Raw genomic sequence first — 96,789 nt, forward strand, 5'->3', positions numbered from 1 at the left:
CCCTTTTTATACTTGCCACCACGGATTAATCGAGCGTTAACGTGGCAGTACTACGTGCCTGATGCAACGCCCGATTCGCCAGTCTTAGTGCAGGCCCTGAATGTAGCTGGACACGGCGGCGATGTCTTCATCGCTCATCTTCTTGGCAATACTTTGCATTGGTTTTGCGTCGCCGTCGTTGTTTCGGCCGCCTTCTTCCTTGCGGAAATCGGTCAGTTGCTTGGCAACGTATTGGGCGTGCTGGCCGCCCAGATGCGGGAAGCCGGCAGCGGCGTTGCCCGCGCCGTTTGGCGAGTGGCAACCAGTGCAGGCCGGCATGCCCTTGGCCAGGTCACCGCCACGGAACAGGGCTTCGCCGCGAGCGACGATCTTCGGATCGGCGGCGCCGACGCTGCCTTTCTGGCTGGCGAAGTAGGCGGCGATGTCCGCCAGGTCCTGATCGCTCAGGTTGGTCAGCAGGCCGGTCATTTCCAGAACGGTGCGCTTGCCCGACTTGATGTCATGCAGCTGCTTGGTCAGGTAGCGTTCACCCTGGCCCGCCAGTTTTGGAAAGTTTGGCGCCATGCTGTTGCCATCCGGGCCATGGCAGGCGCCACATACGGCGGCTTTGGCCTGGCCTGCGGCGGCGTCACCAGGTTTGACTGGCTCACCTGCGGCATAGGCAGCGCCGGAGATCCCCACGGTCAACAGCAGACTCACGATCAGTTTGTTCATCAGCTAATCCAACTACGGCTAAGGGTTAAGAGTTATGGACCGGGTTTACTCGCTCATCCACTGGATGATGGCTCGGTAATCCTCGGCACTGCAGTCCATGCACAAACCACGCGGCGGCATCGCCTTGAAACCCTGGGTCACGTGTTGCACCAGCGTCTCCATACCTTTCGCCAACCTCGGCGTCCAAGCTTCCTGATCGCCCTTGCGGGGCGCCATGGGGAGTTGGCCGGAATGACAGGCACCACAAACACGGTTGTACACGGCTTCCGGATCCTGTGTAGCCTGAGCGCTGTAAAGCGGTATCAGAAGTCCGGCAGCCAGCAGCCATTTCGTCATAAAACGACCTTTTCAGGGTTGAGAGCGTTCTGCGTTCTAGTGCGCAATCAAGGTCTGTCGCTCTCGTGAACTTCGTCCTACGCTGGGACAAAGCGCACACAAAATCTGCGGCATTATATACTGGCGTCACTGAAACGGAAGCGACACCGCTTGCCGCGCCCATTCCAGGCGCCGCCCACATCGGAAATCCCATGCAACTCAAGAATCCCATCCTCGGTCTGTGCCAACAGTCCACCTTCATGCTCAGCGCCGCCAAAGTCGACCAATGTCCGGATGACGAAGGTTTTGAAGTCGCCTTCGCCGGGCGTTCCAACGCCGGCAAGTCCAGTGCTCTCAACACCCTGACCCATGCCAGCCTGGCGCGTACCTCGAAAACGCCGGGGCGCACGCAACTGTTGAATTTCTTCAAGCTAGACGATGAACGCCGTCTGGTCGACCTTCCGGGCTACGGTTACGCAAAAGTCCCTATTCCGCTCAAGCAGCACTGGCAGCGTCACCTGGAGGCGTACCTGGGCAGCCGCGAGAGTCTGAAGGGCCTGATTCTGATGATGGACATCCGTCACCCGATGACCGACTTCGACCGCCTGATGCTCGACTGGGCCATCGCCAGCGGCATGCCGATGCACATTCTGCTGACCAAGGCCGACAAGCTGACCTATGGCGCGGCCAAGAACACGCTGCTCAAGGTTCAGTCGGAGATTCGCAAGGGTTGGGGCGATGCCGTGACCATCCAGCTGTTCTCGGCGCCAAAGCGCATGGGGCTGGAAGAGGCCTACACTGTGTTGGCGGACTGGATGGAATTGGCGGACAAAGGCGCCGAGGCAGAGGCGCAGTAAGGCTCGGAAACTGTCTGCGGCGCACCGTGGGCAGTTTTCTGCAGGCAAAAAAAACCCCGGACTTCTATGGGGAGGGGGAAGTTCCGGGGTTCAAGTTCTAGACCGCTAGGGCGGGGTCCAGATATCTGCCAACACTTAACACAACATAGGAGCATCGAAGGGCTTCACCAGCCATTCAGTATCTCTGAGTGGTGCTTCTTCAGATTAGTTCAGATTTTTTTTCAACGCCTTTGGAAAAGTTCCAATAATTTTCCGCCCCAAAGGCGATCTGGCGCTCCGGCGCGGCACTATGCCGCAGCCAAACCCAGTGATTCCGGGCCTCGCACGGGGGTGTCCCGGGCATTGAATCCCACCGACACTCCCTTGCGGGTACGCCCGTACCTGAAAACTAGCCGACAGACGGCTCAGTGAGCCTCATCCCAATTGTTGCCCACGCCCACTTCCACCAGCAGTGGAACGTCCAGTTTGGCCGCGCCACTCATGTAACCGCGAATTTCATCGCGAACCTGGTCGACCAGATCTTCACGCACCTCCAGCACCAATTCGTCGTGCACCTGCAGGATGACCTTGGCGTCGAGCCCGGAAGACGTCAGCCAGTTATCCACAGCCACCATGGCTTTTTTGATGATGTCCGCGGCCGTGCCCTGCATCGGCGCGTTGATCGCCGTGCGCTCGGCGGCGGCGCGTTCCTGCGGCTTGTTGGAGTTGATCTCCGGCAGGTACAGGCGACGGCCGAAGAAGGTTTCCACATAACCCTGTTCCGCCGCTTGGGCGCGGGTGCGGTCCATGTACTGGCGCACACCCGGATAGCGGGCGAAGTAGGTGTCGATGTAGGCCTTGGCGGTCTTGGTGTCGACGCCGATGTCCTTGCCGAGCTTCTGCGCGCCCATGCCGTAGATCAGGCCGAAGTTGATCGCCTTGGCGCTACGACGCTGATCGGAGGTCACGTCGGCCAGTTCGACCTTGAACACTTCCGCGGCGGTGGCGGTGTGCACGTCCAGATCGTTGCGGAAGGCATTCATCAGGCCTTCGTCCCGGGACAGGTGCGCCATGATCCGCAGTTCGATCTGCGAGTAGTCCGCCGCCAGCAGTTTGTAACCGGCCGGTGCCACGAAGGCCTGGCGGATGCGCCGTCCTTCAGCGGTGCGCACCGGAATGTTCTGCAGGTTCGGGTCGCTGGAAGACAGACGCCCGGTGGACGCCACCGCCTGGTGATAGGAGGTGTGGATACGCCCGGTGCGCGGGTTGATCTGCTCCGGCAGGCGATCGGTGTAGGTGCTTTTCAGCTTGCTCATGGAACGGTATTCCATCAGCACCTTGGGCAGTCGGTAGTCTTCCTCGGCGAGCTTGGCCAGCACTTCTTCGGCGGTGGACGGCTGACCCTTGGCGGTTTTCTTAAGCACCGGCAGACCGAGTTTCTCGTAGAGAATCACCCCAAGTTGCTTGGGCGAGCCGAGGTTGAACTCTTCACCGGCAATCTCGAAGGCCTCACGCTCCAGCGCGACCATCTTGTCGCCCAGTTCGATGCTCTGTACGCCAAGCAGCGCGGCATCGACGAACGCGCCCTGGCGCTCGATGCGCGCCAGCACCGGCACCAGCGGGATTTCGATGTCGGTCAGCACGCTGGCCAGACTCGGAATGGCGCTGAGCTTGTCGAACAGCGCTTCGTGCAGACGCAGGGTGATGTCGGCGTCTTCGGCGGCATAGGGGCCGGCCTGCTCGAGGGCAATCTGATCGAACGTCAGCTGCTTCACGCCTTTGCCGGCGATGTCCTGGAAGCTCACCGTGGTGTGGTCCAGGTACTTCAGCGCCAGGCTGTCCATGTCGTGACGGGTGGCGGTGGAGTTGAGCACGTAGGATTCGAGCATGGTGTCGAAGGCGATACCGCGCACGCTGATACCGTTGGCCTGATCGCCCCCGATGGCGCAGTTGGCCAGGATGTTCATGTCGAACTTGGCATGCTGGCCGACCTTGAGTTTGTTCGGGTCTTCCAGGATCGGCTTGAGGGCGCGCAGGATGGTGTCGCGATCCAGCTGCTCGGGCACGCCGATGTAAGAGTGGGTCAGGGGAACGTAGGCCGCTTCGTTGGCCTGCACCGCGAACGACACGCCCACCAGCTGCGCCTGTTGCGCGTCGATGCCGGTGGTTTCGGTGTCGAAGGCGAACAGCTTGGCGTTGTTCAGCTTTTCCAGCCAGACGTCGAAGCGTGCCTGATCGAGGATGGTCTCGTAGCGGGTTTCAGCCGTGGGTGCCGGCGCCGGCGCTTCAGCCACGGCTTCGGCGGCGCTGAACAGGTCCACTACCGGCGCAGGCTCGGCGGCCGTGCTCAGCTCCACGCGCTTGGCATCGCGTTGCAGGTCGTTCAGCCAGCTCTTGAATTCGAGCAGGTTGTAGAGTTCGGTCAGCTTGGCCTGGTCTTCCGGGCCCATCTGCAGGTCATCAAGTTCGATGTCCAGCGGCACGTCGACCTTGATGGTCGCCAGCGCGTAGGACAGGAAGGCCATTTCCTTGTGCTCTTCAAGCTTGGCCGGCAGGGTTTTCGCCCCGCGAATCGGCAGGGTCGGGACGATGTCCAGCTGCGCGTACAGCTCGGTCAGGCCACCGTTGACGCCCACCAGCAGGCCGGACGCGGTCTTCGGGCCGATGCCGGGAACGCCTGGGATGTTGTCGGAAGAGTCGCCCATGAGCGCCAGGTAATCGATGATCTGCTCGGGAGCGACACCGTATTTCTCCTTCACGCCTTCGACGTCCAGCGCGCTACCGGTCATGGTGTTGACCAAGGTAATGTGGCCATCGACCAGCTGCGCCATGTCCTTGTCGCCGGTGGAGATGATCACCGGGCGGTCAGCCGCGGCGCTGCTGCGCGCCAGGGTGCCGATCACGTCGTCGGCTTCGACGCCTTCGACGCATAGCAGCGGGAAGCCCAGGGCCTTGACGCTGTCGTGCAGCGGCTGAATCTGCACGCGCATGTCGTCGGGCATGCTCGGGCGATTGGCCTTGTACTCGGCGTACATTTCATCGCGGAAGGTTCCGCCCTTGGCGTCGAACACCACCGCGAAGGGGCTGTTCGGGTACTGCTTGCGCAGACTCTTGAGCATGTTCAGCACACCTTTGACCGCTCCGGTCGGCAGACCTTTGGAGGTGGTCAGCGGTGGCAGTGCGAAGAAGGCGCGATACAGGTAAGAAGAACCGTCCACCAGGACGAGGGGGGCTTGGCTCATGAGCACGATCAACCTTTTCGGCGGGTCCGGCGCTAGAATAGCGGGACCGTTGACGACAAAGGGACAAGGTTATCATGCGCACACTAAATCGCCTGTTGCTGGCTGGGTTGTTTGCAATCACACCATTGGCGGTGATGGCGGCGGACGATGCGCCGTCACCGGAGCCGGATGTAACCATTCGCACGGAAGGCGACAACACGATCAAGGAATACCGCCAGAATGGCTTTCTGTACGCCATTCAGGTCACGCCAAAGGGCGGCAAGCCGTACTTTCTGGTGCGCGCCGATGGATCGGACGGTAACTTCATCCGCTCGGATCAGCCGGATATGCTGATTCCGTCGTGGAAGATCTTTGAGTGGAAATAGTTTCCTAATTTCAATTGGCGCCGGCTCACGAGCGGCGCCCGTACTGGCAGCTTAAACATGTCTGTGTTCACCCCCCTGGCTCGGCCCGAGCTGGAAACCTTTCTCGCCCCTTATGGCCTTGGCCGTCTGCTTGATTTCCAGGGGATCGCCGCCGGTAGTGAAAACACCAATTTCTTTATCAGCCTGGAGCAGGGCGAGTTCGTCCTGACCCTGGTCGAGCGCGGCCCGGTCCAGGAGATGCCGTTCTTCATCGAGTTGCTTGACGTCCTGCACGAAGCTGACCTGCCGGTGCCTTACGCACTGCGCACCACCGATGGCGTGGCGCTGCGGGAGCTGGCGGGCAAGCCTGCGCTGCTGCAACCGCGCCTGGCCGGCAAGCACATCAAGCAAGCCAATGCCCAGCACTGCACCCAGGTCGGCGAGTTGCTGGCGCACCTGCACCAGGCGACCCAGGCCAACATGATCAAGCGCAAGACCGATCGCGGCCTGGACTGGATGCTGGAGGAGGGCACGCAATTTCTGTCGCACCTCGATGCCGGGCAGAAAGAGCTGCTGCAAAAGGCGCTGGAAGAAATCACCCTGCAGAAAGAGAAAATCCTCGCCCTGCCGCGCGCGAACATCCACGCGGATCTGTTCCGCGACAACGCGATGTTCGAAGGCACGCACCTGACCGGCCTGATCGACTTCTACAACGCCTGCTCGGGGCCGATGCTCTACGACGTTGCGATTGCCTTGAATGACTGGTGCTCGGATGACGATGGCCTGATCGACGGGCCACGGGCGCGGGCGCTGCTGGGTGCCTATGCGGCGCTGCGGCCGTTCACCGCCGCCGAAGCCGAGCTGTGGCCGACCATGCTGCGGGTGGCTTGTGTGCGGTTCTGGTTGTCGCGTCTGATCGCGGCGGAATCGTTCGCCGGGCAGGACGTGTTGATTCACGACCCGATGGAGTTCCAGTTGCGGTTGGCGCAGCGCCAGACCGTTAATACGCCGTTGCCGTTCGCCCTTTAAATTGTGGCGAGGGGGCAAGCCCCCTCGCCACAGGGTGTGTTGTTACAACGACTCCAGGCACCCCGCCAAATCATTGCCCAGCTTTTCCAGCACCTGCTCATACCCCTGAGCCGTCGCCGGTGTGTAGCCGCCCAGCGCATCCAGCTCCGCCAGTTTCACCGGCAGCCCGGCCACCAGGGTTTCCGCCAGGCGTGGACGCAGCGGCGGTTCGCTGAACACACAGGTCTTGCCCACTTCCTGCAACCGCGCGCGCATCGCTGCGACGTGCTGGGCGCCCGGTTGTACTTCCGCCGCGACGCTGAACACGCCGGTGTGCTTCAGGCCGTAGGCATCTTCGAAATAGTCGAAGGCTTCGTGGAAGACGAAGTAGGGTTTGTCTTCGACACCGGCCAAACGCTTCTTCAGACGCAGGTCGAGAGCATCGAGGCGCTCGTCGAACGCCTTGAGGTTGCTCTGATAACGAGGAGCGTTGGCAGGATCGGCCGCGCTCAGGTCCTCGGCCATTTTCGCCGCGATCACCCGGGCATTGACCGGCGACAACCACAGATGCGCATCGAGGCTGCCCGGACGATGATCGTGGTCATGTTCGTCGGCTTCTTCGGCGTGGGAGTGATTATCTTCGGCGAAATGGCGCAGTTTCATCCCCGGAAGGCTCTGTACGGCGACGCTCGGCAACGAACGGCCGTTCAGCACGCGAGGCAGGAAGCCTTCCATGTCCGGCCCGATCCAGTACAGCAGATCCACCGACTGCACCTTGCGAACGTCGGAAGGCCGCAGCGCATAGTTATGCGGCGACGCGCCGGGCGGCAGCAAAACCTCGGGAATCGCCACGCCATCCTGCACGGCGGCGGCGATCAACTGCAGCGGCTTGATGCTGGTGAGGACTCTGACCTCGGCTTGCGCCTGACCGATCAGCAGAAAACTTGCGATAAATGCGACAAAGTATGAAAAAAGTCGGGGCACGATGAACACTCGGAGAGGCGAGAACGGGTAACATAATAACGTCTCTCACCAAACTCGTCGCCGCTCATGACCAAAACTCCGCTTGCCAGCCGTCCCCACGACCACTCTCATTGCGTGCACAGCGCGCTGTCCGAGGCTGACACCCTGTGCGAACGCAAGGGCCTGCGGCTGACCGCCTTGCGTCGTCGGGTACTGGAACTGGTGTGGCAAAGCCACAAGCCGCTGGGCGCCTACGACATTCTGGCGGTGCTCAGCGAGCAGGACGGCCGCCGCGCCGCGCCGCCAACCGTGTACCGCGCGCTGGATTTCCTCCTGGAAAACGGCCTGGTCCACCGGATCGCCTCGCTCAACGCCTTCATCGGCTGCAATCACCCGGCCCACGCGCATCAGGGCCAGTTCCTGATCTGCCGCGATTGCCACGCCGCCATTGAACTCGAACAGAAATCCATCAGCGACGCGATCATCGCCAGCGCCGCCGAGGTCGGGTTCGTCGTCGAAGGTCAGACCGTCGAAGTGGTCGGTCTCTGCTCGGGTTGCCAGGGGGCTTGATGAGCGACACCTTGATCCGTCTGCAACAGGTGGCTGTCACGTTCGCCGGGCAGTCCGTGCTGGATAACATCGAACTGAGCGTCGAGCCCGGGCAGATTGTCACCCTGATCGGCCCCAACGGCGCCGGCAAGACCACGCTGGTGCGTGCCGTGCTGGGCCTGTTGAAGCCCGACAGCGGCACGGTCTGGCGCAAGCCGAAACTGCGCGTGGGCTATATGCCGCAGAAACTGCATGTCGATCCGACCCTGCCGCTGTCGGTGCTGCGTTTCCTGCGCCTGGTGCCGGGAGTGGACCGGGCGATGGCCCTGTCCGCGCTCAAGGAAGTGGGCGCCGAGCACGTCATCGACAGCCCGGTGCAAAGCGTTTCCGGCGGCGAAATGCAGCGTGTGCTGCTGGCCCGTGCGCTGTTGCGCGAGCCGGAACTGCTGGTGCTCGACGAGCCGGTACAAGGCGTCGACGTCGCCGGTCAGGCCGAACTCTACAGCCTGATCACCCGCCTGCGTGACCGTCACGGCTGCGGGGTGTTGATGGTTTCCCACGATCTGCATCTGGTGATGAGCACCACCGACCAGGTGGTTTGCCTCAACCGCCATGTCTGCTGCTCCGGCCATCCCGAGCAGGTCAGCGGCGACCCGGCCTTCGTCGAGTTGTTCGGCAAGAATGCGCCGAGCCTGGCGATCTATCACCACCATCACGACCATGCCCACGATCTGCATGGTTCGGTGGTCAAAGGGCCTGTTTCGGGCCAACCCCATGTTCACGGAGACAACTGCAAGCATGGCTGATTTTCTGCTCTACGCCCTGCTGGCAGGTCTGGCTTTGGCGGTGGTGGCGGGCCCTTTGGGTTCGTTCGTGGTCTGGCGGCGCATGGCCTATTTTGGCGACACCCTGTCCCACGCGGCGTTGCTCGGGGTGGCACTGGGTTTCCTGCTGGATGTCAGCCCGACGGTCGCGGTCACCGTGGGCTGTCTGCTGCTGGCGGTGTTGCTGGTGACTTTGCAACAGCGCCAGCCGCTGGCGTCCGACACGCTTTTGGGAATTCTCGCACCTAGCACCCTCTCTCTCGGTCTGGTCGTACTAAGCTTCATGCACGAAGTGCGGATCGACTTGATGGCCTATCTGTTCGGCGACCTGCTGGCGATCAGTCCGTCTGATCTGGCCTGGATTCTCGGCGGCAGCGCGGCGGTAATGGCGTTGCTGGTGGCCTTGTGGCGGCCGTTGCTGGCCATCACCGTGCATGAGGAACTGGCCAGGGTCGAAGGTTTGCCCGTGGCGGGATTGCGCATGGCGCTGATGTTGCTGATCGCCGTGGTGATTGCCGTGGCGATGAAAATCGTCGGTGTATTGCTGATCACTTCGTTGCTGATCATCCCGGCGGCTGCGGCACAACGTCACGCCCGATCGCCGGAGCAGATGGCACTGGGCGCGAGCCTGCTGGGCATACTCGCCGTGTGTGGCGGGCTGGCATTGTCCTGGTTCAAGGACACGCCGGCGGGCCCGTCGATTGTTGTGACGGCCGCCGCACTGTTTCTGCTGAGTTTTGTTCTGCCCCGTCGAGGGGTGTAGACTTGCTCGCTTTTTGCGCAAATAGAGAGTCGCAGGAATGAAGCTGTTCACCTCCCGTTATGTGCTCCTTGTCGCATTTTCTCTGCTGCTGGGTGCATGCCAAAGCACGCCGCCGGCCGCCGAGATCCCGGACGCGCGGGCCACGGCCATTGCACAGCTTGAACAAAGCCTGGCCAGCAGCGAGCTGGCCACCGCCGAAGGGCAACTGGCCGCCTTGCAGGCCGAATCGCCCAATGATCAATCCCTGGAGCAATACCAGCGGCAATTGGCCGAAGCCTATTTGATGCGCAGCCAGATCGTGCTGCAAAAAGGCGACGTCAACGCCGCCGCCACTGCCCTGGCCCGCGCCCGCGCGCTGATGCCCAAGGCGCCGGCGCTGACCGGTGGCGTCAACGGCGCCGTCGCCCAGGCGCGCAAGGCCGAGCTGGAGAAAGCCGAAGCCGCCCTCAAGGCCGCCGAAGCCAAGCCCAAAGCCCGAGTGATCGACCCGACGGCCGAAAGTACCACCGTGGCGCTGAACATCAACGACATCAGCAAACTTCGCCGCCAACTGGATGCGATCGCCGCCGATGTGGTGAATTATCAGTGCGACGTGAGCATCCAGGCGCCGCGTACCGATGATTATCCCTGGCTGGCCAATTTGCTGACCAAGCGGGTGAACAAGCTCGATCCGCAGTTCGATCTGAAGCTGGAGCGGCAGATTCTGCGCAGCGTGCCGGCGCAGATGGTCCTGACTCCGCGTAAATCTTAAGAGCTTCGCGGGCAAGCCTCGCGCCTACAGGTTTCGGTGATCTGTAGGAGCGAGGCTTGCCCGCGAAGGCTTTCTTCAGGCCGGAACCGCCTTGGCCTTTGGCTCCCGCTCCCAAACCCGATGCTGCCCGATCGCCGCGAAAAACGCCTTGAACGACTTGGTATCCGCGCCGACGATCAACCCCGCATCCACCTCCAGCTTCAACACATCCAGCAACTGCTTCGCCTCGCCATGCAAGGCAATCGCCTTCAAATGCTTGTAAGCCTCCAGCAGGTAATGCAGCGCCACGCCGTTGCCACTCAACGCCTTGATCGACGTCGCGCCGCCGGGGACGAACACCGCATCGAACGCCACTGACGGCAAACCCTCCATCGACGCATCCACCGGCAGCGACTTGCCGTCTGCAGTCTTAACCGGTGCCGAGGTCGGGCCGAGGAGTTTGGCGTGGGCGCCTTCGGCCTTCAGTGCTTTCTTCATGGCATCGATTGCCGCGCCGTCGACGCCATCGGCCGCCAGAATCGCCACCTTGCGGGTCTTGATATCGGCGGGCAGCAAATTGGCCTGGCTCAGGGCTGGCGAGCGATCCAGGGAGGTTTTCGGCAGTTGCACCGTCCCGGCCTTCGGCGCCGGCAGGCCGAGGTTCTGCGCCACCCGCCTGGCCAGTTCCAGATCAATGTTGGCCAGGATCTCGTTGACCTGCCGGGCCCGGATGAACTCGCGCTCGACCTTGCCCAGCTCGAAGCTGTAGGCCGCAATGATGTGTTCTTTTTCGTGGTCGCTCATGCTGTTGAAGAACAGCCGCGCCTGGGAGAAGTGGTCGCCGAACGACTCGCTGCGCTGGCGAATCTTGTTGGCGTCGATGCGCTCGTAATAACTCTCGAAACCGCCATCCACGGCCGCAGGCGGCGTCTCTTTCGGCCAGCCGCTGTCGACGGAGTTCGGTTCGTAGGATGCGCGACCCTTGTCGATGGTGCTGCGATGCTGCGCGTCGCGCTGGCCGTTGTGGATCGGGATCACGGATCGGTTGATCGGGATCTCATGGAAATTCGGCCCACCCAGTCGGCTGATTTGCGTATCGGTGTAGGAAAACAACCGACCTTGCAGCAACGGATCGTTGGAAAAGTCGATCCCCGGCACGATATGCCCCGGGCAGAAGGCAACCTGCTCGGTCTCGGCAAAGAAATTGTCCGGGTTGCGATTCAGGGTCATTTTGCCCAGCGGCGTGATCGGCACCAGTTCTTCCGGGATCAGCTTGGTGGGGTCGAGGATGTCGAATTCGAAGGCGTGTTCGTTCTCTTCTTCTATTACCTGAACCCCCAGCTCCCATTCCGGGTAGTCGCCCATCTCGATGGCTTCCCAGAGATCGCGACGATGGTAGTCGGTGTCCTTGCCCGCCAGCTTCTGCGCTTCATCCCACACCAGCGAACAGGTGCCGGCGGTGGGGCGCCAGTGAAATTTGACGAAGCGCGATTTGCCCTCGGCATTGATCATGCGGAAGGTGTGTACGCCAAAGCCTTGCATGCTGCGCAGGCTCTTGGGGATCGCCCGGTCGGACATGGCCCAGATCACCATGTGTGCCGATTCGGGCTGCAACGAGACAAAATCCCAGAAAGTGTCGTGGGCCGAGCCGCCGGTGGGCATTTCGTTGTGGGGTTCGGGTTTTACCGCGTGGACGAAATCAGGGAACTTGATGGCGTCCTGAATGAAGAACACCGGCATGTTGTTGCCCACCAGGTCGTAGACGCCTTCGTCGGTGAAAAACTTCACGGCGAAACCTCTTACATCGCGCACGGTATCGCCTGACCCGCGCGGCCCCTGGACCGTGGAAAATCGTACGAACACTGGGGTCTTTTTCGCCGGGTCCCGCAGGAAACCGGCCTTGGTCAGTGCGCTATGGTTCTCGTAGCTCTGAAAGTAGCCATGGGCCCCGGTACCCCGGGCATGCACGATGCGTTCGGGAATCCGCTCATGGTCAAAATGCGTGATCTTTTCACGCATGATGAAGTCTTCCAGCAGCGAAGGCCCGCGGGCGCCGGCCTTCAGGGTGTTCTGGTTGTCTGCCACCTTCACGCCTTGATTGGTGCGCAGGGCCTGGCCGGTGGCGTCGGAGCGGAATGTCTCCAGGCTGTCGAGCTTGGCGTTGGTGTTGCTGCGGTCCAGGGTATCGGTCCCGGCCAGTTCGCTCTTGGGCGTGGCAGGCTTCTTAGTACTCATCGGGCATCACTCCTCAGGCTGATTCGAGTTGCCTAAGTAGTGACTGACGACGTTTTTGGGCGTTCCTTTTATCTGACCTTTGATCGTGTTATTGCCAAAACGCTGGATGAAAGCGAAATAAATGCTAAGAACCTCTATACGGACAGGCTAAAATGCGCGCCCCGGCTAACCGCTGACCCTTTTCCAACGCGCCCCACAAGGTTCGCTACGTGATCGAGTTTCAAAACGTCCATAAAACCTACCGCGTCGCCGGTAAGGATATCCCCGCCCTGCACCCGACCAGTCTGACGATTGAGAACGGTCAGGTGTTCGGCCTGATCGGCCATTCCGGTGCGGGAAAAAGTACCCTGCTGCGTCTGATCAATCGCCTGGAAAACGCCAGCGGCGGCAAGATCATCGTCGACGGCGAGGAAATCACCGCGCTCGACGCCAACGGCCTGCGCCGTTTCCGTCAGCAGGTCGGGATGATTTTCCAGCACTTCAACCTGCTGGCGTCCAAGACCGTGGCCGACAACGTCGCGCTGCCGCTGACGCTGGCCGGTGAAATGTCCCGCAGCGACATCGACCAGCGCGTCGCCGAGTTGCTGGCCCGGGTCGGCCTGTCCGATCACGCCAACAAATACCCGGCGCAATTGTCCGGCGGGCAGAAACAGCGCGTCGGCATCGCCCGCGCCCTGGCCACCAAGCCGAAGATCCTGCTGTGCGACGAGGCCACCAGTGCCCTGGATCCGCAGACCACGGCGTCGGTCCTGCAATTGCTGGCCGAGATCAACCGCGAACTGAAACTGACCATCGTGCTGATCACCCATGAAATGGACGTGATCCGTCGGGTCTGCGATCAGGTCGGCGTGATGGATGCCGGCGTGATCGTCGAACAGGGTCCGGTGGCGCAGGTGTTCCTGCACCCGAAACACCCGACCACCAAGCGCTTCGTGCAGGAAGACGAGCAGATCGACGAAGGTGAACAGCGCGATGACTTCGCTCATGTGCCGGGCCGTATCGTGCGTCTGACCTTCCAGGGCGAAGCGACCTACGCGCCGTTACTGGGCACCGTCGCCCGCGAAACGGGGGTGGACTACAGCATCCTCGCCGGGCGCATCGACCGCATCAAAGACATCCCTTACGGGCAACTGACCCTGGCCGTCACCGGCGGTGACATGGAAGCGGCGTTCGCCCGCTTCACCGCGGCCGACGTCCACATGGAGGTGCTGCGTTAATGGAAGCCCTGACGAGTTTCTTCGCCAACATCGACTGGTTTGAAATCTGGCTGGCCAGCGTCGACACGATGCTGATGCTCGGCGGTTCGCTGCTGTTCACCGTCCTGCTCGGCCTGCCGCTGGGCGTGCTGCTGTTCCTGTGCAGCCCGCGCCAGTTGCTGGAAGCCAAAGGCGTCTACGCGATGCTGTCGCTGGTGGTGAACATCCTGCGTTCGCTGCCCTTCATCATTCTGCTGATCGTGATGATTCCGTTCACCGTGCTGATCACCGGCACCTCGCTGGGTGTGGCCGGTGCGATTCCGCCTCTGGTGGTCGGCGCCACGCCGTTCTTCGCGCGCCTGGTGGAAACCGCGCTGCGTGAAGTGGATCGCGGCATCATCGAGGCGACCCAGGCCATGGGCGCCACCACCCGGCAGATCATCACCAATGCCTTGCTGCCCGAAGCCCGTCCGGGCATTTTCGCGGCGATTACGGTGACTGCGATTACACTGGTTTCCTACACGGCGATGGCCGGTGTGGTGGGCGCCGGTGGTCTGGGTGACCTGGCGATCCGCTTCGGCTATCAGCGTTTCCAGACTGACGTGATGGTGGTGACGGTGATCCTGCTGCTGGTGCTGGTACAGGTCCTGCAAACCGTCGGCGACAAGCTGGTGGTGCACTTCTCTCGTAAATGATTGTTTTCGTACTTTGCAAATGAGCCGGCCATTCGCTGGCAGGCGCCAGATCGGGCGCCTCACAAGGAGTTAGCTGAATGAAAAAACTACTCGTCGCGTTCGCTGCCGTTGCAGCCTTTTCCGCCCACGCCGACACCCTGACCGTAGCCGCCACCCCGGTGCCGCACGCCGAGATCCTCGAGTTCGTGAAACCGGCCCTGGCCAAAGAAGGCGTCGACCTGAAGGTCAAGGTCTTCACCGACTACATCCAGCCGAACGTGCAAGTGGCGGAGAAGCGTCTGGACGCCAACTTCTTCCAGCACCAGCCGTACCTCGATGAGTTCAACAAGGCCAAGGGCACCAACCTGGTGTCCGTGGCCGGCGTGCACCTGGAGCCGCTGGGCGCCTACTCCAGCAAGTACAAGAAGCTCGATGAGCTGCCAAGCACCGCCACCGTGGTGATCCCGAACGATGCCACCAACGGCGGCCGCGCGCTGTTGCTGCTGGCCAAGGCTGGCGTGATCACCCTGAAGGATTCGAACAACATCCTGTCGACCGTCAAGGACATCACCGAGAACCCGAAAAACCTGAAGTTCCGTGAGCTGGAAGCCGCGACCATCCCGCGTGTGCTGACCCAGGTCGACCTGGCGCTGATCAACACCAACTACGCGCTGGAAGCCAAGCTCGATCCGTCCAAGGACGCGCTGGTCATCGAAGGCAGCGATTCGCCTTACGTGAACATCCTGGTTGCCCGTCCGGACGACAAGGACAGCGAAGACATGAAGAAACTGGTCGCTGCCCTGCACAGCCCGGAAGTGAAGGCGTTCATCGTCGAGAAGTACAAAGGCGCTGTGGTGCCGGCGTTCTGATCCGAAGCCGAAACAAAAAAGGGGCGCATCGAATGCGCCCCTTTTTTTATGCCTGAAATGCATTCCCCCGTGGGAGCGGGCTTGTATCGTTCGTGTTATTTGCGGTTAACCATCACCGGCAACTGCGCCACCAGCTTCTGGTTATTCAACGGCGCCCGAATGAACCCGCGCTGCGTCCCGTCCGGCCCGATCACCGCCAGGTTGCCGCTGTGATCCACCGTGTAATTCGGCTTGCTGGTGTCTGCCGGAATGAACGGAATGCTCACCGCGTTGGCAACCTTCTGCAGCTCATCGGTGGAGGTCGGGGTCAGGCCGATGAACTGCGGGTCGAAGTAGCCCAGGTACTGTTTGAGCTGCTTGGGCGTGTCGCGATTGGGGTCGACGCTGACCAGCACGATCTGCAATTTATCCACAGCCTCCGGCGGCAGTTCGCTCTTGATCTGGCGCAGCTGGGCGAGGGTGGTCGGGCAGATGTCCGGGCAGAAGGTGTAGCCGAAGAACAGCAGGCTCCATTTGCCCTTGAGTTCGTTGATCGCGACCGGCTTGCCTTCCTGATCGGTCATGGTCACGTCCGGCAGGTTGCGGCTTTGCGGCAGCAGGATGATGCCGGCATCGATCAGCGCCGTCGGGTCGCCCTGGCCTTTGCCGGACAGCACTTTATTGATGGTCAGGCCCAGGACCAGTGCAATCAGGGCGACAAGGATGAAGACGGTTTTCTGGGTTCGGGTCATAGGTTCAGCATCAGGTAGTGGTCTACGAGCAGGGCGATGAACAGCAGGAACAAGTAATAAATAGAGTACTTGAAGGTGTTGATCGCCGCGTGCGGCCGAGTGCCACGGTACAGCACCACGGCCCATTGCAGAAACCTTGCGCCAAGGCCGGCGGCACAAATCAGGTAGAGCAGGCCGCTCATGTGGATCGCGTAGGGCATCAGGCTCACCGCCAGCAGCGCGCCGGTATAAAGCAGGATATGCACCTTGGTGTAATGCTCGCCGTGGGTCACCGGCAACATCGGGATGTCGGCCTTGGCGTATTCCTCCTTGCGATGGATCGCCAGCGCCCAGAAGTGCGGCGGGGTCCAGGCGAAGATGATCAGCACCAGCAACAGCGGTTCGGCGCTGACGTGGCCGGTGGCGGCGGTCCAGCCCAGCAGTGGCGGGGCGGCACCGGCGAGGCCGCCGATCACGATGTTCTGCGGCGTCGCGCGTTTCAGAAAACCGGTGTAGATCACCGCATAACCGAGCAGAGACGCCAGGGTTAGCCACGCGGTCAACGGATTGGTAAACGCCAGCAGCAGCGCCTGGCCCAGCACCGCCAGGACCAGGGCGAAGGTCAGCGCCGCCGCCGGTGAAACCCGTCCTTCGGCCAATGGCCGCTTGTGGGTACGGGCCATCACCGCATCGATGCGCCGATCCACCACATGGTTCACCGCCGCCGCACCGCCGGCACACAGGGCGATGCCCAGGTTGCCGAACACCAGCACGGTCCACGGCACCCCGGCGCGGGTCGCCAGGAACATCCCCACCAGCGAGGTGATGAGCATCAGCACCACCACCTTGGGTTTGGTCAGTTCCAGGTAGTCACGCCAGATCGCCTGACTGGGACGTTCGCCGATCAGAATCGCCATGGCATCTCTCCTTTTATTGTTATGGGCGCGGCGCAGTGTTTACGCGGACTGAAGCGCCAGCGTGTCGGCTGGGTGACCCGCACCAGGCTGGTCCGGGCGTGATAGTTGACCAGCACCATCGTCAGCAGCAGCGCCGCGCCGCCAGCGTTGTGCGCCACGGCCACCGGCAGCGGAAGATGGAACAGCACGTTGCTGATGCCCAGGGTGATCTGCGCGGCGAGGGCCACCAGCACCAGGCCCGCAAGCCGGGTCATGCCCACGACTTTCAGTTGCCAGGCCAGCCCCAGCAGCACCAGCGTCACCAGCAAGGCACCGATACGATGGGTCAGGTGAATGGCCGTGCGCGCATCGCTGTCCAACTGGCCGCCGAGGTAATTCGGGCCGATGTGCTGGGTCAGGTGAAAGCCGTTGGCGAAGTCGGCGGGCGGCAGCCATTGGCCGTGGCAGGTGGGGAAATCGATGCAGGCCACGGCGGCATAGTTGGAGCTGACCCAACCGCCGAGGGCGATCTGCCCGATCACCAGCAGCAGTCCGGCAGTGGCCCAATACTGCAGGCGACGCGGCACCGTCAGCGCCGGCAGTACGCCGGACAGGCGCAAGGTCAGCAGGAACAGCAGGCTCAAGGTGGCGAATCCACCAAGCAAATGCCCGGTCACCACCTGCGGCCAGAGCTTGAGCGTCACCGTCCACATGCCGAAGACGGCCTGGGCGAACACCACCCCCAACAGAAACAGCGGCAACTTCATCGGTTGCCCCGGATGGCGCCGATGCACCCAGGCGCGACCGGCCAATACGGAAATCAGCAGGCCCAGGGTGCCGGCGAAGTACCGGTGGATCATCTCGTTCCAGCCCTTGTGGGCTTCCACCGGAGCGTCCGGGAAATGCAGTTCGGCATGGGCCAGCTGGGCTTCGCTTTTCGGCACGCTGATGAAGCCGTAGCAGCCGGGCCAGTCCGGACAGCCGAGGCCGGCGTGGGTCAGGCGGGTGTAGGCGCCGAGCAGCACCACAATCAGCGCCAGCAAGGTGGCAAACAGCGCGAGGCGAAATCCAGGTTTGGCCATGACGATGCCCTTATCCGATGTTCGACAGTTTCAGCAGGTGGCGCAGGTCGTTGAGCAGGTCCTTGCCTTTGACCGAAGGGTCGTAGCGCAGCACCAGGTTGCCGTGGGGATCGATGATCCACAGGTGTGGCAGGGTCTGGTCGGTCGAGGTCTTGCGGAACGAGCCCAGGTCCAGCGGATAACGCTGCAACTGCGGGTACTCGCGGGTCAGCTTGGCGTCGTAGTCGCCATTGAGCGGTTGTGCAGTGGCGAGGGCATGGCTGGCGCGGGAAGCGTCTTTGCCCAGGCCGATCTGAATCTGCCGGGCCAGATACACCAGTTGCTGGCAATCGACGGAGCACTCCTGTGGCGCGGTCACCAGCAACTGCCAGCGTTGTTCATCGGCCTGCACGCCAAGGTCGGCGCGGGACTGGCCATTGCCGATCAGTTCGCCGTGATAGCTGCGCCCCTCCGGCACCCAGAACTGCAATTTGTACATGCCGGTGGCGAGGATCATCGGGCCGATCACCCCGAGCACGATCAGCAGCAGTTGGATGCGTCCCTTGCGCCGCGTCGCCGGCGTTTTGGCCTCAGACATGCTGGGTGGATTCATGGCCGCTCCCATGGTGTTTCTCCTTTGCGTTGTGCCAGCCGAGGTACAGATAAAGGCCGAGCAGGGCGATCGACATGGCGAACCACTGCACGGCATAAGCGATGTGTTTTTCCGGGCCCATGGCAACCACCGGCCAGTCGGCCTGGTAAGTGACGGGGCCGGTTTCTGCGCGTAATTCGTAGGCGAAGCCATCGCGGTCGAGGGCTTTCCAGAGGGCATCGGGGTCAACTGCCGTCAGCAGTTTTGGCCAGGTACTGGTGTTCGGGTCGGCGTGCAGCTGGAAGGCCGCGCCGGGGGATACGTAGACCCAGGCGTCGAGGCTCAGGACGTTCGAGGGGGTCGTGAATTGCGGTGGTGTGCGGCGATCCGGCCAGGGCAACCAGCCGCGATTGACCAGCAGCCACAGCCCGGTGGCTTGATCCTGAAAGGGTTGCAGCAGCTCGACGCCGACCTTGCCGTTGCGCTGGCGGTTATCCAGCAGAACGCTGTGGGCGGCATCGAATTGACCGTGCAGACGTACCCGGCGAAAGGCCGGGTCGGCGCTGTGTTGCAGTTCGGTGCTGGCCACAGGCTCGGCGGCCCGGCGCTCGGCATAGCTTTGCAGCAGCGCGCTTTTCTCCGCGCCCCGGCTCAATTGCCAGAACCCGAGCGACACCAGCAGCGGCAGCAGCAGGGCAACCACCAGTGTCGGGACGACACCCGGCCGAAAGCGCTTCATGGCGTGGCCAGAAAGTCGGTCAGCGCGATAGCTATACTCAAATGCATCGCTTGTCCCCCGGAGTTACACCATGCTCAAAGCAGCTATCGTCCTGATGCTGATTGCCACGGTTGTCAGCCTGTTCAGCGGCCTGTTTTTTCTGGTCAAGGACGACAGCCGTTCAAACCGCCTCGTCATTGCCTTGAGTGTCCGTGTCGCGCTGGCCGCCGTGACCATAGGCTTGATTGCCTGGGGTTTCTTCAGCGGCCAGTTGGTGTCGCATGCGCCGTGGTGAGGCGCTGAATCAAACGTCTTAAAGTACGTAGACGAAGACGAAAAGCCCGATCCACACCACGTCCACGAAGTGCCAATACCAGCTCGCCGCTTCGAAGCCGAACTGGTGATCGTTGTCGAAATGCCCGCGCATGATCCGCATCAGCATCACGAACAGGATGATGGTGCCGATGGTCACGTGGGCGCCGTGGAACCCGGTGAGCATGAAGAACGTGGCGCCGTAGATGCCCGAGCCCAGGGTCAGGCCCAGTTCGTGGTAGGCGTGCAGGTACTCTTCAGCCTGGAAGCCGAGGAACGCGCAGCCCAGCAGTACGGTGATCGCCAGCCAGAGTTTGAGCGCGCCGCGATGGCCCTTTTTCAACGCGTGGTGGGCGATGGTCACGGTGACGCTGGAGCTGACCAGCAGCACGGTGTTGAGCAGCGGCAGGCCCCAGGGGCTGATGACTTCCTTGGGCGGCGGGAACAGTTTGGAATCCGGGTTGTTCAGCAGTGGCCAGGTGAACTCGAAGTTCGGCCAGAGCATGTGCGCGATGGCTTTGCTGCCTTCGCCGCCCAGCGCCGGGCCGGACACGTGACGCACGTAGAACAGCGCACCGAAGAAGGCGATGAAGAACATCACCTCGGAGAAAATGAACCAGCTCATACCCCAGCGGAACGAGCGATCCATCTGCGGGCTGTAGAGCCCGGCGCGACTTTCCTTCACGACCGTGCCGAACCAGCCGAACAGCATGTAAGCCAGCAGCAGGCCGCCGACGAAAAAGATCAGCGGACCGTGGGATTCGGGCCGCGCGGCCTTCAGGTCGTTGAACCAGGTCGCCAGGCCATACACGGTGACGAACATGCCGACCGTGGCGACGATCGGCCATTTGCTCTGGGCCGGTACGTAATAGTGCTCATGAGTTGCCATTTATTGTTCTCCTTATCGGGCACGCTCAACCGCCAGTGTTTACAGCTACCGGTGGATGTCGGGCGGTGATATCGAACAGCGTGTAGGACAGCGTCAGGTGCTTCACATCCTTGGGCATGTCGCGGTCAACGATGAAACGCACCGGCATTTCGATTCGTTCACCGGGCTGCAGCACTTGCTGGGTAAAGCAGAAGCATTCGGTCTTGTGGAAATACGCCGCCGCGGCGCTGGGCGCGATGCTCGGTACGGCCTGGGCGCTCATCGGGCGGTCGGTGGGGTTGTGCGCGATGAAGACCATCTCGTTCACCGCCCCGGGGTTGGTCGTCAGCTCGTCGCCCTTGGGATAGAAATCCCAGGGCATGTCGGCGGAGTTGGTCGACAGGAACTGCACGCGCACCTGCCGCGAAGTGTCGACCGTCTGCTCGCCCTCGTATTGCCCAGCGGTCTTGCCATTGATGCCGAACGCCTTGCACATCACGTCGTAGATCGGCACCAGGGCAAACCCGAAGACAAACATCGCCACCACCACCAGCATCAGGCGGGTGACGAGTTTTTTCATTGAGATCGAGTCAGCCATGATTTCAGTCCTCGACCGAGATCCCTGTGGGAGCGGGCTTGCCCGCGATGGCGGCGTATCTGACACACCGCGTCGGCTCTATCGCACGCAAGCCAGCTCCCACAGAGGTTAGTGCAAGGCAGGCAATTTTCATTTCACTTCCGGCGGTGTGGTGAAGGTGTGGTACGGCGCCGGTGACGGAATGCTCCACTCAAGGCCTTCAGCCCCATCCCACGGTTTGGCCGGTGCTGGCGGGCCGCCGCGGATGGTCTTGATGACGATGAACAGGAAGAAGATCTGCGTGGTACCGAACATGAACGCGCCGATCGACGACACCATGTTGAAGTCGGCGAATTGCAGGTTGTAGTCCGGAATCCGCCGCGGCATTCCCGCCAGGCCCACGAAGTGCATCGGGAAGAAGGCCATGTTCATGCCGATGAACGACAGCCAGAAATGCAGCTTGCCGAGGGTTTCGTCGTACATGTGGCCGGTCCACTTCGGCATCCAGTAGTACGCCGAGGCGAAGATCCCGAAGATCGCCCCGGGCACCAGCACATAGTGGAAGTGCGCGACCACGAAGTAGGTGTCCTGGTACTGGAAATCCGCCGGAGCGATGGCCAGCATCAGCCCGGAGAAGCCGCCGATGGAGAACAGGATCACGAACGCCACCGCGAACAGCATCGGCGTCTCGAAGGTCAGCGAGCCCTGCCACATGGTGCTCGCCCAGTTGAACACCTTCACCCCGGTCGGCACCGCGATCAGCAAGGTTGCGTACATGAAGAACAGCTCGCCCACCAGCGGAATGCCCACCACGAACATGTGGTGCGCCCAGACGATGAACGACAGGAACGCGATGCTCGCCGTGGCGTAGACCATCGAGGTGTAGCCGAACAGCGGCTTGCGCGAGAAGGTCGGGATGATCGAGCTGACGGCGCCGAACGCCGGCAGGATCATGATGTACACCTCGGGGTGACCGAAGAACCAGAACACGTGCTGGAACAGCACAGGGTCACCGCCACCGGCAGCACTGAAGAAGCTGGTGCCGAAGTGGATGTCCATCAGCATCATCGTCACGCAACCGGCCAGCACCGGCATCACCGCGATCAGCAGGAATGCGGTGATCAGCCAGGTCCAGACGAACAGCGGCATTTTCATCAACGTCATGCCGGGGGCGCGCAGGTTGAGGATGGTGGCGATCACGTTGATCGCACCCATGATCGAACTGATCCCCATCAAGTGGATGGCGAAAATGAAGAAGGTCACGCTTTCCGGCGCATAGGTCGTCGACAGCGGTGCGTAGAAGGTCCAGCCGAAGTTCGGCCCGCCTCCGGGCATGAACAGGGTCGACACCAGCAGCAGGAACGCCGCCGGCAGCAGCCAGAAGCTGAAGTTGTTCATCCGCGGCAGGGCCATGTCCGGCGCGCCGATCATCAGCGGCACCATCCAGTTGGCCAGTCCGACGAAGGCCGGCATCACCGCACCGAAGACCATCACCAGACCGTGCATGGTGGTCATCTGGTTGAAGAACTCCGGCTGGACGATCTGCAGCCCGGGCTGGAACAGCTCGGCGCGAATCACCATCGCGAAGGAGCCGCCCAGCAGGAACATGGAAAACGCGAACCACAGGTACAGGGTGCCGATGTCCTTGTGGTTGGTGGTCAGCACCCAGCGCATCAGGCCTTTGGCGGGGCCGTGGGCGTGGTCGGCATGACCATGGTCATCGATGACGGCGCTCATGGCTTGTCTCCTGTCAACAGATGGGCTGGGTGGGCCGAGGCGTCGTGCCCCGGCCGGTTGCTTGTATGCGCGATAGGCCGGGTCATTTGCTTTCCGCCTGTTTGAGCTCCAGCACTTCTTTCGGCGTGACCATGTCGCCCTTGTTGTTGCCCCAGGCGTTACGTTCGTAGGTCACGACGGCCGCGATATCGACTTCCGAGAGCTGCTTGCCGAACGCCGCCATGGCGGTGCCGGGCTTGCCATGGAAGACAATGCTCAGGTGCGCGTCTTTCGGTCCGGTGGCGATTTTCGAGCCCTTGAGTGCCGGGAACATCGGCGGCAGACCCTGGCCCTCAGCCTGGTGACAGGCCACGCAGGTGGTGTGATAGATCTTGTCGCCGCGCTCCTTGAGCTCGTCCAGCGTCCATTCCTTGCTGGTCAGCTCTTTAAGCTGCGCCGCTTCGGCCTTGCGATCGGCCAGCCATTTCTCGTAGTCGGCCTTTTCCTTGACGTCGACCACGATCGGCATGAACCCGTGGTCCTTGCCGCACAGCTCGGCGCACTGGCCGCGGTACAGACCGGGTTTCTCAATGCGGGTCCAGGCTTCGTTGACGAACCCCGGGATCGCATCGCGCTTGACCGCGAAGGCCGGCACCCACCAGGAGTGGATCACGTCGGCGGAGGTCACAAGGAAGCGCACCTTGGCGCCAACAGGCAGCACCAGCGGCTTGTCGACCTCGAGCAAGTAGTGCTCGCCCTTGGTCTCCTTGTTGTGGATCTGGTCGGCGGGAGTGGCCAGGTTGCTGAAGAACTCGACGTCCTGGCCCAGGTATTTGTAGTGCCACTTCCACTGATAGCCCGTGACCTGGATATCGATATCCGGCTCACTGGCGTCGTACATCTTGATCAGGGTGGCTGTCGCCGGAATCGCCATGGCCACCAGAATCAGGAACGGCACGATGGTCCAGAGGATTTCGACGGTGGTGCTTTCGTGAAATTTTGCGGCGACCTGCCCGGTCGAGCGGCGATGCAGAATCATCGACCAGAACATGGCACCGAAGACGATGATGCCGATCACTACACAGATCCAGAAAATGGTCATGTGCAGGTCAAATACAGCGTGACTGATTTCAGTCGCTCCAGGCGCCATATTCACAGTCCAGGCCGCTTGCGCCGGACTGAAAAATGACCACAACAGGAGGCCCATCCAGACATGTGGATGTCGCATCATTGCGGGTTCCCCTTATCGTTCTTTTTATCCCGCCGGCTTTCACCTGCGGCAAGGGAGCGGCTGCATCAGACTACGAACTTGAATTGCCGGGCCTTGCTGCGTGTGCAGTCGGGCTTCATCAGCTAACTCCATTCATGAGCGAGTATAGACAGCGACTTTCACCTCGCAATGTGAAGGCGTAAATCGAGTGAAACAGCATTAACTTGCTTTGCAGGTCAAGAATGGAGAAGGATGCAGACGAGTGGTGGCACTCGGATATAACGGGGGCGTCTCAAGGATGAAACAATTATGACAAATGCGTCTTAGCATTTTTCGTAAGCCAGCTAAGTTATGTCTTCCCTATTTCATTGCCTTGTTCCCTGGAGTTTTCATGAACACCGCCGCATTGCGCGAGCAGATCCGAAAAGCCCAACAACACGAAGCCGAAACCGGCCTGCTGACCCGTCAACTGGAAAGCAAACTGCCTCATCTCCACCCGGCGATCCAATTGCCGGAAACCGATGCCAACGGCGTGCTGACGCGTTTTGTCGCCGCCTACATCGACGAAGTGCCTGATCTGCTGGAAGCAGCCAATGAAGTCGCAAGGGAAGCGGGAATCGAGTCGCAGATCAAACCGGTACTGAAAATCGCCGAGCAGTATTTCCTCCAGCCGCCCGCCATCATGGCCGGCCATGTGGGCCTCGACAGCCTGCTGGATGAAGCTTATCTCGCGCACCGCTTCGTCGAAGAGGTCAACGATCTGTACATCAAACATTTCGGCCAGCCACTGATCCCCTTGGACATGACGGTCGCCAATCTGATTGCTCACCAATTGATCGGTGAGGAATTTGCCAACCAACTGGACGAGGCGGTGCATCACGCCGTGGACGAGATGCTCAACGACGACAGCTTTGCGCTGGAGTCGGTGGAAGCCTACCGCGACAAACTCAGCAGCCCGGACACTGGCGCTGCGTGGAAACGCTGGCCGTGCATGTCCCGCCGCCTGGGCGTGGGCCTGGAACTTGAGGCCTGACATCCCTGGTCTCTGATGCACACACATTCCAATGTGGGAGCGAGCAAGCCCGCTCCCACAGAGGTTGTGTTCAGCCAGTCACACCCAGGCCGGTATTCGTCCGCACCCGCCCTTCCAGCCTGCGCTTCAACCCCCGCGATTCGATCAACAACTTCGAACCCTTGGCCGCATTCGCCCGGCCCCATTCCTCCAGCAATTCCAGGCATGAATGATCGATGTAGCTCAGGTTATTGAGTGGCACATGCACCGTCACACCCGGCGGAATGCTCCCCAATACCTGGGTCAGTGCCGGCACCTTCAAGAACGTCGCCGCACCCGCCAGACGCAGTTCCATTTCACCTTCCTGGGGCAGATCGATCAGGCTGATCTTCAACCGCGAAGCCTTCAGCGCCAGCTTCACCAGGGTCAGGCCGAAACCGATCAGTACCCCGGTCAGCAGGTCGGTGAAGATGATCGCCAGGGCCGTGGCGGCGTAGGTGAACATCGGCATCCGGCCGTAACGACCCAGGCCGCGAAAAGCCTTGAGATCCACCAGTTTGAACCCGGTGTAGACCAATACACCCGCCAGGCTCGCCACCGGAATGCTTTGCAGCACGCTCGACAGCAACAACACGAACGCCAGCAGCCACAGGCCGTGGAAAATCGTCGAGTAGCGCGTGGTGGCGCCGGCCTGGACGTTGGCCGAACTGCGCACGATCACCCCGGTCATCGGCAGGGCGCCGAGCAGTCCGCAGAGCATGTTGCCCACGCCTTGCGCCGACAGTTCGCGGTCGAAATCCGCGCGCTGGCCGCTGTGCATGCGATCCACGGCGGCGGCGGAGAGCAGGGTTTCGGCGCTGGCGATGAAGGCCACGGCGAACGCGGCGATCAGCAGCGTAGGGTCGGCCAGGTTGAGCAGGTCATCGGGTTTGAGCCAGTCGATGGCCTCCGCCAGATTGGCCGGTACTTCGACCCGTTTCACCGGCAATGCCAGCACCAGACTGGCGATCGTCGCCAGACCCACCCCGAGCAGAGCACCGGGAATGAAGCGCAACGAATGCGGACGAAGCTTTTCCCACAGCCACATCACCGCGATGGTCGACAGCCCCAGCAGTCCGGCCTGCCAGCCAAACGACGGCAATGCCTGGGCTACGGCACCGGGAAACGCCGTGAGGTTATCCAGGCCAGAGGGTTTCGGTGCGGCATCGAGCATCACATGTACCTGTGAGAGCACGATCAGCACGCCGATCCCGGCGAGCATGCCGTACACCACCGCCGGCGCCGTGACCCGGAACCAGCAGCCGAGCTTGAAGCGCCCGGCCAGCAGTTGCAGAAACCCCGCCAGCAGCAGGATCGGCCCGAGCATGGCCACGCCATGCTGGCGCACCAGTTCGAACACCAGCACCGCCAGGCCCGCGGCAGGGCCGCTGACCTGCAACGGCGAACCCGCCAGCCAGCCCACGATCAGGCCACCGATGATGCCGGTGATCAAGCCTTTGGCAGGCGGCAAGCCCGAGGCGATGGCGATGCCCATGCACAAGGGCAGGGCGACCAGAAACACAACCACCGAAGCCAGCAGCTCCCGTGGCAATACAGCTCTGAGTTGAGCAGCACGCATGGTGATTCTCCCGAAGTTTTCTTCAGGCGTGGCAAGGCCGGGCCGCTGAAACAGCGGCCGGCGTCAAACCACACGGATTTTTAGGAGGATTTAGAAGCGCGCTTTGGGCGTCGCCATGGGGATCGGCAGGCTGCCATCAAGCGGCAGGAAACGACCCTGATCGGCGTCGTAGGCTTTGATCTTGCTGGTTTCGATGTCGTAGACCCAGCCATGGATGTACAGATGGCCGTTGGCGATACGCGAGGCGACCGAAGGGTGGGTGCGCAGGTGCTGCAATTGAGCGATGACATTTTCCTCGGTGAGGACATGCATGGTCTCGGTTTCGTTCGCACAGTTGCAGTTGTCGTGCACCATGGTTTTCGCCACTTCGGCATGCTGCAGCCAGGCTTTGACCGTGGGCATCTTCTCCAGGGTATGAGGGTTGAGTACTGCCCGCATCGCGCCGCAATCGGAGTGGCCGCAAATGATGATGTGCTGCACACCCAGCGCCAGTACCGCGTACTCGATGGCCGTGGAAACACCACCGTTCATTTGCCCGTAAGGCGGGACCACGTTGCCCACGTTACGGGTGACGAACAGATCGCCGGGCGAGCTGTGGGTGATGAGTTCGGGGACAATGCGCGAGTCTGCGCAGGTGATGAACATGGCCCGGGGGGATTGAGCCGTGGCCAGTTTCTTGAAGAGCTCTTCCTGCTGTGGGAAGACCTCATGATGAAAATGCAAAAAGCCGTCAACGATATGCTTCAACGCCGCATCGGCGGTTTCCACCTCGGGCTGGGGGGAAGCCGACGCAGCCAACGGCTGTTTATCCTTGTCACTCATGATTCATCCTCTTTGGCGGGCTCAGGGAGTTGTCCCGTATGTCCGGCGTGAAGCCAGTGGCTGGTAAAAAAACATCCAGGTCATGCAGCTCGACCCGTCAGTCACTCGATGAACAAGGTAGCGGCCGAATCTTAACTCAAACTGAATCAAAGGCTCTAGAACGTGTGTTCCAGGTCACAAAAAACGTGACCAGCCTACCGGTGGTGCCTGTTTCCAGTAATCAACCATAGGCCAATTGTCCTCAAATCAATGACATTTGGCGACCCGGCGGACAGAAGGCATTGCAGTCCAGGTTGAAACCTTCCCGTCGATTGAGCCCAAGTCGCTTGATGGCTTTGGCAAAACGCTGCGCCAGCAGGTCGGCGAAAGGCCCTTCGCCACGCATCCGCGCACCGAAGCGGCTGTCGTACAGCTCACCGCCGCGACTCTGGCGAATCAGGCTCAGCACGTGCGCGGCCCGCTGCGGATAGTGGGCCGCCAGCCATTCCTCGAACAGCGGCGCCACTTCCAGGGGCAGGCGCAACATCATGTAGGCGGCGCTTTGCGCTCCGGCGGCGTGGGCTTCGGTGAGCAGGCTTTCGAGCTCGCTGTCGTTGATCATCGGAATCATCGGCGAGCACAGGACCCCCACCGGAATCCCCGCGTCACGCATCACCCGGATCGCCCGCAACCGGGCCTTGGGCGCCGCGGCCCGGGGTTCGAGGATGCGTTTGAGCTCGTCGTCCAGGCTGGTCAGGCTGATCATCACCGCCACCAGTCGCTGTTGGGCCAGCTCGGTGAGCAGGTCCAGATCGCGCAGGATCAGCGAGCCCTTGGTGACGATGGTCACCGGATGCCGGTAGCGCAGCAGCACTTCGAGGGTTTGCCGGGTGAGTTTGTATTCGCGTTCGATCGGCTGGTAGGGATCGGTATTGGAGCCCAGGTTGATCGGCGCGCACTGATAGCCACGCTTGGACAGCTGCTGTTCGAGCACGTCCACCGCGTTGGTTTTGGCAATCAGCCGGGTTTCGAAGTCCAGCCCGGGCGACATGTCCCAATAGGCGTGGCTGGGGCGCGCGTAACAGTAAATGCAACCGTGCTCGCAGCCACGGTACGGGTTGATCGAACGATCGAAGGGCAGGTCCGGCGAGTTGTTGCGGGTGATGATGCTCTTCGCCGTCTCGATCTGCACTTCGGTGCCCTGGGTCATCGGCACTTCCTGATACCAGCCGTCGTCCTCGGCCACAGAGCGACTGGGCGCGAAGCGGTTGTGCGGGTTGGTCGCGGTGCCGCGGCCGCGAGGAGGCAGTGGGGTAGCCATCGGAGTGATCCTTTAACTGTATGCACATACAGTATCCGAGGTTCGGCGCACAGGCCAGTGCCGTTCGGCGCCCGAGTATTTGCAAGATGTGCATGTCATGGCGGGAAACATATCGCCCGTAGTGTTCCGTTGTTTCAGCAGTACTATCTTTGGCACACGAATCGGTCGTGTATTCATTATTAAAAGGATTTAAATAATGTCGTTTTACAATCAACGCGGTGTTTTTCTGCAGTTACTTCGCCCCTCAATCGTTAGTCCAAAAGAAGTCAGGGTTTCCATGCAGTTTGCCCTGAAGGAAGAAGGCTACGATCCGGTCAATCGCGATGTCACCTTTTCCTTGCTCGACTCGACCCTGCGCGAGGCCGTGTCCCATGATGGCGGCGTCACCTTCACCATCAATGCCCATGCCGATATGGATGCCGACGGCGATATCGACTTGCAGGACAAGGCGGTATTGGTGGGGTTGGCCAAGGCTTATTCGAAGATCATCAATCCCTGATTCATTCAAACTTGCGGGCGCATTCAAGTGAATGAAACCGGGTAATCCGCCATACAGGAACGGCACGAACAGTTCGTGTCGTTCCTGTATTTGATCGTTATGTTTTTCAAACAAGAAAGACCTGAAAGTCTGCAGTTCACGATTCTTTGACAATCATGTGACAGGCCCTTAACCAGCAAACCGGAAAACTTGCGCCACTCATCCACGTTTACCAGGGTCGTCCAAGCATGCGCTTACCGCGTCTTTCATCTGCGGCGTTACTGCTGTCACTGTTCGCGTTTTTCAATCTGTCGCTGGCCCATGCCGACGACGCCACGGTGATCCGTCCCGCGGAATGGGCCCAGCCGATCGAAGTGCAATACAACCTGTTCCAGATGTCGCCGACGCTCTACCGCAGCGCGTTGCCCGACAGCGGGGCGGTGCCGCTGCTGCACAAGCTCAAGGTCGCCACCGTGATCAATTTTCTGCCCGAGTCGGATTCGCGCTGGTTGAACGCGCCGGATATCGCCCAGGTACAGCTGTCTTATCGCACCAATCATGTGGATGACGCTGATGTGCTCAAGGCGCTGCGAGCCATTCAAGAGGCTGAAACCAGAGGCCCGGTGCTGATGCACTGCAAGCACGGCTCCGACCGGACCGGCCTGATGGCGGCGATGTATCGGGTGGTGGTGCAGGGCTGGAGCAAGGAAGAGGCGTTGAGCGAGATGACCCGCGGCGGTTTTGGCGACAACAACCACTTCAAGGATGGTGTTCGCTACATGATGCAGGCCGATGTGGAAAAGCTGCGCACGGCGATGGTCAATGGCGATTGCAGCACCAGCGCGTTCGCGGCGTGTTCGATGAAGAGCTGGTTTCAGTCGGCTCACGTCCAGTAAAAAACCTTCCACTGCATTGCGCAGTGGAAGGTTGTCCTGACGACTTACTGCTGTTCGTCAGGCTTCTTTTTCAGCTTCGGATTGGGGAAGAACTGCACCGCCTGGACCTTGGTGTCCGCAGGTTTCACCACCGGAGTATTGACCCGCGTGCCCAATTCCTTGGGCACCGACAGACCCTGCTCATTGAGCGTGTCGGAGTAACCGCAGGCCACGCATTCGCGATGGGGCACGTTGTCCTCGCTCCACATCACCAGTTTGTCCGGTTCGCTGCAGGCCGGGCACACCGCGCCGGCGATAAAGCGTCGTTTGGTAATCACAGTTGCCTCACTCATGCTGCGGCGCCTTCACTCAGGCCGCTGTGGCGCAAGAGTGCGTCAATCGACGGCTCGCGACCACGGAAGTCGACGAACAGCACCATCGGCTCCTGAGAGCCGCCGCGCGCCAGGATCGCTTCGCGGAACGCGCGACCGGTGTCGGCGTTGAGCACACCTTCTTCCTCGAACTTCGAGAACGCATCGGCCGACAGCACTTCCGCCCATTTGTAGCTGTAGTAACCGGCCGCGTAACCGCCGGCGAAAATGTGCGCGAAGCTGTTGGGGAAACGGTTGTAGGCCGGCGGACGCATCACCGACACCTCGTCGCGTACGCCTTCGAGCACCTGTAGCACGCTGCGGCCGTCGCCGTGGGTGGCGTGCAGTTCGAAGTCGAACAGCGAGAACTCCAGCTGGCGCACCATCATCAGGCCGGACTGGAAGTTTTTCGCCGCGAGCATTTTTTGCAGCAGGTCCTGAGGCAGTGGCTCGCCGGTTTCGTAATGACCGGAAATCAGCGCCAGGCCCTCAGGCTCCCAGCACCAGTTCTCCATGAACTGGCTTGGCAGCTCGACCGCATCCCAGGCCACGCCGTTGATGCCGGAAACGCCGGCATGCTCGACGCGGGTCAGCAGGTGGTGCAGGCCGTGGCCGAATTCGTGGAACAGGGTGGTCACTTCATCGTGGGTCAGCAGGGCAGGCTTGCCGCTGTCGGCCGGGGCGAAGTTGCACACCAGGTTGGCCACCGGGCTTTGCAGTGCGCCCGCGGCAGTGCGACGACGGTCGCGTGCGCCGTCCATCCAGGCACCGCCGCGCTTGTTGGCGCGCGCGTAGAGGTCGAAGAAGAAGCGGCCGACGTGCTGGCCGTTTTCCTTGATTTCGAACAGGCGGACATCCGGGTGCCAGGTGTCGAAGCCTTTCTGCTCGGTGATCTCGATGCCGTACAGGCGTTGCACGATGGCGAACAGGCCGCCCAGCACCTTGTCGATCGGGAAGTAGGCGCGCAGGGCTTCCTGGGCAACGCTGTAGCGCTGCTCGCGGAGTTTTTCGCCGTAGAAACCGCTGTCCCAGCTTTGCAGGTCCGGGCAGCCCTGTTCGGCGGCGTAAGCCTTCAGTTGCTCAAGGTCCTGGGCGGCGAACGGCTTGCTGCGCTTGGCCAGATCGCGCAGGAAGCTCAGCACCTGATCGCTGGATTCGGCCATCTTGGTCGCCAGGCTCAGCTCGGAGAAGCTGGCGAAGCCCAACAGCTTGGCCAGTTCCTGACGCAGGTCGAGGATCTCCTGCATGACCGGGCCGTTGTCGTTCTGGCCGGCATTCGGGCCCTGGTCCGACGCACGGGTGCAGTAGGCGGCGTAGACTTCTTCGCGCAGGGCACGGTCCTGGGCGTAGGTCATCACAGCGTAGTAGCTCGGGAATTCCAGGGTGATCAGCCAGCCGTCCAGCTCCTTGGCCTGGGCCGCGGCGGCCATTTGCGCCTTGGCCGATTCGGTCAGGCCGGCGAGGGCGGCTTCGTCGGTGATGTGTTTGGTCCAGGCCTGGGTCGCGTCCAGCAGCTGGTTGGAGAAACGGCTGCCCAGCTCCGACAGCTTGCTCTGCACTTCGGCGTAGCGCTTCTGTTCGGCTTCCGGCAGGTCGATACCCGACAGGCGGAAATCACGCAGGGCGTGTTCCAGGATAGTTTTCTGCGCCACGTCGAAGCCGGCGGCCTCCGGGCTGTTGGCCAGGGCTTCATAGGCCTGGAACAACTCGCGATTCTGGCCCATTTCGGTGGAGTAGGCGCTCAAGGCAGGCAGGCAGGACTCGTAGGCTTCGCGCAGTTCGGCGCTGTTGCACACGGCATTCAAGTGGCTGACCGGGCTCCACGCGGCGCCGAGGCGATCGTTGAGCTCGTCCATCGCCAGCACCAGGCCGGCCCAGGTCGGCTGTTTGCCCTGGGTCTTGAGGATCTCGATAATGGCGGCGCGGTTGTCAGCCAGGATCTGTTCAATGGCCGGTTGCACATGTTCGGCACGGATCGCGGAGAACGGCGGCAGGTCGTAGGACTGCAAGAGAGGGTTGTTCACGCTCACGGTTGACACCTTGGCTGGAAGAAACATGCAGCCATCTTAATTACAATCGACGTTCACCGCAGCTATCAGCGACAGAGAGAAACCCTATCGTGAACCTTCGCAAGTATCAGAATCACACGCCGTTGCTCGGCAAAGGCGCCTTTGTCGACCGTTCGGCGGTGGTGATCGGCGATGTCGAAATCGGCGAAGACAGCTCGGTCTGGCCATTGACCGTGATCCGCGGCGACATGCACCGCATCCGCATCGGTGCGCGCACCAGCGTGCAGGACGGCTGCGTGCTGCACATCACCCACGCCGGGCCGTTCAACCCCGATGGTTTCCCGCTGCTGATCGGCGATGACGTGACCATCGCCCACAAGGTCATGCTGCACGGCTGCACCGTCGGCCGTCGGGTGCTGATCGGCATGGGCAGCATCATCATGGACGGCGCGGTGGTGGCCGATGACGTGATCGTCGGCGCCGGCAGCCTGGTGCCGCCGGGCAAGCAACTGGAAAGCGGTTTTCTTTACGTGGGCAGTCCGGTGAAGCAGATCCGGCCGCTGACGGACAAGGAGCGGGCCTTTTTCACCTACAGCGCCGCGAACTACGTGAAGCTCAAGGATCTGCATCTGGCCGAAGGTTACGACCAGGCCTGACCTCGACGCGCTTATTCAGGATTCGACATGCATTACCAGACCATTCTGTTCGACCTCGACGGCACCCTGACCGACCCGCGCGAAGGCATCACCCGTTCGATTCAATTCGCCCTGGCGAAGCTTGGCATCGATGAGCCCGATCTGACCAGGCTTGAGCATTTCATCGGCCCGCCGTTGCTGCAGGCCTTCATGCAGTTCTACGACTTCGACGAGGCCAAGGCCTGGGAAGCGGTGAATTTCTACCGGGAGCGCTTCAAGGTCACCGGCCTGTACGAAAACCGGGTATTCGACGGCGTCATGCCGTTGCTGGAAACCCTGGGCGGGCAAGGCCGGCAGCTGTACATCGCCACCTCCAAGCCCTGGGTCTTCGCCCGGGAAATCGCCCGGCACTTCGACTTCGCCCGGCACTTCAAGGTGATCTACGGCAGCGAACTGGACGGCACCCGCACCAACAAGGTCGAGCTGATCGCCCACTTGATGGCCGAAGAAAAACTCGACCCGACCAACACCCTGATGATCGGCGACCGCAAACACGACCTGATCGGCGCCCGCAGCAACGGGCTGGACGCGGCGGCGGTGGGCTACGGCTTCGGCAGCCACGAAGAACTCAGCGCCGAAGCGCCGGCCTATCATTTCGAAACGCTGGATGAGATGCATCAGGCGTTTTTGCGGCGTTAATAAAATCGCCTTCGCTCTGTAGGAGCGAGGCTTGCCCGCGAAACGGACACATCCGGACCAACTGACACCACTCAAATCCTCCTTCGGCGAACTAGCCTGACGACTCAGGCCACGATCAAGGAGGATCACTGATGCCAAAACTGCGCCACGCACATCGATTGCGCCATGGAAGGTATTCGGAGTCAGGGCAGATTTATCTACTGACAGCCGTATCTTTGAATCGAGAACCCTTGTTTCGCGAGTTCAGGAATGGACGCCTGGTCGTCGATGCGTTCAGAGCAGCCGAGCAGGAAGGAGCTGCAACATCATTGGCCTTTGTGGTGATGCCCGATCATTTCCATTGGCTGATAGAGCTGCAGAACACTCGGCTTTCAAAGTTGATGGCTCGGACCAAGTCTCGCGCTGCAGTGATGCTCAATCGCTCGACAGGTCGGCAAGGGGCGGTCTGGCAGCCTGGGTTTCATGATCGGGCCATTCGCAAGGAGGAAGATTTGCCGGCGGTTGCGCGATACATCGTTGCCAATCCTTTGCGGGCGGGATTGGTTGATAAGGTCGGGAATTATCCGCTGTGGGACGCAGTTTGGTTGTGAGTTTGAGATCGTCTTCGCGGGCAAGCCTCGCTCCTACAGGGTTAAGGTGTCGTCTCTGCAGGAGCAAGGCTTGCCCGCGAACCAGCTATTTCCGCACCCGCCAACGTCTTCAACGCCACCTTGCGCTCGTCAATCGGCATGGCCCCAAGCTTCTGCGCTTCGGCATAAAACGCCACCCAATCCCCCCCAACCTGCCTGAACAACCCCGCAAACGCCGGCACCCACTGGTCATACAGCCCGAAGGGCAGCAACCGCGCATTGTTCATCGGCGCATTGATCCAGGCGTCGTAACGTTTGTCGCCGGCCCATTGGCTGTCTCGCAATTGCCGATACTCACCACGCAAGCGCTCGAACTGCGCTGCCTTGCGCTGACGCATCTGTTCGGGTGGCAAAGGCAGGGCGTACAGCTGTTCCAGCCGGGTTCGGGTATCGAGGATCAACCGGGTGAACTGATCCCGGCGCTTGAGCTGGTCGCCGTTGTCCGGCGGCAGACCGCGATGGGCGCGCCATTGGCGGGTGCCTTCCTGCTCGACGAAGGTGGCAAAGGATTCGTTGAACTCGGTGTCGTCCTTCACATACACCCGCTGATGCGCCAGTTCGTGGAAGATCAGCGTCGCCAGGCGCTCGTCGCCCCAGTTCATCATCGAACTCATGATCGGGTCGTTGAACCAGCCCAGCGTCGAATAGGCCTCGACGCCGCCGATCGTCACGTCCATGCCCTGCAAGCGTTGCAGCGCCGCTTCCCCACGGGCCGCGCTCTGGCTGTAGTAGCCGCGATAGGCCACGCAGCCGGCGATGGGAAAACAATGGTTCTGCGGCTTCAGGGAAAATTCCGGGGTCACGAACACGTTCCAGACCACATAGGGCCGGCCAATGTCGGCGTACAGGCGGTAGCTCTGGTTGTCCGGCAGATGCAGCTGCTGACTGGCGAAGGTCCTGGCTTTTTGGGATTGGGCCAGGTGCGCGCGCAGTTTTTCGTCCCGATGGTCGTCGGCGATCACCTCGGAAACCGGCTCCCTGGCCCGCAACAATTGCAGCTGACCACTGGCCAACTGGCTGTAATAGCTGACGGTGGAACAACCGTTGAGTAACAAAAGCAGCGCACCCGGAAACAAAACGCGGAAAACGCGATCAAGTAACCCAAGGCTTCGACACGGCCTCATCAAAATAAAAAATTCCTGGAAAGTCTGCTCCCAAGACTATCCCGCCTCACTGGAGCTTTGCTATGCGCAAATTGATGCTGACGGGAGGCCTGCTGACGCTGGCCGGTTGTGCCGGATTCGGCTTGCCTCATCATGATCCGACGCAGGCATGGATTGATCTGGAATCCCATCAGGAAGATACGGCGCTGCTGGCGCTGGGGGTCGATAACAAGGCGGCCACCGATAAACGCTATTTCCAGGTGCAGCCGGGCAGCCATGAGCTCAAGGTTCGCTATCAGTTTGCTGTGCAACCCACCAACATCGGCCCGGATGCCAAGCCGCTGTGGCGCGATTGTCAGATCAACGTGAAATTCAGTGAATTCGGCGCGGGGGAGCGTTATCAGTTGCAGGCCGGAAATATCGGCTTTCGGCCCTGGGTCAAACTCTACGATGAGCAGCGAAAGGTGATTGGCCAGGGCACACCGGCAGGCTGCCAACGCACCTGATCGGCGCTATTCTGAATACACAGTGTTCAGGACTTTCATCATGCGCAGGTTAATGCTGTTGCTCACTGCAGTCGCGGTTGCCGGCTGTGCGGCGCCGATGCCGGCGGCCAATCCGCAAAAGGCGTGGGTCGACTTTTCCACGCCGTTTCCCAACGATAAGTTGCTGATGGCCGAGCGCCTGGACAATCAGCGAATGAAAGACGGGCGATATTTCGAAGTGACCCCGGGGAGCCACGAATTGACTGTGCGCTTCGATTTCGAAGTCCCCAGCGGCGGCTCCGAACTGTTCGGCGGCTCAACGGAACGGCTGTGCTACATGATCATCAAGTACGACCATTTCGAAGCCGGCCAGCGCTATCTGCTGCAAGCCCGCTCCATGGCGTTCACCCCGGAAGCCCGGTTGTATAACGCCAAGCGTGAAATCGTCGCCGAGGACCGTCAGGTCAACTGCGTGCCCTGAAGCGGTCAGCGGTCGTTTTTCTGGTAGATGATTTTCTTGGTACCGCCCTCGCACGAGCCCACGACCATGTTCTGGTCGTGCACTTCACTGTTGGGGACGATTTCCAGGGTGTAGGACGTCACCCCGCGGGCCTGGATCTTGGCTTCGATTTCGGCCTTGAGTTCTTCACAGGGTTTCGGCGCCGCCAAGGCCTGGGTAGCCAGTGCGCAGCAGATAACCGTCAAGGCAAAGCGTTTCATGGTTGCAGCTCCTGTTGAGGCAGCACGCCGGTTCATGCGATTTGGCGGCTGTCATTTATTCGACCACAGTTTAGCCAGCCCTGTTTTGCCCCAACGCAAAAAAGATCGCAGCCCTGCAGGAACAGCTCAAGACTGCGATCTTTTTCCATTTACTGCACCAACGTCGCCTCAAGGCTGATCTTCGCATTCAGCACCTTGGACACCGGGCAACCTTCCTTGGCCTTCTTGCTCAACTCATCGAATTGCGCCGGGCTCGCCCCCGGGATTTTCGCTTTCATGATCAGCTTCACTGCCGTGATCGAAAAACCGCCGTCTCCCTGATCCAGGGTGACTTCGGCCTGGGTGTCGATGCTCTCGGCCTTCAGGCCCGCCTCGCCCAGCATCATGGAAAAGGCCATGGAGAAGCATCCGGCGTGGGCCGCGCCGATCAGTTCTTCCGGATTGGTACCCTTGCCGCCTTCGAATCGTGCCTTGAAGCCGTAAGGCGCTTCCCTGAGCACGCCGGTCTCGGTGGAAATCGAGCCGATACCGGTTTTCAGATCACCGGACCAATGCGCCGATGCCTTCTTGATGATCGCCATTGCCTGTCTCCTCAAAGTCCGACGCGAAGGGGCGCGCCTGTGTGGTTTCGCTTGCAAGGATTCTGAGGATAGACCGCACCGCAAAGTTCACTTGATCCGATTGACCTACTGCTTTGGTAGGAAATTTTCCCTTTGCTATTGAAACTCGGGTATATGCCCACATTGCATGAAACACGCTTTTGGATTCGGCAGGTTTTCGTTCGCAAGAAAAAACCTGCGCCCTCAATTGGAGATGCAGGTTTATGAAACGACTGTCCGACATCAAGTTCTCGACCCTCGATCTGGTGCCCGTGCGGGAAAACGGTAGCGTGGCGCAGTCGCTGCGCAATTCGCTGGATCTGGCGCAGCATGTCGAGAAGTTCGGCTACAACCGGTTCTGGGTCGCCGAACACCACAACATGGATGGCATCGCCAGTTCCGCGACTTCGGTGGTACTGGGATACGTGGCTGGCGGCACCTCGACCATTCGCGTGGGATCGGGCGGGGTGATGCTGCCCAACCACGCGCCGCTGGTGATCGCCGAACAGTTCGGCACGCTGGAAAGCCTGTATCCGGGGCGTATCGACCTCGGTCTGGGTCGTGCGCCGGGTTCCGATCAGTTGACGGCGCGGGCACTGCGCCGCGAGCGCTCGGGCAGCGCTGACGATTTCCCGGAAGATGTGGCGGAGCTGGTTCGCTACCTCGGCCCGCGTTCGCCGGAGCAGCGCGTCATCGCGATGCCGGGCACCAACACCAACGTGCCGATCTGGCTGCTCGGCTCCAGCCTGTTCAGCGCCCAGCTGGCGGGCGAGCGCGGTTTGCCCTACGCCTTCGCCTCACATTTCGCACCGCGTTACATGCATGAGGCGATCCGCGTCTACCGCAATCACTTCAAGCCTTCGGCGGTGCTGGACAAGCCTTACGTGATGCTCGGGGTGCCGCTGGTGGCGGCCGATACCGATGAGCAGGCTGATTATCTGGCGACTTCGGTGTTCCAGCGCATTCTCGCCCTGATGCGCGGCCAGAGCCTGGTACAGCGTCCGCCGGTGAAAACCATGGACGGCCTGTGGCTGCCGCACGAGCGCGAGGCGGTGAGTGATTTCCTGGGGCTGGCGATGATCGGCAGCCCGCAGAAAATCCGCGCCCGGCTGGAAGTGTTGATCGAACAGACCCAGGCCGATGAGCTGATCTTCACCTGTGACCTGTATGAACACGCCGATCGCCTGCATTCCTACGAACTGCTGGCGCAGGTCATGAAAGGCTGACGCTAAAACCCTGTAGGAGCGAGCTTGCTCGCGATGGTCGTCAACGATGACGCTGGGCAACTGACACCCCGCGGTGACTTTGCCTCCATCGCGAGCAAGCTCGCTCCTACAGTAGAGGGGATCTAGCGTTTGTAGACGATTTCCTTGGTTCCTTTCTCGCAGGTCCCAACGACCTTTCCGCCGGCACCCGCACCTTTGTCGACGATTTCCAGCGAGTAACTGGAAACGCCCTTGGCATCGAGTTTTGCGGCGATTTCGGCTTTGAGCTCTTCGCAGGACTTGCCGTCGGCGAAGGCTGTACCCGCCAGGCTTAACAAACCTACCGCCAAAATAAACTTCTTCATCAGTGGCAATCTCTGGTCGGATCAAAAGGGGGCATCCGGCCATTGGCCGGATTCAATCATGTAGCGTCTTGCCATTCCCTATGGCACTCGGCCAGCGCGCAAGTCCGAAAGTCGAAAGCCGGTCAGCTGCTGGCGATCCGGAAACCGACCTTGAGGGTCACCTGAAAGTGCGCCGCCTTGCCGTCCTTGATGTGCCCGCGGGTATCTACAACTTCAAACCATTCCATGTACTTGAGACTTTTACTGGCCTCGGCCAGTGCGTTGTTGATCGCGTCCTCGATGCTGGTTTTGGATGAGCCAACCAGCTCGACTTTCTTGTAGGTGTGATGGTCAGTCATGGCGTTCTCCTTGGGTGTGCATACAGCCTAGCAGTGATTTTCTGACTTACTTCTGTCGGTCGATCCCACAGCAAAGTTCACATTTACTGCACTTTCTCGAGCCCCCGAAGTCCCAACCAACACACGCCACTCATCATCAATGCAGGAGAGCCACCATGGCCAACAGCTCGTTACGCAAAGCCTCATTGCAAAGCATGGAAGCGGAGATCGAGAGTCTGCTCAAATCCCTGGAAAGCCTGAAGGACGACGCCTCGGACGAGTCGCGCAGAACCCTCAAGGTACTCAAAGGCAACGCCGAGAACGCGCTGAGACATTCGCGCCATCTGCTCTCCGATGCTTATGAAGAAGTCAAAGTGAAGACCCGGGAAACCGGGATTGCCACCCGCGACTACGCCCAGGAACACCCCTGGACCACAGCGGGTGTGGCCGTCGGTGCGCTGGGCCTGCTGGCCGCTTACCTGATGTGCAGACGCGGTCATTGATCCGTCTGGCGCAGCTCGTTCTTGAGCCACTGCGCCAGTTGCCGGGCGCGCCCGTCCGCGGCGCGCTTGGGCAGCCACAACGCCAGCTGAGCCGTGGTTTCGCTGAAACCCCAGGGCGCCACCAGCCGGCCGGCCTTCAAGTCCTCGGCCACCAGCGGCTGCGGAGCGATGGCCACCCCAAGCCCGGCCACCGCCGCTTCCAGCAAGTAATACAAGTGCTCGAAACCCTGACCGTACTTCAACGCCTTGGCGTCGAGATCGCTTTGCTGCGCCCAGCTCGGCCAGGCCTGCGGGCGCGATGTGGTGTGCAGCAATGACTCGTTGAGCAACGCGGTGGGCGGCGCGGTCTTGAGCCTGTCGTAGCCGGCGAACCGCGGGCTCATCACCGGGCCGATCCATTCGCTGGTCAGTTCGAACACCTGCATGTCCGCCGGCCACGGTGGCTCGGCGAACAGCAGCAAGGCGTCCAGATCCGGACGGCGGGGGTCGAGATCGCCTTCTCCGGCGGACAGGTGCAGGCGCAGATCCGGCAGGTCGGCATTCAGCCGCCCCAGGCGCGGAATGAACCAGCGAGCGAGCAGGCTTCCCGAGCAGCCGAGCACGAAAGGCGCATCGGCCGTGGTCCGGGAAATTTCCGCACACACAGTGCGCAGGCGCTCGAAGGCTTCGGCGCTGGCGTCGCGCAGGCGCAGGCCGGCATCTGTGAGTTTGAGGCCGCGACCTTCCTTGGTGAACAGGCTCACCCCGAGGTGTTCTTCCAGCACCTTCAGTTGCCGGCTGACGGCACCGTGGGTGACGTGCAGCTGTTCGGCGGCCTGACTGACGCTGTTGAGGCGGGCAGTGGCTTCGAAGGCGCGCAGGGCGTTGAGCGGTGGCAGTTCCTGGCTCATTTGATCTGTGAGTTTTCCTGACAGGTTGCAGCGATCTTATCGGTTTTCAGTCGGCGGTGTCAGGGGTAGAGTGGACCCCATTGTCATCTCACGCATTCAACTGGAGCGCCCCATGACCCAGACTAATCTGCGCAACGGCCCTGATGCCAACGGCCTGTTCGGCGCGTTCGGCGGCCGTTACGTCGCTGAAACCCTGATGCCGTTGATCCTCGACCTGGCCCGCGAATACGAAGCGGCCAAGGAAGATCCTGCCTTCAAGGAAGAATTGGCCTACTTCCAGCGCGACTACGTCGGTCGTCCAAGCCCGCTCTATTTCGCCGAGCGCCTGACCGAGCACTGTGGCGGCGCGAAGATCTACCTCAAGCGTGAAGAGCTCAACCACACCGGCGCGCACAAGATCAACAACTGCATCGGCCAGATCCTGCTGGCGCGGCGCATGGGCAAGAAACGCATCATCGCCGAGACCGGTGCCGGCATGCACGGCGTGGCGACCGCCACCGTGGCCGCGCGTTTCGGCCTGCAGTGCGTGATCTACATGGGCACCACCGACATCGAGCGCCAGCAGGCCAACGTGTTCCGCATGAAGCTTCTGGGCGCCGAGGTGATCCCGGTCGTGGCCGGCACCGGCACCCTGAAGGATGCGATGAACGAAGCCCTGCGTGACTGGGTGACCAACGTCGACAGCACCTTCTACCTGATCGGCACCGTGGCCGGTCCGCACCCATATCCGGCGATGGTCCGCGACTTCCAGGCCGTCATCGGCAAGGAAACCCGCGACCAGCTGCAAGCCCAGGAAGGCCGTCTGCCGGATAGCCTGGTGGCATGCATCGGCGGCGGCTCCAACGCCATGGGCCTGTTCCACCCGTTCCTCGACGACAAGAGCGTGGAGATCATCGGCGTTGAAGCGGCCGGCTACGGCATCGAGACCGGCAAGCACGCGGCCAGCCTCAACGGCGGCGTACCGGGCGTGCTGCACGGCAACCGCACCTTCCTGCTGCAGGACGACGATGGCCAGATCATCGACGCCCACTCGATCTCCGCCGGCCTGGACTACCCGGGCATCGGCCCGGAACACGCCTGGTTGCATGACATAGGCCGCGTTCAGTACACCTCGGTGACCGACGACGAAGCCTTGGCTGCCTTCCACCAGTGCTGCCGCCTGGAAGGGATCATTCCGGCGCTGGAAAGCGCCCACGCCCTGGCCGAAGTGTTCAAGCGCGCACCGAACCTGCCGAAGGATCACCTGATGGTGGTCAACCTGTCGGGCCGTGGCGACAAAGACATGCAGACCGTGATGCACCATATGGAACAGTCTCAGCAGGAGAAACACTAATGAGCCGCCTGCAAACCCGCTTTGCCGAACTGAAAGAGCAGAACCGCGCCGCCCTGGTGACCTTCGTCACCGCTGGCGACCCGGGCTACGACACCTCCCTGGCCATCCTCAAGGGCCTGCCAGCCGCCGGTGCCGACGTGATCGAACTGGGCATGCCGTTCACCGATCCGATGGCTGACGGCCCGGCGATCCAGCTGGCCAACATCCGTGCCCTGGGCGCCAAGCAGAACCTGGCGAAAACCCTGGAAATGGTTCGCGAGTTCCGCAAGGACAACAACGAAACCCCGCTGGTGCTGATGGGTTACTTCAACCCGATCCACAAGTATGGCGTGCCACGTTTCATCGCCGAAGTGAAGGAAGCCGGCGTCGATGGCCTGATCGTGGTCGACATGCCGCCCGAGCATAACGGCGAGCTGTGCGATCCGGCCCAGGCTGCCGGCATCGACTTCATCCGCTTGACCACGCCGACCACCGACGACGCGCGTCTGCCAACCGTTCTGAACGGCAGTTCCGGGTTTGTGTACTACGTGTCCGTGGCCGGTGTGACCGGTGCTGGCGCGGCGACCCTGGAGCACGTCGAAGAGGCGGTGGCTCGCCTGCGTCGCCATACCGATCTGCCGATCAGCATCGGTTTCGGCATTCGTACTCCTGAGCAGGCAGCGAACATCGCGCGTCTGGCCGACGGTGTGGTGGTGGGTTCGGCGCTGATCGATCAGATCGCCAATGCGCAGACGCCGGACCAGGCGGTCGATGGTGTTCTGAGCCTGTGCTCGGCACTGGCCGATGGCGTACGTAAGGCCCGTGTCAGCTGAGGGTAAAGTTCCTGATACAGAGGAATTAGAGCCTCGCGGCACAGACTAAACAGCAAGACCGAGGGCTTCAGGACTGCGTTCTGAAGCCCTTTTTGCTGTGGGTGTTGCGAGGAAATTCCGAATGAAAATGCCGAAACGTCTGATGGCCAGCCTGGGCGTGCTGATGCTCAGTGCGACTCCGCTGCTGAACGCCAGCGCCGATCAGCGCGACGATCACGACCACGGCGGCCCGCAGGGCCATTACGAGCATTACGACGACCACCGGGACGGCCACGACCATTATCGCGGCGGCCCACCGCCACGGGACTTCGGCCCGGTTCGCCAGACCATCCACGATCACCGCGACTACTTCGTGCGCGGTGCGCCACCACCGCCGGGTATCTACGTGGTCCGCGGCCGACCGCTGCCCCACGGTTACTACGGCGAACGCCTGGACAATCGCGCCCTGAGGAGCCTGCCGTACTACCCCGGCTATGAATGGCGCCGCGCGGGCGCCGATATCGTGCTGATCGCGGCCGGCACCGGGATCGTCTACGAGGTGTTGCAGGGCGTTCTCTACTGACAACTCAACCAAACCTGTAGGAGCGAGCATGCTCGCGATGGACCCGAGAACGCCGCGGGGCATCAGGCACCCAGCATTATCGTTGTCGCGCATCGCGAGCAAGCTCGTTCCTATAGCAATCATGTTTAATCTGTGGAAATTCACGTGAATCGATGAAGAAAACCGGCAGAAAATCGAGGAAGCATCCCACACCTTTTTAAGGTTGGCCGTCGGAAGCGCGGGGCGTAGCGTGGTGGCTCCAAACATGACAAGGAGATACACCATGCTTGATGTCAATGACTCACCTGATGGATCAGAAACCGACAGCACACCTGCGTACCTCTCCACTCCATCCAGAAAACTGCACCCGGCGGTCGATCGTGCGCTGGATTTCTACCTGAAACCGACGACACCGCGCAGGGCCGGGGCTCATTCCCTGGGCACCATTTTTGTGGTGGCGCCCGACGTCGACAACGAAACCCTGCTAGCCCATGCCTGTGAGTCGCTGGCGTCGGCCAGTGTGATGGCGAGTGAATTCGCAAGCTCCCTGGACGGCTGCAATCGCAACACGATGCTGGCCTTGCAGCAGGTGATCATGCTGGGAGAACTGGCGATCAATCGGGTGCTGGACAACATGAACCCGTCGTGAAGAAGGGCGCTGCGACTGTGACTTGGTAGTCATCAGCGTCAAAAAGCAGTCCATCTTCTTCTAACTCAACTCGATAGTGGCATTACCGTACCAAGTCGCTACACTGCGCCGGCCGTTCACTTTTCTATTGGGGCTTGCGCATGAAATTTCGTTTTCTGCTGTGGATGCTGGGTTTGTTGATGGGCAAGGCCAGCCGGACCAATCCGGCATTCCAGCAGCAGTTGGGTGACAAGGAGCTGGTGTTTCAACTGCAGACGCTGGACGGCAAGGTGGCGCGGCATTTCCGGGTGAAGGATCAGCGCATCACCAGCAAGGCCGGGTTCTACGCCGAGCCTGCCTTTGCCATCGCCTTCAAGGATGCGGGCTATGGTTTTGCCACGATGCAGGCGAAGAACAAGCAACTGGCGTTCATGACGGGGATTCAGGACAAGTCGATTCAGATCAAGGGCAACCCGGCGCTGGTGATCTGGTTCCAGGGGTTGACCAAGTATTTGAAGCCGAAGAAGGCCAAGCCCAAGGCTTGAGGTATTCAGTTGGATTTGTGGTGAGTTCTTCGCGGGCAAGCCTCGCTCCTACAGGGTTCCATGTAACCCTGTAGGAGCAAGGCTTGCCCGCGAAGCTTTCAGGACTGGCTGAACTGCGACGCCAATTCGCGCAACAACACCTCAGCCTCAAGCACCTTGCTGACCACGTCGTTGGCCTTTTCGCGGCTCAGGCCCAGGCGTTCGAGCAGAGCGTCGGGAATGTCCTCGTCCGGCCCCGAGCCGATACCGTGGCTGCGCAGCAGGCGCACGGACAGGCACACCAGGTTCGGGTACTCGGCGAATGCACCGTCGTAGTTCGGGTCGTGCTGGAAGCGCAGCGCGGTGGCCAGCTCTTCGGGCATGTCCCAGAAACGCATCAGCCACGAACCGATCTGCTCACGGCTGATACCCAGCAGATGCTGCTCGATGTAGCTGTGGCACAGGTGCGGGTTGACCTCCAGGTGGCGGCAGATCAGCGAGAAATGCGGCGGGAACACGTGGGCCAGCAGCAGGTAGCCGAAGTTGTGCAGCAGGCCCGCCAGGTAAGTCAGACCGGCTTCCGGGCGCTGGGCGCGCGGCATGGCGCGAGTCAGGCCTTCGATGACGGCGGCGGTGTAGATCGATTGCTGCCAGTACGGCGTGCTGTGTTGCGGGCGATCCTTGGGCAGGCTCAGGGTTTTGCCCAGGGCCAGGCCCAGCGCCAGATTGATCACCAGGTCGAAACCCAGCACCCGCACGATGGCATCTTCCACCGAACGGATCTTGCCCGGCGAGGCGTAATACGGCGACGCTGCCCAGCTCACGACCTGCGCGGCCAGGGCCGGGTCGGTTTCGACCACGCCGGTGATGTCGTCGATGGTGGCGTTGGGGTCCACGCGCAGCTTGATGATCTTCTGTGCGGTTTCGGCCAGTGGCGGAATTTCGATGGTCGCTTCCAGGCGTTGCTGAATGCGCCGTGCGGTGAACGCCTGGACTGCCTGGGTGATTTCCTCGCGATCGTCATCGGGGCGATCGAGGTTCGGACGAATGCTGCTCAGCGGCTCGCCGAAGTTGGCGGCGCTGGCTTTGCTGAGCATGGACTTGAAGGCTTCGCTGGAGATTTCCAGCAGCACTTCGGGCTCTCCCGAATTGACCAGCACCTTCGGCTCGCGCAGCAGGCTTTCGTCATACAGGCACGGGGAGCTGGTGAGGGCCGGCAGACCCGGCAGCAGGCTCAGGTTGTGCTTGCCGAGCATCTTGACCAGGCGCTCGGTCGACACCGCCGTCAGGCGGCGGCCGGTGAGTTCGGTCAGACGGTTGAGGTCGAGCAACTGGCTCTGCGGGAACAGCACCATCAACGAGCCGACGGCATCGTCGAGCAGTACGGCCTGGACCTTGCGCGCCGGGTTCAATCCGTGATGGTCGAGCACTTCTTCATAGGCAATGCCCAGCTTGTCCAGCAGCATCCGAATGACCGACGGAGTGTGCGGAGTAGCGGGTGCAAGGGCTGCTTCGGTCATGGTCTGTATCCGTACTTAAACAATGGCAGGAGTATAACCAGCTTGCTCATGCCCATCCTCCAGAAACTGAGACGGTGCTCACACTTGTCCATATTGCTGTCCGTGGCGCAGCCAGCGGTCGAGTAATGGGCTCACGTGGTCCGGCCAGCGTTCGAGCAGGGCTTGAGCGGCGTCGCGTACCGCAGGCAGCAGGTCGGCATCACGCATCAGGTCGGCGACCTTGAATTGAAGCAGGCCGGTTTGCCGCGTGCCGAGCATTTCGCCGGGGCCGCGCAGTTCGAGGTCTTTTTCGGCGATGACAAAGCCGTCGTTTGTTTCGCGCATGATACCCAGGCGCTGACGGCCGATCTGTGACAGCGGCGGATGATAGAGCAGCACGCAATGGCTGACCGCGCTGCCTCGCCCGACCCGACCGCGCAGCTGGTGCAGCTGCGCCAGGCCCAAGCGTTCCGGGTTTTCAATGATCATCAGGCTGGCGTTGGGCACGTCCACGCCGACCTCGATCACGGTGGTCGCGACCAATAGCTGCAGGTTGCCGGCCTTGAATTCGGCCATGACCGCGGCTTTCTCGGCAGGCTTCATGCGGCCGTGGATCAGCCCGACCTTCAGCTCGCCAAGGGCGGCGGTCAGGTCTTCATGGGTGGTTTCGGCGGCCTGGCAGGTCAGCTCTTCCGACTCTTCGATCAGCGTACACACCCAGTAGGCCTGACGCCCTTCGGCACAGGCGCTGCGCACCCGCTCGATGACTTCGACGCGACGGGTGTCGGTGATCAACACGGTGTTGACCGGTGTTCGGCCGGGCGGCAGTTCGTCGAGTATCGAGGTGTCGAGGTCGGCGTAGGCGCTCATGGCCAGCGTGCGCGGGATCGGCGTGGCGGTCATGATCAGTTGGTGCGGGCACATGCGCCCGCCTACGCCTTTCTGGCGCAGGGCGAGACGTTGCTGCACACCGAAGCGGTGTTGTTCGTCGATGATCACCAGCGCCAGGTTCTTGAATTGCACTTCGTCCTGAAACAGCGCGTGAGTGCCCACCACCATCGGTGTGCCACCGGCGATCTGTTCCAGCGCGGCCGCGCGGTTCTTGCCCTTGAGCTTGCCGGCCAGCCACGCCACTTCGATGCCCAGCGGTTCGAGCCAGCGCTTGAAGGTGATGAAATGTTGCTCGGCGAGAATCTCGGTGGGCGCCATCAGCGCCACTTGATAGCCAGCTTCCAGGGCCTGCAGCGCGGCGAGGGCGGCGACCACGGTCTTGCCCGCGCCGACGTCACCCTGAATCAGCCGCAGCATGGGCTCGCGCTGACTCAGGTCGTAGGCGATTTCGTTGCCGACCCGTTGCTGCGCGCCGGTGGGATTGAAGCCCAGATTGGCCAAGTATTTGGCCGGCAACTGCGTGGCTTTGGGCATGGCCGGTGCGCGCAACGAACGCATGCTTTCGCGCAGGCGCTGCTGGGACAGTTGGTGGGTCAGCAGTTCTTCGAAGGCCAGACGATGCTGGGCCCAGTGATGACCGAGCGCCAGTTCGTCGACATCGGCGTCGGCCGGCGGGTGATGCAGATAGCGGATCGCATCGGCCAGCGGCGCCAGTTGGTAATCCCGGGCCAGTTCGGTCGGCAGCCAGTCGGGCAGGCTGGTGGGGCCGAGCATGGTCAGGGTCTGCATGCACAACTGACGCAGGCGTTGCTGGGTCAGGCCTTCGGTGAGCGGATACACCGGAGTCAGGGTTTCATCCACGGGCGGCGGCTCGTCGCCGGTGATGGCGCGGTATTCCGGGTGGTAGATCTCCAGCCCCGAAGCGCCGGGCCGCGCTTCTCCGTAGCAACGAATTCGCGTGCCGCGCTTGAGGCCTTCTTTCTGAGCGTTGCTGAAGTGGTAGAAGCGCAGGCTCAGCCCGCCGGTGCCATCCTGCAGGCGCACCACCAGGCTGCGACGACGACCCATCACCACGTCGGCACCGCTGACAGTGCCTTCGATCACCGCATCCTGTCCCGGGCGCAGCGCGCCGATGGGCACCACGCGGGTGCGATCCTGATAGCGCAGCGGCAGGTGAAACAGCACGTCCTGAAGGTTTTCCAGGCCGACTTTGGCCAGCTTCTCGGCCATGGCTTCGCCGACACCCTTGAGTGCCGTCACCGACACTTGCGACAACTCGGTCATGACGCGTGCTTAGCCCGCCACCACCTGCGCGGACGGCTTGGCCACCGAGCACAGGCGAATGGAGTCAGCGAGGATTTCAATGGCCTTGGGCCGCGGGAAGCTGGCGCGCCAGGCGATCGCCACCGTGCGATAAGGCGTCGGCGCCGACAGCGGACGGACTTCGATCACGCCAGGGGCATAGTGGTGACTGTCCACCGCCGACAGCGGCAGGATCGATACGCCAAGGCCCGAGGCGACCATGTGGCGAATGGTTTCCAGCGAGCTGGATTCCACCGTGGTGTGCTTGGCGCCGTCGTTGCCCTTGGTCAGGGTCGGGCAAGCTTCCAGCACCTGGTCGCGGAAGCAGTGGCCTTCGCCGAGCAGCAACAGGCTCTTGTCGTTGAGCAGGTTGGCGTCGATGGATTCCTTTTGCGTCCACGGGTGCTGGGCTGGCATCAGGACGTAGAACGGCTCGTCGTAGAGCTGCAGGGTCAGCACGTCGGCTTCGTTGAACGGCAGGGCGATGATGATCGCGTCTAGTTCGCCGTTGCGCAGCTTGTCGCGCAGCACGTGGGTGAAGTTTTCTTCGATGTACAACGGCATCTGCGGGGCGACCCGGTGCAGTTGTGGAATCAGGTGGGGAAACAGGTAAGGGCCGACGGTGTAGATTGCGCCGACTTTCAGCGGGGCGGTCAGCTGGTTCTTGCCGGCCTGGGCCAGTTCGCGAATGCCCTGGGCCTGCTCCAGCACCTTTTGTGCCTGGGCCACGATGCCTTCGCCGACTGGAGTCAGGCGCACGGCGCTTTTGCTGCGCTCGAAAATCAGCACACCGAGTTCGTCTTCAAGCTTTTTCACGCCCACCGACAGGGTCGGCTGGCTGACGTGGCAACGCTCGGCCGCGTGGCCGAAGTGCTGCTCTTGGGCGAGGGTAACGATGTAGCGTAATTCTGTCAGAGTCATAGCAAGCGTCCATGAAGTTGCGGGCCAAGCATACCGGCTGCAATCGATAGACGCACGTTATCAGAGAGCGCGTGTCGGGCGACACCGGGCAATGCGAGCAGATAGGCAGAAAGCAAAAAAGATCGCAGCCTGCGGCAGCTCCTACAAAGGCGTATGGATACCTGTAGGCGCTGCCGAAGGCTGCGATCTTTTGATCTGCAGCTTTTTATCGCCGGCGGTTTTCCAGCGAGTAAACAAACGGCGCAACGATTTCGATGGAGCCGTTGGTGAGCATGTCAGCCGGTGGTTTCGGCAGCGGCTGGGCGCGGCGGATCATTTCCAGGGTGGCCCGGTCCAGATCGGCGGTGCCGGAAGGCCCTACCAATTCATACGACAGGACGTTGCCCTGGGCATCCACCACGAAGCGCAGGCGGTTGGTGCCTTGCTTTCCGCGGGCTTGCGCACTGGCCGGGTACTTCTTGTACTTGGCCAAATGCGCGAGCAACGTACCTTCCCAGCTGGCCTTCGCCGCCACTTGAGCCGCAGACGGGCCCGGTACCGGCTGAGCAGATTTCTCGGTCGGCGCGGGTGTCGGTGGGGCTTCGCTCGGTTTGGCTTCCGAAGGCTTTTCCTTCGGCGGCTCCGGCTTCTTCTCCACAGGCTTGGGCGGTTGCGGCTTGGGCTTCGGCTTGACCGGCTTGGGCACGGCAATCTCGGCCTTCGGCGCTTCAGCGAGCTTCGGAATCGGCAGTTCTTCAACCGGAGCCGGAGGCTGCGGCGGGGTGACGACCTTCGGCGGTGCAGGCGGTGGCGGGGCTGGAACCGGTGCCAGCTCGACCATCATTGCCTGGGGTGGCAATTCGATGGGCGGGCGGGCGGTCCAGTTCACGGCCAGCGCAATGGCCAGCGCGTGAACACCCAGCACAATGGCCAGGCTACCGCTGTAACGCGTCAGCTTATGGCGCGTTGTGATCATTTCTTGACTGCCGACTCGAGGCCAACCAAACCGACCTTCAGGTAACCGGCCGAGCGCAGGTTGTCCATCACGCTCATCAGGTCGCCGTAATCCACGCCCTTGTCGGCCTGGAAGAAGATCGTCGTGTCTTTCTTGCCCTGGGTCTTGGCGTCGAGTGTGGCGCCGAGTGCTTCGGCCTTCACTTCGTCGTCGCCCAGGTACAGGCGTTGGTCAGCCTTGACGCTGAGGAACACCGGTTTCTCCGGCCGCGGCGCCGGTTTGGCGGTGGACGCCGGCAGGTCGACCTTGATGTCCACGGTGGCCAGCGGGGCGGCCACCATGAAGATGATCAGCAACACCAACATGACGTCGATGAACGGCGTGACGTTGATTTCGTGGTTTTCGGACAGATCGTCGTCTGCCCCTTCTTTCAAATGCAGGCCCATGGCCGATTACCCCACTTTCACCATGTGCGGTTGCGAGCTGCGCTCAGGCTGGTGGTCGAGGTCACGGCTGACCAGCAGCAGGACTTCTGCCGATGCATCGGCCACTTGAGCCTTGTAACCGGTGATGGAGCGGGCGAACACGTTGTAGATGACCACCGCAGGAATCGCCGCCACCAGGCCCAGAGCCGTTGCCAGCAGCGCTTCAGCGATACCGGGCGCTACGACGGCGAGGTTGGTGGTCTGGGTTTTGGCGATGCCGATGAAGCTGTTCATGATGCCCCAGACGGTACCGAACAGACCGACGAACGGCGCGGTGGAACCGATGGTGGCGAGCACGCCGGTGCCGCTGCTCATGCTGCGACCGGCGGCCGCAACCAGACGTTCCAGGCGGAAGCTGACGCGCTCCTTGATGCCTTCTTTTTCACGGGCGCTGGCCGACAGGTGCATTTCTTCCAGGGCGTCGTGCACCAGCAGGTTGGCCAAGGTACCTGGCTTGGTGGCGCTGGCGCTGGCTTCCTTGAGGGTCGCGGCCTTTTTGAGGTGGACGATCTCGGTGCGCAGACGACGCTTGGCGCCCATCAGCTCAAGGCCCTTGGCGATCCAGATGGTCCAGGTGATGATCGAGGCGATGGCCAGGCCGATCATCACGGTCTTCACGACGACGTCGGCGTTCTGATACATGCCCCACGGCGACAGGTCATGGGCCATGCCCAGGGTGTTGTCGGCTTCGAGGACTTCAGGAACATCTTCTCCGAGGGCTTCTGGCGCAGGTACTGCCTGTGCAGGATCGGTCGCGGCGGGAGCAGCAGGTGCGGCGTGGTCAGCTGGCGCCGCGGAGGTGGCGGCCGGAGTGGCCGGCGCTTGTGCGTCAGCGAAAGCGGCAACCGGTGCCAGCATCAGGCTGAGAAGCAGGGCGGCCACAGCGCTCCAGGCGCGAGGTCGTTTGGTTGGCGAAGCGAGGGTTTGGGTGCGTGTCATGCTGGCCGGACCTGAGAAAAGAAAAACGATGATGCTCTTCCAGTCCTCGTAAGGCCGAGAGCAAAAGTGGCGCGTATTATTGCAAGTAATTCTTGTTAACAAAAGTAATAGAGTATCTTTTTTTCCTGCATTGCTGGCCGCTCGTCCATTGCCAGCGCTAGTCTGTGCGTTTCCATAGGGAGTTTTACGATGTCCGTGCCTTCTGTTTTGATCGCCGGTTGCGGTGATGTCGGCAGTCGTCTTGCCACGCAATTGCTGGCCGGTGGCTGGGAGGTTCATGGCTTGCGGCGTGATGTTTCACGTCTGCCTGATGGGGTGATTGGCGTAGCCGGTGACCTGTTCAGCAAGGATTGCCCTATGACCTGGCCGATTGGTGCTGTGGATTACCTGGTGTATTGCGCGGCGGCCTCCAATCACGATGAGGCCGGTTACCGCGCTGCCTACATTCAAGGCTTGCAGCATGTGCTGGAGTGGCTTGGCGACTACGGGCAGGTGCCCAATCGTCTGCTGTTCGTTTCCAGCAGCAGTGTTTATGGTCAACAGGAGGGTGAGTGGGTTGACGAGGCTTCGCCGGCTGTAGCAGCCGGTTTTTCAGGGCGTGTGATGCTCGAAGCCGAGCAGGTTGCACTCAATAGCGGCATTCCAGCCAGCATTGTGCGCTTGACCGGCATCTACGGACCAGGCCGTGAGCGGCTGCTTGCTCAGGTGCGCCAGGGTTATCGGGTGACGGTCGATCCGCCGCTATATGCCAATCGAATTCATGCCGATGACGCCGCCGGGTTGATGGCGTACCTGCTTGAGGCGGATCGTCGTGGCGTGGCGCTGGATGATGTCTATATCGGTGTCGACGACGCGCCGGCAGCGCTGGCGGATGTGGTGGGCTGGTTGCGTGAGTACATGGGTGTGACGGAGTGGGCGGATGACGCCAGCGTCCGGCGTACCGGCAGCAAGCGTTGCAGCAATGCCCGGGCGAAGGCGTTGGGTTGGGAGCCGAGGTACCCGAGTTTCCGCGAGGGGTATGCGGCGATTCTCGAAGGGCGCTAGCTGAATCCCCAGCGCCACAAAACAAATGTGGGAGCGGGCTTGCTCGCGAAGAGGGAGTGTCAGTCGACATTGATGTTGCCTGACACGCCGCATTCGCGAGCAAGCCCGCTCCCACATTGTTTACGCGTGAATTACTGTTTTTCCAGCAACCACTTGCGATCACCCGGCGTGAACTGCGGCATTTCATCCGCCAATGCAGTGTTCACGGCCTGGAAGATTTCCAGTTCCTTGCCTTTACGGGCAAAGATCCATGGATTGCCCTGGCCATTGAGCTGCAGCCACATGTTGTCGTTGCCGCCACTCATCGAGGCGCAGTCGCCGGCCAGGCACAACGCGTAGCGATCAGCGCCCTGCAGGCCGATCACCTGGCCGTCGGCCTGGAATTGCACGGTGCCGCCTTCGCCGGGACCGCTGACAACTTTCCAGCTGCCGCCCATATAGGCCGAGTACAACGCACGTTCAAAACTGGCACCGATCGGTGCGCCATCAGGCACTGGAATCAGTGCGCGATCGAAGACCTGGGCAGGTTCGTTTTCAGTCGCGGCCTGGCTCAGTTGCTTGCCATCGCGCTTCAGTTCACTGCCGGAACTGCCATAAAAGTCGATTCTCCAGGCGCCGGACTCTTCGCCCGACAGCTTGCCGTCGACATTTTCAAAACCATTGGTGTAGCGGGCCTGACCGGCCTTGGTGTTGACGTCCCATTCCAGGTTCGGGCCATAGGCCTGGAGCGCTTCGCGCAGGGGAACGCCTTTGGAGGCTGCATCGATCGCCACCTGATTGATCCAGGTGCCGCTGATATCACGATCGGCAGGGTCGCTGGCACAACCGCCCAGGAGCAGGGCGAGCAGCGGGAGAACAAGCGCTTTGCGCATGGTGGAATCCTTTCAAGCTTTACTGTGCAGCAGTGCGGTGGCGCAGCCCGGGAGCTGCGCCGGACACATTACTCGATGACCAGGATGGCATCCATTTCAACCTGCGAACCCTTTGGCAGGGCCGCTACGCCGATGGCGGCGCGGGCTGGGTAAGGCTGCTCGAAGTACTTGCCCATGATCTCGTTGACCTTGGCGAAGTGGCTCAGGTCGGTGAGGAAGATGTTCAGCTTGACGATGTCCTTGAACGAACCGCCGGCGGCTTCGGCAACGGCCTTGAGGTTCTCGAAAACCTGGACGGTCTGGGCTTCGAAGCCTTCAACCAGTTCCATGGTCTTTGGGTCCAGAGGAATCTGACCCGACATGTAAACGGTGTTGCCAGCCTTGATCGCCTGGGAGTAAGTACCGATGGCGGCCGGGGCCTTGTCGCTGGTGATAACGGTCTTGGTCATGAGGACTCCTTGATGAATGGGCTATAGGGGCGAGCTAGGCGCGCATGCGGGTGATGCGGATCACCCCGGTCAGGGCGCGCAGTTTCTTGATCACGCGGGCCAGGTGCACACGGTCATGCACGCTGACCACCAGTTGGACGACGCTGATGCGGCCATCGCGCTCGTCCATGCTGATTTTCTCGATGTTGCCGTCCGCCGCGTTGACGCTGCTGGCCAGCAACGCGATCAGGCCGCGCTGGTGTTCCAGCTCGACGCGCAGTTCGACATTGAATTCGCCGGTGACATCCTTGGCCCACGAGAGCTGGATGCATTTTTCCGGGTTATGGCGGATTTCGCTGATGTTACGGCAGTTGTCCAGGTGAACGACCATGCCTTTGCCCGCGGACAGGTGGCCGACAATCGGGTCGCCCGGGATCGGCGTGCAGCACTTGGCGTAACTGAGTACCAGGCCTTCGGTGCCGCGAATCGCCAGCGGACCTTCCGGACTCGGCAGCTGTTCGCCTTCGCCGAGCAGCCGGCGCGCCACCACATAGGCCATGCGGTTGCCCAGACCGATGTCTTCGAGCAGATCTTCGGCCAGTTCGAGGCGATATTCGGCGAGGATGGCCTTGATGCGCTCGGCCGGGATTTTTTCCAGCGAACTGTCGAAACCGTTGAGGACCTTGTTCAGCAGGCGCTCGCCCAGGCTGACGGACTCGGAACGACGTTGCAGTTTCAGCGCGTGACGGATGTGCGTACGCGCCTTGCCGGTAACCACGAAGTTGAGCCAAGCCGGGTTCGGTCGTGCGCCCGGAGCGCTGACGATCTCGACCGTGGAGCCGCTTTGCAGCGGTTCGGACAGCGGCGCGAGACGACGGTTGATGCGGCAGGCGATGCAGCTGTTGCCCACGTCGGTGTGCACCGCGTAAGCGAAGTCGACCGCCGTGGAGCCTTTGGGCAGCTCCATGATCCGGCCTTTGGGCGTGAACACGTAGACCTCGTCCGGGAACAGGTCGATCTTCACGCTTTCGATGAATTCCAGCGAATTGCCGGCGCGTTGCTGCATTTCCAGCACGCCCTTGACCCATTGGCGGGCGCGGGCGTGAGTGCCTTTCGGCTGCTCGTCGCCGCTGGATTTGTACAGCCAGTGGGCGGCGATGCCGTTGTTGGCCATCTCTTCCATTTCGCGGGTGCGGATCTGGATCTCGATCGGAACCCCGTGCATGCCGAACAACGTGGTGTGCAGCGACTGGTAGCCGTTGGCCTTGGGGATCGCGATGTAATCCTTGAAGCGACCTGGCAACGGTTTGTACAAATTATGTACGGCGCCCAGCACGCGGTAGCAGGTATCGACCTTGTCGACGATGATCCGGAACGCGTAGACGTCCATGATCTCGTTGAAGGCCCGACGCTTGCCGCGCATTTTCTTGTAGATGCCGTAGAGGTGTTTCTGGCGACCGCTGACCTCGCCCTGGATGCCGTCGACGGCCAGGCAGTGGCTGAGGGATTCCTCGATCTTGTTGACGATTTCCTTGCGGTTGCCCCGGGCGCGTTTGACGGCCTGGTAGATCCGCGCGGAACGCATCGGGTGCATGGCCTTGAAGCCCAGGTCTTCGAATTCTATGCGGATGGCGTGCATGCCCAGCCGGTTGGCGATGGGGGCATAGATTTCCAGGGTTTCCTTGGCGATGCGCCGGCGTTTTTCGCCGGACAGCACTTCCAGCGTGCGCATGTTGTGCAGGCGGTCGGCCAGCTTGACCAGGATCACGCGAATGTCGCGCGCCATGGCCATGGCCATTTTCTGGAAGTTCTCGGCTTGCGCCTCGGCCTTGGTCTCGAAGTTCATCTGGGTCAGTTTGCTGACCCCGTCGACCAGTTCGGCCACGGTTTCGCCGAACTGCGCTTGCAGCGCTTCCTTGGCGATACCGGTGTCTTCGATGACGTCATGCAGCATGGCTGCCATCAGGCTCTGATGGTCCATATGCATGTCGGCAAGAATATTCGCCACCGCGAGTGGGTGCGTGACGTACGCCTCGCCGCTGCGACGGCGTTGACCGTCATGGGCTTGTTCGGCGTAGAAATACGCTCGGCGGACCAGGTTGACCTGGTCTTTGCCGAGGTAGGTCGATAAGCGATCGGCGAGGGCGTCTATGCTCGGCATGATGTCTCCTGCCGTAAGCTGTTATCCCGCGCCGTGCTACGTCGACCAGGCATAGGCTTAAACGGCCTCGTTGGACTCGTCCTCGAATGCAGCGAAAAGCGGTTCATCTTCAACGATTTCGGCTTCAGCGATAGCGGCGTAGTCGATCAGGCCTTCAGCGATTTCACGCAGGGCGACCACGGTAGGCTTGTCGTTTTCCCATGCAACTTTCGGTTCTTTGCCGCCGGTGGCCAGTTGACGGGCACGCTTGGTAGAGAGCATGACCAGCTCAAAGCGGTTATCCACGTGTTCTAGGCAGTCTTCAACGGTTACGCGGGCCATGGTCTTCCTCGTAGCAAATGCAATATGCGCGCTGCCCGGATGGGCGAGCGGACTCGACAGTTTAAAAAATCACCAGCGATTAGGGAAGCGCTGATTTTTTGATCAAGCCCTTCAACGCGCTGCAAGTGCCAATGTAAAGCCCTCGCAGCGGTTTTGGGAAGAGCGGATCAATCCAGTAATTCAGCCAGCAATTTGCCGTGACGCTGCTGCTGACGCTTCTGCTGCAGCTGATTGGCACGGAAAATCGCCTTCAGATCGTGCAGGGCGTGAGCGAAATCGTCGTTGATGATCAGGTAGTCATAGTCGACGTAGTGGCTCATTTCGCTGACGGCTTCGCGCATCCGGCCGTCGATGATCTCGTCGCTGTCCTGGCCGCGGTTGGTCAGGCGCTGGTGCAGGGCCTGCAACGACGGCGGCAGAATGAAGATCGAGCGGGCCTGCGGCATCAGCTTGCGCACTTGCTCGGCGCCCTGCCAGTCGATTTCCAGAATCAGGTCGTGGCCTTCGTCCAGGGTCTGCTGCAGATGGCTCTGCGAGGTGCCGTAAAGGTTGCCGAATACCTCGGCGCGCTCGAGGAAGTCGCCGTGCTCGATCATCTTCACGAACTCGGTGCGGTCGACGAAGTGATAGTTCACGCCGTTCACTTCACCTGGGCGCATGGCGCGGGTGGTGTGGGAGATCGAGACGCGGATTTCCGGGACGGCGTCGGTCAGCGCCTTGACCAGGCTGCTTTTGCCCGCGCCCGAAGGGGCGGAAATGATGTACAGGGTGCCGGTGATGTGGGTCATTTCAGGTTTGCCTTACTCAATATTCTGCACTTGTTCGCGCATCTGCTCGATCAACACCTTGAGGTTGACCGCCGCCTGGGTGCTGCGCGGATCGAAGGCCTTGGAGCCCAGTGTGTTGGCTTCGCGGTTGAGCTCCTGCATCAGGAAGTCCAGGCGTCGCCCGGCCGCGCCGCCGGATTTGAGCACCCGGCGAACTTCGATGATGTGAGTGCTCAGGCGGTCCAGTTCTTCGGCGACGTCGCTCTTTTGTGCGAGCATGACCATTTCCTGCTCCAGGCGCTGCGGGTCCATCTCGGCCTTGATGTCGGCAAAACGGTCGAGCACTTTCTGGCGCTGGGTGGCGAGCATCTGCGGAACCAGTTCACGCAGGGTGACCACGTCGGCCTCGATGGCGGTCAGGCGATCGTCGATCAATCGGGCCAGCTCCGCGCCTTCGCGCTCGCGGCCGGCCTTGAGCTCCTTCAGGCCCTGGTTGAACAGGGCCAGCGCTTCGGCGTTCAGGGCTTGCGGGTCGGTGGCGTCGCCCACCAGAACGCCGGGCCAGGCCAGGACTTCCAGGGGGTTGAGGGCGGCGGGATTCTTGATCAGGCTGGCGATGGTCTCGGCCGCTGCGACCAGCTGTGCCGCGCGGGCCTGGTCCACTTGCAGGGGCTTGCCGGTGTTTTCCTCGGTGAAGCGCAGGGTGCATTCGAGCTTGCCCCGGGACACGCCCTGGCGCAGGGCTTCGCGCACGGCGCCCTCGAGATCGCGGAAGGTCTCCGGCAGGCGCACGTGGGGCTCCAGGTAGCGGCTGTTGACCGATCGCAGTTCCCAGCTCAGGGTGCCCTGGGCGCCGGCTTTCTCGACGCGGGCGAAGGCGGTCATGCTGTGCACCATGGAGGTACCTCGCAATGCAGATCGGCCAGAAACAGTGGTTCCGGGAATCCGATATCAATGAATTAAAGCCGACTGGCAGCAAAGGCGCAGGATTGTAGCGCAGAGCGGCGGATGCCCCCAAACACACGAAGTGACAAAGGCCTGCAGGTCGTCGGCGACGGGCCGTTCAGAGCCTTTGCTCGTCGGAGGAATTTTTTTAGAAGTGCCCACCGGTGGCTGGCGGCTCTATAATGCTCCGCAGTTTTCCGTCCCCGTACAGGTATCCCTTATGAAACGTCCAAGTGGTCGCGCTGCCGATCAGCTCCGCTCGATCCGCATTACCCGCAACTACACCAAACACGCCGAGGGTTCTGTACTGGTCGAGTTCGGTGATACCAAAGTCATCTGCACCGTCAGCGTCGAAAACGGCGTGCCACGGTTCCTCAAAGGCCAGGGTCAGGGCTGGCTGACCGCCGAGTACGGCATGCTGCCGCGCGCCACCGGCGAGCGTAACCAGCGTGAAGCGAGCCGCGGCAAGCAAGGCGGCCGTACCCTGGAAATCCAGCGTCTGATCGGTCGTTCCCTGCGCGCTGCGCTGGACATGTCCAAGCTGGGCGACGTCACCCTGTACGTCGATTGCGACGTGATCCAGGCTGACGGCGGTACCCGTACCGCTTCCATCACCGGCGCCATGGTTGCGCTGGTCGATGCCCTGAAAGTGATCAAGAAGCGCGGCGGCCTGAAAGGCGGCGACCCGCTCAAGCAAATGATCGGTGCCGTTTCCGTTGGCATGTACCAGGGTGAAGCGGTGCTCGACCTCGACTATCTTGAGGATTCGGCTGCCGAGACCGATCTGAACGTGGTGATGACCAGCACCGGCGGTTTCATCGAAGTTCAGGGCACCGCCGAAGGCGCGCCGTTCCAGCCTGAAGAGCTGAACGCCATGCTGGAGCTGGCGAAAAAAGGTATGAACGAAATCTTCGATCTGCAAAAAGCTGCACTGGCTGACTGATCGGATCATCACAGGCAAGGAGGACGCCATGAGTGACGAGCAACAATTGCTTCCCACCCCGAGCAAAGAAGTCCGGCAGTGGGCGATGTTCTGTCACTTGTCCGCCTTGCTGGGGATCTGGATTCCGTTCGGTACGCTGATCGGCCCGCTGATCCTGTGGCAAATGAAGCGCGAGATGGACCCGTTCATCGATGCCCAAGGCAAGGAAGCGCTGAATTTTCAGATCACCGTTGCTATCGCTTCCGCCGTCAGTTTGCTGCTGATGGTGGTGATTATCGGGTTCTTCCTGTTTGGATTGATCGCTATCGGCGCTTTGGTGCTGACGATAATCGGTGGGGTGAAAGCCAATGAGGGTTTTCCATACCGTTATCCTTTCACATGGCGTTTGATCAAATAGCGTTCAATCAAAGCTTTCATTTTGGAAGATGCAATTTCGAATGTTTTAAATATAAAAAGCCCTGACTTGTCAGGGTTTTTTTGCAGCTAAATTAGCCACTAATGTATGTAGGACTAATCTGCTCGCGATGAATGGCAGAGAAAGTTTTTTATATATGCCGCTATTACATCTTTGGTCACAACTGCAACGCCTTAGTGCTGTTCATGCCCTTGGCAGTGAGACTTTGTGATTGCTAAAGTCCGCGCACGAAATATTCATTCAAAGATATTTCTATATTTTCAAGCCATCGAAGGTTCTTGAATTCCAGTGTAGTCAGTGTTGAGAGATTCAGCCGATTCATAAGGCGTGCACAGGGAGCAGTTCGCCTATGGATATATAGCCAAGAATAATTCAAATGATTCAGCTCGATTTTTATGGAACGCTCGTGGCCGCCTCTCTGGTGCTTCTTTTGGGACGCGGTCTTATCGCTCGTGTTGGTTTTCTCCGCAACTTCAATATCCCCGAGCCTGTAGCGGGCGGCCTGTTGGTTGCTGTTGGTCTTCTGCTGTTGCGATCACTTGATGTTGAAGTTCGTTTCGATACTTCGCTGCAAACGCCCCTCATGCTGGCGTTTTTTGCCACTATCGGATTGAGTGCAGACTTTGCCAGCCTTAAGAAAGGCGGTCGCGTAGTGGGAGTATTTCTATTGGCGGTCATCGGGCTTCTGGTGCTGCAGAACGCCATGGGTATCGGACTGGCAAAGATATTGGGGCTCGATCCGCTGATGGGGTTGTTGACGGGTTCGATTACCCTGGCCGGCGGTCACGGAACCGGCGCTGCATGGGGAACCGTATTCAATGAGAAATACGGTCTGGCTTCCGCCTCTGAACTGGCCATAGCCTCCGCGACGTTCGGTCTGGTGTTGGGCGGATTGATTGGTGGCCCGGTTGCGCGCGTGCTCATCAAGCGTGTGGACGTGCCCGGCTGCAACATGCAGGAGACACCGCAATTGCCGAAGGGTTTTGAGCAGCCGAACAAAGAGCGCTCAATCACGCCCTTTACGTTTATCGAAACCCTGGCTCTGATCGCAGTCAGCCTGCTGGCGGGCAATCTTTTAAATGGCCTGCTACATGGGACGGCGTTTGAGTTACCGACATTCGTTTGCGTGCTGTTCGTGGGCGTGTTGCTGCGCAACGGTCTTTCGGCATTCGGTTTGTATCGGGTATTCGAGCGTGAAGTCTCGGTGCTGGGCAATGTCAGCCTGTCACTGTTTCTCGCGATTGCGTTGATGTCGCTCAAACTGTGGGACCTGGCGGCGCTGGCTTTGCCGATCTTCATCATCCTGGCCGTGCAGGCGTTGGTCATGGCTCTTTTTGCGATCTTCGTGACTTTCAGAATGATGGGTAGAAACTACGATGCGGCGGTGTTGGCGGCGGGGCACTGTGGTTTCGGGCTGGGTGCGACACCCACGGCTATCGCTAACATGCAGGCGGTGACGCAGCGCTATGGGCCTTCACAGATCGCGTTTCTGGTAGTACCAATGGTAGGTGCGTTCTTCATCGACATTGTCAATGTCATCGTGATCAAGCTGTATTTGGCCCTGCCGTTTTTTGCCACGGTCTGAGAAGCTTGGCTTGCTCGAACTGACGCATAAAAAAGCCCGTATCTTGCGATACGGGCTTTTTTTACTGCGTGTCGTCTAGATGGTTAGCGTCCAGTCGTAATCCACGATCAGCGGCGCGTGCTGCGAGAAGCGTGGCTGACGTGGCAGGCGTGCGCTGCGTACGAAGCGGCGCAGGCCCGGCGTCAGGATCTGGTAGTCGAACCGCCAGCCGAGATTGAGCATTTCGGCCTGTTCGGTGTCCGGCCACCAGCTGTACTGGTCGCCTTCGCGGCTGACTTCGCGCAAGGCATCTACGTAGCCCATGTTGCCGACAATCTCGTCCATCCAGGCACGTTCAGGTGCCAGGAAGCCCGGTGATTGCTGGCTGTCGCGCCAGTTCTTGATGTCCAGCTTCTGTTGCGCCACGTACAGCGAGCCACAATAGATGTACTCGCGGCGTTTGCGCCGTTGCTTGTCCAGGTATTTTCCGAAGTCGTCCATGAGCTTGAACTTCTGGTTCAAGTCCTCATCGCCGTTCATACCCGAAGGAAGCAGCAAGGTTGCAATACTGACTTTGTCGAAATCGGCTTGCAGGTAGCGCCCGTAGCGGTCGGCCGTCTCGAAACCGAGACCGCTGATGACAGCCTTCGGTTGCAACCGCGAGTACAAAGCCACGCCACCTTGGGCGGGGACTTCTGCGTCGCAGGCATAAAGGAAGTATCCATCCAGTTGGAAGGCTGGATCGTCCAGTTCAAAGGCGGAGGCACGGGTGTCCTGCAGGCAGATGACGTCGGCATTCTGTGCCTGCAGCCAACTGAGCAAACCTCGCTCGACTGCAGCCTGAATACCATTGACGTTCACACTGATGATCCGCATAAATGGCCCCAAAAATCGCGTGCGTGTATGATACACGGCGTCAAGCTATTTAGCTAAATCCGTGGTATTTGGGGTTTTTTTCATGCAAGCGTATCAGCGCGATTTCATTCGTTTTGCCATCGATCGCGGCGTTTTGCGCTTCGGTGAGTTCACCCTGAAGTCCGGACGCACCAGTCCTTACTTCTTCAACGCCGGCCTGTTCAATTCGGGCACGGCCCTGGCGCAGCTGGGGCGTTTCTACGCCGCAGCCATTGCCGAAAGCGGCATTCCCTTCGATGTTCTGTTCGGTCCGGCCTACAAGGGCATTCCCCTGGCGGCGACCACTGCGGTGGCGTTGGCCGAGCATCACAACCGTGACCTGCCATGGTGCTTCAACCGCAAGGAAGCCAAGGCCCACGGCGAAGGCGGCAGCCTGGTTGGCGCACCGCTGACCGGCGAAGTGCTGATCATCGACGACGTGATCACCGCCGGCACCGCCATTCGCGAAGTGATGCAGATCATCGCTTCCCAGGAAGGCGCCAAGGCCACCGGCGTGCTGATCGCCCTGAACCGTCAGGAACGTGGCAACGGCGAGCTGTCGGCGATCCAGGAAGTGGAGCGCGACTTCGGCATTCCGGTGATCAGCATTGTTTCGTTGAACCAGGTGCTGGAGTTCCTGGCTGACGATCCGCAGCTCAAGCAACACCTGCCTGCCGTGGAAGCGTACCGCGCCCAGTTCGGCGTATAACGCATTTCCCCCTGTAGGAGCTGCCGAAGGCTGCGATCTTTTGATTTTTTAAAACAAGATCAAAAGATCGCAGCCTTCGGCAGCTCCTACAGGGATCGAAGGCAAAAAAAGACCCCGCTCGGCCTGGCCGAGCGGGGTCTTGTTGTAGGTGCTACCGCTTACGGACGCTTGCGGTTGCTGATCAGGGTGCCCACGCCGGTATCGGTGAAGATTTCCAGCAGGACCGCATTCCGTACGCGACCGTCGATGATCAGCGAGCTGCCCACGCCGCCCTGGACCGCTTCCAGCGCGCAACGGATCTTCGGCAGCATGCCGCCGTAGATGGTGCCGTCGGCGATCAGCGCGTCGACCTGCGCAGTGCTCAGACCGGTCAGCACCTTGCCTTGCTTGTCCATCAGGCCGGCGATGTTGGTCAGCAGCATCAGCTTCTCGGCTTTCAGCGCCTCGGCGACTTTACCGGCCACCAGGTCAGCGTTGATGTTGTACGACTCGCCGTTCTCGCCAACGCCGATCGGTGCGATCACCGGGATGAAATCGCCTTTGACCAGCAGGTTCAGCAGGTCGGTGTTGATCCCGACCACTTCGCCGACGTGACCGATGTCGATGATTTCCGGCTGGGTCATGTCCGGGGTCTGACGGGTGACGGTGAGCTTCTTCGCGCGAATCAGCTCGGCGTCTTTACCGGTCAGGCCGATGGCGCTGCCGCCGTGACGGTTGATCAGGTTGACGATGTCCTTGTTGACCTGGCCGCCCAGGACCATCTCCACCACGTCCATGGTCGCGGCATCGGTGACGCGCATGCCGTCGACGAAATGGCTCTCGATGGACAGGCGCTTGAGCAGATCACCGATTTGCGGGCCGCCGCCGTGAACCACGACCGGGTTGATGCCCACGGCTTTCATCAGCACGATGTCGCGGGCGAAGCCGGTTTTCAGCTCCTCGCTTTCCATCGCGTTGCCGCCGTATTTGATCACCAGTGTCTTGCCGACATATCGGCGAATGTAAGGCAGCGCTTCGGACAGGACCTTGGCGGTGTTGGCGGCGGCTTCGCGTTCGAGGGTCATTCAGGGCTCCGGGTGAATCAGAACGGTAGTTGGAGATCAGGTGCAACACGCTTCAGCTGGACGTGGAAGACGTCCTTGATGCGTTGCAATTCAGCCTCGTCATCGGCCTCGAAGCGCAGTACCAGCACCGGTGTGGTGTTGGAGGCGCGAACCAGGCCCCAGCCTTTGGCGTAGTCGACTCGCACGCCGTCAATGGTGGTCAGGTCGGCGCCTGCGCCCCACTGCGCGTCATGCAATGCATCAATGATGCTGAATTTGCTCTCTTCGGTCACATGGATATTGATTTCCGGCGTAGAAATATCGTTCGGGAAGGTGGCGAACAGCTCTTCCGCGGTGGATTTTTCCTTGCTCAGGATCTCCAGCAACCGGGCGGCGCTGTAAATGCCGTCGTCGAAACCGAACCAGCGCTCCTTGAAGAAGATGTGCCCGCTCATTTCGCCGGCCAGCAGGGCGCCAGTTTGCTTCATTTTCTTTTTGATCAACGAGTGACCGGTCTTCCACATTAGCGCACGACCGCCGTATTCCTTGATCAGCGGCGTCAGGCGGCGGGTGCATTTGACGTCGAAGATGATTTCCGCGTCCGGGTTGCGCGCCACCACGTCACGGGCGAACAGCATCAGCAGGCGGTCCGGGTAGACGATGCTGCCGGTGTTGGTCACCACGCCCACGCGGTCGCCGTCACCGTCGAAGGCCAGGCCGATGTCGGCCTTGGTTTCCTTGACCTTGGCGATCAGGTCCACGAGGTTTTCAGGCTTGCCCGGGTCCGGGTGGTGGTTCGGGAAGTTGCCGTCGACTTCGCAGAACAGCGGGATGACTTCGCAGTTCAGCGCTTCGATCAGTTGCGGGGCGATTACGCCGGCGGCGCCGTTGCCGCAGTCCACCACGACTTTCAGGCGACGGGCCAGCTTGATGTCCTGAACGATGGTGGTGGTGTAGCCGTCGAGGATTTCGACTTTGGTGATGCTGCCGGTGCCGCTGCTCAAGTTGTTGGTCTTGAGGCGGTCATGCAGGGCCTGGATCTGTTCGTTGGCCAGGGTGTCACCGGCGATGACGATCTTGAAGCCGTTGTAGTTCGACGGGTTGTGGCTGCCGGTCAGCATCACGCCGGATTTGCCGGCCAGTACGTTGGCGGCGTAGTACAGGGCAGGCGTCGGCACCAGACCGACATCGCTGACGTGGCAGCCGCTGTCGGCCAGGCCCTGGATCAATTGCTCGACCAGTTCCGGGCCTGAAAGGCGACCATCACGGCCTACGGAAACGTTCGGTTCATTCTGGGACAGACTTTGGGCACCAATGGCGCGACCGAGCCAGTAAGCCGTCTCAGCGTTCAGAAATTCCGGGACGGTGCCGCGAATGTCGTAGGCGCGGAAAATACTGTCGGGGAACTTGGGGGCGACGCGGGCGGGGGTGCTCATCTGCGGAAATGCTCCATCTTGAAAGTGGCTGGACCGGCCGGCGAATCACTCGCCGGCCGGCTCAAACTGAAAGGTATGACGGCGTTTTTCCCAGAGAGTTCGTGGTGCGAAAAGGCCATGCCAGCGATGCCGGCGGCTGTTTTAGCGGCCAATGCCCTGATTCTGCGCGGTGAACGTTACATAACAGGGGTGGGCATTTTTACCGGTTAATTGGTGCCCGAATGGCCAAAACCGCCGGTGCCGCGCTGGGTCTCGACGAACTCTTCGACCATCTCGAAATGCGCCTGGACCACCGGCACCAGGACCAGCTGCGCCAGGCGCTCGCCGACGGCCATGGTGAAGTCGGCCTGACCGCGGTTCCAGCAGGAGACCATCAGCGGGCCCTGGTAGTCCGAGTCGATCAGGCCGACCAGGTTGCCCAGCACGATGCCGTGCTTATGGCCCAGGCCGGAGCGCGGCAGGATCAGCGCGGCCAGGTTCGGGTCGCCGATATACACCGACAGCCCGGTCGGGATCAGCACGGTTTCGCCCGGCTTGATCACGATGTCTTGTTCCAGCATGGCGCGCAGGTCGAGGCCGGCGGAGCCTGGGGTGGCGTACTGCGGCAGCGGGAATTCGGTACCGATGCGTGGGTCGAGGATCTTGGCTTGCAAAGCGTGCATGTAAATTAAACCTGGTTCAGTCGTTCAGCGATGAAGGTGATCAGCTGGCGAGCAATCTTGCTCTTGCTGGTCTGGGCGAAAAGTGTGGCATGGAGGTCGCGGTCGATCACGCTGCAGGCGTTCTCTTCGCTGTTGAAACCGATGCTCGGGTTGGCGACGTCGTTGGCGACGATCAGATCGAGATTCTTGTCTTTCAACTTGCGGGCAGCGTAGTCGAGCAGGTGTTCGGTTTCGGCGGCGAATCCGACACTGAATGGACGGTCGGGACGGGTGGCGATGCTGGCCAGGATGTCCGGGTTACGGACCATTTGTAGTAACAGGCCGTCGCCGTTCGTAGGATCTTTCTTGAGTTTCTGTGGCGCGATGACTTCCGGACGGTAATCCGCAACCGCTGCCGAGGCGATGAACAGATCGCAAGGGATCGCGGCTTCGCAGGCGGCGAGCATGTCCCGGGCGCTGACCACGTCGATACGGGTGACGCGATCCGGGGTCGGCAGGTGCACGGGGCCGGTGATCAGGGTCACGCGGGCGCCGGCTTCCACCGCGGCTTCGGCCAGGGCAAAGCCCATTTTTCCGGAGCTGTGGTTGGTGATGTAGCGCACCGGGTCGATGTTTTCCTGGGTCGGGCCGGCGGTGATCAGCACGTGTTTGCCGGTCAGCGCCTGGCGCTTGAAGCAATCGGCGGCGAGCTGGGCCAGGTCGGTGGCCTCGAGCATGCGGCCCAGGCCGACATCGCCGCAGGCCTGGCTGCCGGACGCCGGGCCGAAGACCTTCAGGTCACGGCTTTCAAGGGTTTGCAGGTTGGCCTGGGTGGCCGGGTCGCGCCACATGGCCTGGTTCATCGCCGGGGCAACCGCGACCACGGCGTCGGTGGCCAGCACCAGGGTGGTCAACAGGTCGTCGGCAATGCCTTGGGCCAGGCGGGCAATCAGGTCGGCGGTGGCCGGAGCGATCAGCACCAGATCGGCCCACTTGGCCAGCTCGATGTGCCCCATCGCCGCTTCCGCAGCCGGGTCCAGCAGGTCCAGGTGCACAGGGTGCCCGGACAGGGCCTGCATGGTCAGCGGGGTGATGAACTCGGCTCCGCCACGGGTCATGACCACGCGCACTTCCGCGCCCTGGTCCATCAGGCGGCGAACCAGGTCGGCGCTCTTGTAGGCGGCAATGCCGCCGCCGACGCCCAGAACAATGCGTTTACGATACAGCCGCTGCATAGGCCTGCCTTTCAATTCGTTGGTGACAAACGTAGCGAAACCCCCTCCCCAGGGTGAATTCGCCCGCAAAAAAGATGGGCTACGATATCACAGCGACCGCTATGGAACAGCGGCGCCCACAGACAGGGAGGTGCTATGAGTATTCGCGATTGGCCGGCGGCGGAGCGACCGCGGGAAAGGTTGCTGGAGCAAGGGGCGGGAAGCCTTTCGGACGCTGAATTGCTGGCGATTTTTTTACGGACCGGTGTCTGCGGCAAAAGCGCGGTTGATCTGGCGCGATACCTATTGATTGAGTTCGGCAGCCTGCGCGCCCTGCTGGAGGCTGATCAGGCGGCCTTCAGTACGCACTTGGGGCTTGGGCCGGCAAAGTTCGCCCAGTTGCAGGCCGCACAGGAAATGAGTCGGCGCCACTTGGCTGAGCGTGCACGTCAAAAAACTACGCTGGAAAATCCGCACGCCGTTCGTGAATACCTGAAGTCGATGCTGCGCCACGAGCCTCACGAGGTGTTCGGCTGCCTTTTTCTGGACTCCAAGCATCATGTGCTGACTTTCGAAGCCCTGTTTCGTGGCTCCATCGACAACACCAGTGTTCATCCGCGAGAGGTGGTCAAGCGCGCATTGGCGCACAACGCAGCCGCCATCATCCTGTGTCACAACCACCCGTCGGGCAACTCCACCCCCAGTCAGGCCGATCGATTGCTGACCAAGCGATTGCAAAAGGCGCTTGAGCTGATTGATGTGCGAGTGCTTGATCATTTCATCATCGGGGATGGCGATCCGCTGTCGATGGCGGAGTACGGCTGGATGTAGGTCTGGCAGGGGAATGCAGAACCCTGTGGGAGCGGGCTTGCCCGCGATGACGTCAGTACATTCAGCATTGTTGTTGAATGTGCCGGCCTAATCGCGGGCAAGCACGCCCCCACAGGTTTTGTGGCGGCGCTATTACTTGATGTTCACTTTCGAGTAATCCTGCCGACCGAACGGGCTGACCGAATAACCCTCGACATCCTTGCGCGACAGGGCGAAAGCCGTCGGATGGGCCAGGGGCAGCCATAACGCCTGTTGCTGGATCTGTGCCTGTGCCTGTTCGTAGAGCTTGGTCCGCACACCTTGCTCGCCGGTGGTCTTGCCGGCACTGATCAGCTTGTCCAGATCCTGGTTGCAGTAGCGGGCGAAGTTGGTTCCGGACTTCACCGCGGCGCAGGAAAACTGCGGTGTGAGGAAGTTGTCCGGGTCGCCGTTATCGCCGGCCCAGCCCATGAACAGCAAATCATGTTCACCGGCCTTGGCCCGGCGAATCAGCTCGCCCCATTCGATCACGCGAATCTCGGCCTGAATGCCGATTTCAGCGAGATCCGACTGCAACAGTTGCGCGCCAAGGCTCGGATTAGGGTTCAGCAAGCTGCCCGACGGACGCGTCCAAATGGTGGTCTGGAAGCCGTCCTTCAGCCCGGCCTTGGCCATCAATGCCTTGGCTTTCGCCACGTCGTGTGGGTAACCGGGCAGGTTTTTGGCGTAGCTCCAAGTATTAGGCGGGTAAGGGCCGTTGGCGGGCTCGGCGGTGTCTTCGAACACGGCTTTGACGTAGTTGGCCTTGTCGAAGGCGAGGTTGATGGCCTGGCGAACTTCGGGTTTGTCCAGCGGAGGGTGCTGGCTGTTGATGCCGACGAACGCGGTCATGAAGGCGTCCGTCTTTTCGACTTTCAGTGTCGGCTCTTTCAGCGCGGCCTGTACGTCCAGCGGTTTGGGCGACAGGGCGATCTGGCACTCGTTGCGACGCAATTTCTGCAGGCGAACGTTGGCGTCCGGGGTAATGGCGAAGATCAATGGGTCCACTGACGGCTTGCCGTGGAAGTAGTCCGGGTTGGCCTTGTAGCGTACCGAGGCGTCCTTCTGGAAACGCGTGAACACGAACGGCCCGGTGCCGATTGGCTGACTGTTGAGCTTCTCTGTCGCGCCGGCCTTCAACAGTTTGTCGGCGTACTCGGCCGAATAGATCGAGGCGAAGCCCATGCTCAGGGTCGGCAGGAAGGTCGAATCGGCGTGATCCAGGGTGAAGCGCACGGTCAACGGGTCGAGGGCGTCGATTTTCTTGATCAGCGCGGGCAATTGCATCGATTGCGCGTGGGGGAAGCCGCTCTGGGCAACCTTGTGCCACGGGTTGGCTGGATCGAGCATGCGGTCGAAGCTGAATTTCACGTCTTCGGCGGTCAGTTCGCGGGTCGGAGTGAAATAGTCGGTGCGGTGGAATTTCACCTGCGGGTGCAGCTTGAACACATAGGTCAGGCCGTCGGGGCTGACTTCCCAGCTGTCGGCCAGGCTCGGGACCACCTTGCCGCTGGCGGTGTCGAAATCCACCAGGCGGTTCATCAATACATCGGCAGAGGCGTTGGTGGTGGTCAGCGAGTTGTACTGCACCACGTCGAATCCTTCCGGACTGGCCTCGGTGCAGACACTCAGGGCCGCTGCCTGAGCCAGGGGGCTGAGCAGAAGGGGGGCGAGCAACAGGGGTAGAGCAGCGAGGCGCATGGTCGGATTCCTTTACAGATCGAAGGCCCATCTGCAAGTGCAGTCTGGAAAAGGCTTACCCTAGTGGGCTGCCTTGCAAATGACTATCCCCTTTTTCATTTTGCGTGGACTATAGCCGGCGGATTTTTCCGTGCGCGGACAGAAATCCCTGGCTTTGGCCGGCCGGGCGGATTTTCTGCGACGAGTGGTCGAAATCGCCCATAGCCTTTATCCAAAGCGCCTGGAGCGTAAAAAAAGGGCTTTTTGTCCATTCAATGCACAGCGAATGTTGTTGCTCCCTAGTCTTTCTGGTATAAAGCAGCGCTCTTTTCTAGGGGCCCGGTTCCTTCACTGTAGGTGTAGCCGGTAAGACCTCTAAAGAATCGCGGCGCCTGGCGCCACAATGACTAGAGATTAAGCGGCCAACCCATGCCGGGTTGGGCATGTGGTTTTAGAGGGCTGAGGCATGTCTAGAGTATGTCAAGTTACCGGTAAGGGTCCGGTAACCGGGAACAACATTTCCCACGCAAACAACAAAACCCGTCGTCGTTTCCTGCCGAACCTGCAGCATCACCGCTTCTGGGTTGAAGAAGAGAAACGTTTCGTGCGTCTGCGCGTATCTGCCAAAGGCATGCGTATCATCGACAAGCGCGGCATCAGTGTCGTGCTGGCCGAACTTCGTCGCGATGGCAAGGTTTAAGGGAGCTAATCATGCGTGAATTGATTCGTTTGATTTCGAGCGCCGGTACTGGTCACTTCTACACTACCGACAAGAACAAGCGCACTACTCCGGACAAAATCGAGATCAAGAAATATGATCCGGTTGTTCGCAAGCACGTGATCTACAAGGAAGGCAAAATCAAGTAATTGATTTTTCCCCCTTACGAAAAAGGCCCGTATCGCGAGATACGGGCCTTTTTTGTTGCCTTGGTTTTTGTGTTGCCTGTCTTGGCCTCTTCGCGAGCAAGCCCGCTCCCGCATTGGATTTTGTCGAGCACGGAACCCGTGTGAGAGCGGGCTTGCTCGCGAAGACATCAGCCCAAACAGCAAAAAATCCTCAGGCCTTCTGCTCAAACGCCACATAAACCTTGCGGCAAGGCTCCAGCACTTCCCAGGTGCCCCGGAAACCGGCCGGGATGACGAAGCGATCGCCCACCCGCAGGGTCTTGGCATTGCCATCCAGATCGCGCAATACGGAAACGCCCTGCAGGATCTCGCAGTACTCGTGTTCGGTGAAGTTCACCGTCCAGTGGCCGACGGCGCCTTCCCACACCCCTGCGTTCAACTGGCCGCAAGGGCTGTTGTAGTGGTTGTACACCGCTTGCTCGGGATCGCCCTTGAGCACTTTCGCCGGGTCCGGGCGATAGCGTTCGGCGGCGGTGGTGGCCTGGCTGAAGTCGACGATGTTCTGGATGCTCATTGTTGTATTCCCCCGTGAGTGCGACGCGAGTGGTAGATAGAGCGAGAGTCTATGTTTATTAAATTGAACGTCGCAAGGCCGTTTGCCGGCCTTATGTCAAATATATTGAAACTTTACCTGCCGCTGGTTTAGGGTGACGGATGCCCTTGGCCGAAAGACCGGCTGGCCGGGCGGAATTCCTGACAGCGCCCGCGAAGAACGCGGGTGTCGTATTCAACAAGAGGAGGACACTCGTATGACCACCCTGACTCGTGCCGACTGGGAACAAAAGGCTCGCGACCTGAAGATCGAAGGCCGCGCTTACCTCAATGGCGAGTACACCGATGCCGTTTCCGGCGAGACGTTCGAGTGCATCAGCCCGGTCGATGGCCGTCTGCTGGGCAAGATTGCCAGCTGTGACGCCGCCGACGCCCAGCGCGCTGTGGAAAACGCTCGCGCCACCTTCAATTCCGGCGTCTGGTCGCGCCTGGCGCCGACCAAGCGCAAAGCCACCATGATCCGTTTCGCCGGCCTGCTGAAGAAGCACGCCGAGGAACTGGCCCTGCTTGAAACCCTGGACATGGGCAAGCCGATCAGCGATTCCCTTTACATCGACGTTCCCGGCGCGGCGCAAGCCCTGAGCTGGAGCGGCGAAGCCATCGACAAGATCTACGACGAAGTGGCGGCCACTCCGCACGATCAGTTGGGTCTGGTGACCCGTGAACCAGTGGGCGTGGTCGCGGCCATCGTGCCGTGGAACTTCCCGCTGATGATGGCCTGCTGGAAACTGGGCCCTGCGCTGTCGACCGGTAACTCGGTGATCCTGAAGCCTTCGGAAAAATCCCCGCTGACCGCCATCCGCATTGCGGCACTGGCCGTCGAGGCCGGCATTCCAAAAGGCGTGCTGAACGTGCTGCCAGGCTACGGCCACACCGTCGGCAAGGCCCTGGGCCTGCACAATGACGTCGACACCCTGGTGTTCACCGGTTCGACCAAGATCGCCAAGCAACTGATGATCTACGCTGGCGAGTCGAACATGAAGCGCATCTGGCTGGAAGCCGGCGGCAAGAGCCCGAACATCGTGTTCGCCGATGCTCCGGACCTGCAGGCGGCGGCCGAAGCTGCAGCGGGTGCGATCGCGTTCAACCAGGGCGAGGTTTGCACCGCGGGCTCGCGTCTGCTGGTGGAGCGTTCCATCAAGGACAAATTCCTGCCGCTGGTGATCGAGGCGCTGAAAACCTGGAAACCGGGCAACCCGCTGGATCCGGCGACCAACGTCGGTGCGCTGGTGGATACCCAGCAGATGAACACCGTACTGTCCTACATCGAGTCCGGTCACGCCGACGGCGCCAAGCTGGTGGCCGGTGGCAAGCGGACCTTGCAGGAGTCCGGTGGCACCTACGTCGAGCCGACGATTTTCGACGGCGTGAGCAACGCGATGAAGATCGCCCAGGAAGAGATCTTCGGCCCGGTGCTGTCGGTCCTGACCTTCGACAACGCCGAAGAAGCCGTGGCCATCGCCAACGACACCCCGTACGGCTTGGCCGCTGCGGTGTGGACCGCCGACATCTCCAAGGCCCACCTCACCGCCCGTGCCCTGCGTGCCGGTAGCGTCTGGGTCAACCAGTACGACGGCGGCGACATGACTGCACCGTTCGGTGGCTTCAAGCAGTCCGGCAACGGTCGCGACAAGTCGCTGCACGCGTTCGACAAGTACACTGAGCTGAAGGCGACCTGGATCAAGTTGTAATGTGAAGCGAGCCCTGGCGATGCCAGGGCTCAACGCAAATCCCCTGTGGGAGCGACTTTGTGGCGAGGGGGCAAGCCCCTCGCCACAGGGTTGCTCCCACATTTGTTATGCGTAGTCTGAAAATAATTATCCACAGGAGCGTGGAACATGCGTTGGGCGACGTATTTCGCCGTGTTGGCGTCTGTCTTGAGTGTCGGCCTGGCCCTGGGCGTCAGCATGCCGCTGGTGTCGTTTCGCCTGGAAAGCTGGGGCTATGGCTCGTTTGCAATCGGCGTGATGGCGGCGATGCCAGCCATCGGCGTGCTGCTGGGCGCGAAGATTTCCAGTCACCTGGCGGCGCGCTTCGGCACGGCCAACCTGATGCGCCTGTGTCTGTGGGGCGGGGCGCTGTCCATCGGTTTGCTGGCGCTGTTGCCGAGCTATCCGGTGTGGCTGACCCTGCGCCTGATGATCGGCGTGGTCCTGACCCTGGTGTTCATCCTCGGCGAGAGCTGGATCAACCAGCTGGTGGTCGAGCAATGGCGCGGGCGACTGGTGGCGCTGTACGGCAGCAGCTACGCGCTCAGCCAGTTGGCCGGACCGATTCTGCTGGGCGTGCTGGGCACCGAACATGATTACGGATTCTGGGTAGGCGTCGGTCTGCTGGTGGCGTCGCCGTTCCTGTTGCTCGGGCGCAGCGGCGCGCCCAGCAGCGAAGCCTGCAGCGTGACCTTTGGGGATTTGTTCAGCTTCTGCCGCGGTCTGCCGGCGATCGGCTGGGCGGTGTCGCTGTTCGCCGCCTTCGAAGCGATGATCCTGACCTTGTTGCCGGTGTATTGCCTGCAGCAAGGCTTTACCACGCAAATCGCCCTGGCGATGGTCAGCACCGTGGTGGTGGGGGATGCCCTACTGCAACTGCCCATCGGCGCCCTGGCGGATCGCATGTCGCGGCGCTCCCTGTTCACAGGCTGCGCAGTCGTTCTGTTGATATCGAGCCTGGCCATCCCGCTGCTGCTCGACACCCTGCTGATCTGGCCGTTGTGGGTGCTGTTTGGCGCCAGTGCTGGCGGTCTGTTCACCTTGTCACTGATCCTGATCGGCGAGCGTTATCGCGACGACGCGCTGGTTCGGGCCAATGCGCACATTGCGCAGTTGTGGGGAATAGGCTGTCTGCTGGGGCCGTTGATTGCCGGGGCGGGCAGCCAGTGGATCAGCGGGCATGCGTTGCCGTTGCTGATGGCGGCGGGGGCGTTCGGGTTGGTGATTCTGGTGTCGCGGCAGGGCGCGTTCGGGTCGGTGCAGCCGGCGTAAGAGCAAAAGATCGCAGCCTTCGGTGGCTCCTGCAGGTATGCACGAAATCCCCTGTAGGAGCTGCCGAAGGCTGCGATCTTTTCAAAGCATCCGTTCAAGCCCCACGGTATTGCTGAACCAGGCATTGAAGCGCCGCCACCAGCTGCCAGGCTCCTTGGTCAGGGTGTGCATCTTGCCGTCGTCTTCGGTCACCCAGGCCAGCTGGCCATTCTCCAGTTTCACCTGATAACTCAAGGCCGGCGCCATGCCCTGTAGCGCCAGTTCGCGCACGCGGGCCGCGAGTTCCGGGCTGTCCACCAGCACGCCGACTTCGGTGTTCCACAGCACCGAGCGCGGGTCGAAGTTGAACGAGCCGATAAAGGCTTTCTGCTGATCGAAGACGATCGCCTTGCTGTGCAGGCTCGAGTCGGAATCGCCGTAGGACTTGGTGGAAAATAGCCGAGGTCCGCTACCACCCTCATCCCCGGGCTGTCGGCGCAGTTCGAAAAGCTGCACACCGTGCTCCAGCAACGCCTTGCGATAAGGCGCATAGCCGCCATGCACCGCCGGCACGTCCGTGGCTTCCAGCGCATTGGTCAGCAATCGCACCGACACCCCGGCATCGGCGCGTCCCGTCAGATACACCAGGCCCGGCTGGCCGGGTACGAAATAGGCCGACACCATGATCAGCTCCTTGCTGACCCCATTGAGCTCCGGCGCCAGCTGGGTAGTCAGCAGCAGTTGCGGGTCCGGCTCATCCTTGGCCAGCACCTTGCTCGGCGCGTCCCACAATGCCTGGTTCCAGGCCCAGATCAGTTCATTGCGCCAGATGTCCAGGCGCGGCTCGGTGGCGAACGCCATCAGTTGCTGATAGAGCGCGTGGTTCTGCTTGCGCGATTCTTCCAGGGACTGTTCCAGGCGGGTGCGGAAGTCTTGCAGGTCCTTGGCGGTCGGTTTGCTGGAGACGAACGCATCGATCGGCTTGCTCAGGGCGCTGTTCCAGTACTGGTCGAAGCTGTGGCCCAACTGCTCGGCCACCGGGCCGACGCCCAGGATGTCGATGTCGGTGAAGTTCAGATTGGGCTCGGCATCGAAATACTCGTCCCCCAGATTGCGACCGCCGACGATGGCCATGCTGTTGTCGGCCAGCCACAGCTTGTTGTGCATGCGCCGGTGCTGCTGCGACAGGTTGAACAGTCTGCCTGTGGTGCGCGTCAGGCCCGTGCTGCGCCCGAGGTGCAAGGGGTTGAACACGCGAATCTGGATCTGCGGGTGGGCCGCCAGGGTAGCGATCGTGACGTCCTGGCCATCGCTGGTGGTGTCGTCGAGCAGGATGCGGATGCGCACGCCGCGGTCGGCGGCCTTGAGCAGTTCCTCCACCAGCATGCGCGTGCTGATGCCGTCATGGACGATGTAGTACTGCAAATCGAGGCTGCCCTGGGCGTTGCGGATCAGCTCGGCGCGGGCGGTGAAGGCTTCAGTGCTGTCGGACAGCAGCCGAAAGCCGGATTTGCCTTCGTGGGTCGCGGCCTGGGCCTGGACCGAGCGGCCAAAGGCCGAAGCGCTCGCCGGCAGCGCCTGGCTCGGTTCGCGCTGCACGCCGTAGCTGGCACAGCCGCCGATGATCGAAGCAAGTAACACCAGAGCAAGCAGGGACTGTCTGACTATCACGTGGGATCGTTCCGATTGGCGGTCGCTGTTGGCATATGGACGTTGGTATCCGCAGAAAGGTCAGTCGGTCAGCTCGTCGGTTTCAGCCAGCAGTTTGATCGCCGCGGCACCGACCTTGCGCACGGCTTCTTCGATCTGTGCCGTTGGTTTGGCAGCGTAGTTCATGCGCAGGCAATTGCGGTATTTGCCCGAGGCGGAAAAGATGCTGCCGACGGCAATCTGTACGCCCTGATCGTGCAGGTCACGATTCAGTTTCAGGGTGTCGAAGCCTTCCGGCAGCTCAACCCAGAGCATGAAGCTGCCTTGCGGACGGCTTGCCCGGGTGCCAGCGGGGAAGTAGCGGGTGACCCAATCGATCATCATGTCGCGATTGCGCTGATATTGCGTGCGCATCCGCCGCAAATGCGGTTCGAAGTGGCCGCTCTTGATGAATTCGGCGATGGCGATCTGCGGCTGCGGCGCAGTGGAGCCGGTGCTGATGTACTTCATGTGCAGCACCCGTTCCAGATAGCGGCCAGGCGCTACCCAGCCGATACGCAGGCCGGGGGCCAGGGTCTTGGAAAATGAACTGCACAGCAGGACGCGACCGTCCTCGTCGAAGGATTTGATCGTCCGCGGGCGCGGATAGGTGTAGGACAGTTCGCCATACACATCGTCCTCGATGATCGCCACGTCAAAACGCTGTGCGAGCGTCAACAACGCGCGTTTGCGCGACTCCGGCATGATGTAGCCCAGCGGGTTGTTGCAGTTGGGGGTCAACTGTATGGCCTTGATCGGCCACTGCTCCAAGGCCAGTTCCAGCGCATCGATGCTTATCCCGGTGAGTGGGTCGGTGGGGATTTCCAGGGCCTTCATGCCCAGGCCCTTGAGGGTCTGCATGGCGCCGTGAAAGCTGGGGGAGTCCACTGCCACGATGTCTCCCGGTTCGCAGATGGCGCGGATGCTGGTGGACAGCGCTTCGTGGCAACCGGTGGTCACCACCAGGTCGCCGGGGCCTAGCTGGCAGCCGGAATCGAGCATCAGGCGGGCAATCTGTTCGCGCAGTTCGAGGTGGCCGTGGATATTGTCGTAATACAGGCCGGGCATGTCCTGGCGGCGGCTCAGTTGCGCCAGCCCGCGCAGCAGGGGCTTGAGGGTCGGGGTGGTGATGTCCGGCATGCCGCGGCCAAGCTGCACCACATCCTTGCGTGGCACCGCGCGGATCAGCTCCAGCACCTGATCCCACTGGGAGATATCCACAGGCCGCTGGGCGGGGCGACCCACCGCCGGCAGCTCCGGCAACTCGCGACTGACCGGCACGAAATAGCCCGATTTTGGTTTCGGCGTGGCCAGCCCGCTGTCTTCCAGCATGCGGTAGGCCTGCTGCACCGTGCTCAGGCTGACCCCGTGCTCCACGCTCAACGCCCGCACCGACGGCAGCCGGTCACCGGGGCGATAGAAGCCCTGTTCGATACGCGTGCCGAGCAGTTCGGCGAGGTTGACGTAGAGAGTCATGGCGCAGTCTCGATAGAGGTGATTCGGTTAACCAGTACAGATGGGGCGAAAAATCAGGATTCAGAGCCTGTGGCGGCAAATCTGTATGGAAATAATACAGTTTCGTTGGATCTGTAATGCTTTTCGCCGTCCGCGCATCATGAAACCTCTGGCTACCCAAGTAAACAGGAGCATTCAAGATGAACGGTTTGAGCGATGTGCGGCTGACGTTACGCAGTCAGGAACTGGAGATCGGGCAGGAGGGCAATGCGCGCCATGCGGTGATGCGCAATGTGCGCTGCGACCTGAGTCGCTGGGACCTGTTCTGGCAGCGCCTGCACACGCGCAAGGCATTGTTGGCGCTGACGCCGGAGCAGCTCAAGGACATCGGGTTGACCCGTGAGCAGGCGCGGGAAGAGGGGCTCAAGCCGTTCTGGAGAGTTTGATTTCTGTGCTGGTCTTTCGGGCCTCTTCGCGAGCAAGCCTCGCTCCTGCAACGTTCTGGCGTGAACCCTGTAGGAGCGAGGCTTGCCCGCGAAGAGGCCCGAATGTTCACCGCCAAATTTTCAGACCAACTCTTTAAGCCGATGCCACAACATCCCCAACGCCAACAACGGCGAACGCAAATGCTTGCCCCCCGGGAAGGTGATGTGCGGCACCTTGGCAAACAGATCGAACCCGCCGCTGTGCTGTCCGCTGATGGCCTCGGCCAGCAACTGGCCCGCCAGGTGCGTGGCATTCACCCCGTGACCTGAATAGGCCTGGGCGTAATACACGTTGGGATGGTCCTTGAGCCGGCCGATCTGCGGCAGGCGGTTGGCGCCGATGCCGATCATCCCGCCCCATTGGTAATCGATTCGCACGTCACCCAGCTGCGGGAACACCTCCAGCATCTTCGGTCGCATGTAGGCCGCGATGTCCTTCGGATCGCGACCCGAATAGTGGCAGGCACCGCCGAACAGCAAGCGACGGTCCGCCGAGAGCCGGTAGTAGTCCAGCGCCACCCGTTGATCGCAGACCGCCATGTTCTGTGGCAGCAGCGAATGCGCCAGTTCCTCGCTCAACGGCTCGGTGGCGATGATGTAGCTGCCGGCGGGCAGGACCTTGCCGCTCAGCTCCGGATTCAGATCATTGAGGTAGGCGTTGCAGCCCAACACCAGGGTTTTGGCGCGTACCGAACCTTGAGCGGCATGTACCCGCACTTCAGGGCCGTAGTCGATACGGGTGACCGCCGAGTGTTCGAACAGCTTCACGCCGGACAATTTCGCGGCGGCGGCTTCACCCAGCGCCAGATTCAACGGGTGCAGGTGACCGGAGCCCATGTCGATCAGACCTCCGACATACCGATCGGAACCGACCACCGTATGCATTTCGTGAGGTTGCAGCAGGCGCGTTTCATGGCGATAACCCAAGCTGCGCAGTTCTTCGGCGTCTTCGGCGAAGCCTTCCAGGTCGCGGGGTTTGTTGGCCAGGTCGCAGTAGCCCCAGGTGAGGTCGCAGGGAATCTGAAAGCGCTCGATTCGTCGCCGGACGATCTCCACCGCTTCCAGGCCCATCAGCTTCATCTGGCGCACCCCGTCGGTGCCGATGATGTTGGCGAACTGATCAAGGCCGTGGCCGACCCCGCGAATCAGTTGCCCGCCGTTGCGGCCGCTGGCGCCCCAGCCGATCCTGCGGGCTTCGAGCAGCACCACGCTGAGCCCGCGTTCTACCAGTTCCAGCGCCGTATTCAGCCCCGAGAACCCGCCGCCGACCACGCACACATCAGCCACCAAATCCCCCTTGAGCGCGGGGTGATCGAGCTGCTGCAAGCTGCTGGCGGCATAGTAGGAAGCAACGTGCGGGGCGCGGGCATTCATGCGCTTCATCCTGATTTTTATGTCTATGAGGGGGCGGAGCATAAGCCTGACCTCCAGAGCGGGCAACATCGGTCGGTTGCCACTGTCTGGATGGCTGCATTTCCCGCAAAATCATGGCGTATTTCGAAATCGGTTCTCCTTGCCATGAGCTGCAACAGTCAGAAAATCCGCACCCTGCGCCAACAGATTCCCTCGTTCGAGTGCGTACCCGGCTGCCACGACTGCTGCGGCCCGGTGACCACCTCGCCGGAAGAAATGTCGCGCCTGCCGCGCAAGACCCGGGCCGAGCAGGATGCGGCGATGGAAGAGCTCAACTGTGTGCACCTGGGGCCGAACGGTTGCACGGTGTATGAGGAGCGGCCACTGATCTGCCGGCTGTTCGGCACCACCCGGACCTTGCCTTGCCCCAATGGGCGGCGGCCGGTGGAGCTGATTCATCCGCGGGTGGAAAAGCAGATATTCGAGTACATGGCCTCGAATCGGCAGGTGCTGGTCTAAAAGATCGCAGCCTTCGGCAGCTCCTACAGGGTACGCATTCCAATGTAGGAGCTGCCGAAGGCTGCGATCTTTTGATCTTCAATCCGGAATCGGCAAGCTCAAACTCTCCTTTACCTCTTCCATCACGATATAGCTCTTGGATTCGCGCACATGGGGCAGCTTGAGCAGGATGTCCCCCAGCAGCTTGCGATAAGACGCCATCTCGGAAATCCGCGCCTTCACCAGGTAGTCGAAATCCCCCGACACCAGATGGCACTCCAGCACATGGGGCAATTTGAGCACCGCGCGCCGGAACTCCTCGAACGTATCGCCGGACTTGTAGTCCAGGCTGATCTCCACGAACACCAGCAGGCTGCCCTTGAGGTGCTGCGGATTGAGCCGCGCGTTGTAGCCCATGATGATCCCTTCGCGCTCCAGGCGCCGTACCCGCTCGGTGCAGGGCGTGGTCGACAGCCCGACCTTTTCCCCAAGCTCGGTGAAGGAAATGCGCCCGTCCGCTTGCAGGATCCGCAGAATGGCGCGGTCGATCTTGTCCAGTTCCCGCTTGGTCTGAGTGTTGGTACGCATAGGGGATGCGCCTCCGTGAAAAGGGTTTTTGCCGAGAATTGTCGCCAAATATAGGCGTTTATATAGTGAAAATCACTGAGGAATCTTTCTTACACTGCGCACATCTAAAGCTCTGTACTACACACGTCAGCGGTCAGCCGCGATGAGGATATGAAAATGCGCGTTATGGTCTTGGGTAGCGGCGTCATCGGCACCACCAGTGCTTATTATCTGGCCCGTGCCGGGTTTGAAGTGGTGGTGGTCGACCGGCAGCCGGCTGCTGCCATGGAGACCAGTTTCGCCAACGCCGGCCAGGTTTCGCCCGGTTATGCCTCGCCGTGGGCCGCGCCAGGCGTGCCGCTCAAGGCCATCAAGTGGCTGCTGCAGCGCCACGCACCGCTGGCGATCAAGGCCACTGGCGACATCGACCAGTACCTGTGGATGGCCCAGATGCTGCGCAACTGCACCGCGAGCCGTTATGCGGTGAACAAGGAGCGCATGGTCCGTCTGTCCGAGTACAGCCGTGACTGCCTCGACGAACTGCGCGCTGAAACCGGCATCGAATACGAAGGCCGCAGCCTGGGCACCACCCAGCTGTTCCGCACCCAGGCTCAACTGGATGGCGCCGCGAAAGACATCGCCGTGCTCAAAGAGTCCGGCGTACCGTTCGAACTGCTCGACCGCGAAGGCATTGCCCGCGTCGAACCGGCCCTGGCCAGCGTCACCGATATCCTCTCCGGTGCCCTGCGTCTGCCGAACGACCAGACCGGCGACTGCCAGATGTTCACCACCAAGCTCGCCGACATGGCTGCGAAGCTGGGCGTGGAATTCCGTTTTGGCCAGGACATTCAGCGCCTGGACTTCGCCGGCGATCGCATCAACGGTGTGTGGATCGACGGCAAGCTGGAAACCGCCGACCGCTACGTGCTGGCCCTGGGCAGCTACTCGCCGCAACTGCTCAAGCCGCTGGGCATCAAGGCACCGGTGTACCCGCTCAAGGGTTACTCCATGACCGTGCCGATCACCAACCCGGCGATGGCCCCGACTTCGACCATTCTGGACGAGACCTACAAGGTCGCGATCACCCGTTTCGACAACCGCATCCGCGTTGGCGGCATGGCGGAAATCGCTGGTTTCGACCTGTCGCTGAACCCGCGTCGCCGCGAAACCCTGGAGATGATCGTCAACGATCTGTATCCGCAGGGTGGCAACCTGGCCGAAGCCAGCTTCTGGACCGGCCTGCGTCCGACCACCCCGGACGGCACCCCGATTGTCGGCGGCACCGCGTTCAAGAACCTGTTCCTGAACACCGGTCACGGCACCCTCGGCTGGACCATGGCCTGTGGTTCGGGTCGCCTGCTGGCGGACCTGATGGCGAAGAAAAAGCCGCAGATCAGCGCCGAAGGCCTGGATATTTCCCGTTATGGCAACAAGCAACAGGAATCGGCGAAACACGTAAGCCCGGCGCCTGCTCACCAGTGATCAGGTGCTGCTGGTGATAGCGCTTGCTTGAACCGGACTGCAAAATCCCTCTCCCGGCGCTACTGGCGGTTTACACGCCCTCAGCCAGCGCCGGTTTTTCTTCCCAACGACCGACCAGAAGTCTGCCGCCATGCGTCCTGCCCGTGCCCTGATCGACCTTCAAGCCCTGCGTCACAACTACCAGATCGCCCGTGAAGTCACGGGGGCCCGCGCCCTCGCGGTGATCAAGGCCGATGCCTATGGTCATGGCGCGGTGCGCTGCGCCCAGGCGCTTGAAGCCGAGGCCGACGGTTTTGCCGTGGCCTGCATCGAAGAGGCCCTGGAGCTGCGTGCTGCCGGCATTCGTGCGCCGGTGTTGCTGCTGGAAGGTTTCTTCGAAGCCGATGAGCTGTCGCTGATCGTCGAGCATGATTTCTGGTGTGTGGTGCATTCGCTGTGGCAGCTCGAAGCGATCGAGAAGGCCGCACTGAGCAAACCGATTGTGGTCTGGCTCAAGCTCGATTCGGGCATGCACCGTGTAGGCCTGCATCCGAAGGACTATCAGACGGCCTATCAGCGCCTGCTGGCCAGCGGCAAAGTGGCGAAGATCGTCTTGATGAGCCACTTCGCCCGTGCCGACGAATTGAACAGCGAGGCCAGCACCGAGCAGGTCGCGGTGTTCGAGGCGGCGCGCCAGGGTCTGTCGGCCGAAGTCAGCTTGCGCAACTCGCCGGCGGTGCTGGGTTGGCCGCAGATCCCGAGCGACTGGGTGCGTCCGGGCATCATGCTCTACGGCGCGACCCCGTTCGAAGAGGCCAACGCCGTGGCTTCGCGCCTGCAACCGGTGATGACCCTGGAATCGAAAGTGATCAGCGTGCGTGAGCTGCCGGCCGGCGAGCCGATTGGCTACGGCGCCCGCTTCATCACGCCCAAGCCGATGCGCGTCGGTGTGGTGGCCATGGGGTATGCCGACGGTTACCCGCGTCTGGCCCCGACCGGCACGCCGGTGCTGGTGGCCGGGCAGCGCAGCCAGCTGATCGGCCGGGTGTCGATGGACATGCTGTGTGTCGACCTGACCGATATTCCGCAGGCCGGGCTGGGTTCCACCGTCGAGTTGTGGGGCAAGAACATCCTCGCCAGTGACGTCGCGATCGCCGCCGGCACCATTCCCTACCAGATCTTCTGCAACCTGCGCCGCGTGCCAATGCTCTATTCCGGGAGCTGACGCCAGGTCGCACACGCCGCAAGTCATCCGGCCGAACGGGATTCAGGTCGAGGTGTTGTAAATACTGAACGCTGTCGCCATGATAACGATCAATATTTCAACAACCTTGACTCCTGGAGGCGCAAGCTTTGGACGTCGGTGAACGACTGCAATCGATCCGAAAGCTCAAAGGGCTTTCCCAGCGTGAGCTCGCCAAACGCGCGGGTGTGACCAACAGCACCATTTCGATGATCGAAAAGAACAGCGTCAGCCCCTCGATCAGTTCGCTGAGAAAGGTGCTGGGCGGGATTCCCATGTCCATGGTCGAGTTCTTTTCCGAAGAAATCCTCCAGGAAACACCCACCCAGATCGTCTACAAGGCCAACGAGCTGCTCGACATCTCCGATGGTGCCGTGACCATGAAACTGGTCGGCCGGGGCCACCCGAGCCGCGCTATCGCGTTCCTCAACGAGGTCTACCCGCCTGGCGCCGACACCGGTGAAGAGATGCTCACCCACGAGGGCGAGGAAACCGGCATTTTGCTCGAAGGCCGGCTCGAATTAGTCGTCGGGCTTGAAACTTTTGTGCTCGAAGCCGGCGATAGCTACTACTTTGAAAGTACCAAGCCGCATCGTTTCCGTAATCCGTTCGATGCGCCGGCGCGACTAATCAGCGCAGCTACACCCGCGAATTTTTAAGGAAAGAGGCGCCCTGCCAGCACGGCCGAGGCACCCGAGTCGTTTAACCGTTGCGCAACAAGACCCCTTCGACTTTGGGGTTGTTTCAGTGTCGCGGGCTAACCGCTATACTTGCGCCCGCCTGCGAACCGTGGCCGTAGGCGTGACTAGCCACCATTGAGGGTGAACGCGTGAACCTAATTATGAAAATGCTGGCTGCACCAGCAACCGTACTGGCCCTCTGGGCTGTCAGCGCTCAAGCTGCGACGAATGACGATATTGCCAAGCGCCTTGAGCCAGTCGGCCAGGTGTGTGTTCAGGGCAAGGAATGCAAGGGGATGGAAGTGGCTGCCGCAGCAAGTGGCGGTGCCGCGAAGACGCCGGACGAAGTGATTGCCAAGCATTGCAACGCTTGCCACGGTACCGGCCTGCTGGGTGCTCCGAAAATCGGTGATGCCGCAGCCTGGAAAGAACGTGCCGATCACCAGGGCGGTCTCGACGGCATCCTGGCCAAGGCCATTACCGGTATCAACTCGATGCCGCCTAAAGGCACTTGCGCCGACTGCTCCGATGAAGAGCTCAAGGGCGCCATCCAGAAGATGTCCGGCCTGAAATAAGCCCGCCCTTCGCACCGGAAAAGCCGCTTACGAGCGGCTTTTCTACTGAGTTGAAGTTCTACTCTTCAACGAGTGTCTTGATGTACTCGCCAGATGAAGTGAGTACAGCTTTATAGATAGCATAGGCTTCAGTATTTTCAGGAAACACTTGTTCAAAGCGACCATCGGATATTTGTAATAGCTCGCAGCCCGGTATCGACATGATGAGCGGTGAGTGAGTAGCAATGATAAATTGCGCTCCTTTCTGCGCTAATTCAAGTATTCGCTTAATAAAGACAAGTTGTCTCAACGGCGACAAGGAGGCCTCAGGCTCGTCAAGAATGTAGAGTCCATTTGCCTTGAATCTGTTTTGAAATAGGGCCTCCATTGCCTCGCCATGAGACATGCAGTGCAAATCCCTCCCTCCGTAATAAGATTTAATTTCTGGGTCGAAGCTTGGTTCCTTATCGAGCTCTCTGATTGCAGAGTTAAAGTTATAGAAAGTCTCCGCTCGGTAGAAAAAAATATCCTTCTCTTTCAAGTAGCCTTTTGAAAGCTGTAGGCAGGTATACAACGTTGAATGGGTATTCTCGGTCTGAAAATTAAAATTTTTTCCGCCGCCTTCAGCATTGCAGCCAAGCTTAACTGCGAGGGCTTCTAATAAAGTAGATTTTCCACACCCATTTTCGCCAATTATAATTGTGATATTGTTTTTAAGGTGGAGAGGGAATAGCTCTTGAATAAACTTTGGCGGAGAGCTTTCTTTTTTTAAGCGTATTTCTTGAAGAAATAGGTTGTTCACTATTTGCTCCCTTCAAAAATTCGTTTAACAGATATATTTACCCCAATTAAGGATAGCGATATTTTTACCGAATTTGAGCTCGCCATCGAAAATATACCGATATAGCCTAAATACGCAATTAGTTGAACGCCGAAAAGCTCTGTCGAAAAATTTACGGCTACTATTATTACCAATACGGTGCAGAAGGCAATTATCGCTTCTGGCCAGAAGCCAAGTAGGAGTGTGGTCTTGTTATATTGGTAGCGGGCATAAATCGCCTCTGATTTTTGCCATAGCATTTTCCTTTTATTGAAATTTCATTGCGTGTTATTCGTTGTATGACACATCGTAGTTTTAGCAATTGAGAATTCAATAGGACGACTTCCTAAAAAATTGGATGAAAACGTGCAATTATTTGTGGGAGTGGATTAACAGTTTTGTAGGAGAATTCGTGGCTTTTTATAACTGATTGTTATTTATGTAAATATTTTTAAGAGGCGTGTTTGTTTGCAGAGTGAATTATTTATTCAAACTGATTTTTTGCCTGATTTTTAACGGCTATCCCTTGTCGTTCGAAACAAACCCCCGCCAATCTCGGTCCAACCCCACGTCATGGAATGCAAGGGAGTTTCCGATGGTGCAGCTGTGTTCTATCGAGCAGGCGGTCGATGAGGTGTTGGCGCGCTTGCCGGCGCATATCCACATGGGGCTGCCTCTTGGCCTGGGCAAGCCCAACCCTTTCGTCAACGCGCTGTATCGGCGAGTCGCGCAGATGCCGCAGCGACAGCTGACGATCTATACCGCGCTGTGTCTGGGCCGCCCGGCCTTGGGCGATGGCTTGCAGAAGCGCTTTCTCCAACCCTTCCTTGAGCGGGTCTTCGGTGATTATCCGGAGCTGGCGTTCCTTGCCGACCTGCAGCGCGACAGCCTGCCGGGCAATATCCACATCCAGCAATTCTTCCTTCAGCCGGGCAGCCTGCTCAACAGCGCGCCGGCCCAGCAGGACTATGTCAGCAGCAATTACAGCCACGCCGCGCGGGACATCAATGCCGCCGGGTTGAACCTGGTGGCGCAACTGGTCGCCAGCGATGCCGAGCATCCCGATTGCTTGAGCCTGAGCTGCAACCCGGACATCACCCTCGACCTGTTGCCGATGATCGCCAAGCGCCGCGCCGCCGGGGAGACGATCCTGATGCTCGGCCAGGTGCACGAGGACTTGCCCTACATGACGGGCGACGCCGAGGTAAGCATCGACACCTTCGACCTGCTGATCGACGAGAAGGACAACACCACGCTGTTTTCCACGCCGAACATGCCGGTGGGTTTCCAGGACCATTTCATCGGCCTGCACGCCAGTACGCTGGTACGCGATGGCGGCACCCTGCAGATCGGCATCGGTTCCATGGGCGATGCGCTGACGGCGGCGTTGCTGGCGCGCCAGGCCGATAACGACGGCTACAAGGGTTTGCTGGCGGAAGTGAACCTGAGCCCGTGGGCGCAACTGATCGAACGCGAAGGCGGCCTCGAACCCTTCGCCCGGGGCCTCTACGGTTGCAGCGAAATGTTCGTCAACGGTCTGCTGGTGCTGGCCGATGCCGGCATCGTGCGGCGCAAGGTCTACCCGGATGTGCCGACGCAGCAGCAAGCGAATGCCGGCACCCTGGATGAAACGACGCAAACCGATGGCATCTCGGTGCACGGCGGCTTCTTCCTCGGCCCGCGCAGTTTCTACGAGCGGCTGCGCGACTTGCCGCACAGCAAGCGGCTCGAATTCAACATGACCCGCATCAGCTACATCAACGAGCTGTATGGCCAGGAAGAGCTCAAGCGCTTGCAGCGCCTCGATGCGCGGTTCATCAATACCGCCTTCACCATGACCCTGCTCGGCGCCGGTGTGGCGGATCAGCTGGAAGACGGGCGCGTGCTCAGCGGCGTCGGCGGGCAATACAACTTCGTGGTGCAGGGGCACGCGCTGGACGGGGCGCGCTCGGTATTGCTGTTGCGCAGCTGGCGGGAGTCCGGTGGGGTGGTCAGCTCCAACATCGTCTGGGAGTACGGCCACTGCACGATTCCGCGGCATCTGCGGGATATCGTGGTCACCGAGTACGGCATCGCCGATCTGCGCGGCAAGACCGATGCGGCAGTGATCGAGGCGCTGCTGAACATCAGCGACTCACGGTTTCAGCCGGGGCTGATTGAGCAGGCGCAGAAGGTCGGCAAATTGCCAAAGGATTTCCGCCTCGATCCACGATTCACCGACAACCATCCGCAGCGCTTGCACAAGATTCAGGCGCGGCATGGGCATCTGTTTCCGGAGTATCCGCTGGGGTGCGATTTCACCGAGGTGGAGCGGGATCTGTTGCGGGCGCTGAACTGGTTGAAGAGCAAATTCAAGCTCAGCGAGGTGCTGGAGTTGGGCAAGGCGGCGCTGGATGCGCCTGCGCCGCAAGCGTTTGCGGAGCACCTGGAAAGAATGCAACTGACCAAGCCCGATGGGCTGAAGGAGGACCTGTTTCAGCGGCTGCTGCTCACAGGCCTCAAGGCCACCGCCATTTAGCGACCTACACAAAACAACTGTGGGAGCGGGCTTGCTCGCGAAAGCGGAGTGTCAGTCGACATCAATATTGACTGACCCACCGCATTCGCGAGCAAGCCCGCTCCCACAGGTTTCAGGTCACTCGATAAAAGTGACTACACCACCCGCCAACGACTTTACCCGAGCCAGCGACTCAACACGATAACCCTGCGAATCCAGCTCGGCACGCCCGCCCTGGAACGACTTCTCGATCACGATCCCCAGGCCCGCCACGGTAGCGCCAGCCTGCTTGATGATCGAAATCAGCGCCTGGGACGCCTTACCGTTGGCCAGAAAGTCATCGATGATCAGCACGCGGTCGCTGCTGGTCAGGTGGCGCGGGGAGATCGCCACGGTGCTTTCGGTCTGCTTGGTGAACGAGTACACGGTCGCCGACAGCAGGTTTTCGGTCAGGGTCAGGGACTGGTGCTTGCGGGCGAAAATCACCGGTACGCCCAGGTTCAGGCCGGTCATGATCGCAGGGGCGATGCCCGAGGCTTCGATGGTGACGATCTTGGTGATGCCCGAATCCTTGAACAGCGCGGCGAATTCGTCGCCGATCTGCTTCATCAGGGCCGGGTCGATCTGGTGGTTCAGAAAGGCGTCGACTTTCAGGACCTGGTCGGAAAGCACGATGCCTTCTTCGCGGATTTTTTTGTGCAGGGCTTCCATGAAGCTGTCCTCAATTGGCGCCGTCGGCGCCGAAGGTCAATGTAAAAGTGGTCAATTCTAGCGCTTTAACATCGCGCGTATATCTGCCAATGCGTTATTGCCCCGAACGGCTTTGACTTCGGTCGGGGTGTCGTCGTTGCCTTCCCAGGCCAGGTCGTCCGGTGGCAGCTCATCGAGGAAGCGGCTGGGCGCGCAATCGATGATCTCCCCGTATTGCTTGCGCTTGGCGGCAAAGGTGAAGGCCAGGGTCTGGCGGGCGCGGGTGATGCCCACGTAGGCCAGGCGGCGTTCCTCTTCGATGGTGTCGGCTTCGATGCTGGAGCGGTGCGGGAGGATCTCCTCTTCCATGCCCATGATGAACACGTAGGGGAATTCCAGGCCCTTGGACGCATGCAAGGTCATCATCTGCACGCCTTCGGCACCGTCTTCCTCTTCCTGCTGGCGTTCGAGCATGTCGCGCAGGACCAGTTTGCCGATGGCGTCCTCGACGGTCATTTCGCCGTCTTCGTCCTTTTCCAGGGTGTTCTTCAAGGCTTCGATCAAAAACCAGACGTTGCTCATCCGGTAGTCCGCGGCCTTGTCGCTGGAACTGTTGGTGCGCAGCCAGTTCTCGTAGTCGATGTCCATGACCATGCTGCGCAGCGCCGAGATCGGGTCTTCGCCGGCGCATTGTTCGCGCACCCGGTCCATGAAGCGCTTGAAGCGCGACAGGCGATCGGTGAAACGGCTGTCCAGATGCTCGCCCAGGCCGATCTCATCGGTGGCGGCGTACATCGAGATCTTGCGTTCGGTGGCGTAGTTGCCGAGCTTTTCCAGGGTGGTCGAACCGATTTCCCGGCGCGGCACGTTGATCACCCGCAGGAAGGCGTTGTCGTCGTCCGGGTTCACGATCAGGCGGAAGTAGGCCATCAGGTCCTTCACTTCCTGGCGGCCGAAGAAGCTGCTGCCGCCGGACAGGCGATACGGTACCTGATGGTGCTGCAACTTCAGTTCGATCAGCTTGGCCTGGTAGTTGCCGCGATAGAGGATCGCGAAATCGCTGTAGGGCCGGTCGGTGCGCAAGTGCAGGCTGAGGATTTCCATGGCCACGCGCTCGGCTTCGGCGTCTTCGTTGCGGCAGCGGATCACGCGGATCTCGTCGCCGTGGCCCATTTCACTCCACAGCTGCTTTTCGAATTCGTGGGGGTTGTTGGAGATCAGCACGTTCGCGCAGCGCAGGATGCGGCTGGTGGAGCGATAGTTCTGCTCCAGCATTACCACTTTCAGCGACGGATAGTCTTCCTTGAGCAGCATCAGGTTTTCCGGGCGCGCGCCGCGCCAGGCGTAGATCGACTGGTCGTCGTCGCCCACCACCGTGAACTGGTTGCGCTTGCCAATGAGCATCTTCACCAGCAGGTACTGGCTGGCGTTGGTGTCCTGGTATTCGTCCACCAGCAGGTAGCGCACCTTGTTCTGCCACTTTTCCAGAATGTCTGCGTGATCTTCGAACAGCTTCACCGGCAGCAGGATCAGGTCGTCGAAATCCACCGCGTTGAACGCCTTGAGCGTGCGCTGATAGTGGGTGTAGACGATGGCGGCGGTCTGTTCTTTGGGATTGCGCGCGTTTTCCAGGGCCTGGGCCGGCAGGATCAGGTCGTTCTTCCAGGCGCCGATCATGTTCTTGATCTCGTCGACGCCGTCGTCGCCCGAATATTCCTTCTGCATGATGTCGGTCATCAGGGACTTGACGTCGGTCTCGTCGAAAATCGAGAAACCGGGTTTGTAGCCCAGCCGTTCATGCTCCTTGCGGATGATGTTCAGGCCCAGGTTGTGAAAGGTACAAACCGTCAGGCCCCGGCCTTCGCCGGCGCGCAGCAGGGTCCCGACCCGTTCCTTCATCTCGCGCGCGGCCTTGTTGGTGAAGGTCATGGCGACGATGTACTGGGCGCGGATGCCGCAGTTCTGGATCAGGTGCGCGATCTTGCGAGTGATCACGCTGGTCTTGCCGGAGCCGGCACCGGCGAGCACCAAAAGAGGGCCGCCGACGTAGTTCACGGCCTCTTGCTGCCGGGGATTGAGTCGGGACATAGCTAAATTCAGGGGTCGGTCACGAAATGGGCCGGCATTTTAACAGGCTCGGAGAATTGTGCTGCTCTCTCCGACTTGTGACGCATAACGCGATTCATATTTGCCGGTTTTGTTACTTTCACGCACGATGCGCAAAGAATTAACAGCTAATGTTCGTAATTCCGGATACAAAGGGCTCGTTTGGTAAGTGATGTCATTTGGTCATTGCTGGCCAGATCGGCATAATGCCTGTCGCCTACATCTTTGCAGAGTCTAGGGAGCTAGCTTGTCTACGCCTGTCGAACCCTTGCGTTTGCTGCTATTGGCCGAAGAGCCAGCGTGGGCAGCGTTGTTGCGCGAGTGTCTGGCTCCAATGGGGAGCTCGGCCGTGCTCATCAGCGCACCGAGTTGGGAGTCTGTCAGCAGTCTGTTCGATGACGACCGCAGCGCAGTGTTATTGACGATCCCGGCCCTTCAGCCGGCGCCGGGCCGTTGCTGTCTGCCAACGGTGCTTTTGCTCGAACACGAACCCCTGACCCCGCCCGACGGTGTAAGCGACTGGCTGGTGCGCGACCATCTCGACCCTGGCATGTTGCGTCGCTGCCTGCGCCATGTGCGCGAGCGCGGCGTGCTGGAAACCACGCTGCAACGCCTGGCCGAGCAGGATCCCCTGACCGGCATCGCCAACCGCCAGGGCTTCCAGACTCTGCTGACGGCGCGTCTGGCGGAAAACGACGGCCGCGGCCTGGCGCTGGGGCACCTCGATCTCGACAACTTCCGTTACGCCAACGACGCCCTCGGCCATCAGGCCGGTGACCGGCTGATCCTGCAAGTGGTCGCGCGGCTCAAGAGCCAGCTCGAAGCCGGCGATCAGCTGGCGCGCCTGGGCAGCGACGAATTCGCCTTGCTCATCGACACCCGCCGCGCCCCGCAGCGCGCGGAGTGGATGGCCGAACGCATCACCGAAGCGCTGGCAGAACCTTACTGGGTCGACGGCGAAAGCCTGTTGATCGGCTCCAGTCTGGGTATCGCCCACGCCCGGGCCCAGGGCGGCGCCGACCCGCTGATGTGGCACGCCCACATCGCCATGCAGCAGGCCAAGAGCACCCAGGGCTGCACTTTTCACATCTTCAACGAACGCATCAACCGCAATGCCCGCAGCATCGCCGACCTCGAAACCGAGCTGCGCCGGGCATTACGCCGCGATGAGCTGGAATTGCATTACCAGCCACGCCTGAACCTCGAAGATGGCCAGATCGTCGGCCTCGAAGCCCTGGTGCGCTGGCGCCATGCCGAGCGCGGTCTGCTGCCGCCGAGCGAGTTCGTGCCACTGGCCGAGCAGAGCGGCCTGATCGTGCCGCTGGGTTACTGGGTGATTTCCCGGGCCCTGCGCGACATGCAGGCGCTGCTGGAGCTGGGCCTGCCGCCGTTGCACATGGCGATCAACCTGTCATTCCGCCAATTCCAGGACAGCCAGCTGCTGTCGACCCTGAGCCGGCTGATTGCCGAGCGCGGCGTCGAGGCGCAATGGCTGGAATTCGAACTGACGGAAACCGCGGTCATGCGCCGCAGCGATCTGGTCAAACAGACCATGGACGCCCTCGGACGCCTGGGCGTGCGCTTCTCCCTCGACGATTTTGGCACCGGCTTCTCGTCCTTCGTGCACCTCAATAGCCTGCCGATCACGCTGCTGAAGATCGACAAGAGCTTTGTCGGCGGCATGGAACAGCGCGAAGAGAACCGCAAACTGGTGCACGCCATGATCAACCTGGCGCACAACCTCAACCTGGAAGTGGTTGCAGAAGGCGTGGAAACGCCGGAGCAGATGGAGTTGCTGCGCGGGTTTGAGTGCGATCAGGTGCAGGGGTATCTGATCAGCAAGCCGCTGGCGCTGGCGGATCTGGTGGAATACCTGATGTTTGGCAGCAGCCAGCAGCCGGTATTGGAAGTCGTGGTCTAACCACAAATACCACTTGTAGGAGCGAGGCTTGCCCGCGAAGGCGGTGTATCAGTCGACATGGACTTTGACTGACACACCGCCTTCGCGGGCAAGCCTCGCTCCTGCAAGGGTTTATGCGACCTCGAAGTTTTGTGTTGTGACCGGCTCACGCCTGATCATCCGCTTCATCTTCCACTCAAACGCCAGCGTCAGGCTGATCGCCGAGCACGCCAGCCCCAGCGCCAGTCCCCACCAGACCCCCGTCGGCCCCCAGTGCAGGTGGAACGCCATCCACCACGCCGCCGGAGCGCCAATCAGCCAATAGCAGGCCAGGCCCACCAGGAAGGTGGTCTTGGCGTCCTTGAGCCCGCGAATGCAGCCCATGGCGATGGTTTGCGTGCCGTCGAACAGCTCGAACCAGGCCGCCACCGCCAACAGGCTCACGGCCAGGTTGATGACCTCGCGGAACGCCGGGTCGTTGTGGTCCAGGAACAGGCCGATCAACTGGTTCGGCAACAGCCAGAACACCATCGCGAAACAGAGCATCGCCACCGCGCCGAAGCCGATGCCGACCCGCCCGGCCAGTCGCGCATCCTGCAATTGCCCGGCGCCGTAGTGTTGGCCGATGCGCATGGTGATCGCATAGGAAATCCCCGCCGGCACCATGAACGCCACCGACACGATTTGCAGGGCGATCTGGTGCGCCGCCAATTGCGTACTGCCCATGGTGCCCATGCACAACGCGGCGAACGCAAACAGCCCGACCTCCACCGCGTAGGTGCCGCCGATGGGCAGGCCCAGGCGCCACAGTTCCTTCAGGTACTGGCGGTTGAGCTTCAGCAGGCCATGGCGCAGTGGATAAGCGTCGTACGCCGGATGCCGGCGAATGTGCCAGGCCAGCGCCAGGGCCATGAGGTTGGCGACAATCGCAGTGACCAGACCGATGCCCATCAGGCCCAGTTTCGGCAGGCCGAACATCCCGGTGATCAACGCGTAGTTGAGCAGGAAGTTGGCCACGGTGCCGCCCAGGCTGATGACCATCACCGGCGTCGCCCGGCCGATGGCGCTGGTGAAGCCACGCAAGGCCATGAACGTCAGGTAGCCGGGCAGGGCGAAGGGCAGGAACACCAGGAATTGTCCGGCCGCCTGAACGTTGGTGGGTGTCTGGCCGAACAGCAGCAGGACCGGCTTGAGGTTCCACAGCAGCAGCCCGCCACCGATCGCCATCAACCACGCCAGCCAGACGCCGGCCTGGGTCAGTCGAGCCGCGCCGAGAATATCCCCCGCGCCCTGACGGATCGCCACCAGGGTGCCGACTGCGGCAATCACGCCGATGCAGAAAATCGACACGAACGAATAGCTCGCCGCACCCAGCGAACCGCCGGCCAGCGCTTCCGGGCTCAGGCGCGCCATCATCAGGGTGTCGGTGAGGACCATCAGCATGTGCGCCAACTGCGAGGCGATCAGCGGCCCCGACAGCCGCAATATGGCCCAGAGTTCAGTACGTGCTGGATGCTGCATGGTCATCACGCTCCAGAGTAAAAGTGGACAGGAAAGGATCGATTCTCGGCGCTCCGCGGGCTTTGCACAAAGGGATAAATAGGATGGGTGGCATGAGTCAAACTCATGCAGGGAAGATTCTGTTAGGGTAAGCGAATCCCTTTGTAGGAGCTTTCCTGATGTCCCGTCGTCTTCCTCCCTTGTATGCCCTGCGCGCATTCGAAGCGGCGGCGCGACATAGTTCTTTCACACGCGCGGCGGAAGAATTGTCGATTACCCAGAGCGCAGTCAGCCGGCATATCCGCACCCTCGAAGAGCATTTCGCCTGCCGCCTGTTCCATCGCAGCGGCCGTCACCTGCAGCTCACCGAATCGGCCCGCCTGCTGCTGCCGGGGATCCGCGAAGGCTTCACTGCTCTGGAGCGCGCCTGCAATACCTTGCGCGCCGAAGACGACATTTTGCGCATGAAAGCCCCTTCGACCCTGACCATGCGTTGGTTGCTGGCGCGCCTGAGTCGCTTCCGTCATTTGCAGCCGGGCAACGAAGTGCAGTTGACCAGCGCCTGGATGGACATCGATTCGGTGGACTTCAACGAGGAACCGTTCGATTGCGCGGTGTTGCTGAGCAACGGCCATTTCCCGCCGGACTGGGAGGCGAGCTACCTGTTCCCCGAAGAATTGATCCCGGTGGGCGCACCCAATTTGCCGGTCGATCCGCCTTGGGATGCCGAGCGCCTGGCCAACACCGAGCTGCTGCACCCGACACCGGACCGGCGCGACTGGCGCAACTGGCTGGAGCGCATGGGTATGGCCGAACAGGTGTCGCTCAAGGGCGGGCAGGTGTTCGATACGCTGGAGCTGGGCATGATCGCCGCCGCGCGGGGTTACGGCGTGTCCATGGGCGATCTGCTGATGGTGGCTGAAGATGTCGCGCAAGGCCGCTTGAGCCTGCCGTGGCCGACGGCGGTCGCCAGTGGCGAGAAATATTACCTGGTTTGGCCGAAAACCCGTCCTGGCGGCGAACGCATGCGCAGGCTCAGCGACTTCCTCCAAAACGAAGTCCGGGCCATGGAACTGCCGGATGTCGTGCGCTTGAGCTGAATCGATAGAGCCGCCGCAATGGTGGCCTTTGGCCAATTCCTTTCTTCTTGCTCAAGTATTGCCTCTGGCCGCCGAAAATCCTCCTGTGGAACCTTCGTGCAGGTTCGACGCTACACCCCCAACTATTAGAAATTTTGCTGAGCGTCTATCGAGATCAGGATGATCCGGTTGCTCGGCCAGGAGCAGTCATGTCTCATCCCCGTGCCCGGATCGCCTCACAGCTGGGTGTTGCCCTCGCTGTGATACTGGCGGTCGTCATCACTGGCAGTACCCTGTTCGCCCTGCGTTCGCTGGACTCCGCCAACCTCGCCACCCGCGAAGAGCACCTGGCCAGTGAAGCCCGGTTGCTGGCTGACCAATTGACCACCTTCCACGCCACCTTGCGCGAAAGCACCCAGCGTCTGGCGGGGCTGTTCGAGAAGCGTTTCGGTGAAGGTCTGAGTGTGCATCCGGATGAGCCGGTGACGGTGGCGGGCGTGCAGACGCCGGGCCTGCACCTGGGCAGTGAAGTGCTCAACAACAACTTCAAGGAAGTGGACCAGTTCAAGCAGATGACAGCCGGCGTGGCCACGGTGTTCGTGCGCAGCGGCGAGGACTTCATTCGGGTCAGTACCAACGTCAGCAAGCAGGATGGCAGTCGCGCCATCGGCACGGTGCTGGATCACGCGAACCCGGCCTATGCGCGTTTGATGGCGGGGCAGAGTTTCGTGGGGCGCTCCTTGCTGTTTGAACGCTTCTACATGTCGCAGTACACCCCGGTTCGGGACAGCAGCGGCAAGGTGATTGCGGTGCTGTACGTAGGTTTCGACTACACCGACGCGCAGAAGGCCCAGTTCGAAAACCTCAAGCGCTTCCGCATCGGCCAGACCGGCTCGCTGGCGCTGTTGGACGAGCAGAACAAATGGCTGGTGCCGATTGCCGGTGTCGAGGCGCTGGATCAAGCGGTCCCGGCGGTTGTGGCGTTGGCGAAAACCCCGGGCAAGGGTGATTTCTGGAGCGACAAGGCCGAAGACTTCTACAGCATCGCGGTGCCGTTTGCGGACGGCCCGTGGTCGGTGGTGGCGAGCATGCCGAAGAGCGAAATCAGCGCCGTGACCTGGAGCGTCGGTATTCGCCTGGCCATTGGCAGCTTGCTGGCGATGTTGCTGGCGGTGGGTGCGGCGGTCTGGCTGTTGCGCAGCAAACTCGCGCCGTTGGGGGATCTGGTGCGTCAGGCCGAAGCCTTGGGCGCTGGTGATCTGAGCGTGCGCCTGAATGTGTCGAGCAACGACGAAATCGGCCAGCTGTCCCGCGCGTTCAACCAGATGAGCCAGGCGCTGTCGACCATGGTCGAGCACATCCGCAATGCTTCGCTTGAGGTCAACAGCCGTGCCCAGGCTTTGTCCGGTTTGTCCGGTGGTGCCTATGAGGGGATGGAGCAGCAGTCGGGGGAAATCACCAGCATGGCCGGCGCCGTGGAGGAGTTCAGCGCAACCTCTTTGAACATCGCCGACAACATGGGCAACACCCAGCGTCTAGCCCAGGAAAACGCCCAGCAAACCCAGATCGGTCGCACCTCCATGGACGAGGCGTCTTCGTCGCTGGAGCAGATCGCCGGCGCCCTCAACAGCACCGCATCGGTGATCAATACCCTGGGCCAGCGCTCCCAGGAAATCGGCGGCATCGTCGGGGTGATCACCTCGATCGCCGAACAGACCAACCTGCTGGCGCTCAATGCCGCCATCGAAGCGGCCCGTGCCGGTGAGCAGGGTCGCGGGTTCGCGGTGGTGGCGGATGAAGTGCGCAATCTGGCTTCGCGCACCCGTGAAGCCACCGATGAAATCTCCGGCATGATCCACAGCATCCAGCAGGAGACCGGCAACGCCATCAGCACCATGGAGCAGGGCAACGTACTGATGCAGGAAGGCCTGTCGCGCAACGCCAACGTCGCTGCCGCGCTGGCGCGCATCGACGAGCAAAGCCGCTCGGCCGGTCAGCAGTTCGCCGCGATCACCACCGCGACCCAGGAACAGAGCAGCACCGCGACCTTGCTCAGCAGCAACCTGCAGAGCATCGCGCTGGCCAACAGCGAGCAGCGTGAAGTGGTGTCGAATTTGGCGGTGACCGCCAAGGAGCTGGAGAAGCTGGCGGCGGATCTGCGGTCCGAGGTTGATCGGTTTCGGTGAGGCGTCGCACTGAACCTGATGGAGCGGGCTTGCTCGCGAAAGCGGTGTGTCAGCCAAATCAACGGTGACTGACACACCCTCTTCGCGAGCAAGCCCACAGTGGTCCGGTGTAGGCCGATCCATTGTGCGAGCCTGCTCGCGAGCTTTTTTGGTTGTGTACATATCCATTCCCGCGGTAACGGCCGCTTTCTCTGTTTCGGCCTGGCGGCCGACTCCCTTTGGCAAACGCCCCAAAGGAAGCAAAGGTCTCGCCCCGACGTTCGGTCCCTCGCCAAGGCTCGGGATCCCTTCGCTCCGGCATTCATACGGGAGCATC

97 protein-coding genes and 1 pseudogene are annotated in these 96,789 nt (G+C 61.0%); 46 read left to right on the plus strand and 52 right to left on the minus strand.

The features are described 5' to 3' along the window. Window positions 1–84: 84 nt before the first annotated feature. Window positions 85–714, minus strand: coding sequence for a cytochrome c (locus HNO86_RS04080; RefSeq protein WP_175375744.1), 630 nt, complete (start codon window positions 712–714; stop codon window positions 85–87). A 45-nt stretch (window positions 715–759) separates the two neighbouring features. Then, on the minus strand, window positions 760–1,050 hold the full coding sequence (locus HNO86_RS04085) for a cytochrome c5 family protein (protein WP_175375745.1): 291 nt from the start codon (window positions 1,048–1,050) through the stop codon (window positions 760–762). A gap of 191 nt (window positions 1,051–1,241) precedes the next feature. On the opposite strand from HNO86_RS04085, the gene yihA reads away from it, so the two are divergent. After that, entirely contained in the window at window positions 1,242–1,886 is a 645-nt protein-coding gene (gene yihA / locus HNO86_RS04090; RefSeq protein WP_175375746.1) for a ribosome biogenesis GTP-binding protein YihA/YsxC, read from the plus strand. A gap of 404 nt (window positions 1,887–2,290) precedes the next feature. Here yihA and polA read toward each other — a convergent pair whose 3' ends face one another. Then, the gene (gene polA, locus HNO86_RS04095) at window positions 2,291–5,107 is read right to left on the minus strand and encodes a DNA polymerase I (RefSeq protein WP_175375747.1); all 2,817 of its coding nucleotides are present in this window, start codon (window positions 5,105–5,107) and stop codon (window positions 2,291–2,293) included. Window positions 5,108–5,181: 74 nt separating this feature from the next. Between polA and HNO86_RS04100 the strand changes: the two genes are divergently transcribed. Together HNO86_RS04100 and HNO86_RS04105 are read left to right on the plus strand one after the other, a co-directional pair. Beyond that, entirely contained in the window at window positions 5,182–5,472 is a 291-nt protein-coding gene (locus tag HNO86_RS04100) for a DUF2782 domain-containing protein (RefSeq protein WP_015092908.1), read from the plus strand. 57 nt (window positions 5,473–5,529) lie between these two features. Continuing rightward, on the plus strand, window positions 5,530–6,480 hold the full coding sequence (locus HNO86_RS04105; RefSeq protein ID WP_175375748.1) for a homoserine kinase: 951 nt from the start codon (window positions 5,530–5,532) through the stop codon (window positions 6,478–6,480). A gap of 42 nt (window positions 6,481–6,522) precedes the next feature. On the opposite strand, the gene HNO86_RS04110 is transcribed toward HNO86_RS04105, so the two are convergent. Further along, complete coding sequence (locus HNO86_RS04110; protein WP_175375749.1) at window positions 6,523–7,443, minus strand: metal ABC transporter solute-binding protein, Zn/Mn family; 921 nt, start codon at window positions 7,441–7,443, stop codon at window positions 6,523–6,525. A gap of 66 nt (window positions 7,444–7,509) precedes the next feature. Here HNO86_RS04110 and zur point away from each other — a divergent pair, with 66 nt between their 5' ends. From zur to HNO86_RS04130, 4 genes are read left to right on the plus strand one after another with little or no spacing between them, the layout of a single operon-like run. After that, window positions 7,510–7,992, plus strand: a complete 483-nt coding sequence (gene zur, locus HNO86_RS04115; RefSeq protein ID WP_175375750.1) for a zinc uptake transcriptional repressor Zur — start codon at window positions 7,510–7,512, stop codon at window positions 7,990–7,992. Continuing rightward, window positions 7,992–8,777, plus strand: a complete 786-nt coding sequence (gene znuC / locus HNO86_RS04120; protein ID WP_175375751.1) for a zinc ABC transporter ATP-binding protein ZnuC — start codon at window positions 7,992–7,994, stop codon at window positions 8,775–8,777. Before zur ends, znuC begins: the two co-directional genes overlap by 1 nt. After that, on the plus strand, window positions 8,770–9,558 hold the full coding sequence (gene znuB, locus HNO86_RS04125; protein WP_175375752.1) for a zinc ABC transporter permease subunit ZnuB: 789 nt from the start codon (window positions 8,770–8,772) through the stop codon (window positions 9,556–9,558). Before znuC ends, znuB begins: the two co-directional genes overlap by 8 nt. 37 nt (window positions 9,559–9,595) lie before the next feature. After that, window positions 9,596–10,309, plus strand: a complete 714-nt coding sequence (locus HNO86_RS04130) for a PA5502 family lipoprotein (RefSeq protein WP_175375753.1) — start codon at window positions 9,596–9,598, stop codon at window positions 10,307–10,309. 75 nt (window positions 10,310–10,384) lie between these two features. On the opposite strand, the gene katE is transcribed toward HNO86_RS04130, so the two are convergent. Beyond that, window positions 10,385–12,523, minus strand: coding sequence for a catalase HPII (katE, locus tag HNO86_RS04135; RefSeq protein WP_175375754.1), 2,139 nt, complete (start codon window positions 12,521–12,523; stop codon window positions 10,385–10,387). A 209-nt stretch (window positions 12,524–12,732) separates the two neighbouring features. Here katE and HNO86_RS04140 point away from each other — a divergent pair, with 209 nt between their 5' ends. The 3 genes from HNO86_RS04140 to HNO86_RS04150 all read left to right on the plus strand — a co-directional run bounded on the left by HNO86_RS04140 (window position 12,733) and on the right by HNO86_RS04150 (window position 15,262). Further along, on the plus strand, window positions 12,733–13,740 hold the full coding sequence (locus HNO86_RS04140; RefSeq protein WP_175375755.1) for an ATP-binding cassette domain-containing protein: 1,008 nt from the start codon (window positions 12,733–12,735) through the stop codon (window positions 13,738–13,740). After that, window positions 13,740–14,414 (plus strand): methionine ABC transporter permease, encoded by a 675-nt coding sequence (locus HNO86_RS04145; RefSeq protein WP_175375756.1) that lies wholly within the window; start codon window positions 13,740–13,742, stop codon window positions 14,412–14,414. Before HNO86_RS04140 ends, HNO86_RS04145 begins: the two co-directional genes overlap by 1 nt. A 77-nt stretch (window positions 14,415–14,491) precedes the next feature. Continuing rightward, on the plus strand, window positions 14,492–15,262 hold the full coding sequence (locus tag HNO86_RS04150) for a MetQ/NlpA family ABC transporter substrate-binding protein (RefSeq protein ID WP_175375757.1): 771 nt from the start codon (window positions 14,492–14,494) through the stop codon (window positions 15,260–15,262). 95 nt (window positions 15,263–15,357) lie between these two features. Here HNO86_RS04150 and HNO86_RS04155 read toward each other — a convergent pair whose 3' ends face one another. Genes HNO86_RS04155 through HNO86_RS04175 form a run of 5 tightly spaced genes read right to left on the minus strand, consistent with a single transcriptional unit; the run spans window position 15,358 to window position 19,260 of the window. Then, window positions 15,358–15,993 carry an SCO family protein gene (locus HNO86_RS04155; RefSeq protein WP_175375758.1) on the minus strand — a complete coding sequence of 212 codons (636 nt, stop codon included), beginning with the start codon at window positions 15,991–15,993 and terminating at the stop codon, window positions 15,358–15,360. Beyond that, window positions 15,990–16,889: a heme o synthase gene (cyoE, locus tag HNO86_RS04160; protein ID WP_175375759.1), complete on the minus strand. Its 900-nt coding sequence runs from the start codon at window positions 16,887–16,889 to the stop codon at window positions 15,990–15,992. The genes HNO86_RS04155 and cyoE overlap by 4 nt, the downstream gene beginning before the upstream one ends. Beyond that, on the minus strand, window positions 16,877–17,950 hold the full coding sequence (locus tag HNO86_RS04165) for a heme A synthase (protein ID WP_175375760.1): 1,074 nt from the start codon (window positions 17,948–17,950) through the stop codon (window positions 16,877–16,879). The genes cyoE and HNO86_RS04165 overlap by 13 nt, the downstream gene beginning before the upstream one ends. Window positions 17,951–17,960: 10 nt before the next feature. Further along, window positions 17,961–18,554, minus strand: coding sequence for a hypothetical protein (locus HNO86_RS04170; protein WP_175375761.1), 594 nt, complete (start codon window positions 18,552–18,554; stop codon window positions 17,961–17,963). Beyond that, a complete protein-coding gene (locus HNO86_RS04175) occupies window positions 18,520–19,260 on the minus strand; it encodes an SURF1 family protein (protein ID WP_175375762.1) in 741 nt (246 codons plus the stop codon). Before HNO86_RS04175 ends, HNO86_RS04170 begins: the two co-directional genes overlap by 35 nt. A gap of 70 nt (window positions 19,261–19,330) precedes the next feature. On the opposite strand from HNO86_RS04175, the gene HNO86_RS04180 reads away from it, so the two are divergent. Beyond that, on the plus strand, window positions 19,331–19,534 hold the full coding sequence (locus tag HNO86_RS04180) for a twin transmembrane helix small protein (RefSeq protein ID WP_175375763.1): 204 nt from the start codon (window positions 19,331–19,333) through the stop codon (window positions 19,532–19,534). Between the two features lie 18 nt (window positions 19,535–19,552). Here HNO86_RS04180 and HNO86_RS04185 read toward each other — a convergent pair whose 3' ends face one another. The 4 genes from HNO86_RS04185 to coxB form a co-directional block, all read right to left on the minus strand. Further along, a complete protein-coding gene (locus tag HNO86_RS04185) occupies window positions 19,553–20,440 on the minus strand; it encodes a cytochrome c oxidase subunit 3 (RefSeq protein WP_175375764.1) in 888 nt (295 codons plus the stop codon). A 25-nt stretch (window positions 20,441–20,465) separates the two neighbouring features. Next, window positions 20,466–21,017 (minus strand): cytochrome c oxidase assembly protein, encoded by a 552-nt coding sequence (locus tag HNO86_RS04190; RefSeq protein ID WP_175375765.1) that lies wholly within the window; start codon window positions 21,015–21,017, stop codon window positions 20,466–20,468. A 129-nt stretch (window positions 21,018–21,146) separates the two neighbouring features. Continuing rightward, a complete protein-coding gene (gene ctaD / locus HNO86_RS04195; protein WP_175375766.1) occupies window positions 21,147–22,733 on the minus strand; it encodes a cytochrome c oxidase subunit I in 1,587 nt (528 codons plus the stop codon). An 82-nt stretch (window positions 22,734–22,815) separates the two neighbouring features. Next, window positions 22,816–23,943, minus strand: a complete 1,128-nt coding sequence (gene coxB, locus HNO86_RS04200; RefSeq protein WP_175375767.1) for a cytochrome c oxidase subunit II — start codon at window positions 23,941–23,943, stop codon at window positions 22,816–22,818. Window positions 23,944–24,313: 370 nt separating this feature from the next. Here coxB and HNO86_RS04205 point away from each other — a divergent pair, with 370 nt between their 5' ends. Then, window positions 24,314–24,955: a hypothetical protein gene (locus HNO86_RS04205; protein ID WP_175375768.1), complete on the plus strand. Its 642-nt coding sequence runs from the start codon at window positions 24,314–24,316 to the stop codon at window positions 24,953–24,955. Window positions 24,956–25,025: 70 nt separating this feature from the next. On the opposite strand, the gene HNO86_RS04210 is transcribed toward HNO86_RS04205, so the two are convergent. From HNO86_RS04210 to HNO86_RS04220, 3 genes are all read right to left on the minus strand, one after another. Next, entirely contained in the window at window positions 25,026–26,552 is a 1,527-nt protein-coding gene (locus HNO86_RS04210; protein ID WP_175375769.1) for a SulP family inorganic anion transporter, read from the minus strand. 90 nt (window positions 26,553–26,642) lie between these two features. Then, the gene (locus HNO86_RS04215) at window positions 26,643–27,374 is read right to left on the minus strand and encodes a carbonic anhydrase (RefSeq protein WP_175375770.1); all 732 of its coding nucleotides are present in this window, start codon (window positions 27,372–27,374) and stop codon (window positions 26,643–26,645) included. A 241-nt stretch (window positions 27,375–27,615) separates the two neighbouring features. Then, window positions 27,616–28,674 (minus strand): PA0069 family radical SAM protein, encoded by a 1,059-nt coding sequence (locus HNO86_RS04220; RefSeq protein ID WP_175375771.1) that lies wholly within the window; start codon window positions 28,672–28,674, stop codon window positions 27,616–27,618. Between the two features lie 196 nt (window positions 28,675–28,870). On the opposite strand from HNO86_RS04220, the gene HNO86_RS04225 reads away from it, so the two are divergent. Further along, on the plus strand, window positions 28,871–29,173 hold the full coding sequence (locus HNO86_RS04225; RefSeq protein WP_175375772.1) for a hypothetical protein: 303 nt from the start codon (window positions 28,871–28,873) through the stop codon (window positions 29,171–29,173). Between the two features lie 227 nt (window positions 29,174–29,400). After that, window positions 29,401–30,048, plus strand: coding sequence for a dual specificity protein phosphatase family protein (locus HNO86_RS04230; RefSeq protein ID WP_175375773.1), 648 nt, complete (start codon window positions 29,401–29,403; stop codon window positions 30,046–30,048). A 44-nt stretch (window positions 30,049–30,092) separates the two neighbouring features. Here HNO86_RS04230 and HNO86_RS04235 read toward each other — a convergent pair whose 3' ends face one another. Continuing rightward, on the minus strand, window positions 30,093–30,380 hold the full coding sequence (locus HNO86_RS04235; protein WP_175375774.1) for a YheV family putative zinc ribbon protein: 288 nt from the start codon (window positions 30,378–30,380) through the stop codon (window positions 30,093–30,095). Continuing rightward, window positions 30,377–32,455 carry an oligopeptidase A gene (gene prlC, locus HNO86_RS04240; protein ID WP_175375775.1) on the minus strand — a complete coding sequence of 693 codons (2,079 nt, stop codon included), beginning with the start codon at window positions 32,453–32,455 and terminating at the stop codon, window positions 30,377–30,379. The genes HNO86_RS04235 and prlC overlap by 4 nt, the downstream gene beginning before the upstream one ends. Window positions 32,456–32,517: 62 nt before the next feature. On the opposite strand from prlC, the gene HNO86_RS04245 reads away from it, so the two are divergent. The 3 genes from HNO86_RS04245 to HNO86_RS04255 all read left to right on the plus strand — a co-directional run bounded on the left by HNO86_RS04245 (window position 32,518) and on the right by HNO86_RS04255 (window position 34,331). Further along, a complete protein-coding gene (locus HNO86_RS04245; RefSeq protein ID WP_175375776.1) occupies window positions 32,518–33,063 on the plus strand; it encodes a gamma carbonic anhydrase family protein in 546 nt (181 codons plus the stop codon). Window positions 33,064–33,090: 27 nt separating this feature from the next. Beyond that, window positions 33,091–33,741 carry an HAD family hydrolase gene (locus HNO86_RS04250; protein WP_175375777.1) on the plus strand — a complete coding sequence of 217 codons (651 nt, stop codon included), beginning with the start codon at window positions 33,091–33,093 and terminating at the stop codon, window positions 33,739–33,741. A gap of 131 nt (window positions 33,742–33,872) precedes the next feature. Next, window positions 33,873–34,331: a transposase gene (locus tag HNO86_RS04255; protein WP_175375778.1), complete on the plus strand. Its 459-nt coding sequence runs from the start codon at window positions 33,873–33,875 to the stop codon at window positions 34,329–34,331. Between the two features lie 41 nt (window positions 34,332–34,372). Here the strand turns inward: HNO86_RS04255 and HNO86_RS04260 are convergent, their stop codons facing one another. Continuing rightward, on the minus strand, window positions 34,373–35,497 hold the full coding sequence (locus HNO86_RS04260) for an aminopeptidase (protein ID WP_175375779.1): 1,125 nt from the start codon (window positions 35,495–35,497) through the stop codon (window positions 34,373–34,375). A gap of 59 nt (window positions 35,498–35,556) precedes the next feature. Here HNO86_RS04260 and HNO86_RS04265 point away from each other — a divergent pair, with 59 nt between their 5' ends. Together HNO86_RS04265 and HNO86_RS04270 are read left to right on the plus strand one after the other, a co-directional pair. Beyond that, window positions 35,557–35,979: a hypothetical protein gene (locus tag HNO86_RS04265; protein WP_175375780.1), complete on the plus strand. Its 423-nt coding sequence runs from the start codon at window positions 35,557–35,559 to the stop codon at window positions 35,977–35,979. A 40-nt stretch (window positions 35,980–36,019) separates the two neighbouring features. Further along, window positions 36,020–36,439, plus strand: a complete 420-nt coding sequence (locus tag HNO86_RS04270) for a hypothetical protein (protein WP_175375781.1) — start codon at window positions 36,020–36,022, stop codon at window positions 36,437–36,439. A gap of 5 nt (window positions 36,440–36,444) precedes the next feature. Here the strand turns inward: HNO86_RS04270 and HNO86_RS04275 are convergent, their stop codons facing one another. Both HNO86_RS04275 and HNO86_RS04280 read right to left on the minus strand, forming a co-directional pair. Then, on the minus strand, window positions 36,445–36,678 hold the full coding sequence (locus HNO86_RS04275; protein WP_175375782.1) for a DUF1161 domain-containing protein: 234 nt from the start codon (window positions 36,676–36,678) through the stop codon (window positions 36,445–36,447). A gap of 149 nt (window positions 36,679–36,827) precedes the next feature. Further along, window positions 36,828–37,259: an OsmC family protein gene (locus tag HNO86_RS04280; protein ID WP_175375783.1), complete on the minus strand. Its 432-nt coding sequence runs from the start codon at window positions 37,257–37,259 to the stop codon at window positions 36,828–36,830. 242 nt (window positions 37,260–37,501) lie between these two features. Here HNO86_RS04280 and HNO86_RS04285 point away from each other — a divergent pair, with 242 nt between their 5' ends. Next, window positions 37,502–38,503 (plus strand): LLM class flavin-dependent oxidoreductase, encoded by a 1,002-nt coding sequence (locus tag HNO86_RS04285; RefSeq protein WP_175375784.1) that lies wholly within the window; start codon window positions 37,502–37,504, stop codon window positions 38,501–38,503. Between the two features lie 122 nt (window positions 38,504–38,625). Here the strand turns inward: HNO86_RS04285 and HNO86_RS04290 are convergent, their stop codons facing one another. Both HNO86_RS04290 and HNO86_RS04295 read right to left on the minus strand, forming a co-directional pair. Continuing rightward, the gene (locus tag HNO86_RS04290; protein WP_175375785.1) at window positions 38,626–38,847 is read right to left on the minus strand and encodes a DUF1161 domain-containing protein; all 222 of its coding nucleotides are present in this window, start codon (window positions 38,845–38,847) and stop codon (window positions 38,626–38,628) included. 122 nt (window positions 38,848–38,969) lie between these two features. After that, on the minus strand, window positions 38,970–39,185 hold the full coding sequence (locus HNO86_RS04295) for a dodecin (protein WP_175375786.1): 216 nt from the start codon (window positions 39,183–39,185) through the stop codon (window positions 38,970–38,972). A 155-nt stretch (window positions 39,186–39,340) separates the two neighbouring features. On the opposite strand from HNO86_RS04295, the gene HNO86_RS04300 reads away from it, so the two are divergent. Then, the gene (locus HNO86_RS04300) at window positions 39,341–39,667 is read left to right on the plus strand and encodes a YqjD family protein (protein WP_175375787.1); all 327 of its coding nucleotides are present in this window, start codon (window positions 39,341–39,343) and stop codon (window positions 39,665–39,667) included. Here the strand turns inward: HNO86_RS04300 and HNO86_RS04305 are convergent. Next, the gene (locus tag HNO86_RS04305; RefSeq protein ID WP_175375788.1) at window positions 39,661–40,557 is read right to left on the minus strand and encodes a LysR family transcriptional regulator; all 897 of its coding nucleotides are present in this window, start codon (window positions 40,555–40,557) and stop codon (window positions 39,661–39,663) included. The two genes, HNO86_RS04300 and HNO86_RS04305, sit on opposite strands and share 7 nt — an antisense overlap. Before the next feature lie 112 nt (window positions 40,558–40,669). On the opposite strand from HNO86_RS04305, the gene trpB reads away from it, so the two are divergent. The 5 genes from trpB to HNO86_RS04330 all read left to right on the plus strand — a co-directional run bounded on the left by trpB (window position 40,670) and on the right by HNO86_RS04330 (window position 44,416). Continuing rightward, window positions 40,670–41,890 (plus strand): tryptophan synthase subunit beta, encoded by a 1,221-nt coding sequence (gene trpB, locus HNO86_RS04310; RefSeq protein WP_175375789.1) that lies wholly within the window; start codon window positions 40,670–40,672, stop codon window positions 41,888–41,890. After that, entirely contained in the window at window positions 41,890–42,702 is an 813-nt protein-coding gene (gene trpA, locus HNO86_RS04315; protein ID WP_175375790.1) for a tryptophan synthase subunit alpha, read from the plus strand. Before trpB ends, trpA begins: the two co-directional genes overlap by 1 nt. 121 nt (window positions 42,703–42,823) lie before the next feature. Continuing rightward, a complete protein-coding gene (locus tag HNO86_RS04320) occupies window positions 42,824–43,264 on the plus strand; it encodes an anti-virulence regulator CigR family protein (RefSeq protein WP_175375791.1) in 441 nt (146 codons plus the stop codon). 262 nt (window positions 43,265–43,526) lie between these two features. Beyond that, window positions 43,527–43,892, plus strand: coding sequence for a DUF6124 family protein (locus HNO86_RS04325; protein ID WP_175375792.1), 366 nt, complete (start codon window positions 43,527–43,529; stop codon window positions 43,890–43,892). A 140-nt stretch (window positions 43,893–44,032) separates the two neighbouring features. Next, a complete protein-coding gene (locus HNO86_RS04330) occupies window positions 44,033–44,416 on the plus strand; it encodes a helicase (protein WP_175375793.1) in 384 nt (127 codons plus the stop codon). A gap of 98 nt (window positions 44,417–44,514) precedes the next feature. Here the strand turns inward: HNO86_RS04330 and HNO86_RS04335 are convergent, their stop codons facing one another. The 6 genes from HNO86_RS04335 to exbB all read right to left on the minus strand — a co-directional run bounded on the left by HNO86_RS04335 (window position 44,515) and on the right by exbB (window position 51,366). Then, entirely contained in the window at window positions 44,515–45,915 is a 1,401-nt protein-coding gene (locus HNO86_RS04335; protein WP_175375794.1) for an aminoacyl-tRNA deacylase and HDOD domain-containing protein, read from the minus strand. A 78-nt stretch (window positions 45,916–45,993) separates the two neighbouring features. Next, window positions 45,994–48,069, minus strand: coding sequence for an ATP-dependent DNA helicase RecG (gene recG, locus HNO86_RS04340; RefSeq protein ID WP_175375795.1), 2,076 nt, complete (start codon window positions 48,067–48,069; stop codon window positions 45,994–45,996). A gap of 9 nt (window positions 48,070–48,078) precedes the next feature. Continuing rightward, entirely contained in the window at window positions 48,079–49,008 is a 930-nt protein-coding gene (locus tag HNO86_RS04345; RefSeq protein ID WP_175375796.1) for a hydrogen peroxide-inducible genes activator, read from the minus strand. A gap of 205 nt (window positions 49,009–49,213) precedes the next feature. Next, window positions 49,214–49,963 (minus strand): energy transducer TonB, encoded by a 750-nt coding sequence (locus HNO86_RS04350; RefSeq protein ID WP_175375797.1) that lies wholly within the window; start codon window positions 49,961–49,963, stop codon window positions 49,214–49,216. After that, entirely contained in the window at window positions 49,960–50,388 is a 429-nt protein-coding gene (gene exbD / locus HNO86_RS04355; RefSeq protein WP_175375798.1) for a TonB system transport protein ExbD, read from the minus strand. Before exbD ends, HNO86_RS04350 begins: the two co-directional genes overlap by 4 nt. A 6-nt stretch (window positions 50,389–50,394) precedes the next feature. After that, window positions 50,395–51,366: a tonB-system energizer ExbB gene (gene exbB, locus HNO86_RS04360; protein WP_175375799.1), complete on the minus strand. Its 972-nt coding sequence runs from the start codon at window positions 51,364–51,366 to the stop codon at window positions 50,395–50,397. A 189-nt stretch (window positions 51,367–51,555) separates the two neighbouring features. On the opposite strand from exbB, the gene HNO86_RS04365 reads away from it, so the two are divergent. Next, on the plus strand, window positions 51,556–52,410 hold the full coding sequence (locus HNO86_RS04365) for an SDR family oxidoreductase (protein ID WP_175375800.1): 855 nt from the start codon (window positions 51,556–51,558) through the stop codon (window positions 52,408–52,410). A 131-nt stretch (window positions 52,411–52,541) separates the two neighbouring features. On the opposite strand, the gene HNO86_RS04370 is transcribed toward HNO86_RS04365, so the two are convergent. The 6 genes from HNO86_RS04370 to HNO86_RS04395 all read right to left on the minus strand — a co-directional run bounded on the left by HNO86_RS04370 (window position 52,542) and on the right by HNO86_RS04395 (window position 57,856). Continuing rightward, the gene (locus HNO86_RS04370; RefSeq protein ID WP_175375801.1) at window positions 52,542–53,282 is read right to left on the minus strand and encodes a hypothetical protein; all 741 of its coding nucleotides are present in this window, start codon (window positions 53,280–53,282) and stop codon (window positions 52,542–52,544) included. Window positions 53,283–53,350: 68 nt separating this feature from the next. Beyond that, window positions 53,351–53,731, minus strand: a complete 381-nt coding sequence (locus HNO86_RS04375) for a RidA family protein (protein WP_110965535.1) — start codon at window positions 53,729–53,731, stop codon at window positions 53,351–53,353. 34 nt (window positions 53,732–53,765) lie between these two features. After that, window positions 53,766–55,871, minus strand: a complete 2,106-nt coding sequence (gene spoT, locus HNO86_RS04380; RefSeq protein ID WP_175375802.1) for a bifunctional GTP diphosphokinase/guanosine-3',5'-bis pyrophosphate 3'-pyrophosphohydrolase — start codon at window positions 55,869–55,871, stop codon at window positions 53,766–53,768. Window positions 55,872–55,928: 57 nt separating this feature from the next. Next, window positions 55,929–56,192, minus strand: a complete 264-nt coding sequence (gene rpoZ / locus HNO86_RS04385) for a DNA-directed RNA polymerase subunit omega (protein ID WP_007921129.1) — start codon at window positions 56,190–56,192, stop codon at window positions 55,929–55,931. Window positions 56,193–56,359: 167 nt separating this feature from the next. After that, window positions 56,360–56,980: a guanylate kinase gene (gene gmk, locus HNO86_RS04390; RefSeq protein WP_175375803.1), complete on the minus strand. Its 621-nt coding sequence runs from the start codon at window positions 56,978–56,980 to the stop codon at window positions 56,360–56,362. Between the two features lie 12 nt (window positions 56,981–56,992). Then, the gene (locus HNO86_RS04395) at window positions 56,993–57,856 is read right to left on the minus strand and encodes a YicC/YloC family endoribonuclease (protein WP_175375804.1); all 864 of its coding nucleotides are present in this window, start codon (window positions 57,854–57,856) and stop codon (window positions 56,993–56,995) included. A 268-nt stretch (window positions 57,857–58,124) separates the two neighbouring features. Between HNO86_RS04395 and rph the strand changes: the two genes are divergently transcribed. From rph to gltS, 3 genes are all read left to right on the plus strand, one after another. Beyond that, window positions 58,125–58,847: a ribonuclease PH gene (gene rph, locus HNO86_RS04400; RefSeq protein WP_175375805.1), complete on the plus strand. Its 723-nt coding sequence runs from the start codon at window positions 58,125–58,127 to the stop codon at window positions 58,845–58,847. Window positions 58,848–58,875: 28 nt separating this feature from the next. After that, on the plus strand, window positions 58,876–59,244 hold the full coding sequence (locus HNO86_RS04405) for a DUF4870 domain-containing protein (protein WP_175375806.1): 369 nt from the start codon (window positions 58,876–58,878) through the stop codon (window positions 59,242–59,244). Between the two features lie 394 nt (window positions 59,245–59,638). Then, window positions 59,639–60,847, plus strand: coding sequence for a sodium/glutamate symporter (gene gltS / locus HNO86_RS04410; RefSeq protein WP_175375807.1), 1,209 nt, complete (start codon window positions 59,639–59,641; stop codon window positions 60,845–60,847). Between the two features lie 75 nt (window positions 60,848–60,922). Here gltS and HNO86_RS04415 read toward each other — a convergent pair whose 3' ends face one another. After that, window positions 60,923–61,702, minus strand: a complete 780-nt coding sequence (locus tag HNO86_RS04415) for an exodeoxyribonuclease III (protein WP_175375808.1) — start codon at window positions 61,700–61,702, stop codon at window positions 60,923–60,925. A gap of 82 nt (window positions 61,703–61,784) precedes the next feature. Between HNO86_RS04415 and pyrE the strand changes: the two genes are divergently transcribed. Then, complete coding sequence (pyrE, locus tag HNO86_RS04420; RefSeq protein ID WP_175375809.1) at window positions 61,785–62,429, plus strand: orotate phosphoribosyltransferase; 645 nt, start codon at window positions 61,785–61,787, stop codon at window positions 62,427–62,429. A gap of 158 nt (window positions 62,430–62,587) precedes the next feature. On the opposite strand, the gene argB is transcribed toward pyrE, so the two are convergent. From argB to coaBC, 4 genes and pseudogenes are all read right to left on the minus strand, one after another. Then, window positions 62,588–63,493, minus strand: a complete 906-nt coding sequence (gene argB / locus HNO86_RS04425) for an acetylglutamate kinase (protein ID WP_175375810.1) — start codon at window positions 63,491–63,493, stop codon at window positions 62,588–62,590. 17 nt (window positions 63,494–63,510) lie between these two features. Next, window positions 63,511–64,914: pseudogene (locus tag HNO86_RS04430) on the minus strand (phosphomannomutase/phosphoglucomutase); the annotation flags it as partial. Window positions 64,915–65,114: 200 nt separating this feature from the next. Beyond that, on the minus strand, window positions 65,115–65,570 hold the full coding sequence (gene dut / locus HNO86_RS04435; protein WP_175375812.1) for a dUTP diphosphatase: 456 nt from the start codon (window positions 65,568–65,570) through the stop codon (window positions 65,115–65,117). Between the two features lie 5 nt (window positions 65,571–65,575). After that, window positions 65,576–66,784: a bifunctional phosphopantothenoylcysteine decarboxylase/phosphopantothenate--cysteine ligase CoaBC gene (coaBC, locus tag HNO86_RS04440; protein ID WP_175375813.1), complete on the minus strand. Its 1,209-nt coding sequence runs from the start codon at window positions 66,782–66,784 to the stop codon at window positions 65,576–65,578. Between the two features lie 135 nt (window positions 66,785–66,919). Here coaBC and radC point away from each other — a divergent pair, with 135 nt between their 5' ends. Further along, a complete protein-coding gene (gene radC, locus HNO86_RS04445; protein ID WP_175375814.1) occupies window positions 66,920–67,594 on the plus strand; it encodes a DNA repair protein RadC in 675 nt (224 codons plus the stop codon). A 132-nt stretch (window positions 67,595–67,726) separates the two neighbouring features. On the opposite strand, the gene HNO86_RS04450 is transcribed toward radC, so the two are convergent. Next, on the minus strand, window positions 67,727–69,313 hold the full coding sequence (locus tag HNO86_RS04450; RefSeq protein ID WP_175375815.1) for an ABC transporter substrate-binding protein: 1,587 nt from the start codon (window positions 69,311–69,313) through the stop codon (window positions 67,727–67,729). 445 nt (window positions 69,314–69,758) lie between these two features. Between HNO86_RS04450 and rpmB the strand changes: the two genes are divergently transcribed. Both rpmB and rpmG read left to right on the plus strand, forming a co-directional pair. Continuing rightward, window positions 69,759–69,992 carry a 50S ribosomal protein L28 gene (gene rpmB / locus HNO86_RS04455; protein ID WP_003177273.1) on the plus strand — a complete coding sequence of 78 codons (234 nt, stop codon included), beginning with the start codon at window positions 69,759–69,761 and terminating at the stop codon, window positions 69,990–69,992. 11 nt (window positions 69,993–70,003) lie between these two features. Next, window positions 70,004–70,159, plus strand: a complete 156-nt coding sequence (rpmG, locus tag HNO86_RS04460) for a 50S ribosomal protein L33 (protein ID WP_003177274.1) — start codon at window positions 70,004–70,006, stop codon at window positions 70,157–70,159. A 190-nt stretch (window positions 70,160–70,349) separates the two neighbouring features. On the opposite strand, the gene HNO86_RS04465 is transcribed toward rpmG, so the two are convergent. After that, complete coding sequence (locus HNO86_RS04465) at window positions 70,350–70,712, minus strand: cupin domain-containing protein (RefSeq protein WP_175375816.1); 363 nt, start codon at window positions 70,710–70,712, stop codon at window positions 70,350–70,352. 235 nt (window positions 70,713–70,947) lie between these two features. On the opposite strand from HNO86_RS04465, the gene HNO86_RS04470 reads away from it, so the two are divergent. Both HNO86_RS04470 and HNO86_RS04475 read left to right on the plus strand, forming a co-directional pair. Next, on the plus strand, window positions 70,948–72,441 hold the full coding sequence (locus tag HNO86_RS04470; RefSeq protein ID WP_175375817.1) for an aldehyde dehydrogenase: 1,494 nt from the start codon (window positions 70,948–70,950) through the stop codon (window positions 72,439–72,441). Window positions 72,442–72,588: 147 nt separating this feature from the next. Then, on the plus strand, window positions 72,589–73,731 hold the full coding sequence (locus tag HNO86_RS04475) for an MFS transporter (RefSeq protein ID WP_175375818.1): 1,143 nt from the start codon (window positions 72,589–72,591) through the stop codon (window positions 73,729–73,731). An 81-nt stretch (window positions 73,732–73,812) separates the two neighbouring features. Here HNO86_RS04475 and HNO86_RS04480 read toward each other — a convergent pair whose 3' ends face one another. After that, window positions 73,813–75,381 carry a phospholipase D-like domain-containing protein gene (locus HNO86_RS04480; RefSeq protein ID WP_175375819.1) on the minus strand — a complete coding sequence of 523 codons (1,569 nt, stop codon included), beginning with the start codon at window positions 75,379–75,381 and terminating at the stop codon, window positions 73,813–73,815. Between the two features lie 60 nt (window positions 75,382–75,441). Next, complete coding sequence (locus tag HNO86_RS04485; protein WP_175375820.1) at window positions 75,442–76,875, minus strand: PLP-dependent aminotransferase family protein; 1,434 nt, start codon at window positions 76,873–76,875, stop codon at window positions 75,442–75,444. A gap of 179 nt (window positions 76,876–77,054) precedes the next feature. Between HNO86_RS04485 and HNO86_RS04490 the strand changes: the two genes are divergently transcribed. Next, on the plus strand, window positions 77,055–77,300 hold the full coding sequence (locus HNO86_RS04490) for a DUF1127 domain-containing protein (RefSeq protein WP_175375821.1): 246 nt from the start codon (window positions 77,055–77,057) through the stop codon (window positions 77,298–77,300). Window positions 77,301–77,420: 120 nt separating this feature from the next. Here HNO86_RS04490 and HNO86_RS04495 read toward each other — a convergent pair whose 3' ends face one another. Next, window positions 77,421–78,713: an FAD-binding oxidoreductase gene (locus HNO86_RS04495; protein ID WP_175375822.1), complete on the minus strand. Its 1,293-nt coding sequence runs from the start codon at window positions 78,711–78,713 to the stop codon at window positions 77,421–77,423. A 144-nt stretch (window positions 78,714–78,857) separates the two neighbouring features. Between HNO86_RS04495 and HNO86_RS04500 the strand changes: the two genes are divergently transcribed. Further along, window positions 78,858–79,211, plus strand: coding sequence for a YkgJ family cysteine cluster protein (locus HNO86_RS04500; protein WP_175375823.1), 354 nt, complete (start codon window positions 78,858–78,860; stop codon window positions 79,209–79,211). Window positions 79,212–79,289: 78 nt separating this feature from the next. Here HNO86_RS04500 and HNO86_RS04505 read toward each other — a convergent pair whose 3' ends face one another. Continuing rightward, complete coding sequence (locus HNO86_RS04505) at window positions 79,290–79,778, minus strand: Lrp/AsnC ligand binding domain-containing protein (protein WP_077044780.1); 489 nt, start codon at window positions 79,776–79,778, stop codon at window positions 79,290–79,292. A gap of 156 nt (window positions 79,779–79,934) precedes the next feature. On the opposite strand from HNO86_RS04505, the gene dadA reads away from it, so the two are divergent. From dadA to HNO86_RS04525, 4 genes are all read left to right on the plus strand, one after another. Beyond that, complete coding sequence (gene dadA, locus HNO86_RS04510; RefSeq protein ID WP_175375824.1) at window positions 79,935–81,239, plus strand: D-amino acid dehydrogenase; 1,305 nt, start codon at window positions 79,935–79,937, stop codon at window positions 81,237–81,239. A gap of 130 nt (window positions 81,240–81,369) precedes the next feature. Next, window positions 81,370–82,443 (plus strand): alanine racemase, encoded by a 1,074-nt coding sequence (gene alr / locus HNO86_RS04515; RefSeq protein WP_175375825.1) that lies wholly within the window; start codon window positions 81,370–81,372, stop codon window positions 82,441–82,443. Window positions 82,444–82,571: 128 nt separating this feature from the next. Next, entirely contained in the window at window positions 82,572–83,120 is a 549-nt protein-coding gene (locus HNO86_RS04520) for a cupin domain-containing protein (RefSeq protein ID WP_175375826.1), read from the plus strand. Between the two features lie 182 nt (window positions 83,121–83,302). Further along, window positions 83,303–83,716 carry a cytochrome c5 family protein gene (locus HNO86_RS04525; RefSeq protein ID WP_175375840.1) on the plus strand — a complete coding sequence of 138 codons (414 nt, stop codon included), beginning with the start codon at window positions 83,303–83,305 and terminating at the stop codon, window positions 83,714–83,716. A 58-nt stretch (window positions 83,717–83,774) separates the two neighbouring features. Here the strand turns inward: HNO86_RS04525 and HNO86_RS04530 are convergent, their stop codons facing one another. Then, on the minus strand, window positions 83,775–84,497 hold the full coding sequence (locus tag HNO86_RS04530; protein WP_175375827.1) for an AAA family ATPase: 723 nt from the start codon (window positions 84,495–84,497) through the stop codon (window positions 83,775–83,777). 613 nt (window positions 84,498–85,110) lie between these two features. Here HNO86_RS04530 and HNO86_RS04535 point away from each other — a divergent pair. Next, entirely contained in the window at window positions 85,111–87,033 is a 1,923-nt protein-coding gene (locus tag HNO86_RS04535; RefSeq protein ID WP_175375828.1) for an acetyl-CoA hydrolase/transferase family protein, read from the plus strand. 117 nt (window positions 87,034–87,150) lie between these two features. Here HNO86_RS04535 and HNO86_RS04540 read toward each other — a convergent pair whose 3' ends face one another. Both HNO86_RS04540 and rep read right to left on the minus strand, forming a co-directional pair. Next, entirely contained in the window at window positions 87,151–87,723 is a 573-nt protein-coding gene (locus HNO86_RS04540; RefSeq protein WP_110965510.1) for a xanthine phosphoribosyltransferase, read from the minus strand. Between the two features lie 57 nt (window positions 87,724–87,780). Next, on the minus strand, window positions 87,781–89,790 hold the full coding sequence (gene rep / locus HNO86_RS04545; RefSeq protein WP_175375829.1) for a DNA helicase Rep: 2,010 nt from the start codon (window positions 89,788–89,790) through the stop codon (window positions 87,781–87,783). Between the two features lie 265 nt (window positions 89,791–90,055). On the opposite strand from rep, the gene HNO86_RS04550 reads away from it, so the two are divergent. Next, window positions 90,056–91,729, plus strand: a complete 1,674-nt coding sequence (locus HNO86_RS04550; RefSeq protein ID WP_175375830.1) for a bifunctional diguanylate cyclase/phosphodiesterase — start codon at window positions 90,056–90,058, stop codon at window positions 91,727–91,729. A 111-nt stretch (window positions 91,730–91,840) separates the two neighbouring features. On the opposite strand, the gene HNO86_RS04555 is transcribed toward HNO86_RS04550, so the two are convergent. After that, a complete protein-coding gene (locus HNO86_RS04555) occupies window positions 91,841–93,229 on the minus strand; it encodes a NorM family multidrug efflux MATE transporter (protein WP_175375831.1) in 1,389 nt (462 codons plus the stop codon). A gap of 158 nt (window positions 93,230–93,387) precedes the next feature. Between HNO86_RS04555 and HNO86_RS04560 the strand changes: the two genes are divergently transcribed. Together HNO86_RS04560 and HNO86_RS04565 are read left to right on the plus strand one after the other, a co-directional pair. After that, entirely contained in the window at window positions 93,388–94,308 is a 921-nt protein-coding gene (locus HNO86_RS04560; protein ID WP_175375832.1) for a LysR substrate-binding domain-containing protein, read from the plus strand. Between the two features lie 188 nt (window positions 94,309–94,496). After that, window positions 94,497–96,473 (plus strand): methyl-accepting chemotaxis protein, encoded by a 1,977-nt coding sequence (locus HNO86_RS04565; RefSeq protein WP_175375833.1) that lies wholly within the window; start codon window positions 94,497–94,499, stop codon window positions 96,471–96,473. Window positions 96,474–96,789: the final 316 nt, after the last annotated feature.

Source organism: Pseudomonas sp. C1C7, assembly GCF_013359595.1.
Classification (GTDB): domain Bacteria; phylum Pseudomonadota; class Gammaproteobacteria; order Pseudomonadales; family Pseudomonadaceae; genus Aquipseudomonas.

Coding starts and splice junctions, on each gene's coding strand:
- HNO86_RS04465 (WP_175375816.1), bottom strand. CDS start 70,712: ATGAGCATCCAGAACATCGTCGACTTCAGCCAGGCCACCACCGCCGCC.
- HNO86_RS04105 (WP_175375748.1), top strand. CDS start 5,530: ATGTCTGTGTTCACCCCCCTGGCTCGGCCCGAGCTGGAAACCTTTCTC.
- HNO86_RS04280 (WP_175375783.1), bottom strand. CDS start 37,259: ATGGCGATCATCAAGAAGGCATCGGCGCATTGGTCCGGTGATCTGAAA.
- HNO86_RS04150 (WP_175375757.1), top strand. CDS start 14,492: ATGAAAAAACTACTCGTCGCGTTCGCTGCCGTTGCAGCCTTTTCCGCC.
- HNO86_RS04560 (WP_175375832.1), top strand. CDS start 93,388: ATGTCCCGTCGTCTTCCTCCCTTGTATGCCCTGCGCGCATTCGAAGCG.
- HNO86_RS04220 (WP_175375771.1), bottom strand. CDS start 28,674: ATGGCTACCCCACTGCCTCCTCGCGGCCGCGGCACCGCGACCAACCCG.
- yihA (WP_175375746.1), top strand. CDS start 1,242: ATGCAACTCAAGAATCCCATCCTCGGTCTGTGCCAACAGTCCACCTTC.
- HNO86_RS04305 (WP_175375788.1), bottom strand. CDS start 40,557: ATGAGCCAGGAACTGCCACCGCTCAACGCCCTGCGCGCCTTCGAAGCC.
- gltS (WP_175375807.1), top strand. CDS start 59,639: ATGATTCAGCTCGATTTTTATGGAACGCTCGTGGCCGCCTCTCTGGTG.
- trpA (WP_175375790.1), top strand. CDS start 41,890: ATGAGCCGCCTGCAAACCCGCTTTGCCGAACTGAAAGAGCAGAACCGC.
- prlC (WP_175375775.1), bottom strand. CDS start 32,455: ATGTTTCTTCCAGCCAAGGTGTCAACCGTGAGCGTGAACAACCCTCTC.
- HNO86_RS04080 (WP_175375744.1), bottom strand. CDS start 714: ATGAACAAACTGATCGTGAGTCTGCTGTTGACCGTGGGGATCTCCGGC.
- HNO86_RS04175 (WP_175375762.1), bottom strand. CDS start 19,260: ATGAAGCGCTTTCGGCCGGGTGTCGTCCCGACACTGGTGGTTGCCCTG.
- HNO86_RS04495 (WP_175375822.1), bottom strand. CDS start 78,713: ATGAATGCCCGCGCCCCGCACGTTGCTTCCTACTATGCCGCCAGCAGC.
- exbD (WP_175375798.1), bottom strand. CDS start 50,388: ATGGGCCTGCATTTGAAAGAAGGGGCAGACGACGATCTGTCCGAAAAC.
- alr (WP_175375825.1), top strand. CDS start 81,370: ATGCGTCCTGCCCGTGCCCTGATCGACCTTCAAGCCCTGCGTCACAAC.
- coaBC (WP_175375813.1), bottom strand. CDS start 66,784: ATGCAGCGGCTGTATCGTAAACGCATTGTTCTGGGCGTCGGCGGCGGC.
- exbB (WP_175375799.1), bottom strand. CDS start 51,366: ATGACACGCACCCAAACCCTCGCTTCGCCAACCAAACGACCTCGCGCC.
- HNO86_RS04325 (WP_175375792.1), top strand. CDS start 43,527: ATGCTTGATGTCAATGACTCACCTGATGGATCAGAAACCGACAGCACA.
- HNO86_RS04215 (WP_175375770.1), bottom strand. CDS start 27,374: ATGAGTGACAAGGATAAACAGCCGTTGGCTGCGTCGGCTTCCCCCCAG.
- HNO86_RS04370 (WP_175375801.1), bottom strand. CDS start 53,282: ATGCGCAAAGCGCTTGTTCTCCCGCTGCTCGCCCTGCTCCTGGGCGGT.
- HNO86_RS04500 (WP_175375823.1), top strand. CDS start 78,858: ATGAGCTGCAACAGTCAGAAAATCCGCACCCTGCGCCAACAGATTCCC.
- HNO86_RS04450 (WP_175375815.1), bottom strand. CDS start 69,313: ATGCGCCTCGCTGCTCTACCCCTGTTGCTCGCCCCCCTTCTGCTCAGC.
- HNO86_RS04185 (WP_175375764.1), bottom strand. CDS start 20,440: ATGGCAACTCATGAGCACTATTACGTACCGGCCCAGAGCAAATGGCCG.
- HNO86_RS04275 (WP_175375782.1), bottom strand. CDS start 36,678: ATGAAACGCTTTGCCTTGACGGTTATCTGCTGCGCACTGGCTACCCAG.
- HNO86_RS04365 (WP_175375800.1), top strand. CDS start 51,556: ATGTCCGTGCCTTCTGTTTTGATCGCCGGTTGCGGTGATGTCGGCAGT.
- HNO86_RS04265 (WP_175375780.1), top strand. CDS start 35,557: ATGCGCAAATTGATGCTGACGGGAGGCCTGCTGACGCTGGCCGGTTGT.
- katE (WP_175375754.1), bottom strand. CDS start 12,523: ATGAGTACTAAGAAGCCTGCCACGCCCAAGAGCGAACTGGCCGGGACC.
- radC (WP_175375814.1), top strand. CDS start 66,920: ATGAGTATTCGCGATTGGCCGGCGGCGGAGCGACCGCGGGAAAGGTTG.
- HNO86_RS04165 (WP_175375760.1), bottom strand. CDS start 17,950: ATGGCCAAACCTGGATTTCGCCTCGCGCTGTTTGCCACCTTGCTGGCG.
- HNO86_RS04230 (WP_175375773.1), top strand. CDS start 29,401: ATGCGCTTACCGCGTCTTTCATCTGCGGCGTTACTGCTGTCACTGTTC.
- HNO86_RS04395 (WP_175375804.1), bottom strand. CDS start 57,856: ATGGTGCACAGCATGACCGCCTTCGCCCGCGTCGAGAAAGCCGGCGCC.
- HNO86_RS04250 (WP_175375777.1), top strand. CDS start 33,091: ATGCATTACCAGACCATTCTGTTCGACCTCGACGGCACCCTGACCGAC.
- rph (WP_175375805.1), top strand. CDS start 58,125: ATGAAACGTCCAAGTGGTCGCGCTGCCGATCAGCTCCGCTCGATCCGC.
- HNO86_RS04130 (WP_175375753.1), top strand. CDS start 9,596: ATGAAGCTGTTCACCTCCCGTTATGTGCTCCTTGTCGCATTTTCTCTG.
- HNO86_RS04335 (WP_175375794.1), bottom strand. CDS start 45,915: ATGACCGAAGCAGCCCTTGCACCCGCTACTCCGCACACTCCGTCGGTC.
- cyoE (WP_175375759.1), bottom strand. CDS start 16,889: ATGGCGATTCTGATCGGCGAACGTCCCAGTCAGGCGATCTGGCGTGAC.
- HNO86_RS04375 (WP_110965535.1), bottom strand. CDS start 53,731: ATGACCAAGACCGTTATCACCAGCGACAAGGCCCCGGCCGCCATCGGT.
- HNO86_RS04485 (WP_175375820.1), bottom strand. CDS start 76,875: ATGACTCTCTACGTCAACCTCGCCGAACTGCTCGGCACGCGTATCGAA.
- spoT (WP_175375802.1), bottom strand. CDS start 55,871: ATGCCGAGCATAGACGCCCTCGCCGATCGCTTATCGACCTACCTCGGC.
- HNO86_RS04155 (WP_175375758.1), bottom strand. CDS start 15,993: ATGACCCGAACCCAGAAAACCGTCTTCATCCTTGTCGCCCTGATTGCA.
- rpoZ (WP_007921129.1), bottom strand. CDS start 56,192: ATGGCCCGCGTAACCGTTGAAGACTGCCTAGAACACGTGGATAACCGC.
- HNO86_RS04350 (WP_175375797.1), bottom strand. CDS start 49,963: ATGATCACAACGCGCCATAAGCTGACGCGTTACAGCGGTAGCCTGGCC.
- HNO86_RS04205 (WP_175375768.1), top strand. CDS start 24,314: ATGAACACCGCCGCATTGCGCGAGCAGATCCGAAAAGCCCAACAACAC.
- HNO86_RS04255 (WP_175375778.1), top strand. CDS start 33,873: ATGCCAAAACTGCGCCACGCACATCGATTGCGCCATGGAAGGTATTCG.
- HNO86_RS04235 (WP_175375774.1), bottom strand. CDS start 30,380: ATGAGTGAGGCAACTGTGATTACCAAACGACGCTTTATCGCCGGCGCG.
- gmk (WP_175375803.1), bottom strand. CDS start 56,980: ATGACCCACATCACCGGCACCCTGTACATCATTTCCGCCCCTTCGGGC.
- ctaD (WP_175375766.1), bottom strand. CDS start 22,733: ATGAGCGCCGTCATCGATGACCATGGTCATGCCGACCACGCCCACGGC.
- HNO86_RS04210 (WP_175375769.1), bottom strand. CDS start 26,552: ATGCGTGCTGCTCAACTCAGAGCTGTATTGCCACGGGAGCTGCTGGCT.
- HNO86_RS04320 (WP_175375791.1), top strand. CDS start 42,824: ATGAAAATGCCGAAACGTCTGATGGCCAGCCTGGGCGTGCTGATGCTC.
- HNO86_RS04190 (WP_175375765.1), bottom strand. CDS start 21,017: ATGGCTGACTCGATCTCAATGAAAAAACTCGTCACCCGCCTGATGCTG.
- HNO86_RS04285 (WP_175375784.1), top strand. CDS start 37,502: ATGAAACGACTGTCCGACATCAAGTTCTCGACCCTCGATCTGGTGCCC.
- HNO86_RS04505 (WP_077044780.1), bottom strand. CDS start 79,778: ATGCGTACCAACACTCAGACCAAGCGGGAACTGGACAAGATCGACCGC.
- HNO86_RS04470 (WP_175375817.1), top strand. CDS start 70,948: ATGACCACCCTGACTCGTGCCGACTGGGAACAAAAGGCTCGCGACCTG.
- HNO86_RS04225 (WP_175375772.1), top strand. CDS start 28,871: ATGTCGTTTTACAATCAACGCGGTGTTTTTCTGCAGTTACTTCGCCCC.
- zur (WP_175375750.1), top strand. CDS start 7,510: ATGACCAAAACTCCGCTTGCCAGCCGTCCCCACGACCACTCTCATTGC.
- pyrE (WP_175375809.1), top strand. CDS start 61,785: ATGCAAGCGTATCAGCGCGATTTCATTCGTTTTGCCATCGATCGCGGC.
- znuB (WP_175375752.1), top strand. CDS start 8,770: ATGGCTGATTTTCTGCTCTACGCCCTGCTGGCAGGTCTGGCTTTGGCG.
- HNO86_RS04405 (WP_175375806.1), top strand. CDS start 58,876: ATGAGTGACGAGCAACAATTGCTTCCCACCCCGAGCAAAGAAGTCCGG.
- HNO86_RS04170 (WP_175375761.1), bottom strand. CDS start 18,554: ATGGGAGCGGCCATGAATCCACCCAGCATGTCTGAGGCCAAAACGCCG.
- HNO86_RS04415 (WP_175375808.1), bottom strand. CDS start 61,702: ATGCGGATCATCAGTGTGAACGTCAATGGTATTCAGGCTGCAGTCGAG.
- HNO86_RS04540 (WP_110965510.1), bottom strand. CDS start 87,723: ATGGAAGCCCTGCACAAAAAAATCCGCGAAGAAGGCATCGTGCTTTCC.
- rep (WP_175375829.1), bottom strand. CDS start 89,790: ATGTCCCGACTCAATCCCCGGCAGCAAGAGGCCGTGAACTACGTCGGC.
- rpmB (WP_003177273.1), top strand. CDS start 69,759: ATGTCTAGAGTATGTCAAGTTACCGGTAAGGGTCCGGTAACCGGGAAC.
- dut (WP_175375812.1), bottom strand. CDS start 65,570: ATGCACGCTTTGCAAGCCAAGATCCTCGACCCACGCATCGGTACCGAA.
- HNO86_RS04295 (WP_175375786.1), bottom strand. CDS start 39,185: ATGACTGACCATCACACCTACAAGAAAGTCGAGCTGGTTGGCTCATCC.
- znuC (WP_175375751.1), top strand. CDS start 7,992: ATGAGCGACACCTTGATCCGTCTGCAACAGGTGGCTGTCACGTTCGCC.
- HNO86_RS04555 (WP_175375831.1), bottom strand. CDS start 93,229: ATGCAGCATCCAGCACGTACTGAACTCTGGGCCATATTGCGGCTGTCG.
- HNO86_RS04490 (WP_175375821.1), top strand. CDS start 77,055: ATGAACGGTTTGAGCGATGTGCGGCTGACGTTACGCAGTCAGGAACTG.
- HNO86_RS04290 (WP_175375785.1), bottom strand. CDS start 38,847: ATGAAGAAGTTTATTTTGGCGGTAGGTTTGTTAAGCCTGGCGGGTACA.
- polA (WP_175375747.1), bottom strand. CDS start 5,107: ATGAGCCAAGCCCCCCTCGTCCTGGTGGACGGTTCTTCTTACCTGTAT.
- HNO86_RS04100 (WP_015092908.1), top strand. CDS start 5,182: ATGCGCACACTAAATCGCCTGTTGCTGGCTGGGTTGTTTGCAATCACA.
- HNO86_RS04085 (WP_175375745.1), bottom strand. CDS start 1,050: ATGACGAAATGGCTGCTGGCTGCCGGACTTCTGATACCGCTTTACAGC.
- HNO86_RS04525 (WP_175375840.1), top strand. CDS start 83,303: ATGAAAATGCTGGCTGCACCAGCAACCGTACTGGCCCTCTGGGCTGTC.
- HNO86_RS04180 (WP_175375763.1), top strand. CDS start 19,331: ATGCTCAAAGCAGCTATCGTCCTGATGCTGATTGCCACGGTTGTCAGC.
- HNO86_RS04475 (WP_175375818.1), top strand. CDS start 72,589: ATGCGTTGGGCGACGTATTTCGCCGTGTTGGCGTCTGTCTTGAGTGTC.
- trpB (WP_175375789.1), top strand. CDS start 40,670: ATGACCCAGACTAATCTGCGCAACGGCCCTGATGCCAACGGCCTGTTC.
- HNO86_RS04300 (WP_175375787.1), top strand. CDS start 39,341: ATGGCCAACAGCTCGTTACGCAAAGCCTCATTGCAAAGCATGGAAGCG.
- HNO86_RS04330 (WP_175375793.1), top strand. CDS start 44,033: ATGAAATTTCGTTTTCTGCTGTGGATGCTGGGTTTGTTGATGGGCAAG.
- HNO86_RS04145 (WP_175375756.1), top strand. CDS start 13,740: ATGGAAGCCCTGACGAGTTTCTTCGCCAACATCGACTGGTTTGAAATC.
- recG (WP_175375795.1), bottom strand. CDS start 48,069: ATGACCGAGTTGTCGCAAGTGTCGGTGACGGCACTCAAGGGTGTCGGC.
- rpmG (WP_003177274.1), top strand. CDS start 70,004: ATGCGTGAATTGATTCGTTTGATTTCGAGCGCCGGTACTGGTCACTTC.
- dadA (WP_175375824.1), top strand. CDS start 79,935: ATGCGCGTTATGGTCTTGGGTAGCGGCGTCATCGGCACCACCAGTGCT.
- HNO86_RS04565 (WP_175375833.1), top strand. CDS start 94,497: ATGTCTCATCCCCGTGCCCGGATCGCCTCACAGCTGGGTGTTGCCCTC.
- HNO86_RS04535 (WP_175375828.1), top strand. CDS start 85,111: ATGGTGCAGCTGTGTTCTATCGAGCAGGCGGTCGATGAGGTGTTGGCG.
- argB (WP_175375810.1), bottom strand. CDS start 63,493: ATGACCCTCGAACGCGAAGCCGCCGCCAACACCGCCAAGGTCCTGTCC.
- coxB (WP_175375767.1), bottom strand. CDS start 23,943: ATGATGCGACATCCACATGTCTGGATGGGCCTCCTGTTGTGGTCATTT.
- HNO86_RS04270 (WP_175375781.1), top strand. CDS start 36,020: ATGCGCAGGTTAATGCTGTTGCTCACTGCAGTCGCGGTTGCCGGCTGT.
- HNO86_RS04345 (WP_175375796.1), bottom strand. CDS start 49,008: ATGACTCTGACAGAATTACGCTACATCGTTACCCTCGCCCAAGAGCAG.